Origin of the sequence: Pseudomonas sp. 273 (assembly GCF_029201425.1) — a bacterium.
Lineage (GTDB): Bacteria > Pseudomonadota > Gammaproteobacteria > Pseudomonadales > Pseudomonadaceae > Pseudomonas > Pseudomonas delhiensis.
On record NZ_CP116775.1, the window covers coordinates 3,486,038 to 3,600,390 of the forward strand.

The 114,353-nt window shown below is 69.0% G+C and carries 89 protein-coding genes and 6 pseudogenes (2 of these 95 running past the window's edge); 51 read left to right on the top strand and 44 right to left on the bottom strand.

All coding sequences use genetic code 11. The features are described from left to right. The 3 genes in view from PKO50_RS16085 to PKO50_RS16095 are tightly spaced (at most 28 nt apart) and all read left to right on the top strand, a layout consistent with a single transcriptional unit that may run on beyond the window. Nucleotides 1-487 carry the 3' portion of an iron ABC transporter permease gene (locus PKO50_RS16085; RefSeq protein ID WP_275630300.1) on the top strand. 572 nt of this gene lie to the left of the window's left edge, so 487 of the gene's 1,059 nt are visible here — the last part of the coding sequence; its start codon lies off the left edge, out of view; the stop codon is at nt 485-487. 26 nt (nt 488-513) lie between these two features. Next, nucleotides 514-1,278, top strand: a complete 765-nt coding sequence (locus PKO50_RS16090) for an ABC transporter ATP-binding protein (protein WP_275630487.1) — start codon at nt 514-516, stop codon at nt 1,276-1,278. Nucleotides 1,279-1,306: 28 nt separating this feature from the next. After that, nucleotides 1,307-2,521, top strand: coding sequence for an MFS transporter (locus tag PKO50_RS16095; protein WP_275630301.1), 1,215 nt, complete (start codon nt 1,307-1,309; stop codon nt 2,519-2,521). Here PKO50_RS16095 and PKO50_RS16100 read toward each other — a convergent pair whose 3' ends face one another. Then, nucleotides 2,522-3,481 (bottom strand): alpha/beta hydrolase, encoded by a 960-nt coding sequence (locus PKO50_RS16100; protein ID WP_275630302.1) that lies wholly within the window; start codon nt 3,479-3,481, stop codon nt 2,522-2,524. A 993-nt stretch (nt 3,482-4,474) separates the two neighbouring features. Here PKO50_RS16100 and PKO50_RS16105 point away from each other — a divergent pair. The 8 genes from PKO50_RS16105 to PKO50_RS16140 all read left to right on the top strand — a co-directional run bounded on the left by PKO50_RS16105 (nt 4,475) and on the right by PKO50_RS16140 (nt 11,964). Beyond that, nucleotides 4,475-5,224 carry a GntR family transcriptional regulator gene (locus tag PKO50_RS16105; RefSeq protein ID WP_275630303.1) on the top strand — a complete coding sequence of 250 codons (750 nt, stop codon included), beginning with the start codon at nt 4,475-4,477 and terminating at the stop codon, nt 5,222-5,224. Then, nucleotides 5,221-6,963, top strand: coding sequence for a fumarate reductase/succinate dehydrogenase flavoprotein subunit (locus PKO50_RS16110; protein WP_275630304.1), 1,743 nt, complete (start codon nt 5,221-5,223; stop codon nt 6,961-6,963). The genes PKO50_RS16105 and PKO50_RS16110 overlap by 4 nt, the downstream gene beginning before the upstream one ends. A 250-nt stretch (nt 6,964-7,213) precedes the next feature. Then, a complete protein-coding gene (locus PKO50_RS16115; RefSeq protein ID WP_009622146.1) occupies nt 7,214-7,459 on the top strand; it encodes a ferredoxin family protein in 246 nt (81 codons plus the stop codon). A gap of 173 nt (nt 7,460-7,632) precedes the next feature. Continuing rightward, complete coding sequence (locus tag PKO50_RS16120; RefSeq protein WP_275630305.1) at nt 7,633-9,039, top strand: ABC transporter substrate-binding protein; 1,407 nt, start codon at nt 7,633-7,635, stop codon at nt 9,037-9,039. A 48-nt stretch (nt 9,040-9,087) separates the two neighbouring features. Then, nucleotides 9,088-9,876 (top strand): ABC transporter permease, encoded by a 789-nt coding sequence (locus PKO50_RS16125; RefSeq protein ID WP_275630306.1) that lies wholly within the window; start codon nt 9,088-9,090, stop codon nt 9,874-9,876. After that, on the top strand, nt 9,873-10,727 hold the full coding sequence (locus tag PKO50_RS16130) for an ABC transporter ATP-binding protein (protein ID WP_275630307.1): 855 nt from the start codon (nt 9,873-9,875) through the stop codon (nt 10,725-10,727). The genes PKO50_RS16125 and PKO50_RS16130 overlap by 4 nt, the downstream gene beginning before the upstream one ends. Next, a complete protein-coding gene (locus tag PKO50_RS16135; RefSeq protein WP_275630308.1) occupies nt 10,724-11,689 on the top strand; it encodes a HEAT repeat domain-containing protein in 966 nt (321 codons plus the stop codon). Before PKO50_RS16130 ends, PKO50_RS16135 begins: the two co-directional genes overlap by 4 nt. Beyond that, entirely contained in the window at nt 11,686-11,964 is a 279-nt protein-coding gene (locus PKO50_RS16140) for a gamma-butyrobetaine hydroxylase-like domain-containing protein (RefSeq protein WP_109934830.1), read from the top strand. Before PKO50_RS16135 ends, PKO50_RS16140 begins: the two co-directional genes overlap by 4 nt. 4 nt (nt 11,965-11,968) lie before the next feature. Here the strand turns inward: PKO50_RS16140 and PKO50_RS16145 are convergent, their stop codons facing one another. Both PKO50_RS16145 and PKO50_RS16150 read right to left on the bottom strand, forming a co-directional pair. Next, nucleotides 11,969-13,585, bottom strand: a complete 1,617-nt coding sequence (locus tag PKO50_RS16145) for an alkaline phosphatase family protein (protein ID WP_275630309.1) — start codon at nt 13,583-13,585, stop codon at nt 11,969-11,971. Nucleotides 13,586-14,008: 423 nt separating this feature from the next. Then, nucleotides 14,009-14,913: pseudogene (locus PKO50_RS16150) on the bottom strand (LysR family transcriptional regulator). Between the two features lie 180 nt (nt 14,914-15,093). On the opposite strand from PKO50_RS16150, the gene PKO50_RS16155 reads away from it, so the two are divergent. Both PKO50_RS16155 and PKO50_RS16160 read left to right on the top strand, forming a co-directional pair. Then, nucleotides 15,094-17,448 carry a TonB-dependent receptor gene (locus PKO50_RS16155; protein WP_109934833.1) on the top strand — a complete coding sequence of 785 codons (2,355 nt, stop codon included), beginning with the start codon at nt 15,094-15,096 and terminating at the stop codon, nt 17,446-17,448. A 20-nt stretch (nt 17,449-17,468) separates the two neighbouring features. Beyond that, nucleotides 17,469-18,814, top strand: a pseudogene (locus PKO50_RS16160) (aryl-sulfate sulfotransferase). Between the two features lie 368 nt (nt 18,815-19,182). Here PKO50_RS16160 and PKO50_RS16165 read toward each other — a convergent pair. Next, nucleotides 19,183-19,974: a helix-turn-helix transcriptional regulator gene (locus PKO50_RS16165; protein WP_109934835.1), complete on the bottom strand. Its 792-nt coding sequence runs from the start codon at nt 19,972-19,974 to the stop codon at nt 19,183-19,185. 94 nt (nt 19,975-20,068) lie between these two features. Between PKO50_RS16165 and PKO50_RS16170 the strand changes: the two genes are divergently transcribed. Further along, a complete protein-coding gene (locus PKO50_RS16170) occupies nt 20,069-20,956 on the top strand; it encodes a DMT family transporter (RefSeq protein WP_109934836.1) in 888 nt (295 codons plus the stop codon). A 204-nt stretch (nt 20,957-21,160) separates the two neighbouring features. Here PKO50_RS16170 and PKO50_RS16175 read toward each other — a convergent pair whose 3' ends face one another. After that, nucleotides 21,161-22,207 (bottom strand): nitronate monooxygenase, encoded by a 1,047-nt coding sequence (locus PKO50_RS16175; RefSeq protein ID WP_275630310.1) that lies wholly within the window; start codon nt 22,205-22,207, stop codon nt 21,161-21,163. Between the two features lie 89 nt (nt 22,208-22,296). Here PKO50_RS16175 and PKO50_RS16180 point away from each other — a divergent pair, with 89 nt between their 5' ends. Continuing rightward, the gene (locus tag PKO50_RS16180) at nt 22,297-23,175 is read left to right on the top strand and encodes a LysR family transcriptional regulator (RefSeq protein WP_275630311.1); all 879 of its coding nucleotides are present in this window, start codon (nt 22,297-22,299) and stop codon (nt 23,173-23,175) included. Continuing rightward, nucleotides 23,172-24,320 carry a YbfB/YjiJ family MFS transporter gene (locus tag PKO50_RS16185; RefSeq protein WP_275630312.1) on the top strand — a complete coding sequence of 383 codons (1,149 nt, stop codon included), beginning with the start codon at nt 23,172-23,174 and terminating at the stop codon, nt 24,318-24,320. The genes PKO50_RS16180 and PKO50_RS16185 overlap by 4 nt, the downstream gene beginning before the upstream one ends. A 3-nt stretch (nt 24,321-24,323) precedes the next feature. Here the strand turns inward: PKO50_RS16185 and PKO50_RS16190 are convergent, their stop codons facing one another. Next, nucleotides 24,324-24,905: an ABATE domain-containing protein gene (locus tag PKO50_RS16190; protein WP_275630313.1), complete on the bottom strand. Its 582-nt coding sequence runs from the start codon at nt 24,903-24,905 to the stop codon at nt 24,324-24,326. A gap of 138 nt (nt 24,906-25,043) precedes the next feature. Here PKO50_RS16190 and PKO50_RS16195 point away from each other — a divergent pair, with 138 nt between their 5' ends. Both PKO50_RS16195 and PKO50_RS16200 read left to right on the top strand, forming a co-directional pair. Next, the gene (locus tag PKO50_RS16195; protein WP_089393710.1) at nt 25,044-25,472 is read left to right on the top strand and encodes an organic hydroperoxide resistance protein; all 429 of its coding nucleotides are present in this window, start codon (nt 25,044-25,046) and stop codon (nt 25,470-25,472) included. 202 nt (nt 25,473-25,674) lie between these two features. Then, a complete protein-coding gene (locus tag PKO50_RS16200; protein WP_275630314.1) occupies nt 25,675-25,842 on the top strand; it encodes a hypothetical protein in 168 nt (55 codons plus the stop codon). Here PKO50_RS16200 and PKO50_RS16205 read toward each other — a convergent pair. Then, complete coding sequence (locus tag PKO50_RS16205; RefSeq protein ID WP_074979250.1) at nt 25,839-26,279, bottom strand: carboxymuconolactone decarboxylase family protein; 441 nt, start codon at nt 26,277-26,279, stop codon at nt 25,839-25,841. The two genes, PKO50_RS16200 and PKO50_RS16205, sit on opposite strands and share 4 nt — an antisense overlap. A gap of 153 nt (nt 26,280-26,432) precedes the next feature. Between PKO50_RS16205 and PKO50_RS16210 the strand changes: the two genes are divergently transcribed. After that, a complete protein-coding gene (locus PKO50_RS16210; RefSeq protein WP_109934841.1) occupies nt 26,433-27,866 on the top strand; it encodes a PLP-dependent aminotransferase family protein in 1,434 nt (477 codons plus the stop codon). Nucleotides 27,867-27,885: 19 nt separating this feature from the next. On the opposite strand, the gene PKO50_RS16215 is transcribed toward PKO50_RS16210, so the two are convergent. Continuing rightward, on the bottom strand, nt 27,886-28,674 hold the full coding sequence (locus PKO50_RS16215; RefSeq protein WP_109934842.1) for an SDR family oxidoreductase: 789 nt from the start codon (nt 28,672-28,674) through the stop codon (nt 27,886-27,888). Between the two features lie 193 nt (nt 28,675-28,867). Between PKO50_RS16215 and PKO50_RS16220 the strand changes: the two genes are divergently transcribed. Further along, on the top strand, nt 28,868-30,076 hold the full coding sequence (locus PKO50_RS16220) for an NAD(P)/FAD-dependent oxidoreductase (RefSeq protein ID WP_275630315.1): 1,209 nt from the start codon (nt 28,868-28,870) through the stop codon (nt 30,074-30,076). Between the two features lie 602 nt (nt 30,077-30,678). On the opposite strand, the gene PKO50_RS16225 is transcribed toward PKO50_RS16220, so the two are convergent. The 4 genes from PKO50_RS16225 to PKO50_RS16240 form a co-directional block, all read right to left on the bottom strand. Continuing rightward, nucleotides 30,679-32,103 (bottom strand): TIGR00366 family protein, encoded by a 1,425-nt coding sequence (locus PKO50_RS16225; RefSeq protein WP_109936735.1) that lies wholly within the window; start codon nt 32,101-32,103, stop codon nt 30,679-30,681. Between the two features lie 97 nt (nt 32,104-32,200). After that, a complete protein-coding gene (locus PKO50_RS16230) occupies nt 32,201-33,382 on the bottom strand; it encodes an acetyl-CoA C-acetyltransferase (protein WP_275630316.1) in 1,182 nt (393 codons plus the stop codon). A 168-nt stretch (nt 33,383-33,550) separates the two neighbouring features. Further along, nucleotides 33,551-34,207, bottom strand: coding sequence for a CoA transferase subunit B (locus PKO50_RS16235; RefSeq protein WP_109936737.1), 657 nt, complete (start codon nt 34,205-34,207; stop codon nt 33,551-33,553). A gap of 26 nt (nt 34,208-34,233) precedes the next feature. Next, nucleotides 34,234-34,932 carry a CoA transferase subunit A gene (locus tag PKO50_RS16240; RefSeq protein WP_089393719.1) on the bottom strand — a complete coding sequence of 233 codons (699 nt, stop codon included), beginning with the start codon at nt 34,930-34,932 and terminating at the stop codon, nt 34,234-34,236. Nucleotides 34,933-35,057: 125 nt separating this feature from the next. Between PKO50_RS16240 and PKO50_RS16245 the strand changes: the two are divergent. Beyond that, nucleotides 35,058-35,983: pseudogene (locus tag PKO50_RS16245) on the top strand (LysR family transcriptional regulator). 55 nt (nt 35,984-36,038) lie between these two features. Here the strand turns inward: PKO50_RS16245 and PKO50_RS16250 are convergent. Continuing rightward, entirely contained in the window at nt 36,039-36,287 is a 249-nt protein-coding gene (locus tag PKO50_RS16250) for a DUF2790 domain-containing protein (protein WP_089393721.1), read from the bottom strand. A 274-nt stretch (nt 36,288-36,561) separates the two neighbouring features. Here PKO50_RS16250 and PKO50_RS16255 point away from each other — a divergent pair. Continuing rightward, nucleotides 36,562-37,500: pseudogene (locus tag PKO50_RS16255) on the top strand (GlxA family transcriptional regulator); the annotation flags it as partial. A gap of 220 nt (nt 37,501-37,720) precedes the next feature. Here PKO50_RS16255 and PKO50_RS16260 read toward each other — a convergent pair. The 6 genes from PKO50_RS16260 to hpaC form a co-directional block, all read right to left on the bottom strand. Continuing rightward, on the bottom strand, nt 37,721-38,848 hold the full coding sequence (locus PKO50_RS16260; protein ID WP_089393723.1) for an acyl-CoA dehydrogenase family protein: 1,128 nt from the start codon (nt 38,846-38,848) through the stop codon (nt 37,721-37,723). Between the two features lie 10 nt (nt 38,849-38,858). Next, complete coding sequence (locus tag PKO50_RS16265) at nt 38,859-40,040, bottom strand: acetyl-CoA C-acyltransferase (protein WP_109934799.1); 1,182 nt, start codon at nt 40,038-40,040, stop codon at nt 38,859-38,861. Nucleotides 40,041-40,053: 13 nt separating this feature from the next. Then, nucleotides 40,054-40,824: a 3-hydroxyacyl-CoA dehydrogenase gene (locus tag PKO50_RS16270; RefSeq protein ID WP_109934798.1), complete on the bottom strand. Its 771-nt coding sequence runs from the start codon at nt 40,822-40,824 to the stop codon at nt 40,054-40,056. A gap of 14 nt (nt 40,825-40,838) precedes the next feature. Further along, nucleotides 40,839-42,500 carry an acyl-CoA synthetase gene (locus PKO50_RS16275; protein ID WP_109934797.1) on the bottom strand — a complete coding sequence of 554 codons (1,662 nt, stop codon included), beginning with the start codon at nt 42,498-42,500 and terminating at the stop codon, nt 40,839-40,841. 447 nt (nt 42,501-42,947) lie between these two features. Continuing rightward, entirely contained in the window at nt 42,948-43,946 is a 999-nt protein-coding gene (locus PKO50_RS16280) for an LLM class flavin-dependent oxidoreductase (RefSeq protein WP_275630317.1), read from the bottom strand. A gap of 141 nt (nt 43,947-44,087) precedes the next feature. Continuing rightward, a complete protein-coding gene (gene hpaC, locus PKO50_RS16285; RefSeq protein ID WP_089393728.1) occupies nt 44,088-44,600 on the bottom strand; it encodes a 4-hydroxyphenylacetate 3-monooxygenase, reductase component in 513 nt (170 codons plus the stop codon). 238 nt (nt 44,601-44,838) lie between these two features. Here hpaC and PKO50_RS16290 point away from each other — a divergent pair, with 238 nt between their 5' ends. Continuing rightward, complete coding sequence (locus PKO50_RS16290) at nt 44,839-45,453, top strand: response regulator (protein WP_089393729.1); 615 nt, start codon at nt 44,839-44,841, stop codon at nt 45,451-45,453. A 279-nt stretch (nt 45,454-45,732) separates the two neighbouring features. Here the strand turns inward: PKO50_RS16290 and PKO50_RS16295 are convergent, their stop codons facing one another. From PKO50_RS16295 to PKO50_RS16330, 8 genes are all read right to left on the bottom strand, one after another. Continuing rightward, entirely contained in the window at nt 45,733-46,686 is a 954-nt protein-coding gene (locus PKO50_RS16295; RefSeq protein ID WP_275630318.1) for a PDR/VanB family oxidoreductase, read from the bottom strand. 137 nt (nt 46,687-46,823) lie between these two features. Then, the gene (locus tag PKO50_RS16300; protein ID WP_275630319.1) at nt 46,824-47,564 is read right to left on the bottom strand and encodes an SDR family oxidoreductase; all 741 of its coding nucleotides are present in this window, start codon (nt 47,562-47,564) and stop codon (nt 46,824-46,826) included. Between the two features lie 10 nt (nt 47,565-47,574). Continuing rightward, nucleotides 47,575-48,072 carry an aromatic-ring-hydroxylating dioxygenase subunit beta gene (locus PKO50_RS16305; RefSeq protein ID WP_109934794.1) on the bottom strand — a complete coding sequence of 166 codons (498 nt, stop codon included), beginning with the start codon at nt 48,070-48,072 and terminating at the stop codon, nt 47,575-47,577. Further along, nucleotides 48,069-49,352 (bottom strand): aromatic ring-hydroxylating dioxygenase subunit alpha, encoded by a 1,284-nt coding sequence (locus PKO50_RS16310; RefSeq protein WP_109934793.1) that lies wholly within the window; start codon nt 49,350-49,352, stop codon nt 48,069-48,071. Before PKO50_RS16310 ends, PKO50_RS16305 begins: the two co-directional genes overlap by 4 nt. 10 nt (nt 49,353-49,362) lie before the next feature. Next, nucleotides 49,363-50,520 carry an amidase gene (locus PKO50_RS16315; RefSeq protein WP_109934792.1) on the bottom strand — a complete coding sequence of 386 codons (1,158 nt, stop codon included), beginning with the start codon at nt 50,518-50,520 and terminating at the stop codon, nt 49,363-49,365. Then, a complete protein-coding gene (locus PKO50_RS16320) occupies nt 50,517-51,023 on the bottom strand; it encodes a nuclear transport factor 2 family protein (RefSeq protein ID WP_109934791.1) in 507 nt (168 codons plus the stop codon). Before PKO50_RS16320 ends, PKO50_RS16315 begins: the two co-directional genes overlap by 4 nt. A 3-nt stretch (nt 51,024-51,026) precedes the next feature. After that, nucleotides 51,027-51,398 carry a hypothetical protein gene (locus PKO50_RS16325; RefSeq protein ID WP_109934790.1) on the bottom strand — a complete coding sequence of 124 codons (372 nt, stop codon included), beginning with the start codon at nt 51,396-51,398 and terminating at the stop codon, nt 51,027-51,029. A gap of 22 nt (nt 51,399-51,420) precedes the next feature. Then, a complete protein-coding gene (locus tag PKO50_RS16330) occupies nt 51,421-52,575 on the bottom strand; it encodes an acyl-CoA dehydrogenase family protein (RefSeq protein WP_109934789.1) in 1,155 nt (384 codons plus the stop codon). Nucleotides 52,576-52,805: 230 nt separating this feature from the next. Here PKO50_RS16330 and PKO50_RS16335 point away from each other — a divergent pair, with 230 nt between their 5' ends. The 8 genes from PKO50_RS16335 (at nt 52,806) to PKO50_RS16370 (ending at nt 61,271) form a co-directional block, all read left to right on the top strand. After that, entirely contained in the window at nt 52,806-54,296 is a 1,491-nt protein-coding gene (locus tag PKO50_RS16335; RefSeq protein WP_109934788.1) for an ATP-binding protein, read from the top strand. Between the two features lie 187 nt (nt 54,297-54,483). Then, the gene (locus PKO50_RS16340) at nt 54,484-55,632 is read left to right on the top strand and encodes an amine dehydrogenase large subunit (RefSeq protein WP_109934787.1); all 1,149 of its coding nucleotides are present in this window, start codon (nt 54,484-54,486) and stop codon (nt 55,630-55,632) included. A gap of 15 nt (nt 55,633-55,647) precedes the next feature. After that, nucleotides 55,648-56,187: a MauE/DoxX family redox-associated membrane protein gene (locus PKO50_RS16345; protein ID WP_109934786.1), complete on the top strand. Its 540-nt coding sequence runs from the start codon at nt 55,648-55,650 to the stop codon at nt 56,185-56,187. A 3-nt stretch (nt 56,188-56,190) separates the two neighbouring features. Next, entirely contained in the window at nt 56,191-56,829 is a 639-nt protein-coding gene (mauD, locus tag PKO50_RS16350) for a methylamine dehydrogenase accessory protein MauD (RefSeq protein ID WP_109934785.1), read from the top strand. A gap of 19 nt (nt 56,830-56,848) precedes the next feature. After that, on the top strand, nt 56,849-57,370 hold the full coding sequence (locus PKO50_RS16355; protein WP_009622218.1) for a methylamine dehydrogenase light chain: 522 nt from the start codon (nt 56,849-56,851) through the stop codon (nt 57,368-57,370). A 15-nt stretch (nt 57,371-57,385) separates the two neighbouring features. Beyond that, nucleotides 57,386-57,910 (top strand): cytochrome C, encoded by a 525-nt coding sequence (locus PKO50_RS16360; protein ID WP_089393742.1) that lies wholly within the window; start codon nt 57,386-57,388, stop codon nt 57,908-57,910. 471 nt (nt 57,911-58,381) lie between these two features. Beyond that, nucleotides 58,382-59,329, top strand: coding sequence for a phospholipase D family protein (locus PKO50_RS16365; RefSeq protein ID WP_109934784.1), 948 nt, complete (start codon nt 58,382-58,384; stop codon nt 59,327-59,329). A 412-nt stretch (nt 59,330-59,741) separates the two neighbouring features. Further along, on the top strand, nt 59,742-61,271 hold the full coding sequence (locus tag PKO50_RS16370; RefSeq protein ID WP_109934783.1) for a nucleobase:cation symporter-2 family protein: 1,530 nt from the start codon (nt 59,742-59,744) through the stop codon (nt 61,269-61,271). 402 nt (nt 61,272-61,673) lie between these two features. On the opposite strand, the gene PKO50_RS16375 is transcribed toward PKO50_RS16370, so the two are convergent. Continuing rightward, entirely contained in the window at nt 61,674-62,546 is an 873-nt protein-coding gene (locus tag PKO50_RS16375) for a LysR family transcriptional regulator (RefSeq protein WP_089393745.1), read from the bottom strand. Nucleotides 62,547-62,704: 158 nt separating this feature from the next. Between PKO50_RS16375 and PKO50_RS16380 the strand changes: the two genes are divergently transcribed. Both PKO50_RS16380 and PKO50_RS16385 read left to right on the top strand, forming a co-directional pair. Then, complete coding sequence (locus PKO50_RS16380; RefSeq protein WP_109936445.1) at nt 62,705-64,090, top strand: NAD-dependent succinate-semialdehyde dehydrogenase; 1,386 nt, start codon at nt 62,705-62,707, stop codon at nt 64,088-64,090. Nucleotides 64,091-64,185: 95 nt separating this feature from the next. Beyond that, nucleotides 64,186-64,890 (top strand): glutathione binding-like protein, encoded by a 705-nt coding sequence (locus tag PKO50_RS16385; RefSeq protein ID WP_109936446.1) that lies wholly within the window; start codon nt 64,186-64,188, stop codon nt 64,888-64,890. Nucleotides 64,891-65,222: 332 nt separating this feature from the next. On the opposite strand, the gene PKO50_RS16390 is transcribed toward PKO50_RS16385, so the two are convergent. From PKO50_RS16390 to PKO50_RS16400, 3 genes are read right to left on the bottom strand one after another with little or no spacing between them, the layout of a single operon-like run. Then, nucleotides 65,223-67,361, bottom strand: a complete 2,139-nt coding sequence (locus tag PKO50_RS16390) for a methyl-accepting chemotaxis protein (protein ID WP_275630320.1) — start codon at nt 67,359-67,361, stop codon at nt 65,223-65,225. A 35-nt stretch (nt 67,362-67,396) separates the two neighbouring features. Then, entirely contained in the window at nt 67,397-68,452 is a 1,056-nt protein-coding gene (locus tag PKO50_RS16395) for an AraC family transcriptional regulator (RefSeq protein WP_089394307.1), read from the bottom strand. Nucleotides 68,453-68,467: 15 nt separating this feature from the next. Continuing rightward, nucleotides 68,468-70,147: an AMP-binding protein gene (locus PKO50_RS16400; protein ID WP_275630321.1), complete on the bottom strand. Its 1,680-nt coding sequence runs from the start codon at nt 70,145-70,147 to the stop codon at nt 68,468-68,470. 441 nt (nt 70,148-70,588) lie between these two features. Here PKO50_RS16400 and pbpG point away from each other — a divergent pair, with 441 nt between their 5' ends. From pbpG to PKO50_RS16430, 6 genes are all read left to right on the top strand, one after another. After that, nucleotides 70,589-71,503 (top strand): D-alanyl-D-alanine endopeptidase, encoded by a 915-nt coding sequence (gene pbpG, locus PKO50_RS16405; protein WP_109935560.1) that lies wholly within the window; start codon nt 70,589-70,591, stop codon nt 71,501-71,503. A gap of 662 nt (nt 71,504-72,165) precedes the next feature. Further along, on the top strand, nt 72,166-73,590 hold the full coding sequence (locus tag PKO50_RS16410; RefSeq protein WP_275630322.1) for a sigma 54-interacting transcriptional regulator: 1,425 nt from the start codon (nt 72,166-72,168) through the stop codon (nt 73,588-73,590). Nucleotides 73,591-73,886: 296 nt separating this feature from the next. Next, a complete protein-coding gene (locus tag PKO50_RS16415; protein WP_275630323.1) occupies nt 73,887-75,152 on the top strand; it encodes an OprD family porin in 1,266 nt (421 codons plus the stop codon). 73 nt (nt 75,153-75,225) lie between these two features. Further along, nucleotides 75,226-76,617, top strand: a complete 1,392-nt coding sequence (locus PKO50_RS16420; protein ID WP_275630324.1) for a GntP family permease — start codon at nt 75,226-75,228, stop codon at nt 76,615-76,617. A 55-nt stretch (nt 76,618-76,672) separates the two neighbouring features. Then, entirely contained in the window at nt 76,673-77,443 is a 771-nt protein-coding gene (locus PKO50_RS16425; RefSeq protein WP_089394301.1) for a 3-hydroxybutyrate dehydrogenase, read from the top strand. 107 nt (nt 77,444-77,550) lie between these two features. Further along, complete coding sequence (locus PKO50_RS16430; RefSeq protein ID WP_275630325.1) at nt 77,551-79,503, top strand: acetoacetate--CoA ligase; 1,953 nt, start codon at nt 77,551-77,553, stop codon at nt 79,501-79,503. 48 nt (nt 79,504-79,551) lie between these two features. Here PKO50_RS16430 and PKO50_RS16435 read toward each other — a convergent pair whose 3' ends face one another. Further along, complete coding sequence (locus PKO50_RS16435) at nt 79,552-80,523, bottom strand: AraC family transcriptional regulator (protein ID WP_275630326.1); 972 nt, start codon at nt 80,521-80,523, stop codon at nt 79,552-79,554. Nucleotides 80,524-80,701: 178 nt separating this feature from the next. Here PKO50_RS16435 and PKO50_RS16440 point away from each other — a divergent pair, with 178 nt between their 5' ends. The 3 genes from PKO50_RS16440 to PKO50_RS16450 all read left to right on the top strand — a co-directional run bounded on the left by PKO50_RS16440 (nt 80,702) and on the right by PKO50_RS16450 (nt 85,148). Next, nucleotides 80,702-81,775, top strand: a complete 1,074-nt coding sequence (locus tag PKO50_RS16440) for a class I SAM-dependent methyltransferase (RefSeq protein WP_109935823.1) — start codon at nt 80,702-80,704, stop codon at nt 81,773-81,775. Next, on the top strand, nt 81,772-83,091 hold the full coding sequence (locus PKO50_RS16445) for an MFS transporter (protein ID WP_275630327.1): 1,320 nt from the start codon (nt 81,772-81,774) through the stop codon (nt 83,089-83,091). The genes PKO50_RS16440 and PKO50_RS16445 overlap by 4 nt, the downstream gene beginning before the upstream one ends. A gap of 62 nt (nt 83,092-83,153) precedes the next feature. Further along, nucleotides 83,154-85,148, top strand: coding sequence for a TonB-dependent receptor (locus tag PKO50_RS16450; RefSeq protein WP_275630328.1), 1,995 nt, complete (start codon nt 83,154-83,156; stop codon nt 85,146-85,148). 485 nt (nt 85,149-85,633) lie between these two features. Here the strand turns inward: PKO50_RS16450 and pcaD are convergent, their stop codons facing one another. From pcaD to PKO50_RS16495, 9 genes and pseudogenes are all read right to left on the bottom strand, one after another. Further along, nucleotides 85,634-86,422, bottom strand: a complete 789-nt coding sequence (gene pcaD / locus PKO50_RS16455) for a 3-oxoadipate enol-lactonase (RefSeq protein ID WP_275630329.1) — start codon at nt 86,420-86,422, stop codon at nt 85,634-85,636. A 108-nt stretch (nt 86,423-86,530) separates the two neighbouring features. After that, nucleotides 86,531-87,736, bottom strand: a complete 1,206-nt coding sequence (gene pcaF / locus PKO50_RS16460; protein ID WP_275630330.1) for a 3-oxoadipyl-CoA thiolase — start codon at nt 87,734-87,736, stop codon at nt 86,531-86,533. Further along, nucleotides 87,733-88,515, bottom strand: coding sequence for a CoA-transferase subunit beta (locus tag PKO50_RS16465; RefSeq protein WP_109933930.1), 783 nt, complete (start codon nt 88,513-88,515; stop codon nt 87,733-87,735). The genes pcaF and PKO50_RS16465 overlap by 4 nt, the downstream gene beginning before the upstream one ends. Next, nucleotides 88,515-89,363, bottom strand: a complete 849-nt coding sequence (locus PKO50_RS16470; protein WP_109933931.1) for a CoA transferase subunit A — start codon at nt 89,361-89,363, stop codon at nt 88,515-88,517. Before PKO50_RS16470 ends, PKO50_RS16465 begins: the two co-directional genes overlap by 1 nt. A gap of 284 nt (nt 89,364-89,647) precedes the next feature. Further along, nucleotides 89,648-90,061, bottom strand: coding sequence for a VOC family protein (locus PKO50_RS16475; RefSeq protein WP_275630331.1), 414 nt, complete (start codon nt 90,059-90,061; stop codon nt 89,648-89,650). 18 nt (nt 90,062-90,079) lie between these two features. Further along, nucleotides 90,080-90,505, bottom strand: a complete 426-nt coding sequence (locus PKO50_RS16480; protein WP_275630332.1) for a YciI family protein — start codon at nt 90,503-90,505, stop codon at nt 90,080-90,082. A gap of 213 nt (nt 90,506-90,718) precedes the next feature. Then, a complete protein-coding gene (locus PKO50_RS16485) occupies nt 90,719-91,162 on the bottom strand; it encodes a ShlB/FhaC/HecB family hemolysin secretion/activation protein (protein ID WP_275630488.1) in 444 nt (147 codons plus the stop codon). Nucleotides 91,163-91,164: 2 nt separating this feature from the next. Then, a pseudogene (locus tag PKO50_RS16490) lies at nt 91,165-92,487 on the bottom strand (POTRA domain-containing protein); the annotation flags it as partial. A 1-nt stretch (nt 92,488) separates the two neighbouring features. Further along, nucleotides 92,489-96,019: an MBG domain-containing protein gene (locus PKO50_RS16495; protein ID WP_275630333.1), complete on the bottom strand. Its 3,531-nt coding sequence runs from the start codon at nt 96,017-96,019 to the stop codon at nt 92,489-92,491. A gap of 252 nt (nt 96,020-96,271) precedes the next feature. Here PKO50_RS16495 and PKO50_RS16500 point away from each other — a divergent pair, with 252 nt between their 5' ends. From PKO50_RS16500 to PKO50_RS16530, 7 genes are all read left to right on the top strand, one after another. Beyond that, nucleotides 96,272-96,739: a YbaK/EbsC family protein gene (locus PKO50_RS16500; protein ID WP_275630334.1), complete on the top strand. Its 468-nt coding sequence runs from the start codon at nt 96,272-96,274 to the stop codon at nt 96,737-96,739. A 356-nt stretch (nt 96,740-97,095) separates the two neighbouring features. Continuing rightward, entirely contained in the window at nt 97,096-98,340 is a 1,245-nt protein-coding gene (locus PKO50_RS16505) for an SfnB family sulfur acquisition oxidoreductase (RefSeq protein ID WP_275630335.1), read from the top strand. A gap of 11 nt (nt 98,341-98,351) precedes the next feature. Then, complete coding sequence (locus PKO50_RS16510; RefSeq protein WP_275630336.1) at nt 98,352-99,557, top strand: SfnB family sulfur acquisition oxidoreductase; 1,206 nt, start codon at nt 98,352-98,354, stop codon at nt 99,555-99,557. Nucleotides 99,558-99,654: 97 nt separating this feature from the next. Beyond that, nucleotides 99,655-101,052 carry an LLM class flavin-dependent oxidoreductase gene (locus PKO50_RS16515; protein WP_275630337.1) on the top strand — a complete coding sequence of 466 codons (1,398 nt, stop codon included), beginning with the start codon at nt 99,655-99,657 and terminating at the stop codon, nt 101,050-101,052. Nucleotides 101,053-101,073: 21 nt separating this feature from the next. Beyond that, entirely contained in the window at nt 101,074-101,868 is a 795-nt protein-coding gene (locus tag PKO50_RS16520) for a MetQ/NlpA family ABC transporter substrate-binding protein (RefSeq protein ID WP_275630338.1), read from the top strand. Between the two features lie 118 nt (nt 101,869-101,986). Further along, complete coding sequence (locus tag PKO50_RS16525) at nt 101,987-103,048, top strand: ATP-binding cassette domain-containing protein (protein WP_275630339.1); 1,062 nt, start codon at nt 101,987-101,989, stop codon at nt 103,046-103,048. Beyond that, nucleotides 103,041-103,685, top strand: coding sequence for a methionine ABC transporter permease (locus tag PKO50_RS16530; RefSeq protein WP_109932548.1), 645 nt, complete (start codon nt 103,041-103,043; stop codon nt 103,683-103,685). Before PKO50_RS16525 ends, PKO50_RS16530 begins: the two co-directional genes overlap by 8 nt. Before the next feature lie 693 nt (nt 103,686-104,378). Here PKO50_RS16530 and PKO50_RS16535 read toward each other — a convergent pair. The 3 genes and pseudogenes from PKO50_RS16535 to PKO50_RS16545 all read right to left on the bottom strand — a co-directional run bounded on the left by PKO50_RS16535 (nt 104,379) and on the right by PKO50_RS16545 (nt 109,278). After that, complete coding sequence (locus PKO50_RS16535; RefSeq protein WP_089394292.1) at nt 104,379-105,749, bottom strand: HlyD family type I secretion periplasmic adaptor subunit; 1,371 nt, start codon at nt 105,747-105,749, stop codon at nt 104,379-104,381. Beyond that, a pseudogene (locus PKO50_RS16540) lies at nt 105,739-107,894 on the bottom strand (type I secretion system permease/ATPase). Before PKO50_RS16540 ends, PKO50_RS16535 begins: the two are co-directional and overlap by 11 nt. Nucleotides 107,895-107,928: 34 nt before the next feature. Continuing rightward, complete coding sequence (locus tag PKO50_RS16545; RefSeq protein WP_109932552.1) at nt 107,929-109,278, bottom strand: TolC family outer membrane protein; 1,350 nt, start codon at nt 109,276-109,278, stop codon at nt 107,929-107,931. Between the two features lie 347 nt (nt 109,279-109,625). Here PKO50_RS16545 and PKO50_RS16550 point away from each other — a divergent pair, with 347 nt between their 5' ends. Both PKO50_RS16550 and PKO50_RS16555 read left to right on the top strand, forming a co-directional pair. Continuing rightward, entirely contained in the window at nt 109,626-110,165 is a 540-nt protein-coding gene (locus PKO50_RS16550; RefSeq protein ID WP_275630340.1) for a retention module-containing protein, read from the top strand. After that, nucleotides 110,162-114,353, top strand: partial view of an Ig-like domain-containing protein gene (locus PKO50_RS16555; protein ID WP_275630489.1) — the 5' portion only. It continues 9,149 nt past the right edge of the window; the window shows 4,192 of its 13,341 coding nt (coding positions 1-4,192); the start codon lies at nt 110,162-110,164; its stop codon lies off the right edge, out of view. The genes PKO50_RS16550 and PKO50_RS16555 overlap by 4 nt, the downstream gene beginning before the upstream one ends.

Sequence of the window (114,353 nt, forward strand, 5' to 3'; positions counted from 1 at the left end):
GGACAGCCTGCAGCAACTGGTGTTCTGGAGCCTCGGCAGCCTGGCCCGGGCCAGTTGGGCGAAGCTCGCGGCCATGGCCCTGGCGCTGCTGCTGTGCCTGCCCTTCGCCCTGCGCCAGAGCTGGGCGCTGACCGCCCTGAGCCTGGGCGAGGAACGCGCCCGCAGCTTCGGCGTGGACGTCGGCCGCCTGCGCCTGTTCAGCCTGCTGCGCATCAGCCTGCTGGCGGCGCTGGCGGTGTCCTTCGTCGGCACCATCGGTTTCATCGGCCTGGTGGCGCCGCACATCGCGCGGCTGCTGGTGGGCGAGGACCACCGCCTGTTCATCCCCGCCAGCGCCCTGGCCGGCGCGCTGATCCTGTCGCTGTCGTCGCTGGCCAGCAAGACCCTGGTGCCGGGCGTGCTGGTGCCGGTGGGCATAGTCACGGCCCTGGTGGGCATTCCCTTCTTCATGGCCATCGTCCTGCGCCAGCGTGGAGGTATCCGGTGAACGGCCTGCACATCGAACGGCTGAGCATGGGCTACGGCGCCCGGCGCATCCTTCGCGACCTGGACCTGCCGGCGTTGCAGCCGGGCAGCCTGACCGCCCTCATCGGCCCCAACGGCGCCGGCAAGTCCACACTGCTGCGCGGCATCGCCGGCCTGCAGCCAATCGCCGGGCGGGTACTGCTGGACAATGTCGACCTCGGCCGCCTGCCCCTGGCCGAGCGCGCGCGGCAGGTGGTCTACCTGCCGCAGAGCCTGCCGGAGCGCACCCGCCTGTGCGCCTTCGAAGCGGTGCTGGCGGCGGCCATGGCCGGGCGCAGCCTGTCGCTGCTGGGCGGCGGGCACCCCGACGCGCAAACCCTGCGCGGCATCGAGCAGGCGCTGGCGGCGCTGGACCTGACGACGCTCGCCGACCGCCCCATCGACGCCCTGTCCGGCGGCCAGCGCCAACTGGTCGGCCTGGCCCAGGCCCTGGTGCGGCGCCCGCGGGTGCTGTTGCTGGACGAGCCCACCAGCGCCCTGGACCTGTACCATCAATGCCAGGTGGCGGAAGCGATAGTCGAGGCCACCCGGGCGCGCGGGCTGATCAGCCTGATGGTGGTGCACGACATCAACCTGGCCCTGGCCTGCGCCGACCGGGTGCTGGTCCTGCACCAGGGCGGGCTGGCCGCCGCCGGAGCGCCCGCCGAGGTGATAGACGCACGCCTGCTGCGCGAGGTGTACGGCGTGCGCGGCAGCGTCGAGCAGGTGCGCGACCGCGGCCTGCTGCTGGTCGAGGGGCGCCTGCGCCCTTGAACCCTCTTCCCACTACCCAGGAGCCCCCATGTCCGAAACCCCCGACGCCGTCCCCGCCACCGCCGAGGCGTCCTTCGACCTTCGCCCGCTATTGTTCTCCACCATGGCCGGGACCATGGCGATGATGGCCTTCGTCTCGCTGGTCGGGCCCATCGCCCGGGTGCTCGGCCTGCAGGCCTGGCAGGCCGGCGCGGCGGTCACCGTGTCCGGCGTGCTCTGGCTGCTGCTGGCGCGGCCCTGGGGCAATGCCAGCGACCGTGTGGGGCGGCGGCGCATCCTGCTGCTGGGCAGCGCCGGGGTGACCTTGTCCTACGTGCTGCTGGCGGTCTTCGTCGACACCGCCCTGCGCCTGCAGCCCATCGCCGCGCTGTCGTTCCTCGGCCTGCTGCTCGGCCGTGGCGCGGTGGGCGCCTTCTATGCTGCGCTGCCGGCCGCCGGGCAGGCGCTGATCGCCGACAACTACCCGCCACGGCAGCGCGCCGCCGCCCTGGCCAGCCTGGGCGCGGCCAATGCCGTGGGCATGGTGCTGGGCCCGGCCATCGCCGCCCTGCTCGCCCGGCACAGCCTGAGCCTGCCGCTGTACGCCATGAGCGTGCTGCCGCTGCTGGGCTTCGGCGTGCTCTACGCCCGCCTGCAACGCCAGGAGCACCACCTGCAGCGCGTGGCGCAGAGCATCCGCCTGGGCGATGCGCGCCTGCGCCGGCCGATGCTGGTGGCCTTCGTCGCCATGTTCTGCGTGGCGGTGGCGCAGATCACCGTGGGCTTCTTCGCCCTCGACCGCCTGGGCCTGGCGCCGGGCGAAGCGGCCCAGGCCGCCGGGGTGGCGCTGACCACCGTGGGCGTGGCGCTGATCCTCGCGCAGTTGCTGGTGCGCCGCCTGGACTGGGCGCCGCAGCGGTTGATCCGCGTCGGCGCGCTGGTGGCCGGCATCGGCTTCGCCGGCACCTGCCTGGCGCTGCAGGCCTGGCAGCTGTGGCTGGCCTTCTTCGTCGCCGCGGCGGGCATGGGCTGGGTGTTCCCGGCCTTCTCGGCGCTGGCGGCCAATGCGGTGAATGCCGACGAGCAAGGCTCCACCGCCGGCTCCATGGGTGCCGCCCAGGGCCTGGGCGTGGTGCTCGGCCCGCTGGCCGGCAGCCTGCTCTACGGCCTGGAGCCGCGCCTGCCGTACCTGCTGGTCGGCGCCCTGCTGGTGCTGGTGGCGGCCTGGCCGGAAGGCGCGCGGGCGCCCGCCGCGGCGGCCTGATCAGGCCGGGTAGTGACGGCCGAGGAAGTCCAGCAGCAAGGCATTCACCTCGGCCGGACGCTCGTTCTGGATCCAGTGGCCGCAGCCTTGCAGGCGGTGCTGCTCCAGGGCCGGCACCACCTCGGGCATGCGCTTCAGGGTGTAGGCCTCCAGGCTCGCCACCGGGTCGCGGTCGCCCACCAGGAACAGCGTCGGCGGCTTGACCAGTTGGCCGGCCAGGGGCTCGCTGAAGCGCCAGTTGCGCTCGAAGTTGCGGTACCAGTTGAGCGCCCCGCGGAAACCGCGGCTGGCGAAGGTCTCGATGTAGTGCGCCAGGTCCGCCTCGCTGCACCAGGCCGGCAGCGCCCGCGGCGTCGGCAGGCCGTCGAACAGCCGCGCGTCGGCGGGCTTGTCCTGGAGGAAGGGGTCGCCCTCGTCGGCATCGCGGAAGAACAGGCGCAGGCTGCGCTCGATATCGGCGTCCAGTTCGGCCTCGGCCAGGCCCGGCTGCTGGAAGTAGAGGATGTAGTTGAAGCGCCCGGCGAAGACCTCGCGCAGGATCTGCGTGGCCGGCCGCTTCGGTCGCCCGGCATAGGGCACCGACAGCGTGGCCAGGGCCTCTACCCGCTGCGGCGCGAGCAGGGCCAGGTGCCAGGCCACCAGGGCACCCCAGTCGTGGCCAACCACCGCCGCGCGGGCCTGGCCGAGGGCGTCCATGGCGCCGAGGATGTCGCCGCACAGGCTCTGCAGGTCATAGGCCTCGATGGGCTCGGGCGCGTCGCTGCGGCCGTAGCCGCGCATCTCCGGCACATGTACGCGATAGCCGGCCCGCACCAGGGCCGGTATCTGGGCGCGCCAGGAGTGCCAGCACTCGGGGAAACCGTGTAGCAGCCAGACCGGGCGGCCCTCCTCCGGGCCGGCTATGTGCACGCACAGGTGGATGCCGTTGACCGGCAGGGTGCGTCGTTCGAGGGGCTGCATGGCGAGTCTCCGGGCTTTTGTCGGGACGCTAGCAAGGGTGAGGCATGGCGTCATTCGTATTCGTCGGGCGAATGGTTGGGCATGGGAATCGTGGGATGGATGATCGCGGACGAAGTCCTACAATCGTGTTTCCAGGTGACGCAGGCGTTGGGTTCAAAAGCGCCCTCTCCCCAACCCTCTCCCGCAAGCGGGAGAGGGGGCTGTCCTGAGCGGCGAGAGAATCCTGAGTCATCCTGAAAACACCTAACCCCACCCCGTCATTCCCGCGAACGCGGGACGCGGCTCCATCGCGAACAGCGCTTGCGCTGGCCCGAAGGGGAATAATCCAGTGACTGCGGGGTTCGCGAGCAAGAACTAGGCGTCCCCCTCGATCCTACGAAGAGCCGTGTCGCTCTTGATTTTGGATTTCCAGAGAAATATCCGAGCGCACCGGAACGCCCCTTCAGGAGGCCGAGCGAAACCGGCGCTCAGGAGGTCATGCGACATGGATGTCGCGAGAGCCCCGCGGGCTACAAGGACGTAACCTCGGGGCGGGCCTCCGTGGAGGGGGAGTTCGTGAGGGTAGCCCGGCTTCATCGGGCCCGTATGCGGGGCAAGCCTTCTTGGTTACTTCTTTGGCGTTTGAAAGAAGTGACTCGCCCGAGGGGGCGAAACAAGAGACATCAACGCACTCGGAGCGGCGCGCTACACCAAGCCCCCATGTTTTGTGGGGTTCCCGCGAACGCTGGAAGCCAATAGACAGTGGCTCCTACGACCGTACTCAACCATAGCCATGGTGATGGGTATCGCCACCCCACCCATGCCATTCACATGTAGGAGCGCGCCCTGCGCGCGATTCGCGGGCAGGGCCCGCGGCAGGAAGGCATGGCATTCTCCCCTCGTAGGAGCGGACTCCCCCTGCCCCGCGCATATCCATATGCAAATCCGATCTTTCCCACCCGGATTCTTATTCCCCTATAGTCGCCCCACAACTCGTCATAACAAGTCATAGCCATGACCGAACTGCTCCCCCTCTCCCCCGTCCCCCTGTACAGCCAGCTCAAGGAACTGCTGCGCACGCGCATCCTCGACGGCACCTACCCGCCCCTCAGCCGCATGCCCTCCGAGGCCGAGCTGGGCAAGGCGTACGCCGTCAGCCGCATCACCGTGCGCCAGGCCCTGGGCGACCTGCAGAAGGAAGGGCTGATCTTCAAGATCCACGGCAAGGGCACCTTCGTCGCCAAGCCCAAGGCGTTCCAGAACGTCAGCACCCTGCAGGGCCTGGCCGAGTCCATGGGCCAGCGCGGCTACGAGGTGATCAACCGCCTGCGCAGCTTCCGCTTCGTCCCCGCCGACGCCCAGGTGGCCGCGCGCCTGCAGGTGGCCGAGGGCGACACGGTCGCGCAGATCAAGCGTGCGCGCCTGGTCAACCGCGAGCTGGTGTCGCTGGAAGTCACCTACCTGCCCGAGGCCCTCGGCCGCCGCCTGGAGAAGGCCGACCTGGTGACCCGCGACATCTTCCTCATCCTCGAGAACGACTGCGCGCAGCCCCTGGGCCACGCCGACCTGGCCATCGACGCCATCCTCGCCGACGCCGAGCTGGCCGCCGCCCTGGAGGTGGAAGAAGGCTCGCCGGTGATGCGCATCGAGCGCCTCACCCACACCGCCGACGGCCAGCCGCTGGACTACGAACACCTCTACTACCGCGGCGACGCCTTCCAGTACCGCCTGCGCATCGACCGCCACAAGGGCCCGCACGCATGAGCCACATCGACCTCCCCGAAGACAAGGAAAGCGCCTACGACATCGTCGTCATCGGCGGCGGCACCGCCGGCCCCATGGCGGCCATCAAGGCCAAGGAAGCCAACCGCGAGCTGCGCGTGCTGCTGGTGGACAAGGCCAACGTCAAGCGCAGCGGCGCCATCAGCATGGGCATGGACGGCCTGAACAACGCCGTCATCCCCGGCCACGCCACGCCCGAGCAGTACACCAAGGAAATCACCGTGGCCAACGACGGCATCGTCAACCAGGCCGCCGTCTACGCCTATGCCACCCACAGCTTCGAGACCATCGAGCAGCTCGACCGCTGGGGCGTGAAGTTCGAGAAGGACGAGGTCGGCGACTACGCGGTGAAGAAGGTCCACCACATGGGCGCCTACGTGCTGCCGATGCCCGAGGGCCACGACATCAAGAAGGTGCTCTACCGCCAGCTCAAGCGCGCGCGGGTGGAGATCACCAACCGCCTGGTGGCCACGCGCCTGCTCACCGACGCCGAGGGCGCGGTCAACGGCCTGCTCGGCTTCGACTGCCGCACGGCGCAGTTCCAGGTGATCCGCGCCAAGGCGGTGATCCTCGCCTGCGGCGCCGCCGGGCGCCTGGGCCTGCCCGCCTCCGGCTACCTGATGGGCACCTACGAGAACCCGACCAACGCCGGCGATGGCTACGCCATGGCCTACCACGCCGGGGCGGAGCTGGCGAACCTGGAATGCTTCCAGATCAACCCGCTGATCAAGGACTACAACGGCCCGGCCTGCGCCTACGTCACCGGCCCGCTGGGCGGCTACACCGCCAACTCCAAGGGCGAGCGCTTCATCGAGTGCGACTACTGGAGCGGGCAGATGATGTGGGAGTTCCACCAGGAGCTGGAAGGCGGCAACGGCCCGGTGTTCCTCAAGCTGGACCACCTGGCCGAGGAAACCATCCAGACCATCGAGGACATCCTCCACGGCAACGAGCGCCCCAGCCGCGGCCAGTTCCACGCCAACCGCGGCACCGACTACCGCAGCCAGATGGTCGAGATGCACATCTCCGAGATCGGCTTCTGTTCCGGCCACTCGGCCTCGGGCGTATGGGTCAACGAGAAGGCCGAGACCAGCGTCCAGGGCCTATACGCCGCCGGCGACATGGCCGCGGTGCCGCACAACTACATGCTCGGCGCCTTCACCTACGGCTGGTTCGCCGGGCGGAACGCCGCGCAGTACGTGGCCGAACGGGACTTCAGCGAAGTCGACCGGGCCCAGGTGGAACGCGAGCGCGAACGCGTCTTCGCCCCGCTCGGGCGCGAGCACGGCCTGCCGCCGGCGCAGGTGGAGTACAAGCTGCGGCGCATGGTCAACGACTACCTGCAGCCGCCGAAGGTGACCAGGAAAATGGAGATCGGCCTGCAGCGTTTCGCCGAGATCGGCCACGACCTGCAGCAACTGAAGGCGAACAACGCCCACGAGCTGATGCGCGCCATGGAGGTCAGCGTGATCCGCGACTGCGCCGAGATGGCCGCGCGCGCCTCGCTGTTCCGCACCGAGAGCCGCTGGGGCCTGTACCACCACCGCGTGGACTACCCGCAGCGCAACGACGCCGAGTGGTTCTGCCACGCGCACCTGAAGAAGGACGAGAACGGCGCCATGACCAGTTTCAAGAAGCCGGTGGAGCCGTACCTGATCGCCTTGGACGATGAGGAGCAGAAGGCCTATGAGCGGTTGCGGGTGAAGAACGAAGCGGCCTAGGAGCCCTAGGAGCCCCTCTCCCCCGCCCTCTCCCGCAAGCGGGAGAGGGAGCTGTTCGGCGCGAGCGGCACTGACGGAGTCAGCCGGCGAGCGCGGAAATATCCATCGTTCAGGACAGTCCCCTCTCCCTTCAGGGCGGGGCGCGCAGCCGAGGGTTAGGGAGAGGGTGGCGAGCCGAGCGCCGAACCTTCCCTGAGCCACCAGACCACCGGCACCAAGACCGGCCAGCAACACCACGAGGAACCGTGCCATGCCCCACCAGCCCCAGGAAATCTTCTTCCGCTCCAGCGCCCCGGTGACCGTGGACGAGGACAAGTGCATCGCCGACAAGGGCTGCACTGTCTGCGTCGAGGTCTGCCCGATGGACCTGCTGGCGATCAACCCCGCCACCCAGAAGGCCTACATGGCCTTCGACGAATGCTGGTACTGCATGCCCTGCGAGAAGGACTGCCCGACCGGCGCGGTGAAGGTGGAAATCCCCTACCTGCTGCGTTGAGCGACGCTTCCCTGTAGGAGCGGGCCCTGCCCGCGATTCGCGCGCAGGGCGCGCTCCTACACCCACAACGACAACCGGACACGCCACCGGACGCCTGATGCACCGCCCCTCGTTTCCCACCGCACACCGGCGGCGGAGACGATTCCAACACTGATGATTCGAGGGGAACACCCATGACCTTGCGCACTACCCTGGCCGGCCTCGCGCTGGCCATCGCCAGCCTTTCGGCACATGCCGAGACCATCCGCGTCGCCATCGGCACCCAGGACACCACCATCAACTGCGCCGCCGGCGGCCTGCTGGTCCGCGAGCTGAACCTGCTGCCCAAGTACCTGCCCCACGACGGCAAGTACAAGGACGCGCAGTACGACATCCAGTGGAAGAACTTCACCAGCGGCGCGCCGCTGACCAACGAGATGGTCGCCGGCAAGCTGGACTTCGGCGCCATGGCCGACTTCCCCGGCTCGCTCAACGGCGTGGCCTTTGAAGCCGCCGGCAAGCGCAGCCTGTTCATCAGCGTGCTCTCCGGCAGCATCGAGGGCAGCGGCAACGGCATCGTGGTGCCGGCCTCGTCCAAGGTGCAGTCGCTGGCCGAACTCAAGGGCCAGACCATTTCCGTGCCCTTCGCCTCCACCGCCCACGGCCTGCTGCTGCGCGCCATCGCCGCCCAGGGCTGGGACCCGGACAAGGACGTGACCATCATCGCGCAGCCGCCGGAGGTCGCCGGTTCCGCGCTGCAGGCCGGGAAGATCGCCGCCCACGCCGACTTCGTGCCCTTCGCCGAGCTGTTCGAGAGCCGCGGCATCGCCCGCAAGATCTACGACGGCTCCCAGGCCAAGGCGCCGACCTTCCACGGCGCGCTGGTGGCAGCCGACTACGCCCAGCAGTACCCGGAGATCGTCGAGGCCTACCTGCGCGCCACCTACGAGGCCAACCAGTTGCTGGCCGCGGAACCGGAGAAGTACAGCGAACTGATCGAGAAGGTCGCCGGCATCCCCGCCGAGGTGAACTACCTGTTCCACGGCCCGCTCGGCCTGCAGACCCGCGACCTGACCTGGAAGCCGGAGTACCGCCAGGCCGTGGCCACCGCCATCGACACCCTGAAGCTGCTGAAGAAGGCCGACCGCGGTTTGAACGTCGAGCAGTTCGTCGACGACCGCTACATCCGCGCCGCCTTCAAGGCCGCCGGCGCCGACTACGACGCCGCGCTGAAGAACTACGCCCAGCAGCCGCTGACCGCGAAGGACGCGCTGACCGGCAAGGCCATCGACGACGCGCGCCACGTCGCGCAGATCTGGGTGCGCGGCGAGCCCAGGGTGCGCAGCTACGCCTCGGCGCAGGAGGCCCTGGGTGAGCTGGCCAAGCTCAAGCAGCAGGGCAAGGAAGTCCGCGCGGTGTACGCCCAGGCCAGCGACAGCGGCATCAAGCTGCTGGCCAGCCAGGCCTGGTTCGTCCTGGGCAAGGACGGCGCGCTGAACGCCTTCCTGCTCAAGGAACAGGCCGAACGCTACGCGCAGAGCAACGGTGGCGAAGTGCGCGACTTCGCCGGCGCCAGCCAGCAAGCCGTGGCCAGCCGCTGACGTCCCCGCCCGGCGCCGCGCGCGCCGGGCCCTTGCGGAGCCTCGAAGATGAACCTGAACAACCTGACCCGCTGGAGCCTGCGCCTGGCCTCGCTGCTGCTCTGCGTGGCGCTCTGGCAGCTGGCCAGCGCGCGCCACCTGAACCTCGGCATCGTCACCTTCGCCAACGTCCCCGGCCCGCGCGAGGTGCTCGACGCGGCCTGGCAACTGGCGCAGTCCAGCAAGCTCGGCCGGCACCTGGGCAGCAGCCTGGCGCGGGTGCTGGCCGGCTACCTGCTGGCGGCCGTCGCCGGCGTGCTCCTCGGCCTGGCCATCGGCCGTGGCCGCTGGGCCCGCGACAGCCTGCTGCCGCCGCTGGAAGTGCTGCGGCCGATCCCGGCGGTGGCGTGGATCCCGCTGGCGATCCTGATGTTCCCCAGCTCCGAGCTGTCGATGATCTTCATCACCTTCACCGGCGCGCTGTTCCCGATCCTGCTCAACACCATCCACGGCGTCGAGGCGGTGGACCCGCGCCTGCTCGCCTCGGCCCGCAGCCTCGGCGCCGGGCGCCTGGCGCTGCTGCGCGAGGTGGTGCTGCCCGGCGCCCTGCCGAGCATAGTCACGGGCCTTGCCATCGGCATGGGCACCTCCTGGTTCTGCCTGGTGACCGCCGAGATGATCTCCGGGCAATGGGGCATCGGCTACTACACCTGGGAGTCCTACACCTTGCAGAACTACCCCGACATCGTCGTCGGCATGCTGCTCATCGGCGTGCTCGGCATGGCCAGCAGCCTGCTGGTGCGCCAGCTCGGCGCCCTGGCCACGCCCTGGCAGCGCCAGGCCGGAGGCAAGCCATGAGCCTGCCGGAGAACCTCCCCGCCGGGCACGTGCGCGTCGACAACCTGTCGATCCACCTGGGCAGCGGCCGCGATGCCTTCGAGGCGGTGCACTCCCTCGGTTTCTGCATCGAGCCCGGCGAATTCGTCTGCGTGCTCGGCCCCTCCGGCTGCGGCAAGTCCACCCTGCTCGGCGCCCTGGCCGGGCACCTGCGCCCCAGCGGCGGCAGCCTGGAAGTCGACGGCCAGCCGGTGAACGGCCCCTCGCCGCAGCGCGGCATGGTGTTCCAGCACCACACCCTGCTGCCCTGGCGGCGGGTGCGCGACAACGTCGCCTTCGGCCTGAAGATGCGCGGCGTGCCCCGCGCCGAACGCCACGCGCGGGCCGAGGAAATGCTCCAGCTGGTCGGCCTGGAAGGCTTCGCCCAGCGCTGGCCGTCGCAGCTTTCCGGCGGCATGCAGCAGCGGGTGGAGATCGCCCGGGTGCTGATCAACCAGCCGCGCCTGCTGCTGATGGACGAACCCTTCGGCGCCCTCGACGCGCAGACGCGGATGATGATGCAGGAGCTGCTGCTGGACATCTGGACGCGCCTGCGCACCAGCGTGCTGTTCATCACCCACGACATCGACGAGGCGCTGTTCCTCGCCGACCGCATCCTGGTCATGAGCCCGCGCCCGGGGCGCATCCTCGAGGAAATCCGCCTGGACTTCCCGCGCCCGCGCCACGCCGAGCTGCTGACTAGCGCCGAGTTCGCCCGCCTCAAACGCCACTGCCTGGAACTGCTGCGCCACGAGGACGGCCGCCAGCTGCCGCGCCTGACGCCCCTGGGCCTGCCGATCAACGAACAGACAAGACCGCGATTCGCCATATGACTGACTTGATGACCGACAACCCCGACATCCTCGACCTGCAACCGCGCCTGCAGCACGCCGACCCCGGCGTGCGCCGCATCGCGCTCATCGACCTGGCCGACCTGGAGGAGCCCGAGGCCCTGCCCTGGCTGGCCCGGGCACTGACCGCCGACCCGGCCGCCGCCGTGCGCGCCGAAGCCGCGCGGCTGTTGGAAGCCTGGGAGGAACCCGAAGTGGTCCAGGCCCTGTGCCAGGCCCTGGCCGACAGCGACGAAAGCGTGCGCGAAGCCGCCGCGCAAAGCCTCAGCGAACTCAAGACCGCCGAGGCCGGGCGCCTGCTGATGCCCTGGGCGCAGCACGCCGACACCTTCGTCCGCCGCAGCGCCCTGCGCGCCCTGCGTGAACTGCGCCTGGACGAAAGCGTGGCGCCGGCCCTGGCCGCGCTGGACGATGCCGACGCCGGCGTGCGCCGCGAGGCGGTGGGCATCCTCGGCTGGCTCAAGCGCATCGAGGCCCTGCCGCGCCTGGCCGCCCTGGCCAGCGACGATGCCGACAGCGAAGTGCGCCGCGCCGCCGCCGGCGCCCTCGGCCTGGCCAGCGACGCCAGCGTGCTGCCGGCCCTGCGCGCCGCGCTGAACGACAAGGCCTGGAAGGTCCGCGAGGAAGCCGCCGGCACCCTCGGCAAGCTGGGCCTGCAGGAAGCCGGCGAAGCCTTGCTGCAGGCGCTGCAGGACGACTTCTGGCAGGTCCGCCTGCGCGCCGCCCGCGCCCTCGGCAACCTGCGCTACCAGGCCGCCCGCGAGGCGCTGCAGGCATTGCTCGGCCACGCCATCAGCAACCTGCGCAAGGAAGCCGCGCTGGCCCTCGGCGAACTCGGCGACATCCGCGCCCTGCCCGCCCTGCAAGCGGCCCAGGCCGATGGCGACCCGGAAGTGCGCAAGGCCGTGCGCATCGCCCTCACCCAGTTGGGCGCGCCGGCATGAACGCGCCCCGTGCCCTGCACCGCTCCAGCGCCGGGCGCGAGCTGCGCATCGACTGGGGCGACGGCGAGGTGCAGCACATCGCCTTCGCCCGCCTGCGCGGCGCCTGCCCCTGCTCGCAGTGCCGCGCGGCGCGCCTGCAGGGGCGCATCGCGCTGGTCGGCGCCGAGGTCGGGCTGAGCGCCGTCAACCCGCAGGGCTACGGCGTGCAGCTGGTGTTCGACGACGGCCACGAGCGCGGCATCTACCCCTGGAGCTACCTGCGCCAGCTGGGCTGAACCGCTACCACTCGCCGATGCGCACCAGCTTGCCGCCTTCCGGCTCGCCGTAGCGGAAGGCCTGGCCGCGCAGGTCGATCTCCTCGTTGCTGATGGTGGTGCGCCGCTTCAGGCCGCGCAGCCACTGGAACAGGTAGGCCTGGTGCTGCTCGCGGACGTCCGCATGGGCCGGGTCGGCGCCCAGGTCGCGCAGTTCGCCCGGGTCCGCCTGCAGGTCGAACAACTGCGGGCGGAAGCCGTCGTAGGCCAGGTACTTCCAGCGCTCGCTGCGCACCATGTACATGCGGCAGGCGTCGATGGGCCGGCCCAGGCGCTCGCGGGCCGGGGCCTGGAAGGCGTAGTCGTATTCGGCGATGGCGTATTCGCGCCAGTTCGCCGGCCTGTGGCCATGCAGCAGCGGCAGCAGCGAGCGGCCCTCGACGCGGTGCGCCGCGCCCGGCACGGCGAAGGCGTCGAGCAGGGTCGGCAGCACGTCGATGGACTGCACCAGCGCCTGCTCCACCGTGCCCCGCGTGCCATCGGCGGCGGCGCGCGGGTCGCGAACCAGCAGCGGCACGCCCACCGCCGGCTCCAGCAGGAACTCCTTCTCGCCCAGGCCGTGGTCGCCCAGGTAGTCGCCGTGGTCGCTGGTGAAGACGATCAGGGTGTCGTCCCAGCGGCCGCTGCCCTGCATGTGGTCGAACAGCCGGCCGAGCTGGTCGTCGATCTGCCTGATGAGTCCCATGTAGGTGGGGATCACGGTGTTGCGTACGTCCTCGCGGGAGAAGTTCAGGCTCTCCTGGTGCTGCTGGAAGGCCTGGTACACCGGGTGCCGGCTCTCCTCGCCCGGCGCCGCGCGCAGTACCGGCTGCACATGCTCGGGGCCGTACAGCGCGTGGTAGGGCGCAGGCGCGATATAGGGCCAGTGCGGCTTGATGTAGGACAGGTGCAGGCACCAGGGCCGCTCGCCCTGCTCGCGCATGAAGTCGATGGCGCGGCCGGTGGTGTAGACGGTCTCGCTGTGCTGCTCCGGCAGGCGCGTGGGCAGCCCGGCGTTGCGCATCTGCCAGCCGCTGAGCAGCTCGCCGTTGGCGCCCTCGGCGGCGTTGGCCCAGTCGTGCCAAGGGTTGTCGCCGGTATAGCCGAGGCTGCGCAGGTAGTGGGTGTAGGGCGCGCTTTCACGCTTGTCGGCGAACAGTTCGCCGTCGGGGTAGATGCCGTCGTTGCGATCGTAGGGCTCGAAGCCGGCCTCGGCCAGTTGCAGGCCACGCTCGCTCTGCGGGTCCACGCCCAGCGCCTGCATGCCTTCGAGGTTGGCGGTGGCGTGGGTCTTGCCCACCAGCGCGGTGCGGATGCCGGCCGGGCGCAGGTAGTCGCCCAGGGTCAGCTCCTCCAGCGGCAGCGGCACGGCGTTCCAGCTCACCTGGTGGCTGCTGACGTAGCGCCCGGTGTAGGAGGACATCCGCGAAGGCCCGCAGATGGTGCCCTGGGTGTAGGCCCGGGCGAAGCGCACGCCCTCGGCGGCCAGGCGGTCGATGTTCGGCGTGTGCAGGTGCGGGTGGCCGTAGCAGGACAGGTAATCGCGACGCAGCTGGTCGCACATGATGTAGAGGACGTTGCGGATGGGCTGGGGCTGGCTCATGGGGCGTTCGGCATGACGGATGGAGCCACCATTTCGCCGGCTGCCGGGCCGGGTGACAAACGCATTTGCAGCAAGATTTGCATGCAGGGAATGCAATGGGGTGGTGGTGTGGGAGCGAGCTTGCTCGCGAACAGAGTTCACCGGCGGTTATGGCGTATTGGTTTTACTCCGCTCCCTCTCCCCAGCCCTCTCCCTGAAGGGAGAGGGGGCTAGATCGTGCCGAGAAAAGTGATGGTTTCAGCCGGGTACTCGGTACAAGCCGGCTAACGCCGAAACATCAGCGCACTCCGAACAGTCCCCTCTCCCTTCAGGGCGGGGCGCGCAGCCGAGGGTTAGGGAGAGGGCGTTCTCAACCCCAGCACCCACAACTCCCGGTGAACTCTGTTCGCGAGCAAGCTCGCTCCTACGCAAAGACGAAAACCCCTACACCGTCTCCTCGTCGATCCGCTGCAGCTCCCCGATCATCGCCTCGGCCAGCGGCGACAGGCTGTAGCCCGCGCGGTACACGATGCCGTAGCGCGTATGCAGCTCCTCCAGGTCCTCCGGCAGCTCCGCCACCGTCAGCGCCACCAGCGGCTCCCCGGCGCCCTGGCCCAGGCCGCTGGCGATGCCGATGGCGTTGGAGGCCAGCACCACGGCGTTCAGGCCATGGCCGTTCTCGCACTCGATGTCCGGGCGGAAGTCCGGGCGGCCGCTGAGGTCCACCAGCACCTTGCGCAGGTTCGGCGGGCTGAGGTTGGTGGCGATGGGATAGCTGAGCAGTTCCGCCGCGCTCACCATGCCGCGGCCGGCCAGGGGTGGCCGGGGCGGCAGCAGAAGTGCCACTTGCGCGGTTTCAGGCGCAGGGTGCGGTACTCGGGGTTGGCCTCGAAATGGCGGGTGTCGGCGACGAAGAACTCGAAGTCCTCGCCCTGCAGGCGCTTGCCCAGCACCTGCCAGTGCTCCACCTGGAAGACCACCCGCGCCTTGGGGTAGCGGCCGTTGAACGCGGCTATGGCCCGCGGCACCAGCCAGGCCGCCGGTGCCGGCCCCGCGCCGAAGCGCAGCTCGCCCGCCTCCAGGCCGTTGAACAGGGCGATCTCGTTGGCCAGCTTGTGCGCGCCGCTGACCAGCCGGCGCGCGTGCTCCAGCACGATCAGGCCCTGCTTGGTGGGGTTGAGTTCCTTGCTCGCGCGGTCCACCAGGCGGCAGCCGGCGCTGTGCTCCAGGGCCTGGATGCTGCGGCTGAAGGCCGATTGCGACAGGCACACGGCGTCGGCCGCGGCGACGAAGCTGCGGTGCTCGGCAAGGGCGATGAAGTGGCGGAGCTGGCGAAGGTCTATATGCATTTTCTACATAAAAAATATTGGGCAAATGCAATTGTCCGAAGGTGGACGGCCTTCTTATAAAGGCAATCTCTTATTCCGTAAATAAATCGAAATACATAAATAAAGATCGATACGGAATAAAAAGATTGCAGGCCGACGAGCCGGTCCTGCGCGACACGACCTCTTCTCCAGGACCATCCCATGCACCACCGAGATTCCGCGCCCCGCTTCCGCCGCCGGCTGTTGCCGCTGTCCATCCTGCTGGCCTCCGGCGGCCTGGCCATGGGCGCCTTGCACGCCGAGGAAGCCACCCCGCAGGACGCCGCCACCCAAGCCCAGGCCCAGGGCGAAGCCAGCACCCTGGGCACCGTCACCGTGACCTCGCGGCGCCGCGAAGAGAACTCCCAGGACGTGCCCACCGCCATGAGCGTGCTCGGCGGCGAGACCCTGGAAAGCCAGCGCATCTACCGCGTGCAGGACCTGCAGCAGCTGGTGCCCAGCACCAACGTCGCCTACGTCCACGCGCGGCAGTCCAGCGTGTCCATCCGCGGCCTGGGCAACAACCCGGCCAGCGACGGCCTGGAAGGCAGCGTCGGCCTGTACCTGGACAACGTCTACCTGGGCCGCCCCGGCATGGCCTCCTTCGACCTGCTGGACATCGAGCAGCTGGAGGTGCTGCGCGGGCCCCAGGGCACGCTGTTCGGCAAGAACACCACCGCCGGGGTGATCAACATCTCCACCCGCCTGCCCAGCTTCACCCCCGAGCGCAGCGTCGAGGTGTCCGGCGGCGAGGACGGCTACTTCCAGGGCAAGGCCACGGTTTCCGGGCCGCTCACCGACGAGCTGGCCGGGCGCTTCTCGGCCTACCGCACCCGCGACGACGGCTACGTGAAGAACGTCTTCGACGGCAACACCCTCAACGGCGGCGCCCGCCAGGGCTTCCGCGGCCAGCTGCTGTACAAGCCCGACGAGGACTTCAGCCTGCGCTGGATCGGCGACTACAACGAGGAGAACTCCAGCAACGGCATCCTCACCCTGTTCAGCACCGGGCCGACCATCAATGGCGTCAACCGCTACGAGCAGCGCGCCCGCGCCGCCGGCGCCAGCCTGGTGTACGGCGACGACCGCAAGGTCAACTTCGACGCCGCCCAGCGCGTCACCGTGTTCCAGGGCGGCACTTCGCTTGAGGCCAACTGGAAGCTGGCCAACGACTTCACCCTGACCTCCATCAGCGCCTACCGCTGGTGGGACTTCACCCCGCGCAACGACGACGGCCTGAACGTGGCCGCGGCCTACAACGCCGGCGTCTCGGTGCGCGACAAGCAGTGGTCGCAGGAGCTGCGCCTGGCCTCGCCCACCGGCGGCTTCTTCGACTACGTGCTGGGCGCCTACTACTTCGGCCAGGACCTGGACAACCACTCCTTCAACCTCTACGGCCCGCAGGCGGACATCTGGAACGGCACCGCCACGGGCGCGCTGGCCAACGTCACCAGCCTGGGCGACGGCCACATCGACACCGACAGCTACGCGCTGTTCGCCCAGGGCACCTGGCACCTGACCGACCGCCTGGACTTCACCGCCGGCCTGCGCGGCACCTACGAGGAGAAATCCGCCTCGGTCGGCCGCGATGCGCCACTCGGCGGGGCCACCGTCAGCGGCGCCGCCCTGGCTGCGCGCAATGGCCGGGCCGGCGCCTACGATTCCGGCGACCTTTCGGTGTACAGCTTCTCGCCCTCGGGCCTGCTCAGCCTGAACTACCACTTCACGGACAATCTGATGGGCTACGCCTCGCTGTCCCACGGCGAGAAGTCCGGCGGGGTGAACCTGACCGTGGCCAGCGCCCCCACCGCCGGCGCCGACTCCCTGCTGGTGGGCAGCGAGCGGGCCAACGACGCCGAGCTCGGGATCAAGAGCACGCTGTTCGACCATCGCCTGATCCTCAACGCCAACCTGTTCGCCACCGTGGTCCACGGCTACCAGGCCAACGCCTACGACGAGGCCACCCGCACCTCCTACCTGACCAACGCCGGCGACGTGCGCTCGCGCGGGGTGGAGTTCGAGGCCACCGCCCTGCCCGTCCGCGGGCTGACGCTGAACCTCAACGGCTCCTACAACGACGTGCGCTACCTGTCGTACAAGAACGCCCCCTGCCCGCCGGAAGTCGGCTTCCAGGCCGGCGCGCCGGCCTCCTGCGACCTCAGCGGCCACCAGGTGGTGGGCGCCTCCAAGTACATCTTCAACGCCAACGGCGAATACAAGTGGCGCCTGGAAGACAACCTGGAGCCCTACGTCACCGCCAGCTACGCCTTCCGCTCCAAGGCGGTGGGCACCATCGACGACTCCGACTACGGGCAGATCCCCAGCTACGCCATCGTCAACACCGCACTGGGCCTGCGCGGCGACTACGGCGACGGCCGCTGGGACCTGTCGCTGTGGCTGAAGAACGCCTTCGACAAGACCTACTACACCAGCCTGTGGAACTCGGCCAACGGCGGCTACGCCGGCGTGCTGGGCACCCCGCGCACCCTGGGCGTAACCGCCCGCTATGACTTCTGACCCCCGCTAGGAGCACTGCCATGAAGCACACCCGCGCCACCGCCCTGCTCGCCTTCTCCGCCTCGCTGCTGGCCACCGCCGTCAGCGCCGCCCCCAGCGTGTTCCCCACCGGGGTGACGCGCTACGACCCGCAGAAAGCCTTCAACCAGTACGTGATCTTCAGCGGCGCCGACAACCGGACGCACCTGATCGACATGAACGGCAACGAGGTGAAGCGCTGGGACCGCCCCGGCTTCCCCTCGGCCATCCTCGACCCGAAACTGGCCAATGGCGAGCGCGGCCACGTGCTGCTGCAGACCGCCGACCTGGCCGACCCGGGCAAGCTGTCCTCGGCCGGCAACGGCCTGCGCAACCAGGCCGTGGGCGAGCTGGACTGGGCCGGCAAGACCGTCTGGCAATGGGGCGACCAGGCCCCGGCGGCGCCGCCCGCCAGCACCACGACCTGCGCCGGCTGGCCAACGGCAACACCCTGGTGCTGGCCAACCGCGTGCACGCGGTGAAGGGCTTCGAGGTGCCGGAGGTGATCGACGACGTGATCTACGAGGTCACCCCGCAAGGCAAGGTGGCCTGGAGCTGGACCGCCTCCGAGCACCTGCACGAGTTCGGCTTCAGCGCCGAGCAGCTCAAGCTGGTGCACGGCACCAAGAACCCCGACTACCTGCACATCAACAACCTCGCGCCGCTGGGCCCGAACCGCTGGTACGCCGCCGGCGACAAGCGCTTCGCCCCGGACAACCTGCTGTTCGATTCGCGCAACGCCAACTTCATCGCCATCATCGACAAGGCCAGCGGCAAGGTGGCCTGGCGCCTGGGCCCGAACCTGCCGCCGATCGACCCGCGCAACGCGCAGAAGCTGCCGCGCCCGGTGGACCAGATCAGCGGCCAGCACGACGCCCATCTCATCCCCGAGGGCCTGCCGGGGGCCGGCAACCTGCTGGTGTTCGACAACCAGGGCGACGCCGGCTACCCCTCGGTGCAACGCGGGGTGATCTCCGGCTCGCGGGTGCTGGAGATCGACCCGCTGAAGAACCAGATCGTCTGGCAGTACACCGCGGAAAGCTCGAAGCAGCCGGGCTGGGCCTTCTTCAGCTCGTTCATCAGCAGCGCCCGGCGCCTGCCCAACGGCAACACGCTGATCGACGAGGGGCAGAACGGCCGCTTCTTCCAGGTCACCTCGGCGGGCGAGATCGTCTGGGAATACGTCAGCCCCTACTTCGGCAAGGCGCCGCTGGGCGACGCCATCAGCAACTGGGTGTACCGCGCCTTGCCGGTGGACTACAGCTGGGTGCCCGAAGGCACGCCGCGCGAGGAAAAGGCCGTGCAGGCCGCGGTACCGGGCGCGCCGGCCGTCACCGCGGCGCGCTGAGCCGCGGCGGGAGCCCTGTCGCGATGCCTGAGGATCGGCGCGGCCGGGGGGCATCGCGGACGGAGTCCGCTCCTGCATCCGTGCATCCTGGAACCGTAGGAGCGGACTCCGTCCGCGATTCGGCGGATAACGCCGTAGGCGTTATGCGCCCTACGGGGAGCCCGGGAGCTTCGTGGTTTCGCATCGCACCGGACGGTCCCCTCATCAGCCGGCAAACTCGTAGGGCGAATAACCGTTCGCGGTTATCCGCCGTCGGCCGTGCCACCGGGGCGTCCGGCGTGGCCGGTGAATCCAATCGCGGACGGAGTCCGCTCCTACGACCGTGCCTCCTGGAGCCGTAGGAGGACTCCGTCCGCGATCTGGCGCCTTCACCCCCGGCTCGCCAGGCGGTACTGCTCCGGCGTGGTGCCGGCCTGGCGGCGGAACATGGCGATGAACGCCGAGGCGCTGCTGTAGCCCAGGTCGAAGGCGATCTCCTGCACCCCGCGCCCGGCCTCCAGCGCCTCGATGGCGGCGAGGAAGCGCAGGCGCTGGCGCCATTCGCCGAAGCTCATGCCCAGCTCGCGCTGGCACATGCGCGCCAGGGTGCGCTCGGTACTGTGCACCTGCCTGGCCCAGTCGGCCAGGGCGCGGTTGTCGCCGGGCTCGGCCTGCAGTGCGGCGAGCAGCTCGCCCAGCTGTGCGCTCTGGGCGAACGGCAGGTAGTCCTCGCGGCAGGGCGAGGCCTTCAGCTGGTCCAGCACCACCTGGGCCAGGCGCCGGTCGGCCGCGCTCTCGGGGATGTTCACCCCGCGCGCGGCGAAGTCGTTGAGGATGGCCTTGAGGATGTCGCCGATCTGCAGCGTGCAGGGCGAGGCCGGCAGTTGGCGGGCCAGCTCGGCGCTGACGTACAGCGAGCGGTAGACGATGGCCTCGCGGTTGTAGCAGCCGTGCTCCACGCCCGGCGGCACCCACACCGCGTACTGCGGCGGCGAGAGGAAGCGCTGGCCGCCGACGTCCAGCTGCATCACCCCGTGGGAGGCGTAGTTGAGCTGGCCCCAGGGGTGGCTGTGGGGCGCCGAATGGGTGTCGGCGCCGAACTCGTCGTAGCGGAAGTACAAGGGTGCCGGCAGGGCCTGGTGGTCCGGCAGCGGCAGGGGGATGTATTTCTTCGTGGGCATGTCCGGATGGCGCGGCGAGTTGTCCGGAACGAAGTATAAGCGCCAATCCGGACGGCGGGACAATGGCGCCCGTCCTTCAGAGATGTCCGCTGCAATGACTTATTTCTTCCCGCTCTTCGCCGTGCTCGTCTGGGCCGGCAACACCGTGGTCAACAAGCTCGCCGTGGGCCGCATCGCCCCGGCCGAGATCGGCTTCTTCCGCTGGCTGGTGGTGGCCGTGCTGCTCACGCCCTTCGTGCTGCGCCCGCTGCTGGCGCGGCGCGCCGAGATAGCGCCGCTGCTGCCGAAGATCGTCGTGCTGGGCCTGCTGGGCATGGCCGTGTACCAGAGCCTGGCCTACTACGCCGCGGCGCTGACCAGCGCCACCAACATGGGCATCATCCTCGCGCTGATGCCGCTGATGTCCATGGGCCTGGCCAGCGCCCTGCTCGGCCAGCGGCTCAATGCCGGCGGCGTGCTCGGCTCGCTGCTGTCGCTGCTGGGCGTGCTGCTGGTGATCGCCCATGGCGAACTGGGCAGCCTGCTGCACCAGGGCATCGGCCTGGGCGACGGCATGATGCTGGTGGCCACCCTCGCCTACGGCCTGTACGGCGTGCTGCTGAAGAAATGGCAGGTGCGCCTGCCGGGGCTGCAGCTGCTGTACCTGCAGGTGCTGGTGGCGGTGCTGGCGATGCTGCCGATGTACCTGCTCTCGCCGCACCACGGCCTGGACGCCGGCAACCTGCCGCTGGTGGCCTACGCCGGCCTGCTGGCCTCCATAGTCGCGCCCCTGGCGTGGATGCGCGGCGTGCAGGAGATGGGGCCGAACCGCATGGCGCTGTTCTTCAACCTGCTGCCGCTGGTGACCGCGGCCATCGCCGCGGTGATCCTCGACGAGCGCCTGGGCGTGCACCACCTGTACGGCGGCGCCCTGACCCTGGCCGGGGTGCTTCTTGCCGAACGTTGGCGGCCTCGGCCGGCGGCGGGTCTGGCTGCCGACTGAGGCCTATCGCGGATGAATCCGCTCCTACAGGTGCCTCCCGGAAACCTGTAGGAGCGGGCCCTGCCCGCGATTTCGCGCGCAGGGCGCGCTCCTACACGAGGGTTCGGAGTAGGGACAACTATCTTGCGCGGGGTGCTCTTCGTAGGAGCGAGCTTGCTCGCGAACCAGCCCCGCTGCGGAATCTGTTCGCGAGCAAGCTCGCTCCTACAGGTCGGCCTCCGACACTAACGTGGCCACCAGTTCCGCCGCCGGCAGCTCGCGGGCCAGGGGCGCGCCCTGGCCGGCCCATTGCACGGCGAAGTCGCCGTTGCCCGCGGCCTGGGCCGCGGCGACCAGCGCCTTGGTGGCGTCGTAGACCATGGGGTAGTCCGGCAGCGCCGGGGCGTCGGCGCGCTGCAGGTCGCTGAACAGGCGGTTGGGCAGGCCGCGCGCCGGGCGCCCGGAAATCGCTGCCGTGACTTCGGTGTGCCAGGCCCGCTCGCTGCGCAGCGCCGCGCGGTAGGCGGCGTTGGCCGAGGACTCCGGGCAGGCGACGAAGGCCGTGCCCATCTGCACCGCCTGGGCCCCCAGGTCGAAGGCGGCGCGTATGCCGCGGCCGTCCATGATGCCGCCGGCGGCGATCACCGGGATATTCAGCGCCGGCACCAGGCTGCCGACCAGCGCCAGGGTGCCGATGCGGTCATCGTGTTCGCGGTCGAAGATGCCGCGGTGGCCACCCGCCTCGTAGCCCTGGGCGACCACCGCATGTAGCCCTGCGGCCTCGATGGCGCGGGCCTCCGCCAGGTGGGTGGCGCAGCCCAGCAGGACGATGCCGGCGGCCTTCAGCCGGTCGATCCAGCCCTGTCCGGGCAGGCCGAAGTGGAAGCTGACCACCGCCGGGCGCTCTTCCAGCAGCACCTCCAGCATCTGCGGGTCGTCGACGAAGCTGCGGTAGATCTCCCGCAGCGCCGCCGGCGGCTCGCCGCCCAGCTCCTCGAACAGCGGCCGCAGGTGTTCCAGCCAGGCCGCCTCGCGGGCGGCATCGGCGCGGCCCGGGCGATGGCAGAAGAAGTTGTAGTTCACCGGTCTTGTGCTCAGCGCGCGGACCTGGGCGATCAGCTCGCGGGCCTGGGCCGGGGTGCTGGCGCCCAGGCCGATGGAGCCCAGGGCGCCGGCGTTGGACACCGCGGCGGCCAGCGCCGGGGTGGAAACCCCGACCATGGGCGCCTGGATGATGGGGTGGTCGACGCCGAGCAGTTCGCGAAGGGACATGGCGATGATCTCTTGGGGTGATCGATGGTTGACTTAAAATCTCATACAGAGAATATTCTGCGCAATACATTCTCAAGCAGAGATCACCGATGGACCTTTCCAGCCTGGAAATCTTCCGCTGCGTCGCCGAGGAGCAGAGCGTGACCCGCGCCGCCGCGCGCCTGCAGCGGGTGCAATCGAACGTCACCACGCGCATCCGTCAGCTGGAGGAAGACCTGGGCGTGGCGCTGTTCCTGCGCGACGGCAAGCGCATGGCGTTGACCGACCAGGGCCGCGACTTCCTCGCCTATGCCGGGCAGCTCCTGGCCCTGGCCGCCGAGGCGCGGCAATCGCTGCACCCGCGGGAGGCCAGCGGCAGCCTGCGCCTGGGCAGCATGGAAAGCACCGCCGCCAGCCGCCTGCCCGGGCCACTGGCGAGCTTCCACAAGGCCTGCCCGCAGGTGCAGCTGGAAGTCGGCACCGGCACCAGCCAGGCGTTGGTGGATGGCGTGCTGTCGCGGCGCCTGGATTGCGCGCTGATCGCCCACCCCGATGCCCTGCGCGCCGAACCCGGCTTCGAGGCGGCCCTGGAGCGCGGCCTGCAGGGCGAGGCGGTGTTCCGCGAGGAACTGCTGCTGGCCCTGCCCGGCTGCCACCCGCCGGTGCGCGGGCCCGGCGATGTGAAGGTGCGCAGCCTGGCCGGCTTCGCCCGCGGCTGCACCTACCGGCAGATCGCCGAGGACTGGCTGAACGCCGAGGGGCCGCGCGTGCAGGTGCAGGAGGTGGGTTCCTACCATGCCATCCTCGCCTGCGTCGCCGCCGGTTCCTGCGTCGGCATCCTGCCGCGCTCGCTGCTCGACCTGCAGCGCGAGCCCCCGGCGGTGCAACTGCTGCCGCTGATGACCGTGGACACCCTGCTGGTCTGGCGCGAAGGCTACGCCACCGGCGCCTTCGCGCGCTTCCGCGAAAGCCTGGGGGCCGCCTCATGAGCCCGCGCAGGGAACTCGCGCTGGCGCTGAGCGCCGCGCTCATCCTGGCCATCGGCATGGGCTTCGGCCGCTTCGCCTTCACCGGGCTCTACCCGCTGATGGTCGGCGAAGGCGTGCTGAGCGTGAACGGCGGCTCCCTGGCGGCCTCGGCCAACTACGCCGGCTACCTGCTCGGCGCGCTGGCCCTGGCGCGCAGCCCGGAACGCCTGGCGCCGCTGCTGTGCCGGGTCGCGCTGCTGGGCACCCTGCTGGGGCTGGCGGCCATGGCCGTGCCGGCGCCGGCCTGGTTCGCCATCGGCGTGCGCCTGCTGGCCGGGGTGCTCAGCGCCGTGGCCCTGGTGGGCGCCTCGGTGTGGCTGCTGCACGTGATGCAGCAGCATCGCGGCGCGCCGCTGATGTTCTCCGGCGTGGGCGTGGGCATCCTGCTGTCCGCCGAGCTGATCGCCGGCGGCCATGGCGCGGGCCTGGGCAGCCCGGCGATCTGGCTGCTGCTGGCCGGCGCCGGAGCCGTCCTCGCCCTGCTGGCCTGGCCGGCGCTGGGCCGCCCGGCGGCTGCCAGCACGGTCCACGCCCCGGCACAGGCACCGGCGCTCGCGCCCATGCCGGCGGCGAGCCTGCTGCTGATCTACGGCCTGGCCGGCTTCGGCTACATCATCACCGCCACCTACCTGCCGCTGCTGATGCGCGGCGGCGCGCTGTCGCCGCTACAGGCCTGGGCGGTGTTCGGCCTGGCGGCGGCGCCGTCGTGCTTCTTCTGGCACTGGCTGCACCTGCGCCTGGGCACGCGCCGGGCGCTGGCGGCGAACCTGCTGGTCCAGGCCCTGGGCGTGATCCTGCCGGTGCTGCAGCACAGCGCCCCGGCCTACCTAGCCAGCGCCCTGCTGGTGGGCGGCACCTTCATGGGCACGCCGACCATCGCCCTGCCCACCGCGCGCCTGGCTGCGTCGAAGGTGCGCTTCAACATGCTGGCGGCCATGACCGCGGTGTACGGCGTGGGGCAGATCGTCGGGCCGCTGGCCTCCAGCGCGCTCTACCAGCTGGGCGGAAGCTTCGGCCCGGCGCTGCTGGCGGCCGGCGCCGCCCTGCTGCTGGGGGCGGCCTGCACCTGGCAGCCGGCGCGGGCCGCCGCAAGCTGCCCGCGCTGAGCCTCAGGCGTCGCGCTGGCGCTTGCGGTGCTCGGCGACCTTGTGGCGGTTGCCGCACAGGGCCATGCTGCACCAGCGCCGGCGGTGCGACTTGGTGCGGTCGTAGAACCACAAGGTGCAGTCCGGGTGCTCGCACACGCGGACCAGCTCGAAATCCCCTTCGGCAAGCAACTGCGCGCCCTGCTCCGCCAGCGGCGCCAGCAGCCATTCGGCGCCGGGCTTCACGGCCTGGTGGCGCAGGTGCGCGCCCTGCCCGTCCCAATCCAGCTGCGGATAGCTGGCGACCTTGCACAGGAAGGCGTTGAAGCGCGCCGGGTCGGCCGGCTCGCCACGCTTGCGCTTGCCCACCAGCTCGCGCAGGGTCTCGCGCAGCTCGATGGCGGCGGCCAGCAGCTCACCCTCGGCGAAGTCCGCGCCCTCCGCCGGCAGGCCCAGCAGGCGCAGCCAGTGCAGCACGTCGGCGTCGCTGTGCCAGGCATCGGAGACCGACAGGGCCGCGGCATCGGCGCGGCTCAGGCTGTTGAGCAAGTCCAGCACCGGGTGGTCGGCGAGGATGTAGGGCGGCTGGGGGGTGGTTTCGCGCATGCTCGCTCCGGGGTCGGGTGTCGACGCCCATGGTAACCCTCGTCCAGGCGTTTTCAAGTTACAGCATCGGGCGACTGGCGGGCCGCGCCAGCCTGGCCAAGACTGTTCAGTCCCCTTCCCCTGATCAGGAGCCCTGCCATGTCCATCGACAACGTGCTGTACCGCGCCTACGCCGAAGCCACCGGTGGCCGCGAGGGCCGCGCCATTTCCTCCGACGGCGTGCTCGACGTGGAGCTGACCACGCCCAAGGAACTGGGCGGCAACGGCGAGCGCGGCACCAACCCGGAGCAGCTGTTCGCCGCCGGCTACTCGGCGTGCTTCCTCGGCGCCATGAAGTTCGTCGCCGCCCGCGACAAGCTGGCGATACCCAAGGACCCGTCCATCGAAGGCGTGGTCGGCATCGGCCCGGTGCCCACCGGCTTCGCCATCGAGGTGGAACTGCGCATCTCCCTGCCCGGCCTGCCGCGCGACCAGGCGCAGACCCTGGTGGACCGCGCGCACATCGTCTGCCCCTACTCCAACGCCACCCGCGGCAACATCGACGTCACCCTGACCATCCTCGACTGAGCCCCGCCCCGGCTGCGGCGCCCGCCGCAGCCGCCTTTTCCCCCTTCCCTGCCAAGGCCTATCCCGGATGCCGGGCTGCGCCTGTCCGGACGAACGGCCGCGTAACTCTTAAAGTAGTTATTGACAGGTTACAAGGTGAGCGCAGAATACAACCTTGAGTAACCGTATAAACACGTTTAAAGAGTTACAGAGGTGACCCGCCATGTTCGCCCGACTGCTGCACCGGCTCTTCCCGCACCCCGCCGAAAAGGACCTGGACCGCTGGGCCGACGACCTCGCCGCCGAACGTCGCTGGCGCGCCAGCCCGGCCGCGCGGGCCCGCTACTACGCCCTGCCCGGCAGCCTGCCGCGGCAACCCCGGCGGCGCTAGAGCGCCGGCAGCTGGCGGAAGCTCACCGCCAGGCGGTTCCAGCAGTTGATGGCGGAAATGGCCACGGTCAGGTCCACCGCCTCGCGCTCGTCGAACTGGCTGCGCAGTTGCTGGTAGACCTCGTCGGGCACGTTGGACTGCGACAGCAGCGTCACCGACTCGCACCAGGCCAGCGCGGCCCGCTCGCGGTCGCTGAAGAAGGGCGAGTCGCGCCACACCGCCACCGCGTACAGGCGCCGCTCCGACTCGCCGCTGCGCCGCGCCTCCAGCGCGTGCATGTCGGCGCAGAATGCGCAGTTGTTGACCTGCGAGACGCGCACCTTGACCAGCTCCAGCAAGGGCTTCTCGATGGACAGGTCGAAGGTCGCCGCCTCCAGCGCCAGGATCGCCTTGAGCGCTTCCGGCGAGGCCGTGTAGTAGTCCAGGCGTGGTTCCATGGCGGATTCCTCGGAAGTGGATGAAGGCCATTCTGCCGGGCGCGTGGCTGCGCCAGGGTGGCCAATCGGACGAAAAATACCTACGCAACTTCGCACCCACGCCAGCCGCTGGCTACTCTTGCGCCAATACAGAGCGGGCGCGGAGAGGCATTCATGGAGTTGCACATCGTCATCCAGGGCCAGAAGGACCTTGGCGGGCAACTCTACGCGCAGCTGCGCGAGGCCATCGACAGCGGGCGCCTGGCCGCCGGCGCGCGGCTGCCGCCCAGCCGCCTGCTGGCCGAGCAACTGGGCCTGTCGCGCAAGACGGTGTCGGACATCTACGCCCAGCTCACCTACGAGGGCCTGCTGGTCGGCCGCGTCGGCAGCGGCACCTTCGTCAACGCCCGGGCGCCGCGCCACGAGCGGCGCCCGCAGGCCATCCGCTACGCCGCCCAGGACGCCATCGACACCTGGCAGGCGCTGCAGACGCGCATCGTCCATCCCCACGCCGGCGCCACCCTGCGCGCCGATTTCCTCGGCGGAGCCAGCAGCCTCGCCAGCTTCCCCCACGAGGACTGGCGCCGCTGCGTGCACTTCGCCCTGCGCCAGATGCAGGGCCCGCGGGCGGTCTACTCGCAACCCGAGGGCCTGCCCAGCCTGCGCGACGCCATCGCCCGGCACATCGCCTACAGCCGTGGCGTGCAGTGCCGCGACGAGGACATCATCGTCTGCAACGGCGCCCAGCAGGCCCTCGACCTGCTGGCCCGGGTGCTGGTGCGCCCCGGCACCCGGGTGGCCATGGAGGACCCCGGCTACCCGCCGGCGCGCCTGCAGTTCGCCATGCAGGGCGCGGAGATCGCCAGCGTGCCGGTGGACGCCGAGGGCCTGTGCGTGGAGCGCATTCCCGACGGCACCCAGCTGATCTACTGCACCCCGGCGCACCAGTTCCCGCTGGGCATGCCCATGGGCGAGGCGCGCCGCCAGGCCCTGCTGGCGCGCGCCGCCGAGCTGGGCGCGGTGATAATCGAGGACGACTACGACAGCGAGTTCCGCTACGCGGGCCGCCCCCACGAGACGCTGCACAGCCTCGACCGCCAGGGCCTGGTGGCCTACGTCGGGACCTTCTCCAAGACGCTGCTGCCGGAGCTGCGCCTGGGCTACCTGGTGGTGCCGCCGGGCCTGCGCCCGGCGCTGCTGCGCGCCCGCCAGCTGAACGACTGGCACAGCTCGACCCTGGCGCAGTGGGCGCTGGCGAAGTTCATCGGCGACGGCTGCTTGCTCAAGCACATCCGCCGCTGCCACGGCATCTACGCCAGCCGCCGCGAACGCATCCTGGCGCGGGTCGAGGGCGACCTGGCGCCCTGGCTGCAGGCGGTGCCGTCCAACGCCGGCTTCCACCTGGCGCTGCTGTTCCGGGTGCCGGTGAAGCTGCCGCTGCTGGTGGAGCTGGCGCGCAAGCTGGAAGTGGGCATCTACCCGCTGGACGGCTTCTACCACCGGGAGGAAGTGCGCCAGGGCCTGCTGATGGGCTTCGGCGCCATCGAGACGCTGGACATCGACCCGGCGCTGGACAAGCTGCGCGACCTGCTCCGGCAGATCGCCTGAAGCCACGCAGCCGCGCGCCTCAGAAGGCCGAGCGCACCACCCCGCCGTCGGCGCGCAGGGCCGCGCCGTTGGTGGCCGAGGACGCCTCGGAGCAGACGTAGACCACCAGGTTGGCCACCTCCTCGGGCGTGGTGAAGCGTTTGAGCAGCGAACTGGGCCGCGCGCTGCGGAAGAACTCCGCCTCGAACTCGGCGAAGGGCTTGCCACCGGACAGCTTGCCGACGAACTCGTCGACACCCTCGGAATGGGTCGGCCCCGGCAGCACCGCGTTGACCGTCACCCCGGTGCCCGCGCAGTCCTCGGCCAGGCCGCGGGACAGGCCGAGCTGGGCGGTCTTGGTGACGCCGTAGTGGATCATCTCCACCGGGATCTGCACGCCGCTCTCGCTGCTGATGAACACCACCCGCCCCCAGTTGCGCTGCTTCATGCCCGGCAGGTAGGCGCGGCTCAGGCGCACGCCGGACAGCAGGTTGACCTGCAGGAAGCGCTCCCAGTCCGCGTCGGGGATTTCCGCGAAGGGCTTGGGATCGAAGATGCCCAGGTTGTTCACCAGCACGTCCACCTGCGGATAGCGGCCCACCAGTTCGGCGATGGCGGCAGGTTGCGACAGGTCGCCGGCGAAGCCTTCGACGCGGGCGTCGGGCTGCCGCTCGCGCAGCCTGGCCAGGGCGTCGTCCACGGAGGCCTGGGTGCGGCCGTTGAGGATGACCCGCGCGCCCTCGCGGGCCAGGCCCTGGACGATGGCGAAACCGATGCCGCGGGTGGAGCCGCTGACCAGGGCGAGCTTGTCTTGCAGGTTGAAGTTCATGGTGCTGCTCCCGAACGGATTCTCGAGACGGAGGAAAGGACCGGACCCAGCAGCCTAGGCGCAACCGGCGGCCGCGTCCAAGCGACGGGGCGGATTGGACTGCCGGTTTTACCGCGGATTGTCCGTTATCCCCTGCCTGGCCGCCGCCTAGTATCCGCTTCACGAAATCCTTTCCCTTCCCTGGAGTCCCGCCATGCAACAACGCATCCTCGTCATCGGTTCCGGCTTCGCCGGCATGTGGGCCGCGCTGGCCGCCGCCCGCGTCCTCGACCAGCACGGCCGCAGCGCCGAAGTGGAAATCGCGCTGATTTCCCCCGAGCCCGTGCTGCACCTGCGCCCGCGCCTGCACGAGGCGGCGCCGGCCGGCATGACCACGCCGCTGCTGCCGCTGTTCGAGGCCGCCGGGGTGCGCTACCTGCAGGGCAGCGTCGAGCGCATCCACACCGGCGACCGCAGCGTCGAGGCCGTCGACGCCCACGGCGAACGCTTCACCCTCGCCTACGACCGCCTGGTGCTGACCACCGGCAGCCGCCTGTTCCGCCCGGCCATTGCGGGCCTGGCCGAGCACGCCTTCAGCATCGACCAGACCGACGAGGCCAGCGCCCTGGACGTGCACCTGGCGCGCCTGGCCGACCTGCCGCCGAGCGACGCGCGCAACACCGTGGTGGTGGCCGGCGGCGGCTTCACCGGCATCGAGATCGCCTGCGAGCTGCCCGCGCGGGTACGCCGCGTGCTCGGCGACGACGCCGAGGTGCGCGTGGTGATGGTCGAGCGCAGCCACGTGGTCGGCCCCGATCTGGGCCCCGGCCCGCGCCCGGTGATCGAGCAGGCCCTGGACGAACTGGGCGTGGTGCGCTTCCTCGGCGCCGCGGTCGAGGCCATCGATGCCAACGGCCTGACCACCGCCACCGGCGAGCGCATCGAGGCCAGGACGGTGATCTGGACCGCCGGCATGCGCGCCAGCCCGCTGACCGAGCAGGTCCCCGGCGAACGCGACGCCCTGGGCCGCCTGCACGTGGAGCGCGACCTGCGGGTCAAGGGCGCGGACGGCGTGTTCGCCGCCGGCGACGTGGCCCTGGCCCAGGTCGACGACCAGGGCAACCACGCCCTGATGTCCTGCCAGCACGCGATGAACATGGGCCGCAGCGCCGGCCACAACGTCGCCGCCGACCTGCTCGGCCTGCCCACCCAGGCCTACAGCCAGCCGGTCTACGTCACCTGCCTCGACCTGGGTCCCTGGGGCGCGGTCTACACCGAGGGCTGGGAACGCCAGGTCAAGCTGCAGGGCGCCGAGGCCAAGGCCCTCAAGCGCCGGATCAACACCGAATGGATCTACCCGCCCCAGCCCAGCCGCAAGGCCGCCCTGGAAGCCGCCGACCCGCAACGGGTGGTGGTGGCGTAGGGCGTATGACCGTTCGCGGTTATACGCCGCTACACCCATGCCATTCACCGACGCCATGGTCGGGCCTGGACTGCGCTTCCGGCCATGGCGATGGGTATCGCTTCGCTCCACCCATCCTACGGGAACCCAGAAAACAGCGTAGGACCTTGTCCGCGATAGCGGGAGGTTCCGGCGCGATTCGCGGATGAGATCCGCTCCTACGCCGCCCCCCCACACCATTCCCTGTAGGAGCGCGCCCTGCGCGCGAATCGCGGGCAGGGCCCGCTCCTACAGGTTGGCCGTCGCAACGGTGCCCGGGCCAACGGCGGATAACCGCGAACGGTTATTCGCCCTACGCTCGGGCGCAACTGTCTCGCAGGCTGCGCCGAGGGCTCTTCGTAGGATGGGTTGAGCCTTGGCGAAACCCATGCGGCCATGGTGATGGGTATCGCTCAACCCATCCTACGACGGTGTTCCTCCTCCACCTTGTAGGAGCGGACTCTGTCCGCGATTGCCGGGACCACCACGCCACTCCATCGGGGCGTCTCGTAAACCGCACCCATGAAAAAGGCCCGGGCACCGCAAGGTGCCCGGGCCTCTGCCAGCGGCGGCTGTCTGCGTGGTTACGGCATGACCGGCGGCAGGTACTGCAGGGTGGTCCCCAGCGCCCAGAGCAGGAACAGCACCAGGGGGATGTGCACCAGCAGCTGGACGAAGGAGAAGCCGATCAGGTCGCGGGCCTTCAGGCCCAGCACGCCGAGCAGCGGCAGCATGTAGAAGGGGTTGATCAGGTTCGGCAGCGCCTCGGCGGCGTTGTAGATCTGCACCGCCCAGCCCAGGTGGTAGTTCAGCTCGGTGGCCACCTGCATCACGTAGGGCGCCTCGATGATCCACTTGCCGCCGCCGGAGGGGATGAAGAAGCCCAGCACCGCGGAGTACACGCCCATCAGCAGCGCGTAGGTGTCGTGGGAGGCGATCTGCACGAAGAAGGTCGAGATGTGGTGCGCCACCGTGGCGCCGTCGGCGCCTTTCACCGTGGTCATGATGGCGGCGATGGAGCCGTACAGCGGGAACTGGATCAGCACCCCGGTGGTGGTCGGCACCGCGCGGGCCACGGCGTCGAGGAAGTTGCGCGGGCGCCAGTGCAGCAGCGCGCCGACCATCAGGAACAGCAGGTTGTAGGTGTTCAGCCCGGAAATGGCGAGGATCGCCGGCTTGGTGGCGAACTCGTGGAACAGCCAGCCGGCCGCCAGGGCCACCAGCAGCAGGATCAGCAGCGGGCTGTGCTCCAGCCATTCGCCGGGGCGGCTGGGCTTGCTCATCTGCGGCGGGGTGAAGCTGACGTCGACGCCGCAGTCCTGGGCATCACGGGCGTTGGACTCGCTCGGCGCGGTCATGTAGGCGATCACCACGGACACCACCACCAGCGCCAGCAGCATCAGGCCGGACTGCCAGAGGAAGATGGTCTCGGTGAAGGGGATCACCCCGGTGATGGCGAGGATCGACGGCGGCAGGCTGCCGGGGTTGGCCTGCAGCTGCGCGGCGGAGGACGACAGGCCCAGCGCCCACACAGCGCCCAGGCCCAGGTAGGCGGCGGCGCCGGCGGCGCGGTAGTCCATCTTCAGGTCCGTGCGGCGGGCCAGGGCGCGCACCAGCAGGCCGCCGAAGACCAGGCTCAGGCCCCAGTTGAGCAGCGAGGCGAGCATCGACACCACGGCCACCCAGGCCACCGCCGAGCGGCCGTTCTTCGGCACCCGCGCCAGCAGCGCGATCAGCCGCGAGGCCGGGCCGGAGCTGGCCACCACGTAGCCGCCGATGACCACGAAGGCCATCTGCATGGTGAAGGGGATCAGGCTCCAGAAGCCGTCGCCGAAGGCCTTGGCGGTCTCGCCGGGGGCCGCGCCCATGGCCAGGGTGGCCACGGCCACGATCAGCACCGCCAGGGTGGCGAACACCCAGGAGTCGGGGAACCAGCGCTCGGCCCAGGCCGAGCAGGCCATGGCGAAGCGCGCGGAACGGCTTTCCTGCAGTTGCAGTTTCGCGTTCATTTTTCCTACCTCGATTTATTGGAGTTATTTTTCTTTGTAACGCCGAACGCCCCGGAGTTCGTCCGGGGCGTCCGTCACGCAGGCACGCGGGGCTCGGTCAGTCGCGGGCCAGGGCCAGGGCCACGCCCTGGCCACCGCCGATGCAGAGGGTGGCCAGGCCCTTCTTCGCATCGCGGCGGAGCATTTCGTGCAGCAGGCTGACCAGCACGCGGCAGCCCGAGGCACCGATGGGGTGGCCGAGGGCGATGGCGCCGCCGTTGACGTTGACCTTGGCGGCGTCCCAGCCCAGCTCCTTGCCCACCGCCAGGGACTGCGCGGCGAAGGCTTCGTTGGCCTCGACCAGGTCCAGCTCGCCCAGCTGCCAGCCGGCCTTGTCCAGGCAACGGCGGGTGGCGGAGACCGGGCCGATGCCCATGATCGCCGGGTCGACGCCGGCGCTGGCGTAGGCAGCGATGCGCGCCAGCACCGGCAGGCCCAGCGCCTTGGCCTTGGCGGCGCTCATCAGCAGCACGGCGGCGGCGCCGTCGTTGAGGCTGGAGGCGTTGCCGGCGGTGACGGAGCCGTCCTTCCTGAACGCCGGCTTGAGCTTGGCCAGGGCCTCGGCGGTGGTGCCGGCGCGCGGCTGCTCGTCGGTGTCGAAGCTCAGCGCCTCGCCCTTGCGCTGCGGGATACTCACCGGGACGATCTCGTCGCGGAAGCGCCCGGCCTCGATGGCGGCCACGGCCTTCTGCTGCGAGGCGGCGGCGAAGGCGTCCTGCGCCTCGCGGCCGATGCCGTACTTGTCCGCCAGGTTCTCGGCGGTGATACCCATGTGGTAGTCGTTGAAGGCGTCCCACAGGCCGTCGACGATCATGCTGTCGACCAGTTGCGCATGGCCCATGCGCAGGCCGGTGCGGGCCTTGGGCAGCACGTAGGGCGACAGGCTCATGTTCTCCTGGCCGCCGGCGATGACCACCTCGGCGTCGCCGCAGCGGATGGCCTGGGCCGCCAGGTGCAGGGCCTTGAGGCCGGAGCCGCAGACCTTGTTCAGCGTCAGCGCGGGCACCTCGTGGGGCAGCCCGGCCGCGATGGCGGCCTGGCGCGCGGGGTTCTGCCCGGCGCCGGCGGTGAGCACCTGGCCGAGGATGACCTCGTCCACCTGTTCGGGCTTGACGCCGCTGCGCTGCAGCAGCTCGCGGATGACGATGGCGCCCAGCTCGTGGGCGGGAATGTTCGCCAGGCTGCCCTGGAAGCTGCCGATGGCGGTACGGGTGGCGGCGACTATCACTACGTCTTGCATGATTGGCTCACTCCGGTGGCTTGGGCTGCCCTCTCCCCCCGCCCTCTCCCTGAAGGGAGAGGGCGCTGTCCGTGCCAGGATGACTCATGTGCTCATCCCGACTCCGAACCAGTCCCCTCTCCCGCTTGCGGGAGAGGGTTAGGGAGAGGGTGCTCTTGAAGCGTTGGATCAGAAGGTCATCTCTTTCACGTCGTCCGGCACGATCAGGCGCCCGGCGGTCTTCTCGGCGATCTCCTCGACGCTCACCCCCGGCGCGGTCTCGCGCAGGACGAAGGCGCCGTCCTCGATCTCCAGGTAGGCCAGGTCGGTGAGCACCTTGCGGATGCAGCCGGCGCCGGTCAGCGGCAGGCTGCAGCGGTCCAGCAGCTTGGACTCGCCGTCCTTGGAGGCGTGGGTCATGGTGACGATGATGTTGTCGGCGCCGGCCACCAGGTCCATGGCCCCGCCCATGCCCTTCACCAGCTTGCCGGGAATCATCCAGGAGGCGATGTTGCCCTGCACGTCCACCTCGAAGGCGCCGAGCACGGTGAGGTCGACGTGGCCGCCGCGGATCATCGCGAAGGACTCGGCGGAGGAGAAGATCGACGCGCCCTTCACGGCGGTCACGGTCTGCTTGCCGGCGTTGATCATGTCGGCGTCGAGGGTTTCCTCGGTGGGGAAGGCGCCCATGCCGAGCAGGCCGTTCTCCGACTGCAGCATCACTTCCATGCCCTCGGGCACGTAGTTGGCCACCAGGGTCGGGATGCCGATGCCGAGGTTGACGTAGTAGCCGTCCTTGAGTTCGCGCGCGACGCGCTGGGCCATCTGTTCGCGGGTCAGTGCCATGGTCTTGTCTCTCTTGTCCGGTGGGCTCAGGAACGCACGGTGCGCTTCTCGATGCGCTTCTCGAAGGTCCCCTGGATGATGCGGTCGACGTAGATGCCGGGGGTGTGGATCTGGCTCGGGTCCAGTTCGCCCGGTTCGACGATCTCCTCCACCTCGACCACGGTGATGCGCCCCGCGGTGGCCACCACCGGGTTGAAGTTCTGCGCGGTGTGGCGGTAGATGACGTTGCCGTAGTGGTCGGCCTTCCAGCCCTTGACGATGGCGAAGTCGCCGGTGATGGCCTGTTCCAGGATGTGCGGCCGGCCGTTGAACTCGCGGACCTCCTTGCCCTCGGCGACCGGAGTGCCGTAGCCGGTGGCGGTGAAGAAGGCCGGGATGCCGGCGCCGCCGGCGCGCAGTTTCTCGGCCAGGGTGCCTTGCGGGGTGAGTTCCACTTCCAGCTCGCCGGACAGCAGCTGGCGCTCGAAGAGTTCGTTCTCGCCCACGTAGGAGGCGATCATCTTGCGGATCTGCCGGTCCTCCAGCAGCACGCCGAGGCCGAAGCCGTCGACGCCGCAGTTGTTCGACACCACCGTCAGGCCCTTCACGCCCAGGCGGCGGATCTGCGCGATGAGGTTCTCGGGAATGCCGCACAGGCCGAAGCCGCCCGCCAGTACCGTCATGCCGTCGGTGAGCCCGGCCAGGGCCTCCGCGTAACTGCCAACCCGCTTGTCGAGTCCTGCCATGTCGCTGCTGCCTCTCTTGTAGTTAGGGTTTCCGACCGGCCGGTCGGAGAGCGTCTGCAGCTTCACCGCTGGGGACTGATTTGTTAAGTTTGTTTTTCCAATCGATTATTCGGCTTTGCTTATCAATGACCGTCAAGCAACTGCGTGCCTTCCTCGCCGTGGCCCAGAGCCTGAGCTTCGCCCAGGCCGGCGAGCGCCTGCACCTGTCGCAACCGGCGCTGAGCCTGGCAATCAAGAACCTGGAGGAATCCCTCGGCGGGCAGCTGCTGGTGCGCACCACCCGCAGCGTCGCCCTCACCCCGAGGGCGAGACCCTGCTGCCCATCGCCCGGCGCCTGCTGGCCGACTGGGACAACGCCGAGGAACTGCTGCGCCAGCACTTCACCCTGCAGCTGGGCAAGGTCTCCATCGCCGCCATGCCCTCCTTCGCCGGCAACCTGCTGCCGGGGGCGCTCATGGCCTTCCGCCAGCGCTACCCGAAGGTCAACGTGGCGGTGCACGACGTGATCAACGAACAGGTCCTGGAGATGGTGCGCAACCGCCGCGTCGAACTGGGCATCGCCTTCGAGCCGGACAGCCTCGACGGCCTGAGCTTCCAGGCCTTCTACAGCGACCGCTTCGTCGCCGTGCTGCCGGCCGGCTCGCCGCTGGCCGGGCTACGCCGGCTGACCTGGACGCAGTTGCTGCAGCAGCCCTTCATCACCCTGCAGCGGCCCTCGGCGGTGCGCCTGCTGCTGGAAGACAGCGTGGCGGCCAGCCACGGCAGGCTGGCGGTGGCCTTCGAGAGCCACCAGCTGGTCACGGTGGGGCGCATGGTCGCCCAGGGCCTGGGGGTGAGCGCGGTGCCGCGCCTGTGCGTGCAGCAGATGGAGGAACTGGGGGCGCGCTGCGTGGACCTCTACGAGCCCACGGTGGAAAGGCGCGTGGGCCTGTTCAGCCTGGCCGAGCACAAGCTCTCCAGCGCTGCCCAGGCGCTGAGCGACGTGCTCTTGCAGATAGCCGACTGGCCGAGGTTGCAGCAGGAAGGGTACGGGGAAGGGAAAGCGGATTGAGCAAGGGGCGCGCGGCGCGGGCGGCATAGGGACACCGCCCGTTGCGCTGGGATCGTCAGATGTCGCTGCACATCTCGGTCTGGCGCAGGTACTCGAGCACGTGGACCTGGCCCTTGGAGTCGGCGTAGGTCATCTTCGCCGGGGCGACTTCGCAACGGTCGTTGGCTTGCTCGATGCTGATCACCTTGGCCACGTCGAGCTTCATGCCGTACTGGTAGACCACGGGCGCGGCGTCGGCGGCGTTGGCGGCCAGGGCGGCGCCCATCAGGGGGATGGCGAACAGGCTGAAAAGAGTGCGTTTCATGGTGGGATTCTCCGGTTTCCGGCGTACTGGCCATTTGGCCTTGCCGTGTATACAAATTTAGTTGAACGGCCGTTCCGGACACAGAGGCAATCCGACAAGGGATTAGTGCGCAACCCGTAACAATAGGGGCTTGCCAAGTCGCGCTGGCCTCGTATCGGGCCACCGGATGGGCATAAAGCGCGGCACCAATGGCAGGATTCGCTCGTATTGGCGCTTTGCAGCCAATCCGCTACGCGGCCACAATGGCAAGTCCGTTCGTCGCCAGGAGTGCCCCATGAAGCGCGTGGCCATGCTGCTGTTCCCCGGCGTGCAGGCGCTGGACGTCGCCGGCCCGCTGGACGTCTTCGCCGAAACCAACGCCTACGTGGCGCCGGGCAGCGGCTACCAGGTGCTGACGCTGGCCGAGCATGCCTTTCCCATCCCCGCCTCCAACGGCCAGCTGCTGGGCGCGCAGCACGAGCTGGACAGCGCCGTCGGCGGCTTCGACATCCTGCTGGTGCCCGGCGGCCCGCAGTTACCCGTGGAAGAACCGTCCACCGCCCTCCTCGCCTGGCTGCGCCGGGCCTGCGCCGAGACGCCGCGCTACGGCTCGATCTGCACCGGCGCCTTCCTGCTCGGCCACGCCGGCCTGCTGGACGGCAAACGCGCCACCACCCACTGGAGCGATGCGGCGCGCCTTGCCCGGCTGTTCCCCCGGGCACGGGTGGAGCCCGACAGCATCCACGTGCGCGACGGCGCGCTGGTGACCTCCGCCGGCGTCACCGCGGGCATCGACCTGGCCCTGGCGCTGGTGGCCGAGGACCATGGCCCGGCGGTGGCGCTGAGCGTGGCCAAGCGCCTGCTGGTGGTGGCCCAGCGCCAGGGCGGGCAGTCGCAGTTCAGCCCCTACCTGCAGGCGCCGGCCGCCGACGACTCGCCCATCGCCCGCGTGCAGCGGCACGTGCAGGCCCACCTCACGGACGCGCTGTCGGTAGCGGAACTGGCGGCGGTGGCGACCATGAGCGAGCGCACCTTCGCCCGGGCGTTCGTCCGCGAGGCCGGCATCACCCCGGCGGAGTTCGTCCAGCGCGCTCGGTTGGATGCGGCGCGGGGGCTGCTGGAGGGCAGCGGGCTGCCGCTGAAGGTGGTGGCCTGGCGCTGCGGCTTCGGCAGCGCGGCGCGGATGCGGCTGGTGTTCGTGCAGAGGCTGGGGGTGACGCCGACGGAGTATCGGGGGCGGTTTCGGGGGATGGGTAGGGTTCGAGGTGTCGTAGGAGCGAGCTTGCTCGCGAATGGTGCATCAACTGGGCCTATGGTGTTGGCCCTGAAGAGCGCCCTCTCCCTAACCCTCTCCCTGAAGGGAGAGGGCTGGGGAGAGGGAGCGGAGTCAAGCCAAGGCACCTGTGTTGCCGACGAACTCCATTCGCGAGCAAGCTCGCTCCTACAAGCGCTCTTTACAAACTCCGAGCAATCACCAACCGCTGCACATCACTGGTGCCCTCGTAGATCTGGCACACACGCACATCCCGGTAGATGCGCTCCACCGGGAAGTCCTGCAGGTAGCCGTAGCCGCCGAGGGTCTGGATCGCCGCCGAGCACACCCGCTCGGCCATTTCCGAGGCGAACAGCTTGGCCATGGAGGCCTCGGTCAGGCACGGCAGGCCGGCTTCGCGCAGGCTGGCGGCGTGGTGGACCATCTGCCGCGCCACGGCTATCTCGGTGGCCATGTCGCTCAAGCGGAAGGCCACCGCCTGGTGCTCGATGATCGGCTTGCCGAAGGTCTGCCGCTCGTGGGCGTAGTCGCGGGCGCACTCGAAGGCGGCGCGGGCCATGCCCACCGCCTGGCTGGCGATGCCGATGCGCCCGCCCTCCAGGTTGGCCAGGGCGATGCCGTAGCCCTGCCCTTCCTCGCCCAGCCGGTAGGCGGCCGGGATGCGCAGGTCGTCGAAGGCGATCTGGCAGGTGTCCGAGGCATGCTGGCCGAGCTTGTCCTCCACCCGCACCACGCGGTAGCCGGGGGTGTCGGTGGGCACGATGAAGGCGCTGATGCCCTTCTTGCCCGCCGCCGCGTCGGTCACCGCGAAGACGATCACCAGCCCGGCGTGGCTGCCGGAGGTGATGAACTGCTTGCTGCCGTTCAGCACGTAGTGGTCGCCGTCGCGGCGCGCGCGGGTCTTCAGGAAGCTGGCGTCGGAGCCGGCCTGGGGCTCGGTGAGGGCGAAGGCGCCGATCATCTCGCCACGGGCCAGGGGCACCAGGAACTGGCGCTTCTGCTCCTCGCTGCCGAACTTGGCGATGGGCATGCAGCCCACCGAGTTGTGCACGCTCATGATGGTGGAGCAGGCGCCGTCGCCGGCGGCGATTTCCTCCAGGGCCATGGCGTAGGCCAGGTGCCCGGTCTGGGCGCCGCCCCATTCTTCCGCCACCAGCATGCCGAGGAAGCCGAGGTCGGCCATTTCCTTCAGCGCCTCGGCGGGGAAGCGGTGCTCGCGGTCCCACTCGGCGGCGAAGGGTTTCAGCCGCTCCTGGGCGAACTGGCGGGCGACGTCGCGGATCTGCAGTTCTTCTTCGCTGGGAATCATGCTGGGCTCCTTACAGGCGCTCGACCGCGATGGCGGTGGCCTCGCCGCCGCCGATGCACACCGAGGCGATGCCGCGCTTCAGGTCGTACTGCTGCAGCGCCGAGAGCAGCGTCACCAGGATGCGCGCCGCCGAGGCGCCGATGGGGTGGCCCAGGGCGCAGGCGCCGCCGTGGACGTTGAGCTTGGCGTGGGGAATGTCCAGCTCGCGCATGGCGGCCATGGCCACCACGGCGAAGGCTTCGTTGACCTCGAACAGGTCCACCTCGCCCAGGCCCCAGCCGCTGCGCTGCAGCAGGCGCTGGATGGCGCCCACCGGCGCGGTGGGGAACAGGTTCGGCGCGGCGGCGTAGGACGAGTGCCCGCGGATCGCCGCCAACGGGGCCAGGCCACGCTTCTCGGCCTCGGACAGGCGCATCAGCACCAGTGCCGCGGCGCCGTCGGAGATGGAGCTGGAGTTGGCCGCGGTGACGGTGCCGCCCTCGCGGAACGCCGGCTTCAGCGTCGGGATCTTGTCCGGGCGGGCCTTCGGCGGCTGTTCGTCCTGGCTGACCTCGCGGGTTTCCTTGCCGGCCTTGACCGTCAGCGGGACGATCTCGGCGGCGAAGCGCCCGTCGCGCATGGCCTGCTGGGCGCGGGTCAGCGAGGCGATGGCGTACTCGTCCTGCTGCTCGCGGGTGAAGCCGTAGCTCTGCGCGCAGTCCTCGGCGAAGGTGCCCATCAGCCGGCCCTTGTCGTAGGCGTCCTCGAGGCCGTCGAGGAACATGTGGTCGAGCACCTTGCCGTGACCCATGCGGTAGCCGCTGCGGGCGCGCTCTAGCAGGTAGGGGGCGTTGGACATGCTTTCCATGCCGCCGGCCAGCACCACGTTGGCGCTACCGGCCAGCAACGCGTCATGGCCCTGCATCACGGCCTTCATGCCCGAGCCGCACATTTTATTGATGGTGGTGCACGGCGTGCCGCGGTCCAGGCCGGCACCCAGCACCGCCTGGCGCGCCGGGGCCTGGCCCTGGCCGGCGGAGAGCACGCAGCCGAGGATGGCCTCGTCGACCTGGTCGGCGCCCAGCTTCGCGCGCTCGATGGCGGCGCGCACGGCGGCGGCGCCGAGGGTGGCGGCGCTGGTGTCCTTGAAGTCGCCGAGGAAGCCGCCCATGGGCGTGCGGACGGCACTGACGATGACGATGGGATCGTTCATGGTTTCACTCCTGTCACTTGGCGGCCATGCGGATGGCGCCGTCGAGGCGGATCACTTCGCCGTTGAGCATGCTGTTCTCGACGATATGCCGCACCAGCGCGGCGAACTCGTCGGGGCGGCCCAGGCGCGGCGGGAACGGCACGCTGGCGCCGAGGGAATCGCGGACTTCCTGGGGCATGCCGGCCATCATCGGCGTCTCGAAGATGCCGGGGGCGATGGTCATCACGCGGATGCCGTGGCGCGCCAGTTCGCGGGCCACCGGCAGGGTCATGCCGACCACCCCGGCCTTGGACGCGGCGTAGGCGGCCTGGCCGATCTGTCCGTCGAAGGCCGCCACCGAGGCGGTGTTGATGATGACGCCGCGCTCGCCGCCGGCATCAGGTTCATTGCGGGCCATGGCCTCGGCGACCAGGCGCAGCATGTTGAAGCTGCCGACCAGGTTGATGTTGACGGCACGGGCGAAGCTCTCCAGGCCATGCGGGCCGTTGCGCCCGAGGACTTTCTCGGCGGGCGCGATGCCGGCGCAGTTGGCCAGCCCGTGCAGCGCGCCGAAGTTGGCCAGGGCGGCCTCCACGGCGGCGCGGCCGTCGGCCTCGCTGGTGACGTCGGTGCGGATAAAGCGCGCGTTGGCCGAGCCCAGCTCCTCGACGCGCGCGGCCGCGGCGTCGGCGTTGACGTCGGCCAGCAGCACGCGGCCGCCGGACTCCACCAGGGTCTTCGCGGTGGCCGCGCCGAGCCCGGAGCCGCCGCCGGTGATGAGGAATACCTTGTCCTGGATGTGCATGGAATCTCTCCGAATCAGTTCTGCGCGGCCGCGCGTTCGGCCGCCTCGCGTTGCCGGGCGATCTCCTGGTTGCGCAGGAGGAAGCGCTGGATCTTGCCGCTGGGGGTCTTGGGCAATTCGGCGATGAACTCCACCTCCCGCGGGTAGCTGTGGGCCGAAAGGCGCTTGCGCACGTACTGCTGCAGTTCCTCGGCCAGTTCTGGGCTGGGCTGGTGGTGCGGGCACAGCACCACGTAGGCCTTGACCACCTCGGTGCGCTCGGGGTCGGGCTTGCCGATCACCGCCGCCTCCATCACCGCCGGGTGCTCGATCAGCGCGCTTTCCACGTCGAAGGGGCCGACGCGGTAGCCGGAGGTGGTGATGAGGTCGTCCGAGCGGCCGACGAAGCTGATGCTGCCGTCGGCGTTCAGCTCCACGGTGTCGCCACTGAGATAGTAGTCGCCGACGAAGGCCTTGGTTTCCATGCCCTGGTAGCCGGCGAACCACATCAGCGGCGAGCGCGTGCGGTCCATGGCCAGGATGCCGGGCTGGCCGGCGGGCAGCTCCTCACCGTTCTCGCCCAGCACCACCACCCGGTGGCCGGGGATGGAGTAGCCGGCCGCGCCCAGGTGCACCGGGTGCTGCAGCGCGTGATGGTTGGCCAGGACCATGCCCAGTTCGGTCTGCCCGTAGTGGTCGTGGATGGTCACCCCGAGGCCCTCGGCGAACCAGCGGATCACCTCCGGGGTCAGCGCCTCGCCGGCGCTGCTCACCGCGCGCAGGCAGCCCTTGATCTCGCGTGCCACTTCCTCGCCGGAGGCCTTGAGCATGCGGTAGGCGGTGGGCGAGCCGGCCAGGTTGGTGATGCCGAACTGGCGGATGATCCGGCAAGTGCTTTCGACGCTGAAGGCGCCCTCGTAGAAGGTGGTGGCGTGGCCCAGGGCCAGCGGGCCGGTGACGGCGTAGTAGAGGCCGTAGGCCCAGCCCGGGTCGGCCAGGTTCCAGAAGCGGTCCTCGGAGCGCAGGTCCACCGCGTGGCGCAGGTAGCCGGTGAACGCCAGGATGGCCTTTAGCGGCACCGCCAGGGGCTTCGCCAGGCCGGTGGTGCCGGAGGTGAACATCAGCATGAACGGATCTTCGCCGCGGCGCATGACCGGTTCGAACTGCTCGGAGCGGCCTTCCAGGGCGCCCCAGAAATCCAGGTCGCCGGCCGGGATCGCCTGGCCGCCGCTGACGGTGATCACCTGCGGGGCGTTGGGCACCTCGTCCAGCTTGGCGCGGTTGCCGGCGTCGGTGACCAGCACGCGGCTGCCGGCGATGCCCAGGCGGTGCTCGATGGCCTTGGGCCCGAAGGCGGTGAACAGCGGCTGGTAGACCGCGCCCAGGCGCCAGGTGCCGAGGATGGTGACCAGCAGCTCGGGGGTGCGCGGCAGCATGCCGGAAACCCGGTCGCCGGGGCGCACGCCCAGGTCGTGCAGCAGGTTGGCGAACCGCGCGGACAGCGCCTGCAGCTGGGCGAAGCTGTACTCGGCGCGTTCGCCGTTGCGGCCCTCCCAGTACAGGGCGACGCCACCGGCCTGGGCGTGGCGGTCGCAGCATTCGACACAGGCGTTGAGGGCATCGAGGCTACCGGCAAGGGTGTCTCGGGCGGTGGCCGCGTAATCGAACTCGGCAACGGCGGCAGCATAAGGGCGCATCGCGGAACTCCTGGCTTGTTCTTGTAGGGAGTACCGGGATGTTCGCGCCGCGACGGCGCGGCGGCAATGTCGAAAGGGACCGTTCTGGCTGAGCGGATTGGACAGCCAAAACGGCGGATAACGCCAAGGTCAACCTCGGCGTCGCCCGGGATCACGGCCAAACGGCGGATAACGCGGAGCGTTATTCGCCCTATGCCGAGCCCGACCGCCGCGTAGGGCGTATAACCGTTCGCGGTTATACGCCGATACACCTCGCTTCCCGACACCTCCATGGCCGAGCCCGGGAACATGCCAGAGCCCCAAGGCTCGTTTCCGAGCGGCCGGCGGCGAAGGTCAAACGGCAGGAGCGGGGAAGCGGAATCTGTAGGAGCGAGCTTGCTCGCGAACCGATCCTCCGCAGCGGGGCGGTTCGCGAGCAAGCTCGCTCCTACGAAGAGCTGGTGGCGCTCAACGCAGCCCGGCGACGATCTCCAGCGAACGCAGGCGCAGGGCGTGGTCGTAGATATCGCTGGTGAAGATGATCTCGTCGGCGCCGGTCTGCTCCAGCAGTATCTCCAGGCGGCTGCGCACCTTCTCCGGGCCGCCGATCACCGCCAGGCCGAAGAAGTTGCCCACCGCCTCCTGCTCGTGGGGCAGCCACAGGCCGGCCATGCGCTCCACCGGCGGCTTCTGCTTCAGGCTTTCGCCGCGGATCAGCGCCAGCACGCGCTGGAAGGCGGTGGTGGCCAGGTATTCGGCTTCCTCGTCGGTGGGCGCGGCGATCAGCGGCACGCCGATCATGGCGTAGGGCTGCTCGAGGATGGCCGAGGGCCTGAAGTTCTGCCGGTAGATGCGCAGGGCGTCGTGCAGGTAGCGCGGCGCGAAGTGCGAGGCGAAGGCGTAGGGCAGGCCCTTTTCCGCCGCCAGGCGAGCGCTGAACAGGCTGGAACCGAGCAGCCAGATCGGCACCCGCGTGCCCTCCCCCGGGATCGCCAGCAGGTTCTGCTGCGGGCGGCGCGGGCCGAGGAGCATTTCCAGCTCGGCGACCTGTTCCGGGAAGTCCTCGCCGTCACCCAGCAGGCGGTCGCGGCGCAGGGCGCGCAGGGTCGCCTGGTCGGCGCCGGGGGCGCGGCCCAGGCCCAGGTCGATGCGCCCCGGGTAGAGGCTGGCGAGGGTGCCGAACTGCTCGGCGATCACCAGCGGCGGGTGGTTGGGCAGCATCACCCCGCCGGAGCCGACGCGGATGCGCGCGGTCTTGCCGGCGATGTGGCCGATCAGCACGGCGGTGGCCGAGCTGGCGATGCCATCCATGTTGTGGTGCTCGGCCAGCCAGTAGCGGGTGAAGCCGAGGCGCTCGACGTGGCGGGCCACCTCGACGGCGTTGTTCAGCGCCTCGGCGACGGAGCCCTGGTCGCGGATGGGGACCAGGTCGAGCATGGAGAAGGCGGTTTCGGACAGGGACTTCATGGAGGCTCCAGTCTGGGCCCGCACGGCTGCCGTGCAGGCGTGGCTTTGAGCCGGACTCTAACGGCATGCCCGGCGCATGACCACGCGTCGGCGTCGATAGTACTCATGCCGCGCAGTGATGGAGGTGCCCCGCCCCGGCCCTCAGGCCGCCGCCGAGACGCCGTCCAGGCGGTGGAACAGGCGGTTGAAGTACACCAGGCTGTCGCCCTGCTCGCGCACCGCGGCGCGTTCCAGCTCGACGAACAATACCGAGTGCGAGCCGACTTCCTTGCACTCGCTGATGCGCCCTTCCAGGGTGACCAGGGCGTCGCGCAGCACCGGCACGCCGGCCACGCCGTCCTCCCAGAGGGCCGAGGCGAAGCGTTCCTCCATGGGCACCCGGGTCATGCCGGCGAAGTGCCGGGCCAGCTCTTCCTGCTCGCCGCGCAGCACGTTGACGCACAGGTGGCCGTTGGCGCGGAAGGGTTCGTGGCTGGCGCTGCCGCGGTTGATGCACACCAGCAGCGTGGGCGGCGAGTCGGTGACCGAGCAGACCGCGCTGGCGGTGATGCCGCAGCGCCCGCCGGGGCCGTCGCTGGTGATGATGTTCACCGCGGCGGGCAGCCGCGCCATGGCGTTGCGGAAGTCGATCTGGGTCTGGCTCAGGTTGTTCATGGCGCGCCCTTGTGGCCGGTTGTCGATGCTTGCCAATCTACGGCCGCGCGGCCAGGCGCGGTATCCAGGCGAATCCCATGGCGGCGGTGGCTGGCCTTTAGTCGACTAGGGGGTTTCTTTATCGCCAGCGCCGCCCCGCCTGGGTATGCTGGCCCCTGGGCGCCCGCGCGCCCGCCCGTGCGTGCCGCAGCGAAGACTGCGAGCCAGACCTAATAAGAAGAACCGTGGCAGTGCCCTGATGGATACCCGCAAACCCGTTGTGTACATCGTCGACGACGACAAGGACCTGCGCACCTCGCTGGCCTGGCTCCTGGAGTCGGTCAGCATCCAGGCGCAGTGCTTCGCCGGCGCCGAGGAATTCCTCGCCCACTACGACGCCACCACCCCCGCCTGCCTCGTGCTCGACGTGCGCATGCCGGAAACCAGCGGCTTCCAGCTGCAGAGCATGCTCAACGAGCGCGGCGCGGCCTTGCCGATCATCTTCGTTTCGGCCCACGGCGACATCCCCATGTCGGTGCAGGCCATGAAGAACGGCGCCCTGGACTTCGTCGAGAAACCCTACAACCCGCAGCAGATGCTCGAACGCATCCAGGCCGCGCTCAAGGCCGCGGTGCAGGTGCACGCCGGCGCCGAGCAGAAGCGCCAGCTGCAGCAGCGCCTGGACCTGCTCACCGGGCGCGAGCGCGAGGTGCTGGGCATGGTGATCGACGGCAAGGCCAGCAAGGTGATCGCCCGCGAGCTGAACATCAGCGTGAAGACGGTGGATGTGCACCGCACCAAGATCAAGGAGAAGATGGGGGTTTCCAGCATTGCGCTGCTGGTGCGGGAGGTGTTGGACCTGGGGGTGCCGTAGGGGCGCTTCGGGGTTGGCCACGAGGTGGCGTGGCGCCTGGTGTATCGGCGTATAACCGCGAACGGTTATACGCCCTACGCAACGGCCGGGCTCGGCGTAGGGCGAATAACGCGAAGCGTTATCCGCCGCTTGGCCTTGGCCAAAGAGCGCTTCGGGGTTGGCCACGAAGTGACGTGGCGCCTGGGTGTATCGGCGTATAACCGCGAACGGTCATACGCCCTACGCAACGGCCGGGCTCGGCGTAGGGCGAATAACGCGAAGCGTTATCCGCCGTCTGGTTCAGAGGTCCAGCACCAACCGCGCCGACCTGGCCCGCGAGACGCAGGCGCAAATCTGCCTGTTCGAGGCCTTCTCCTTGCTCGACAGGCAGTTGTCGCGGTGTTCCGGTTCGCCTTCCAGCACTTCCACGATGCAGGTGCCGCAGATACCTTCGCGGCATTCGGTGTCGATGTCGCAGCCGTGGGCCTGGAGCACGTCCACCAGGCTGGCGTCGGCCGGCACCTGCAGGACCACGCCGCTGCTGGCCAGCTCCACCTCGAAGCTGCCGGCCGGGGCCGCGTTGGCGGCCGGGTCGGCCTGGAAGTGCTCCAGGTGGATGGTGTCTTCGCTGCGGCTGCGCTTGGCGACGTCCACCACCTTGTTCATGAACGGCGCCGGACCACAGGTGTAGACGTGGGCCGCCACCGGGGCGCGTGCCAGGCAGGCGGCCAGTTCGGCTTCGAGGTCGGCCGGCTCCACGCCGTAGTGGAATTCCACCTTGCCGGCGAACACCGGGCCGGACAGCAGCTCGACGAACGCCGCATGCTCCGGCGAGCGGGCGAAATAGTGCAGCACGTAGGGCTCGCCCCTGGCGTTGAGCTTGTAGGCCATGCTCAGCAGCGGCGTCACGCCGATGCCGGCGGCGAACATCACGTGCTCGCGGGCTTCGGGGGCCAGGCGGAACAGGTTGCGCGGGGCGCCCATCTCCAGCTCCATGCCCTCTTCCACCTGTTCGTGCAGCGCCGCGGAGCCGCCGCGGGAGGCGGCTTCCTTCTTCACCGCCACCAGGTAGGCGGCGCGATCTTCCGGCGGGCTGCACAGGGAATACTGGCGGGTCACCCCGGTGGGGCCGGTGACGTCGACGTGGGCGCCCGGCTCGTAGGCGTCGAACGGCTGGCCGTCGGCGCGCACGAGGCGGAAGGAACGGATGTCCAGGGCTTCGTCGACGATCCTTTCGATTCTTACCTTCATCATTGTTGTTACCTGCAAGGCGTGGATTCGGGGTGTGGGGTATGCCGGGGTGCTCACTCGTACCTCGGCTCCCTCTCCCCAGCCCTCTCCCTGAAGGGAGAGGGGGTTGTACGGTGTGTACTGGGAGTCCTGCGTAAACCTCAACGCATGAACAGGCCGCCGTTGATGTCCCAGCAGGCGCCGGTCACCGAGGCGGCGTTGTCGGCGGCCAGCAGCAGCACGCTGTCGGCCACGTAGTCCGGGTCGCCCAGGCGGCCCACCGGGATGGTCTTGAGGATCTGTTCCAGGCGCTCCGGAGCCACCGTCTCGCGCACCACTGGCAGGTCCAGCGGGCCGGGGGAGATGCTGTTGACGGTGACGCCGGCCGGCGCCAGTTCGCGGGCGAAGACCTTGGTCAGGGTCGCCACCCCGCCCTTGGCCGCGGCGTAGTGCCCGCCGGTGGCGGTGCCGCCGTTCTGCCCGGCCAGCGAGGCGATGTTGACGATGCGGCCGAAGCCGCGGCTGGCGAAGTGCGCGCCGAACACCTGGCAGGCGACGAAGGTGCCGCGCAGGTTCACCGCCAGGGAGGCGTCGAACTCCTCCGGGGTGATCTCCATCAGCGCGGCGACCCTGGACACCCCGGCGTTGTTCACCAGGATGTCGCAGCCGCCCCACTTGGCCTGCAACAGGTCGCGGGCGCGTTCGAAGTCGGCTTTCTCGCGCACGTCCAGTTCCACCGCCAGCACGCTGGCGCCGCTGGGGTCGAGCTCATCGGCCAAGCGCTGGGCGTCGCCCAGGCGCACGTCGGCCAGGGCCACGCGGTAGCCGGCGCCGTGCAGGCGCCGGGCGATGCATTCACCGAGGCCGCGGGAGGCCCCGGTGACGAGTGCGGTACGGGTCATGGACGGGTCCTCAGAGCAGGAAGCCGATGGCGCCCAGGGCGTCCTGGGCGTTGATCAGGCGCACCACCTTGCGCTCCAGGCGCGGGCCTTCGGCGGCGAAGCGGATGCGGTGCTCCAGGTCGGCGACGAAGGGGGTGTGCACGCCGCGCTTGTAGGCGTAGAGGATCTGCGCCGAATGCACTTCGACGAGGTCGCCGGCCGCTTCCACCAGGCGGAAGCGCGACACCGTGCGCACGGTCCTGGCCGAATCCACCGCCGAGGGCGAGAAGCCGGCGCTCAGGCGCTCGATGCGCAGAGCGCGCATGCGCGCGTCGTCGAAGGCGTAGTTGAGGCTGGCGGAGAAGTCGTCGCCCTCGGCGTCGATGGGCACCACGTAGATGCCCTCCTCGCTCCACAGCGCGCTCCACTGCGCGTAGTCCTTGCGGTCGAGCAGCTCGGCTTCGCGCCAGATGAATTCGATGGCCTTGGCCAGCGGGCCGGAGAAGCCGTTCAGGGTGTCGTTGCTCATTGGCTCATCATCCTCTTCCACATTTGGTAGGCCTCGCGCATGCCGCCTTCGTCGGTGGCGTGGGAAACCTTGTCGCCGTTCTCGGCCAGCACCTCGCGGTTCAGCCCGCGGTTGACCAGGATCGGCGCCTCGGGGCCGGCGTAGGAGCCGCGCTGCACGCGGTCCCAGGCTTCCGCGTCGTCCGGGCTGCCGAAGCCGAACGGGCCCTGGAAGTGCTCGTGGATGCGCAGGCGTTCGCGGTTGGCGATCTCCGGGCCGCCGTCCATGCCCAGGGCGACGTGGCGGATTTCCGTCTCGGTGACCGAGACCGGGCGCAGCACGCGGAAGAACGACATGGACATGGCCACGTTGGGGAACAGGTTGAGGTTGAAGCCGGCGCCGTGCAGCGAGCGGACGATGCGGCGCACCTGTGCAGGCTCCATGGTCCTGGACAGCTCCTCGGTGACGTGGGCGAAGCGCTCCTGCAACTGCTCGGTGCCGTCGTCGTGGTCGAGGTCGACGTGCTCGGGCACCATCACCATCACGCTGTGGCCGTTGCCCAGGGCGTGGGTCACCGCCTGCGGGTCGGTCATGAACGAGAGCATCTCGCTGGTCTCGTCGTCCACCGAGGACATCCACGACTTGTGCACGATGGGGAAGTGGTAGCCGTCGGTGGTGTTCTCCAGCTGGATTTTCCAGTTGCCCCTGAAGGTGAACCTGTGTTCGCCCTGGACCTTGATCGGGAAGCCCGCGCCCTGCTTCATGAACAGGTCCATCCAGTGCTTCGCCCCGCCGAGGAAGTCTTCCAGCGGCTCGATGTCGGCGTCGTAGCTGGCGAAGATCATGCCGGCGTAGCTTTCCACCCGCAGGCTGGTCAGCGGCAGCTCGGCCTTGTCGAGGATGTCCTCGTAGCCGTCCGGGTACGGCAGCGCGCGCAGCTTGCCGTCCAGGCCGTAGGACCAGCTGTGGTACGGGCAGGTGAAGCCGGTGGCGTTGCCCTTGTGCTTCTCGCAGACCGTGGCGCCGCGGTGGCGGCAGCGGTTCTCCAGGACGTTGATCGCGCCCTTCTTGTCGCGCACCACGATCACCGGCCGGCGGCCGATCATGGTGGTCTTGAAGTCGCCGGGGTTGCGCACTTCGCTGACGTGGGCGACCCACACCCAGGTGCGGTAGAAGATCTTTTCCAGCTCGGCCTCGAACAGCGCCGGGTCGTGGTACAGCGATACGTCGACGCGGTCGCTCTGGACCAGTTGCTCGGGGCTGCCCGTCTTGGCGATCAGCCGGTATTCGGGGGCGCTCATGGGTGTCTCCTCATGCCATTTTCTTGTTCGTCGGCCGCTCGGCGGCCAATGCCTGTTCCAGCTGCGCGCCGAAGGCGCAGACGCGTTCGTCGTCGCCCTTGCGGCCGATGACCTGCAAGCCGACCTTGAGCCCGCCGTGCTCCAGCTCCACCGGCACGCTCAGCGCCGGGTGGCCGCTGAGGTTGAACGGGCGGACCAGGGCGGTCAGCGCGGCCACGCTCCTGCCGCTGCGCGCATCGCTGAGCAGCGGCGGCAGGCTGGCCAGGGTCGGCAGCAGCAGCACTTCGTAGTCGTCCAGGGCGGAATCGATGGCGCGGGTGAAGCTCGCGCGCACGCCTTCGGCCTCGGCCAGTTGCGCGGCGCTGGTGCGCCCGGCGGCGAGCAGGCGCTGCTCGACGTCGGCGCCCAGCAGGCCCTTGCCGGTGAGCTGGCCGAGAGCGGCCCAGTTCTCGTGGTTGATGACCATAAGGCCTGCCTCGAAGGCCGCCTCGAACTCGCCCAGGTACAGGCTCGCCCGGCGCCAGCCGGCGCGGTCGGCGGCGGCGCCCAGGCAGGCCTGGATGTGCGGGTCGGCGGGCACTTCGAGGAAGGCCACGCGGGCGTTGGCGCCTGGCGGGTTCACGGCGCCGAAGCCGGGGCAGATCACCTGCATGGCGGCGACCAGCTCGGCCATGTTCGCGGCGAAGGGGCCCACGCAATCCAGGCTGCTGTGCTCCGGGTGCACGCCGGCGCGGCTGACGCGGCCGAAGCTGGGCTTGAGCCCGGCCACGCCGCAGCAGGCCGCCGGCACCCGCACCGAGCCGCCGGTGTCGGTGCCCAGGGCGATGTCCGCCAGCCCCGCGCCGACGGCGGCGGCCGAGCCGCTGGACGAGCCGCCGGGCACGCGGTCCGGCGCCTGCGGGTTGAGCGGCGTGCCACTCCAGTCGTTGATCCCGGTGACGCCGAAGGCCAGCTCGTGCAGGTTGGTCTTGCCGACGATGCGCCAGCCGGCGTCCAGCACCCGCTGCACCACTTCGGCGTGGCGCTGCGCGGGTGCGCTGTCGGCCAGCGCCCGGCTGCCGCAACGCGTCGGGTAGCCGGCGATGTCGATAGTGTCCTTGATGGCGACGCGCTTGCCGGCGCCGCCGAGTTCTAATTCAATGACGAATTCGCTGACGAAGATGCTCATGCCTCGCCCTCCGCGAGCGCGCCCAGCGGCATGGCCAGCAGCCGCCGGGTACGGAAATGGGTGATCTGCCAGGTGTCGCCGAGGCGGCGGAAGTCCAGCTGCAGGCGGGTGCCGAACAGCTCGCTGCGACCGTCGGCGTAGGTCGACAGCTGCTGCATCAGCCACTGGCCGCGCGCGGTGTCGCCGCCCTCGCCGACCTCGATCGACTCGCTGCCGAGGAAGTGCAGGTTGAGTGCGAAGTGCTCGGCCGGTGGCAGGTAGCCGGCGACAAACGCGGCCACCGCCTCGCGGCCTTGGTGGCGGCCGAAGCTCTGCTCGGCGCGCGCGCCCAGGCCTTCCCAGACGGCGTCCTCGCTGAACAGCTCGGCCAGCTCATGCTGCAACGCCAGGCTGCCGCGCGGCACGTCGCAGAGGTCCATGTAGCGGGCCATCAGGCGACGCACCGCGGCTTCGCCTTCGAGGCGTTCCAGGCGCGCTTGCAACAGCTCCAGGGCCTGGCCCATGGCTCAGCTCCGCGCCGCTTCGGGAATGGTCAGCGGGCGGCCGACGCGGGCCTCGATCCTGGCGTACTTCCACAGGCTGTACTGGCCGACCTGCACGGTGCGGAACAGGTTGCAGGCGTCGACCACGGTCTGGTGGCAATCGACGTCGGCCATGATGTACACGGTCCAGGGCGCGGTGTTGGAGGCGCCGACCATCAGGCGGTCGTCGTCGAGCACGCCGAGGACGTTCATCCCCGGCAGCGCGCCGAGTTCGCCCAGCATCTGGCTGAAGCCCTTCCAGACGCTGATGCCTTCGCCGGTGGGCAGGTCGAAGAAGTTCTGCGTGATGCCGATGCAGAACAGCACGCGCATGGGTTCGGCGGTGGGTCGGGTCATGGTTTCTTGTCCTTGTGGTCGATCAGAGGTAGCCGGGGAACGGCGGCACATCGAGCAGCACGGAACCTGCGCCGTCGTACATGCCGTCGCTGAGGAAGGCGTGCTGGGTCACCACCATGGCGTCGCGCAGGTAGCGCTGCAGCGGGTGGCGCAGGTAGATGGCGGTGGTCCCGGCCAGGCCGTAGGCGCGCTGCACCACCTCGGCGCCGGCCCGCGAGACGTGCACGGCGGACAGCCGCAGCAGGCTGACCTGCTCCGGGGTCACCGGGTTGCCGGCGAGGATGGACTCCCACACCTGCCCGGTGGCGTCGTAGAAGAAGCCCCGCGCGGCGTGCAACTGCGCCTCGGCCTTGCCCAGCTCGATGCGCACGTAGGCGCGGTCGGCCAGTTTCGGCGCGCCGGTCACGCCGCTGCCGGAGGCCATGCGGGCGATCTCGTCGAGGGCGGCGCGGGCCAGGCCCAGGTTGACCACCGCCAGCACCTGGGCGGCGTAGGCGATGGTCGGGTAGCGGTACAGCGGCTCGTCGATGCTGCTCTGGCCGCCGCGGATGAAGGTCCAGGCATCGGGCACGAAGACCTTGTCCAGGCGCAGGTCGTGGCTGCCGGTGCCCTTCAGGCCGACGACTTCCCAGTTCTCCACGATCTCCACGTCGCGGGCCCGCAGCAGCGCGGTGCGCGGCTTGCCGCCGGGGCCGCCGAGGCCGATGCCGACGCCGAGCACGTCGGCGCCCTTGCAGCCGCTGGCGAACTTCCAGGTGCCGCTGACACGCCAGCCGCCCGCCACCTGCTCGGCCGGCTGGATGGGGAACAGGCCGCCGGCGAACACCAGGTCCGGGCCGTCGGCGTACAGCTCGGCGAGGGTCTCGCGGGGCAAGGCGGTGAGATAGGTGCTGGCGCTGCCGAAGCTGGCCACCCAGCCGGCGGAGCCGTCGGCCTCGGCGATGCGTTCGATCAGGCGCAGGAAGTCGGCCGGCGGCAGGGCGTCGCCGCCGAAGCAGCGCGGGGTGGCGGAGCGGTAGATGCCGGCCTCGATGAAGCGCTCGATCATGTCGCGCGGCACGTGGGAACGGGCATCGAACTCGTCGCGGCGCTGGCGGACCTCGCCGAGCACCTGCTCGAACAGGTCGGCACGGCTGGCGAGGGGCGAATCTGTGGCGGCGGCGGCTGAACGCGGCATGGGCGTCTCCCTGTGTTCTTGTGGGCCGGCCGTCCGGTGGGAGCCGGCGGCCGTCGATGGGGCCCAGTGTAGGGAGCGCGCCGAGCGGGCCTCTATTGGGGCGTGCCGCCCGCGAACTAAAGGAATCCCCTAGTGCCCGCCGGGTTGTTTCCTAGCGCCGACGCGCTAGGCTGCGCGCTATAAAAAGCCGTACCCCGCGTTCGGGGACGCGCCCCTGAAGAGCCGCCGCCATGTTCCAGCCCGCCGAAACCGACTTCCACGCCCTCATCGAGGCCATGCCGCTGTGCATCCTGCTGCACGACGCCCAGACCAAGGAGATCCTCTGGGCCAACAGCGCCGCGCTGCGGGCCCTGGGCTTCAGCCTGGAGGAACTGGTGCCGCTGAAGGCCCCGGACATGACCAACCCGGCGCCCAAGTACCGCCGCGCCATCGGCCTGCGCTGGCTGGAAGGCGCGGCGCGCACCGGGCAGCGCGCCATCGAGTGGTGCTACCGCTCCAAGCAGGGCGTGGACATCCTCTCCGAGGCGACCGCCACCCTGGTCCACCTGGCCGAGCGCGACGTGCTGATGGTGCAGTTCCGCGACATCTCCAAGGAGGAGAAGGTCAGGCGCGACCTCAAGCGCACCGAGAGCCGCCTCAAGGCCTTCATGCAGGACCTGGCCGAAGGCGTGGCGGTGCTCGGCCCGGACGGCGACATCCGCTTCATCAGCGATTCCGCCCTGGCCCTGCTCGGCGCCGCGGACCGCCGGAGCCTGGCGCGCAACTTCCTCGACGCCTGCGACGAGAAGTCCCGCCAGCGCCTGCGCCAGCACCTGGGCCGCACGCCGCCCACCCGCGAGCCCTACAGCGTCGCCTACCACCTGCGCCGCGGCGACGGCGACTGGCGCTGGCACCACGCCACCTGCCGCTACATCGAGATCGAGGACGACCTCTGCGGCCACCTGCTGCTGTTCCGCGACGTCAGCGAACAGGTGCGCGCCGAGGAAGCCCGGCGGCAGAGCGAGCAGAAGCTGGAGTACCTGGCGCGCTACAACGCCATGGGCGAGATGGCCGTGGCCATCGCCCACGAGCTGAGCCAGCCGCTGGCCGCCACGCGCAACTTCATCGAGGGCTCGGTGATCCGCCTGGGCCAGCAGGGCGAGGTCGAGCCGAACGTGGCCTGGGGCCTGGACAGCGCGGTGCGGCAGATCGAGCACGCCTCGGAGATCATCAAGAGCGTGCGCGAGTACGTGGTGCGCCTGGAGCAGGCCGAGCAGTGCGTCGACCTCAACGAGCTGCTGGCCGACGCCCGCTACTTCATCGACCTCAAGGGCCAGCCGGCCGGCGTGCGCCTGGAACTGGCGCCCTGCGCCGAGGCGCTGCCGGTGAGCTGCGAGAAGGTGCTGATCGGCCAGGTGATCCTCAACCTGGCCTTCAACGCCATCGAGGAGATGGCCGAGCTGCCCGCCGAGCGCCGCGTGCTGCGCATCCATACCCGGCGCCAGGGCGGCAGCGCCCTGCTCTGCGTCGAGGACCGCGGCCGCGGCATCGACGCCGGCGCCCGGGAGCGGCTGTTCGACGGTTTCTTCAGTTCCAAGGTCAGCGGCAACGGCATTGGCCTGGCGCTGTGCAGGAACATCGTCTCGCGCCACCGCGGCGACATCTGGGCGCAGAACGTCGAGCCCAGCGGGGCCATGTTCTGCGTCTCGCTGCCACTGGCCGCGCCCGCCGACCAACGGTGAGGCGCGGCGCCCGAACCGCGTCGATCCTTGCCCTGGCACACCGGCGCAAGCCCTGTCAGGGACACACAAGGGCTTGGCACGCAGAACAAGGCAGCACCGGGCAGCGCGGGGCAGACTAGGGCTGCAGTCTTCTGCCCACACCGATCCGCGGGCCGACCATCCAATAAAATCGAGGGAGCCACCCCCCATGCGAATAACCAGGATCCTTGCTCGTACCACGCTGGCGCTAGGCGTCTCGCTGGCCGCCGTCGGCGGCGCATTCGCCGACCTGCCGCCGGAGACCGTCGGCCAGACGACCCTGCCGTTCCCGCCGGATCCGCACCGCGCCTACGTCGTCGACGTGGAATTCGACAGCTTCGTGACCGGCCGCGTGACCGTGGTGGACCCGCAGCAGAAGAAGATGCTCGGCATGGTCAGCACCGGCTTCGCCGCGCCTTCGACCCTCAGCCACGACCAGCGCACCCTGTACACCGCCGACCTGTACTACTCGCGCGGCACCCGCGGCACCCGCACCGACGTGCTGACCGCCTGGGACACCTCCACCCTGGCCCCCACCTGGGAAGTGGTGATCCCCAGCAAGCGCTCCGAATCCCTGACCCAGCGCTACGGCCTGGCGGTCAGCGGCGACGACCGCTTCGCCTACGTCTACAACTTCACCCCGTCCACCTCGGTGACCGTGGTCGACACCCAGGCCAAGGCGGTGACCGCCGAGATCGCCATCCCCGGCTGCGTGCTCAACTACCCGGTGGGCAAGCGCGCCTTCGCCTCGCTGTGCGGCGACGGCAGCGTGCAGCTGGTGACCCTCGGCGAGGACGGCAAGGAAACCGCGCGCAGCCGCACCCCGTTCTTCGACCCGAACAAGGAGAAGCTGGTGGAGCGCGCCATCAACGATGGCGAGACCTACTACTTCACCACCACCGAAGGCGTGATCCACACCATCGACTTCTCGGGCAAGCAGCCCAAGGTGCTGCCGACCTGGTCGCTGGTCACCGACGCCGAGCGCAAGGCCGGCTGGGCTCCCGGCGGCTGGCAGGAACTGGCCCTGGCGCCGAAGCTGAACCGCCTGTACGTGCTGATGCACGACAAGCACGAGCCGATGAAGTGGGAAGACCCGAGCACCGACATCTGGGTCTACGATCTGAAGACGCAGAAGAAGATCGGCACCCTCAGCGCCCCGGCCCCGGTCTGGAGCATGACCGCCACCAGCGACGACGCCCCGCTGCTGTACGGCGCCAACGTCGAGGGCGGCCTGGAGATCTTCGACCTGAAGGCCGGCAAGCACACCGGCACCGTGGAGAAGATCGCCAAGACCGCCACCCAGGTCCTGACCCACTGATATAGAGGCATGACCATGCAACCCGATCCCATCTACGTGATCGCCGCCGCCGTCTCGGTGGCGGTGATCCTGGCCAGCGCCGCCAGCCACAAGTGGCGCGCGCCGGGGCGCTTCACCCGGCAGCTGGAGGACTACCGGCTGCTGCCGCAGGCCCTGCTCAAGCCCGCCGCCCGCGTGCTGCCGCTGGTCGAGGGCGGCGTCGCCTTCGCCCTGCTGGTGCCGGCCAGCCGTTCGCTGGCGGCCCTGGCCGCCGCCGCGCTGCTGGCCCTGTACGCCGCGGCCATCGGCATCAACCTGTGGCGCGGCCGCCGCGACATCGACTGCGGCTGCGCCGGGCCCGACCAGGCCCAGCCGCTGCGCCCGGTGCTGCTGGCGCGCAACGCCGTGCTCATCGCCCTGGCCCTGCTCGCCAGCCTGCACCCGCAGGCCCGCGACCTGGGCCTGTTCGACGGCTTCGTGACGCTGGCCGCCAGCGCCGTCGCCCTGCTCCTCTACGTCGCCGCCGATGGCCTGCTGGCCAACGGCCCCCGTCTGCTCAAACTCATTGGAAGGTGAACCATGGAAGCCATGATCGTTTCCAACATCCTGCTCTGGTGCCTGCTGCTGGCACTGGCCTTCGTCGTCATGGGCCTGGTGCGCCAGATCGGCGTGCTGCACGGGCGCATCGCCCCGGCCGGCGCGCTGATGGTCGACAAGGGCGTATCGGTCAATGAACCGGCCCCGCAGGTCACCGCCGCCGACCGCCAAGGCCGCCCGGTGAACTTCGGCTACGCCGGCGAGAAGGCCCAGTTGCTGTTCTTCCTCTCGCCCACCTGCCCGATCTGCAAGTCGCTGCTGCCGGCGATCAAGTCCATCGCCAAGGAACAGGCGCACCGCCTGGACGTGGTCTTCGTCAGCGACGGCGAGCCGGCCGCTCAGCAGGCGCTGATCGCCGAGCACAAGCTCGAAGGCGCCACCTACGTGGTCGGCCCGGAAGTGGGCATGACCTACCAGATCGGCAAGCTGCCCTACGCGGCGCTGATCGACAAGGCCGGCATCCTGCGCGCCAAGGGCCTGGTCAACTCCCGCGAGCACCTGGACAGCCTGTTCGAGGCCGAGCACCTGGGCAGCGCCACCCTGCAGCAGTACCTGCAGGCGCAGCAGCCTCAGGTTCACAGCCACGAGCCTGGCCATGCGCACTCGCACAGCGCCCACTGACAATAAAAAGGGATAACCGATGAAATTCCTCGACCAGCTCTTCGAGCGCTCCTCCCGCCGCATCGCCGACACCACCTCGCGGCGCAAGCTGCTCTCGCGCATGGGTTCGCTGCTGGTGGCCGGCGCCGCGCTGCCGGTGCTGCTGCCCATCGACCGCACCGGCAAGGCCCTGGCCGCCGACAAGCCGATGGCCGGCGACCCGGGCGACCCCAACAGCTGCGACTACTGGCGCTACTGCTCCATCGACGGCTTCCTCTGCTCCTGCTGCGGCGGCAGCGTGTCCAGCTGCCCGCCGGGCACCGAGGTGTCCCAGGTGGCCTGGGTCGGCACCTGCCACAACCCGGCCGACGGCAAGAACTACATCATTTCCTATAACGACTGCTGCGGTAAGCACAGCTGCAACCAGTGCGCCTGCACCCGCAACGACAGCGAGGAACCGGCCTACCGTCCGTTCAACAACAACGACGTGAACTGGTGCCTGGCGGCCAAGTCGCACATCTACCACTGCACCGTCTCGGTCATCCGCGGCGTGGCCGTGTAGGGCGCGGGGTCAGCCATGAAACGCTCGCTGCTGACCCTCGGGCTGTCGTGCCTGCTGGCCATGCCCATGGCCCAGGCACGCAGCATTCCCGACCCGCACCAGAAGCACGCGCCGGGCAACGAGGCGGAGCAGACGCCGATCGCCCAGGCCGGCTACAGCAACGCCACCAACTACCAGTTGCAGTGCGCCGGCTGCCACCTGTCCGACGGCGCCGGCTCGAAGTCCAACGACGTGCCGAGGATGCTCGGCTTCGTCGGCAACTTCCTCAAGGTAGACGGCGGCCGCCAGTTCCTGGTGCGGGTGCCGGGCATGTCCATGTCGGCGTTGAGCGATGCGCAACTGGCGGACATGCTCAACTGGCTGCTGCGCGAGGACGGCATGGCCGGCAAGAGCATGCCGGCGGACTACAAGCCGTACACCGCGGAGGAAGTAGCGGGGATCCGTCACGAAACCATGCTCAACCTCCCGGGAACCCGCGCCCAGCTGATCGCCGCGATGCGCAGGCAGGGCATCGCCATCGACGACGGCATGGGCGACTGAAAGACGCCTTTGGTTCCGCTTCGGCCCGCCGTATGGCGGGCTTTTTTTGGTTGGTTTTTCGTAGGAGCGAGCTTGCTCGCGAACAGAGTTCACTGGGAGTTGCGGGGCTGAGGTTGAGAGCACCCTCTCCCTAACCCTCTCCCTGAAGGGAGAGGGGACCGTTCGGCGTGCTCGGGTATTTTAGAGTTAGCCGGCAACGCCGCAGGTTTCCGGCTGAAACCATTCCTTCTCTCGGCACGGACAAGCCCCCTCTCCCTTCAGGGCGGGGCGCGCAGCCGAGGGCTGGGGAGAGGGTTCGGAGTCAACCGGAAACACCATGGCCGCCGGCGAGCACGGTTCGCGAGCAAGCTCGCTCCTACAAAAAACCAAGCCCCCTGCTCTACCGCAAGCCTTTTCGCGCCAAGCGTGAAACCTCCCCCACCGGCGTGCGACAATGCCTACATTTGCGGAACCCATGCTGCTGGAGAACCTATGCAGATCCTCGATAATCAGAACGACCTCGCGGGCTACCTCGGCCAACAGCGCGACAAGAAGATCACGGTCGTCACCGCCTTCGCCGCCGGCACCGAACCCCTGGTGGAAAGCCTGCGCGCCAACGGCAACCGTCTGGACATAGTGGTCGGGACCATCAACTCCTTCACCTCCCCGGACTTCATCGAGTACTGCATCGGCGAGGGCGGCGACGACCTGGCGCTGTCCGTCGACTTCCGCTACCAGAAGAGCATCCACTGGAAGCTCTACCTGGTCGAGCCGGACATCGTCATCCTCGGCAGCGCCAACTTCACCGAACTGGGCGTCGGCCTGTCCCGCGACAATGCCGTGGTCATCCAGGACGCCGCGCTCTACGCCGGGCACCTGGCCCGCGTCGAGGCGCTGAAGGCCACCGAGGGCGTGCTGCCGGCCAGCGACAGCGAGGCCTTCGACGAGGCCCTGGAAACCTACCGCTGGAACCACCGCCGCATGCAGGCGGGCCTGGCGCGCACCGCGCAGTACCTGGACGGCGAGAGCTGGCTGGGCGAGGAGTCCAACCAGAGCATCCCGCTGTTCATCTGGTACAGCGACCACTCCGAGGACTCCGAGACCACCGCCGAGGGCTTCCTGCGCGCCAGCAGCGGCGTGGACTGGGACGACGTACGCGAGTTCTTCACCTACGAATGCGCCGAGGGCGCCCTGCCCTACGAGGAAGGCGACGTGGTGCTGACCGCGCGCTGCAACGGCTCGCACATCGCCTTCTACACCTTCGACCGCATCCTCTACCGCGACGGCACCTACTACATCTATTCCTACCGCAAGAAGCGCTACCCGGCGCCGTTCAACCTGGACGACACCAAGGAAGGCCTGAAGGACGTCATCCCGCGCTGGTACGAGGAAGGCCGCACCGAGATGAACCGGGCGGACATCCTGCGCTTCATGATCTGAAGCCCCTCCCCGGCCACTGCGAAAACGCCGCGAACGGTTCCCCGTCGCGGCGTTTTTCATTCGGGCGCCCGCTGGACAGCACCATCTTGAGGCCGCGGCGCCCGACTTCCGTGCACTTCTTCCCTCTGGCCACCTCGCTCCATGGCCGCCCCGATGGTCGGGCCCTCGCGCCACGCGGGCCGTGCCGACCAGCGACACCCTTGTATCCAAAATTCCTGACGACCTGGCCAGGTTCTTGCTTCGCTCCGGGCGGCGTGCAGGCAGCCGCCTGCGCATTTCACGGAAGATTATTTTTTCTTTCTAATCAAATAGTTCAGAGCGTCGAGCAAGATTTTGTATACAAGGTAGTAGCCAAACACACACAACCGTGTCTACATTGCTCGGCACAACAAAACAAGCGAGTCCTCCAGCCATGAATGACCGTTCAGCTGTAGCGTCTTCCAGCACCCGCCCGGAAGACGAGAACCTCGGTGTCGGCGCCAACCTGGCGTACGGCCTGCAACACGTTCTGACCATGTATGGCGGCATCGTCGCCGTGCCGCTGATCCTCGGCCAGGCCGCCGGCCTGTCGCCCGCCGAGATCGGCACCCTGATCGCCGCGTCGCTGTTCGCCGGAGGCCTGGCCACCTTGCTGCAGACCCTCGGCCTGCCCTTCTTCGGCAGCCAGCTGCCGCTGGTGCAGGGGGTGTCCTTCGCCGGGGTGGCGACCATGCTCGCCATCCTCACCACCGGCTACGAGGGCGGCGGCATCCCGGCCGTGCTGGGGGCGGTGATGGCGGCCTCGGCCATCGGCCTGCTGATCACCCCGGTGTTCTCGCGCATCACCAAGTTCTTCCCGCCGCTGGTCACCGGCGTGGTCATCACCACCATCGGCCTGACGCTGATGCCGGTGGCCGCGCGCTGGGCCATGGGCGGCAACCCCAAGGCCGCCGAGTTCGGCAGCACCGCCAACATCGGCCTGGCCGCCGTGACCCTGGTGATAGTGCTGCTGCTGAGCAAGCTGGGCAGCGCCGCCATCTCGCGCCTGTCGATCCTGCTGGCCATGGTGATCGGCACCGGCATCGCCTATGCCGCGGGCATGACCGACTTCTCCAAGGTGGCCGAAGGCCCGATGCTGGCCATGCCGGAAATCTTCCACTTCGGCATGCCGACCTTCCACGTGGCGGCGATCATCTCCATGTGCATCGTGATCCTGGTGACCCTGGTGGAAACCTCGGCGGACATCCTCGCCGTGGGCGAGATCATCGGCACCAGGGTGGACTCCAAGCGCCTGGGCAACGGCCTGCGCGCCGACATGCTGTCGAGCATCCTGGCGCCGATCTTCGGCTCCTTCACCCAGAGCGCCTTCGCCCAGAACGTCGGCCTGGTGGCGGTGACCGGAGTGAAGAGCCGCTACGTGGTGGCCACCGGCGGGCTGATCCTGGTGACCCTCGGCCTGCTGCCGGTGGTCGGCCGGGTGGTGGCCGCGGTGCCCCCGGCGGTGCTCGGCGGCGCCGGCCTGGTGCTGTTCGGCACCGTGGCGGCCAGCGGCATCCGCACCCTGTCGAAGGTGGACTACCACAACAACATGAACCTGGTGATAGTCGCCACCGCCCTGGGCTTCGGCATGCTGCCGATCGCGGCGCCGAACTTCTACCATAACTTCCCGGGCTGGGTGGAAACCATCTTCCACTCCGGCATCAGTTCCTCGGCCATCATGGCCATCGCGCTGAACCTGCTGTTCAACCACTTCAAGACCGGCAACTCCGACCAGCAGTCGGTATTCGTCGCCGCCGAGGAACGCACCCTGCGCTACCGCGACATCGCGGCGCTGAACGAGGGCGACTACTTCCTCGACGGCAAGCTGTTCGACAAGGACGGCAACGAGGTGCCGGTGATCGACGAGGAGAACGAACACGCCGAGCAGGCGCCGCCGAGGACGGTGAAGGCTGTGGCCCACTGACGACCAGAACGGCCCCGCGAGGGGCCGTTTTCATTAGGAGGCTGGCGTTTTACGCCTATCGCGGACGGAGTCCGCTCCTACGGGATATATGCCGTGCCCATCGGCAACCTCCTGTAGGAGCAGGCCCTGCCTGCGATTTCGCGCGCAGGGCGCGCTCCTACAGGGGAATGGCATGGGTGGGGCGGCGTAGGAGCGGATCTCATCCGCGAATCGCGCCGGTGGTTCCGGCTATCGCGGACAAGGTCCTCCTACGTTGCAGGCGAGCATGGCTTCTCGTAGGAGCGAGCTTGCTCGCGAACAAACGCGGTGCCATGCGGTTCGCGAGCAAGCTCGCTCCTACGAAGAGCACTTCGGTAGAGCCTGTAAGACAGTTGCTCCTACGTTGTTTTCTGGGTTATACCCCTACGCCGCATCCCGCCTTTCCGGCTCCAGCAAGCCGATGAAGGCCCGCAGCGCCGGGGTGTCGGTGCCGCGGCGCCAGAACAGCCAGGTGGTGGCTTCGGCGTGGCCGGGGGCCAGGCGGTGGATGGTCACGTTGCGCCCACCCGCCAGGCTGTCGAACATCGCCCTGGGGATGATCGCCACCCCGCCCCCCGCGGCTATGCAGGCGAGCATGCCGTGGTAGGACTCCATCTCCATGATCTTGCCCGGCACCACCCGCTGCTCGGCGAACCAGCCTTCCAGGCGCTTGCGGTAGGAGCAGCTGTCGCGGAAGGCGAACACCGTCTCCCCCGCCACGTCGCGGGCGTCGCGCACCGGTGGGTGGCCCTGGGCGCTCATCAGCACCAGTTCCTCCTGGAACACCGGGCGGCCGTCCAGCTGCGGGTGGTTGGCCGGGCCGTCGGCGAAGGCGGCGATGAAGCGGCCGGCCAGCACGCCGTCGATCATCTCCCCCGAAGGGCCGGTGGAAAGGTCCAGCTGCACCTTGGGGTAGCGCTGGTGGTAGCGCGCCAGCAGCTCGGGGATGCGCACCGCCGCGGTGCTTTCCATGGAGCCCAGGGAGAAGCTGCCGTGGGGCTCGGCGCCGCTGGCCACCTGGCGGGCTTCTTCCACCAGGTCGAGGATGCGCTCGGCGTAGTCGAGGAAGCTGCGCCCGGTGGGCGACAGGCGCAGGCGCGACTTCTCGCGGATGAACAGTTCGGCGCCCAGCTCGCCTTCCAGCTGCTTGATGCGCGTGGTCAGGTTCGACGGCACGCGGTGCAGGCGGCCCGCGGCGGCGGTGATGCTGCCGTCCTGGGCGACGGCGCGGAAGAACTCCAGCTGGGTCAGGTCCACGTTTCTCTCCGAAAGAATGGTTCTTTCTGAATTATTCATTTGTCATGAAAGGTACGCCACCTTAATTTCTCCGCCATGCCGGCGCCAGTGTCGCCGGCCCAACGACCCACGCCGCCGACCAACGGCGGCAAGCCCCACCTGCCGTGCAAGGACCTTCCATGAACCAGATCGCCGCCATCCCCGCTGCCATCTCGCGCAGCCCCGCCACCGGCCAGGAACTGGCCCGCTACCCCTTCGAGGACGCCGCCCAGCTGGAAACCGCGCTGGCCCGCACCGACGCCGCCTTCCGCCAGTGGCGCGATACTCCGGTGGCCGAGCGCGTCGCCGTGCTGCGCAGGATGGCCGAGGTGCTGCGCGCCAACGTGGAGCCCATGGCCCGCGTGGAAGCCCAGGAAATGGGCATGCCGGTCACCCAGGCGCGCGGCGAGATCAACAAGTGCGCCAACCTCTGCGACTGGTACGCCGAACACGGCCCGGCCATGCTGGAAGACGAGAAGACCAGCATCGAGGGTGCGTACATCTCCTACCTGCCGCTGGGCCCGGTGCTGGCCGTGATGCCGTGGAACTTCCCCACCTGGCAGGTCATGCGTGGCGCGGTGAGCATCATCCTCGGCGGCAACACCTACGTGCTCAAGCACGCGCCGAACGTCATGGGCTGCGCCTACCAGCTGCAGAAGGCCTGGCGTGACGCCGGCCTGCCGGAAGGCGTGTTCGAGGTGCTGAACGTCGAGCCGCCGCTGGTCTCCAAGGCCATCGCCGACGAGCGTATCGCCTCCATCGCCGTGACCGGCAGCGTCGGCGCCGGCGCGGCCATCGCCTCCCAGGCCGGCGCCGCGCTGAAGAAGTGCGTGCTGGAACTGGGCGGTTCCGACGCCTTCATCGTGCTGGCCGACGCCGACCTGGACGCCGCCGTGAAGGCCGCCGTGGCCAGCCGCTTCGGCAACTGCGGCCAGGTGTGCATCGCCGCCAAGCGCATGATCGTCGAGGAATCCGTCGCCCCGGCCTTCACCGAGAAGCTGCTGGCCGCGGTCAAGGCGCTGAAGATCGGCGACCCGCTGGCGGACGACACCTTCGTCGGCCCCATGGCCCGCTTCGACCTGCGCGACGAGCTGCACGGCCAGGTGCAGCAGGCCATCGCCGACGGCGCCAGCCTGCTGCTGGGCGGCCACAAGCTGGAAGGCGAAGGCAACTACTACGCGCCGACCGTGCTGGCCGACGTGAAGCCGGGCAACACCGCCTTCGTCAAGGAAATCTTCGGCCCGGTGGCCTCGGTGATAGTCGCCCGCGATGCCGAGCACGCCCTGGAGCTGGCCAACGACAGCGAGTTCGGCCTGTCCGGCGCCATCTGGAGCGCCGACAAGGTCAAGGCCCAGCAGATGGCCCGGCGCCTGGTCAGCGGCGGCGTGTTCATCAACGGCTTCTCCGCCTCCGACCCGCGCGTGCCGATCGGCGGCGTGAAGAAGAGCGGTTTCGGCCGCGAGCTGTCGCACTTCGGCCTGCGCGAGTTCCTCAACCCGCAGACCGTCTGGATCGACCGCAAGTAAAGCTATAGTCTTGGCCTTTGGCCCGCGCCGCTCTCCTGGGCGCGGGCGTTGTACGCCCCGGCACCGTGCCGGGGCGTCCCACTTCAGGAGGTCCCATGATCGAGCTGTACTACTGGCCCACTCCCAACGGCCACAAGATCACCCTGTTCCTCGAAGAAACGGGGCTCGACTACCGCATCCACCCCGTCGATATCAGCGCCGGCGACCAGTTCAAGCCGGAGTTCCTCGCCTTCTCGCCGAACAACCGCATGCCCGCCATCATCGACACCGCCCCGGCGGACGGCGGCGAGCCGATCAGCGTGTTCGAGTCCGGCGCCATCCTCGTCTACCTCGCCGAGAAGACCGGCCGCTTCATGCCCGGCGACGTGCGCGGGCGCAAGACGGTGCTGGAATGGCTGTTCTGGCAGGTCGGCGGCCTGGGCCCGATGGCCGGGCAGAACCACCACTTCGTGCAGTACGCGCCGGAAAAGCTGCCCTACGCCATGCAGCGCTACATCAACGAGACCAACCGCCTGTACGGCGTGATGGACAAGCGCCTGGCGAAGGTGCCCTACCTGGGCGGCGAGGAATACAGCATCGCCGACATGGCCAGCTACCCCTGGGTGGTGCCGTGGCAGCGCCAGCAGCAGGACCTGGACGAGTTCCCGCACCTCAAGCGCTGGTTCGAAGGCATAGCCGCCCGCCCGGCGACCCTGCGCGCGTATGAGAAAGGCCAGCCGTTCTCCTCGCGGCCGTCGGTGACCGAGGAAAGCAAGAAGATCCTCTTCGGGCAGACCGCCGCCAGTGTGAGCAAGGGCTGATCGCGGACAGAGTCCGCTCCTACGGTTCCAGGAAGCACGATCGTAGGAGCAACTGTCTTGCAGGCTGCGCCGCCTCTCTCCAACCCGTAGGGCGCATAACGCCTACGGCGTTATCCGCCGCGGCCGTCGGGCACCGGCGTTCCGGCCAACGGCGGATAACCGCGAACGGTTATTCGCCCTACGGTCGAGCACGGACGTAGGAGCGGACTCCGTCCGCGATTGGCCCCCGGCCGCGCCAATCGTCAGGCATCGGTTTCCCGGACCGCGGCGGATAACCGCGAACGGTTATCCGCCCTACGCAGGATGGCGTTGAGCGCAGCGATACCCATCGATCAAACGCGGAACTGCCCCATCAACCCCTGCTGGTGGTTGGCCAGGTCGTTCAGCGACTGGCTGATCTGCGCCGATTCCTGGGCCTGGCCGGACAGCGACTCGGTCACGTCGCGGATGCCCGCCACGTTGCGGTTGATCTCCTCGGCCACCGCGCTCTGTTCTTCGGCGGCGCTGGCGATCTGCAGGTTCATGTCGTTGATCACCCCCACCGCTTCGCCGATGCGACGCAGCGCGGCCACCGCCTGTTCCACCTGGCTGACGCTGCCCTGGGCCTGCTGGTGGCTGCTGTGCATGGCGCTGACCACTTCGCGGGTGCCGTTCTGCAGGCCTTCGATGACCTGGCGGATTTCCTCCACCGAGTCCTGGGTGCGCTTGGCCAGGTTGCGTACTTCGTCGGCCACCACCGCGAAGCCACGCCCGGCGTCGCCGGCGCGGGCCGCCTCGATGGCGGCGTTGAGCGCCAGCAGGTTGGTCTGCTCGGCGATGGCGCGGATCACCTCCAGCACCGAGCCGATCTGCTCGCTGCTGGCCGCCAGGCCCTCGACCTGGGTCATCGCCTGGCTCATGTCGCGGGCCAGTTCGTCGATGGCGCGGGTGGTCTGGTCGATCACCGCCAGGCCGTCACGGGTGGCGCCGTCGGCGCCGCGGGCGGCATCGGCGGCTTGCGCGGCGCTGTTGGCCACGTCGTGGGCGGTGGCGCTCATTTCCTGGGAGGCGGTGGCCACCTGCTCGATCTCGCGGAACTGCTGCTGCATGCCGGCGCTGGTCTGGGTGGACAGCGCGGCGGACTGGTCGGCGGTGGCGCGGGCGTCCTGCACCGAGGCCTTCACGTCGCGGATGATCGGCTGCAGCTTGTCGAGGAAGCGGTTGAACCAGCCGGCCAGCTCGCCCAGTTCGTCCTGGCCCTGGTACTTCAGGCGCTGGGTCAGGTCGCCCTCTCCGCTGGCGATGTCGCGCAGCATGCCGGCCACGCCGAGGATCGGGCGCGTCACGCCGCGGGCGGTCAGCCACAGCAACAGCAGCACCACCAGCGCCAGGCCGACGCCGAAGGCGGTTTCCCAGAGCGCGCCGCTGAGGTTGCGCGCGTCCAGCTCGCCCTGCAGCTTCAGCGACGGCTCCAGCAGCACCTGGCGCGGCACTTCCAGCAGCACGCCCCAATTCTTCGAATCCGGAATGGCCTGCAGCGGCTCGACCACCTGCAGCCGGTCCTCGCCCATCAGCGCCCGGGGCGCGCCGGCGGCCTGCACGCCGAGGATCTCGGCGGCGTTGGCCACGGACTTGGCCAGCGGCTGGCCGAGCTGGTTGGCGTCCTGGCTGTCGCCGGCCAGCAGCCCGGCCGGGCTGAGGATGCGGATGCTGCCCTGGCCGGCGTAGAGGTCACGGTCGCCATCCAGCGCCAGTTGCTGCAGGCGGCTGAGGCTGATGTCGGCCCCCACCACCGCCAGCAGCTTGCCGTTCTCCAGCAGCGGGAACACCACGGTGGTCATCAGCACGCGCTGGCCCGAGGCGTCGTCGAAATACGGGTTGAGCACGCAGGGCCTGAGGTTCTGCTTCGGGCACTGGTACCAGGTGTTGAAGGGCGAGCCGTCGAGCATCGCGGTGGTGTCGGCGATCATCGCCTCGGTCACCGCCAGGCTGCTGTCGCCGCTGGCCTTCTGCGCCCAGTAGGCGCCGAAACGGCCCTTCTCGCTGCTGCCCAGGGCCTGCTGGCCGGCGAACCGGGCGTCCTGGCCGTCCAGGGCGTCGGGCTCGAACACCACGTAGAGGCTGAGCAGCGTCGGGTTGGATTTCAGCCCATCGTGCACCAGCTTCACCAGGTCCTCGCGCAGCACCTGCGCATCCACGCCGTGCCTGGCGCTCTGCGCGCGCAGCTGGGCGACCTGGCGGCTGAACTGGTCGCCGAAGTGGTAGACGTCGGTGAAGAAGCGCTGGATGGTCTCCGCCTGCTGCTCGGCCCGCGCCTGCATGCGCGCCTGGGCCGCGTCCTCGAGCATCTGCGCGTTGGCCGTCTTCACCAGCTGCAGGTTGTGGTTCATGCGGTACAGCGAGCTGCCGACCAGCAACGCCACGGTGCACAACAGGCAGAGGCCGGCCAGCAGGGTGATCTTCCACTGGATCGAAAGGCGCGTCAGGAACATGGGTGGGAGTCCTTGGAACGTGGGAGTGCCCCAGGCTATCGGCCTGGCGGGGAATTTCTGGAGGCGTCGGGCCAGTCGTTTTCCTGCTGCATCAGCGCGCGGTACTGGCCGGGGGTGGAGCCGGTCCACTTGCGGAAGGCCTTGTAGAAGGCGCTGGTGTCGGCGAAGCCGAGCGCCTCGGCCAGTTCGGCGAAGTTGCCCTCGCCGGCGTCCAGCCGGGCGATGGCCAGGTCGCGGCGCAGCTGGTCCTTCAGCGCCTGGTACGACTGGCCCTCGGCGGCCAGCTTGCGGCGCAGGGTGGACGAGGCCATGTAGAAGTGGCTGCCCAGCGCTTCCAGGTCCGGCCAGCGCTCGCAGCGCTGGCTGCGCAGGTAGGCCTTGATGCGCGCGGCCAGGCTCTGCGGGTCGCGGTAGCGCACCAGGATGTTGGCCGGGGCGCCGGCGAGGAAGCGGCGCAGCTCGCGCTCGTCACGGCGCACCGGCAGGGCCAGCGCCTCGGCGTTGAACAGCAGGCGCGTCTGGCGGCGGGCGAAGCGCAGGTTGTCGCTGAACATCACCCGGTAGTCCTCGATGTAGTCCGGCTGCGGGCAGCGCAGGTCGAGGGCGAGGATGGGGATGCGCCGGCCCACCAGCCAGCAGGCCAGGCCGTGGACCATCAGGTACAGGGTGAAGTAGCAGAAGGCCCGCTGCGGCGGCGCCGCGCCCTCGTCGAGCTGGATCGCCGCCACCCCGTCCTGGCTGACCAGGCGCGGCTGCAGGCCGTCCAGCACCAGGCCGAGGAAGGCCAGCGCGCGTTCCAGCGCCGCCTCGAGGCTCGCCTCGTGGATGGCGGTGCGGGCCATGAAGTTGAAGCTGCCGGACTTCATGCGCCGGGGGTTCATGGCGAAGAACTCGTCGTCCAGCTGCCGTGCCAGGCGCAGCCAGAGCCGCGAGTAGGCCTGGATGGGCACCCGCGCGTAGGGCTTGCCGGGCAGCTCGGCGGCGATGCCCGCGGCGGCCAGCAGCGCGGACGCGTCGAGGCCCTGGCGGACGGGTTCGGCCAGGGCCTCGTTGACCAGGCGGATGGAGATGGTGCCCTTTTCTACCGGCATGCCGCCTCGCGCTCGTCAGCCATCGCCCCTGCGCAGTTCCTCGATGCTGATCTCGCGCATGCGGAACTTCTGGATCTTGCCGGTCACCGTCATCGGGAAGTCGTCGCAGAAGCGGAAGTGGCGCGGCACCTTGAAGTGGGCGATGCGCGCCTTGCAGAAGGCCCGCAGCTCCTCCTCGTCGACGCCGTGGCCGGGGTGGAACTTGACCCAGGCCACCAGTTCCTCGCCGTACTTCTCGTCGGGGATGCCGATCACCTGGGCGTCGGCCACCGCGTGGTGGGTGTAGAGGAATTCCTCGATCTCCCGCGGGTAGATGTTCTCGCCGCCGCGGATGATCATGTCCTTGCTGCGCCCGACGATGCGCACGTTGCCCGCCTCGTCCATCACCGCCAGGTCGCCGGTGAGCATCCAGCGCGCGGGGCTGATGGCCTCGGCCGTGGCCTGGGGGTTGTTCCAGTAGCCGAGCATCACGCTGTAGCCGCGGGTGCACAGTTCGCCGATGGTGCCGCGCGGGACGATGCGGCCGTCGCCGTCGATGATCTTGCTCTCCAGGTGCGGCTGGGTGCGGCCGACGGTGGTCACGCGGATTTCCAGCTCGTCGTCCGGGCCGGTCTGCAGCGACACCGGGCTGGTCTCGGTCATGCCGTAGGCGATCTGCACCTGCGCCATGTGCATTTCGCTGATGACCCGGCGCATCACCTCGATCGGGCAGGTGGCGCCGGCCATGATCCCGGTGCGCAGGCTGGACAGGTCGAATTCGGCGCGGCGCGGGTGGTCCAGCTCGGCGATGAACATGGTGGGCACGCCGTAGAGCGCGGTGGCGCGTTCCTCCGACACCGCGGCCAGGGTGGCCTCGGGCTCGAAGCTGGGCGCCGGGTAGATCATGGTGGAACCGTGGGTGAGGCAGCCGAGGTTGCCCATCACCATGCCGAAGCAGTGGTACAGCGGCACCGGGATCACCAGGCGGTCGTGCTCGGTGAGGCCGATGCTCTCGCCGACCATCAGGCCGTTGTTGAGGATGTTGTAGTGGCTGAGGGTGGCGCCCTTGGGGAAGCCGGTGGTGCCGGAGGTGTACTGGATGTTGATCGGTTCGTCGAACTGCAGCAGCGCCTGGCGCTGGGCCAGTTCCTCGGCGGAGACGGCGGCGCCGATGCCCTCCAGCTGGTCCCAGCGCAGGAAGCCGGCGGGGGCCTGGGCGGCCAGGCTGATCACCCCGCTCAACTCCGGCAGGCGCGCGCTGTTCAGCTCGCCCGGGCGGCAGTCGCGCAGCTCCGGCAGCAGCTCGGCGAGCATGCCGTGGTAGTCGGAGGTCTTGAAGGCGTCGGCGCACACCAGCCAGCGGCAGCCGGACTGTTTCAGCGCATATTCCAGCTCGTTGGCGCGGTAGGCCGGGTTGATGTTGACCAGCACGGCGCCGACCTTGGCGCTGGCGAACTGGGTGATGCACCACTGCGCGCAGTTCGGCGCCCAGATGCCCAGGCGGTCGCCCTGGCGCAGGCCCAGGGCGAGGAAGGCGCGGGCCGTGGCGTTGACCGCCTCGGCCAGCCCGGCCCAGGTGTAGCGCAGGTTCTGGTGCCGCACCACCAGCGCCTCGCGGTCGGCGAAACGGCTGGCGGTGTCGTCGAAGGCAGCGCCTATGGTCATGGCCAGCAGCGGCTTGTCCTGGCGGCCACGGGTGTAGCTCGGGTGGTTCATGGCGTTCCCTTGTTGTGCTTGTTCTGGGACTGGGCTCGCGGCCGGGCCCACAGGCATGGGCATGACCGGCCGGTCGACGGCTCGCGGACCATCTTTACGTTAACGTAAAGGTAAACGCAAGTCCGCATTCCGCCCCGTTCTCTACAGCTTAGCCAGTCAAGCTTCATGCCACAGAAGTCGAACACCTTGTAAATCAGACACTTGGAATATTCCGACAGCCGACACCCGGACTGCGCATTCGCATTTCGCAACACTTGGCGAGACACTTTCTCATTCCCGCCGTTGCGCTTTCAAAGTGATACACGCACTTGTACGCGCAAGCCCTTGAAATTCTTTCCCCCGGGCCGCCGTCGGGCTGATGCGCGGTCACCGGTCATGGATTAGAATTCTGGGAAATTGCCTACACGGATGTAGACCCTCCCACTTGTGCGAATCACATCCATGAACACTCGTCGTTCGATCCTCGGCCTGCTCTTCGCCTGCACTGCCGCCCTCGCCCTGCCCTCCCTCGCCGCCAGCAAGGCGGAAGTCACCCCCGGCCAACTGGTCCTGGCCTCCGGCAGCGCCCTGGTGGTGGACCTGAATTCCGACAAGGTGGTCTATTCCAGCAACCCCGAGGTGGTCCGCCCGATCGCCTCGGTGACCAAGCTGATGACCGCCATGGTGGTGCTCGACGCCAAGCTGCCGCTGGACGAGCAGATAGACGTGGACATTTCCGAGACCGCCGAGATGAAGGGCGTGTTTTCCCGCGTGCACCTGGGCAGCCGCATCGACCGCCGGCAGATGCTGCTGCTGGCGCTGATGTCCTCGGAGAACCGCGCCGCCGCCAGCCTGGCCCACCACTACCCGGGCGGCAGCGTGGCCTTCGTCAAGGCGATGAACGCCAAGGCGAAGTCCCTGGGCATGCTGCACACCCACTACGTGGAGCCCACCGGCCTGTCGATCGAGAACACCTCCACCGCCCACGACCTGATCCGCCTGGTCAAGGCCGCCTACCAGTACCCGCTGATCCGCGAGCTGAGCACCACCGCGACCAAGGACGCGCGCTTCACCCACCCCAGCTACGCGCTGAGCTTCTTCAACACCAACCCGCTGGTGCGCGCCGGCAAGTGGGACATCCGCCTGACCAAGACCGGCTTCACCAACCAGGCCGGGCACTGCCTGGTGATGGTCACGGTGATGAACGGCCGCCCGGTGGCCCTGGCGCTGCTCGACGCCTTCGGCAAGCGCACCCACGTGGCCGACGCCGCGCGCATCCGCCGCTGGGTGGAGACCGGCAAGGCCTCGCCGGTGCCGGCGGTGGCGCTGCGCTACAAGCAGGCGAAGCAGACGCAGGGGATGCAGGCGGCGGAGTGATGGTGTTTCCCGGGGCTTGGGTGTCCGGGGTTGAGAGCCCCTCTCCCTAGCCCTCTCCCTGAAGGGAGAGGGGACTGTTCGGTGTGCTTGGATGCTCATGAGTCAGCCGGCAATCACTGAGGAGCGCAGGCACGGATTGGCTTGGTGTAGGAGCGAGCTTGCTCGCGAACGGGGTTTCCCGGCACTTCGGTGCCAAGGCTGAGAGCGCCCTCTCCCTAACCCTCTCCCTGAAGGGAGAGGGGACTGTTCGGTGTGCTTGGATGCTCCTGAGTCAGCCGGCAATCACTGAGGAGCGCAGGCACGGATTGGCTTGGTGTAGGAGCGAGCTTGCTCGCGAACGGGGTTTCCCGGCACTTCGGTGCCAAGGCTGAGAGCGCCCTCTCCCTAACCCTCTCCCTGAAGGGAGAGGGGACCGTTCGGCGTGCGTTGGTATTTCGGCGTTAGCCGGCTAGCACAGAGATTGCCGGCTGAAACCTGGCCTTCAGCCGGCACGGCCTAGCCCCCTCTCCCTTCAGGGCGAGGCGCGCAGCCGAGGGCTGGGGAGAGGGTTGCGGACTCCCCTGCCACACCAGAGCCCAACCCATACTCCGCCCTTCCCTACTGACCCACCCAGCACATCCCGGTACAGTGCCCGCTCAAAGCCCCCAAGCACCAGGCCGCCCATGCACGACAACTACTCCCTCACGGACTACCAGAGCGTCCGCCAGTTGGCGATCCGCTCGCTGTTCGAGATCTTCGAGCAGTTCAGCGAGGGCACCGTGATCGTCGACCGCGACGCGCGCATCGTCTGGATCAACCAGCGCTACGCCCAGCGCTTCGGCCTGGACGGGGCCGAGCAGGCCATCGGCCGCCCGGTGGAGAGCGTGATCCCCGGTAGCCTGATGCGCGAGGTGGTGAGCAGCGGCCGGCCGATGCTGCTGGACATCCTCGACATGCCGCGCGACCCGCTGGTGGTGATGCGCATGCCGATCCGCGACGACGCCGGGCAGGTCATCGGCGCCATCGGCTTCGCCCTGTTCGACGAGCTACGCTCGCTGTCGCCGCTGCTCACCCGCTACCAGCGCATGCGCCAGGAGCTGGCCTCCACCCGCTCGCTGCTGCAGGCGCGCCAGGCCAAGTACAGCCTGGCGCACTTCATCGGCAACGGCAGCGCCAGCCTGGAGGTCAAGCGCCGCGCCCGCCGGGCCGCGGCCAGCGAGGCGCCGGTGTTGCTGCTGGGCGAGACCGGCACCGGCAAGGAGCTGCTCGCCCACGCCATCCACAGTGCCTCGGCGCGGGCCGGCAAGGCCTTCGTCAGCATCAACGCCGCGGCCATCCCGGAAACCCTGCTGGAGGCGGAGTTCTTCGGCACCGCACCGGGCGCCTTCACCGGCGCCGACCGCAAGGGGCGGCCGGGCAAGCTGCAGATCGCCCAGGGCGGCACCCTGTTCCTCGACGAGATCGGCGACATGCCCCTGCCGCTGCAGAGCAAGCTACTGCGCGTGCTGCAGGAGAAGGAATTCGAGCCGGTGGGCTCCAACGAGGTGCTGCGCAGCGACGTGCGGCTGATCGCGGCCACCTCCATCGACCTGGACAAGGCCGTGCGCGAGGGCCGCTTCCGCGCCGACCTGTACTACCGCATCAACGTGGTGCCGATCGTCATCCCGCCGCTGCGCGAGCGCCTGGAAGACCTGCCGGCGCTGTGCGAGGCGATCCTCGACGACCTGCGCGAGGACAAGCACGCGCTCTACGAACTGGGCGCCGACGCCCTCGACCTGCTGCGCCGCCACGCCTGGCCCGGCAACGTGCGCGAGCTGCGCAACCTGCTGGAGCGCAGCGTGCTGCTCAACGACCGCACGCAGCTGGACGCCCAGGCCCTGCGCGCCGCCCTCGGCCCGCTGCAGGCGCCGCCGGCGCAAACGGACGGCAACCGCGCCAGCCTGGCCGAGGGCCAGGACTTCTACGCCGCGCGGGCGGCCTTCGAACGCGAGCTGATCGGCAACGTGCTGGCCGAACACGCCGGCAACGTCGAGGCGGCCGCGCGGCGCCTGGGGCTGGGCCGTTCGACGCTGTACAAGAAGATGGCCGCCCTGGGCCTTTCGTCCTGAAATAGAGACTTTTCTCCATTTAGAGACAACAGCGGTTTTCCTGCGTCTCCAGTCAGGACGAAGAGGGTTTTGTCCACGAATAGAGACAGAACTCATCGCACGGGCATGTAAATATCAAATAAATTACTTTTAAATCAGTAAGTTAACCACCTGGCACGGTTCTCGCTATCCGGCTTGCGCGGCTACCCGCCGCACGCCGACATAACAACAACCAACGTGTCGCGCACGAACGCCATCCACGGGGCCCACGGCCCGCCCCGGTTCGCCGCCGCGCCACGCCAGGAGTACTTCCGACCATGAGCAGCACCCCGCTCAAGCATGCCGCCGCCCTCGCCACCCTGGGCACCTCCCTCGGTATCACCCTGCCCGCCCAGGCCGACTTCCTGGCCGACGGCAAGGCCAGCCTGGAACTGCGCAACTTCTACTTCAACCGCGACTTCCGCCAGGACGCCGCGCCCCAGTCGAAACAGGAGGAATGGGCGCAGGGCTTCCTGCTGCGCTACGAATCCGGCTTCACCGAGGGCACCATCGGCGTGGGCGTCGACGCCATCGGCCTGCTCGGCGTCAAGCTCGACTCCAGCCCCGGGCGCGCCGGCTCCGGCCTGCTGCCGCGCGACCGCGAGAAGCTCCACGGCGCCCAGGACGACTACAGCGAACTGGGCCTGACCGCCAAGCTGCGAGCCTCCCACAGCGTGCTCAAGGTCGGCACCCTGCTGCCCAAGCTGCCGACGGTGCTGGCCAACGACTCGCGCCTGCTGCCGCAGACCTTCCAGGGCGCGCACCTGAATTCCACCGAGTTCGCCGGCCTGACCTTCGACGGCGGCCGCCTGCGCCAGGTCAGCCAGCGCGACTCGTCCGACAGCGAGGACATGACCCTCACCACCGGCAACGCCCGCGGCATCACCGCCAGCGCCAGCAGCGACCGCTTCGACTTCGCCGGCCTGAGCTACAAATGGACGCCGCAGCTGACCACCGGCTACAACTACGCCAGGCTCGACGGCCTGTACAACCAGCACATCGTCAACCTGCTGCACGTGCTGCCCGTCGCCGAGGGCCAGGCGCTTAAGACCGACCTGCGCTTCGCCCGCTCCAAGGACGACGGCCACAGCAACGTCGACAACCGCGCGTTCGGCGCCATGCTCACCTACAGCCTCGGCGGCCACGCCTTCGGCGCCGGCTACCAGGCGATGCGCGGTGACACCGGCTTCGCCTACATAGGCGGCACCGACGCCTTCCTGGTCAACTTCGTGCAGATCGGCGACTTCGCCAACCGCGACGAGAAGTCCTGGCAGCTACGCTACGACTACGACTTCGCCGCCCTGGGCGTGCCCGGGCTGACCTTCATGACGCGCTACCTGTCCGGCGACGACATCGAGCTGGGCGCCGGCAGGCCCGAGGGCAAGGAATGGGAGCGCAACACCGACATCGGCTACGTGGTGCAGAGCGGCCCGCTGAAGAACTTCGGCGTCAAATGGCGCAACGCTACCGTGCGTTCCAGCCATTTCGGCAACGACCTGGACGAGAACCGGCTGATCCTCAGCTACGTGCTGCCGCTCTGGTAAGCGCCGGCCTTCCCCTCGTCACGACAAGAACCACGCGCGGCCGATGCGCCGCGCGGCTCCAGGAGAACTGCCCATGAGCGTGGTCATCGCCCTCGCCGCCCTAGCCCTGCTGATGCTGGCCGCCTACCGCGGCTACAGCGTCATCCTCTTCGCCCCCATCGCGGCGCTGCTCGCCGTGCTCTTCACCGACCCGTCCGCGGTGGCGCCGGCCTTCACCGGCGTGTTCATGGAGAAGATGGTCGGCTTCGTCAAACTCTACTTCCCGGTGTTCCTGCTCGGCGCCGTGTTCGGCAAGCTCATCGAGCTGTCGGGCTTCTCGCGCTCCATAGTCGCGGCCGCCATCCGCCTGCTCGGCACCCGCCAGGCCATGCTGGTCATCGTGCTGGTGTGCGCCCTGCTCACCTACGGCGGCGTGTCGCTGTTCGTGGTGGTGTTCGCGGTCTACCCCTTCGCCGCCGAGATGTTCCGCCAGAGCGACATCCCCAAGCGGCTGATCCCGGCGACCATCGCCCTGGGCGCCTTCAGCTTCACCATGGACGCCCTGCCCGGCACCCCGCAGATCCAGAACATCATCCCCACCGCCTTCTTCGGCACCAACGGCTGGGCCGCGCCCTGGCTGGGGCTGATCGGCAGCCTGTTCGTGTTCGCCGTGGGCATGCTGTTCCTGCGCCGCCAGGCCAACCGCGCCCACGCCGCCGGCGAAGGCTATGGCCGCGAGCTGCGCAACGAACCGGAAACCGCCAGCGACATCGCCCTGCCCAACCCACTGCTGGCGCTGTCGCCGCTGGTGCTGGTGGGCGTGGCCAACCTGCTGTTCACCCACTGGATCCCGCAGCTCTACGGCAAGACCCACAGCCTGCAGCTGGCCGGCATGGCCGCGCCGGTGACCAGCGACGTGAGCAAGCTCACCGGCATCTGGGCGGTGCAGGCGGCGCTGCTGCTGGGCATCCTGCTGGTGCTGGCCAGCAGCTACCGGGTGATCCGCAGCCGCCTGGCCGAGGGCAGCAAGACCGCGGTCTCCGGCGCCCTGCTGGCGGCGATGAACACCGCCTCGGAATACGGCTTCGGCGCGGTCATCGCCTCGCTGCCGGGCTTCCTGGTGCTGGCCGACGCGCTCAAGCGCATCCCCGACCCGCTGGTCAACGAGGCCATCACCGTCACCGCGCTGGCCGGCATCACCGGCTCGGCCTCCGGCGGCATGAGCATCGCCCTGGCGGCCATGTCCGAGCAGTTCATCGCCGCCGCCCACGCCGCCAACATCCCCCTGGAGGTCCTGCACCGCGTCGCCGCCATGGCCAGCGGCGGGATGGACACGCTGCCGCACAACGGCGCGGTCATCACCCTGCTGGCGGTCACCGGGCTGACCCACCGCGAGGCCTACAAGGACATCTTCGCCATCACCCTGATCAAGACCCTGGCGGTATTCGTGGTGATCGCTACCTTCTACGCAACCGGCATCGTCTGACGCCACGCATCACCCGGCGGCCCTTTCCGGGCCGCCACCGGCAGGAGAAACACCCATGAACCTCAAAGGCAAGATCGCGCTGGTCACCGGCGCCACCAGCGGCATCGGCCTGGGCATCGCCGAGCGCCTGGCCGCGGCCGGCGCCCAGGTGGTGATCAACGGTTTCGGCGACGTCGCGGGCGCGCTGGCCGAACTGGGCCGCCACGGCACCCGCGTCGGCCACCACCCGGCGGACATGGCCGACCCGGCGCAGATCGCCGAAATGATCGCCTACGTCGAACGCGAGTTCGGCGCCCTGGACATCCTGGTGAACAACGCCGGCATCCAGCACGTGGAGGCCGTGGAAGACTTCCCGGTGGAACGCTGGAACGCCATCATCGCCATCAACCTGTCGGCGGTGTTCCACACCACCCGCCTGGCGCTGCCGGGCATGCGCCGGCGCGGCTGGGGGCGCATCCTCAACATCGCCTCCACCCACGGCCTGGTGGCCTCCGCCGGCAAGAGCGCCTACGTCGCCGCCAAGCACGGGGTGGTCGGCCTGACCAAGAGCGTCGCCCTGGAAACCGCCACTACGCCCATCACCTGCAACGCCATCTGCCCCGGCTGGGTACTGACGCCGCTGGTGCAGCAGCAGATCGACGCCCGCGTCGCCGCCGGCGCCAGCCCCGAGCAGGCGCGCCACGACCTGCTGGCGGAAAAGCAGCCGTCGCTGGAATTCGTCACCCCCGCCCAGCTGGGCGAGCTGGCCCTGTTCCTGTGCAGCGAAGCCGCCGCCCAGGTGCGTGGCGCCGCCTGGAACATGGACGGCGGCTGGGTCGCGCAGTAGCGCCGCGCCAGGCGGGGGCCCGTCCCCCGCCCATTCATCGATGGGCTGAAGCCGCCGGAATCCCGTGCCACACTGGCAGGACAAGAAGTGGATGGACGGACGCCCCGATGAAGCCCTTGTGGACCCCCTCCGCCGAACGCATCGCCGCCACCCGGCTGGATGCCTTCCGCCGCCAGGTCAACCAGCGCCACGGCCTGGAACTGGCCGACTACCCTGCCCTGCACGCCTGGAGCATCGAACATCGCGAGGCCTTCTGGCAGGCCATCGTCGACGGCTTCGACGTGCGCTTCCACAGCCCGCCGCGCACGGTGCTCGAAGAAGGCCCGCGGATGCCCGACGCGCGCTGGTTCTCCGGCGCCACCCTGAACTTCGCCGAACACCTGCTGCGCCGCCGCGACGATGCCACGGCCGTGGTCGCCATCGGCGAGGACGGCAGCCGCGAAAGCCTCAGCCACGCCGAGCTGGCCGCCCAGGTCGCCGGCCTGCAGCGCGCCCTGCGCGACGCCGGGGTGGGCATGGGCGACCGCGTGGTGGCCTTCATGCCCAACACCTGGCAGACCCTCGTCGGCATGCTCGCCGCCACCAGCCTGGGCGCCACCTGGTCCAGCTGTTCGCCGGACTTCGGCACCCAGGGGGTGATCGACCGCTTCGGCCAGATCGAGCCCAAGGTGCTGATCGCCTGCGCCGGCTACCGCTACGCCGGCAAGGTGCTGGACCTGACCGGCAAGCTCAACGAGATACTGGCGCAGTTGCCATCGCTGCAAGAGTTGGTGCTGGTGCCTTATGCCCGGCCAGAGGCGCGTGCAACGGATTGCAAATCCGCTGCACGCGTCACCCTGTGGGACGACTTCTACCAGGGCGGCGGCGAACCCGGGTTCACCCCGGTGCCCTTCGCCCACCCGCTGTACATCCTCTACTCCAGCGGCACCACCGGCGTGCCCAAGTGCATCGTCCACGGCACCGGCGGCGTGCTGCTGCAGCACCTGAAGGAGCACGCGCTGCACACCGACCTGCACCCGGGCGACGTGCTCTTCTACTACACCACCTGCGGCTGGATGATGTGGAACTGGCTGGCCTCCGGCCTGGCGGTGGGCGCCCGCCTGGTGCTCTACGACGGCTCGCCCTTCCACCCAGGCCCCGAGCGGCTGGTCGACCTGATCGACGCCGAGGGCATCAAGGTCTTCGGCACCAGCGCCAAGTACATCGCGGCGCTGGAGAAGGCCGGCGTGCGCCCGGCGCAGACGCACCGCCTGGACAGCCTGCGCAGCATGCTCTCCACCGGCTCGCCGCTGGCCCACGAGAGCTTCGACTACGTCTACCGCGACATCAAGGCCGACCTGTGCCTGTCGTCCATCTCCGGCGGCACCGACATCGTCTCCTGCTTCGCCCTGGGCAACCCCACGGCGCCGGTATGGCGCGGCGAGCTGCAGTGCAAGGGGCTGGGCATGGCGGTGGAAGTCTGGGACGACGACGGCAAGCGCCTGCGCAGCGGCAAGGGCGAACTGGTCTGCACCCGGCATTTCCCGTCGATCCCGGTGGGCTTCTGGAACGACCCGCGGGGCGAGAAGTTCCACGACGCCTACTTCGCCACCTTCCCCGGCATCTGGGCCCACGGCGACTACGCCGAGGAAACCGCCCACGGCGGCCTGGTGATCCACGGCCGCTCCGATGCCGTGCTCAACCCCGGCGGCGTGCGCATCGGCACGGCGGAAATCTACCGCCAGGTGGAAAAGGTCGACGAAGTGCTGGAATCCATCGCCATCGGCCAGGACTGGCAAGGCGACGTGCGCGTGGTGCTGTTCGTGCGCCTGCGCGAAGGCGTGCAACTGGACGAAGCGCTGCAGGAAAAGATCCGCCGGACCATCCGCGCCAACACCACGCCCCGCCACGTGCCGGCGAAGATCATCGCTGTGGCGGACATCCCCCGCACCCTCAGCGGCAAGATAGTGGAGCTGGCGGTGCGCAACGTGGTGCACGGCCGGCCGGTGAAGAACACCGACGCCCTGGCCAACCCGCAGGCGCTGGAGCTGTACCGGGACCTCGAAGTGCTGAAGTCATAAGGCGGGCCACGCCTGCCGGTTGCAGATCGGGACCGCGCGAAGGCCGCCTCAGGGGTCGGCAACCCGACGACCGAACAGGGCCCTGGGTGATTTGCCGTAGTAACGGGTGAAGGCAACGGTGAAATTGTTGGCGTATCCGTAGCCTACCTGCCAGGCGACCTGGGAGACCCGCTCGCCGGTCTCGAGCAAGCTGAGAGCCCTGGTCATGCGCAGCTTCAGCAGCAGCGCCGCCGGCGTGGCATCGTACAGGTAGAGCATGCCGTCCTTGAGCTTGTTCCTGTTGATGCCCACGGAGGTGGCCAGGTAATCGAGCGTCAGGGGCTTGTCGAGGTGTTCGTCCATCATCTGCCGCGCTCGCTCGATGCACTCGATATCCGCCGGTGAGAATGGGGACGAAGCGGCGCCATGTTCCGGCAACAGAAGGCTGAACTGTTCGTTGAGCAGGCTGAGGGCGTGGATGTGCAGGTCCAGCCGCGAGAGCTGACTCCGGCAAGGTAGCAGGTGGCTGATCAGCGCATTGGCATGGGCCATCGCCGCCGGCGTGCTGGCCCGGAAAGCCAGGCGGCTGAGTTGCCGGCTGCCGAGGATTTCCGCGGCCCGCTGCGGCCCCAGGTACTTGCCGATCAGGGACTCGTGCGCCACCACGCGCAGCTGCGACACGGTTTCATCTGCCTCGTAGCGCCTCTCGCCGGCTATGCCCTGGAATGAAGAGACGGTGGTATAGCCCTTCTGAAATTCCAAGCGGGTGGCGTCTTGCCCTTCGTAGCGGGAGCGACCTTTCATGCCGAGGGTAATGACCATGACCCGCCCCTCGTGCGGCCCGTGGGTTTCCTCGGTCAATGCAATGCCGGGGCGGTAGTGCAGCCTGCCCAGGCCCAGCCCTGGCTCCAGTTCGACAAAATCATGGAAGCAATCACCGATTTCGTCGGGTAGTTGCAGGCGTGTCTTGCCGTCCGCCAGGACGCTGTGGATGCGGGGCGCTTCCAGTGTCAGCCGACAGCGGCTTTTGCGTGCGCTCATCTCTTCCTTCCGCCCTTGCAGATCTTCCGCATAGAAATCCGTGCCTCTCGCATACATAAAAAGCAATGATTCTCATTAATTTAAGGCATCGCTCCATCGGGGACCAGCATTGCCTCCCCATGAACAAAGCCGAAAAGGAAAACCGATGCCTTCGATTCACAGAGCAGAGGGGCTAGCCATGGCGCCTGAACCCATCGAGAACCTGACGCCCCCTCCTCCTCTCGCCCGACCCCACGTCCTGCAATCCTGCTGGGACATGCAACTGGCCGGCCTGGGTGCCGACGCCTTGCGGGCAGCCCTGGAGGCGAAAATGTTCGTGCAGTTGGACGACTACGTCAGCACGCAACAACTCGCCGAACGCCTGTCGCTGTTGCCCGCCAACGCCGGCTATTTCCTTGAGCTGTTGTGGAGCCTGGATGTGCTCGAGCGCAAGTACACGGCCAACGGCGAGGCCACCTACCGCACGCGTACTGAACTGCAACCCTACCTGCATGCGGGCTCGCCCCGTTACTGCGGAGATGCCTTGCTCTATCGCCATCGGGTGCTACGGCAGGCAGGCATGCAGTTGCCCGATCAACTGTGCGAGCGCACGCCACCCTTGCCCGCCCCGGTTGCGCAGCAACAAGGCTGGGCCGAGGCGGCCCGGGTGCAGATTGCCCAGGAGCAGCAGGCGATCACGGTCGAAGTGGCCTGCGCGGTCCTCGGCCAGCAGCCGGAATTCGCCACGGCGCGACGGATGCTGGACCTGGGCGGCGGCCCCGGCCTGGTGGCGATCGCGCTGGCGAAGCTGCAGCCGGAACTGTCCGGCGCGGTGTTCGAGTACCCGGCTGTCGCGGCGGTGGCGCAGCAGAACATCGAGCATGCCGCCCTTTCCGGCCGTTTGACCGCATGTGGCGGTGACCTGGCGCAGGACGATTTCGGCAGCGGCTACGACCTGATCTGGTGCTCGTCGGTGCTGCATTTCGTGCCGGATGTCCCGGCCACCCTGAACCGCCTGTATACGGCGCTGCGTCCAGGCGGGCTGCTTGTCTGTTGCCATGCCGAGATCGCGGACGCCGCGCGCCAGGCCAGGCCGGTTCTGCAGTATTACCTGCACATGCGCATGCAGGGGCGCCACGTGTGGCACGCTGGGCAGTTGGCAACACAGCTGCAGCGGGTAGGGTTCGACCGGGTCGAGCAACTGGACGACGTCCGCTTTCCGGTAGCCCCCGTTGCCGTTCTGCTTGCCCGCAAAGGGAAGGACCGCCCATGAGCAGGTCCGGGCTGTTCGGCCTGCAGCTGTTGTTCGGCTGGATGAACCTGGCGTTGGCGGTGCCCGGCATCTATCTGATGTTCGGCATGCCGCTGGTGATGCGTCAGCACGGCTGGACCGGCACCGAGATCGGATTGTTCCAGCTTGCCGCGCTGCCGGCGATCTTCAAATTCCTGCTTGCCGTACCTGTACAGCGCATACGCCTGGGGCGCGGGCATTTCGTGCACTGGCTGTTGCTGCTCTGTGCGCTGCTGTTGGCGCTGTATTGGCTGATCGGTCGGCACGACCTGATCGGCGATCGCGTAATGCTGTTTGCACTGACCTTCGCCATCAGCATTGCCGCCACCTGGACCGATATCCCACTGAATGCGCTGGCGGTGCAGTGCCTGCCACGCAGTGAGCAGTTGCGCGCCGGCAGCATCCGTTCTGCCGCGCTGTTCCTGGCTGCCATCCTCGGCGGCGGCATCCTGATCATGGTGCAGTCGCGTCTGGGCTGGCGGGCACCCTTCTGGCTGATGGGCGCAGGTCTGCTGATCGGTGCCTTGCCCTTCCTGTCGCTGCGCGTAAAGGCGGCATTGCCCGCGCAGACAACCTCTGGCGTTGCGCCAGCCCCGAGCGTGAAGGCGGACTGGGCCGGCTTTTTCAGCCAGCCGGGAGCACGGCAATGGACGCTGTTGCTGCTGACCAGTTTCCCCTGCATAGGCGCGGTGTGGCTCTACCTCAAACCGCTGATGCTCGACATGGGCATGCCGCTGGAGCGCGTGGCCCTCATCGTCGGTGTCGTCGGCAGCATGACCGGCGCGCTGTCCAGTCTGCTCGGCGGGCAACTGGTGCCGAGACTGGGCGCTGCACGGGCCATCGCGCTGTACCTATTGGCGGCCCTGTGCGCGCTTGCGCTATTGACGCTCACGGTCTGGGCCGGACTGGGGGCGACCTGGCTGATCGCCAGCGCCATCGGCGTGGCGGCCAGCATGGGAGCCGTCTCGGCACTGATGTTCGGGCTGACGATGTTCTTCACCCGGCGCCAGCGCAACGCCTCGGACTATGGCCTGCAAACCACGGTATTCACCGTCTCGCGCCTGGCTGTGCCGATCGCGGCGGGAGTGCTGCTCGACCACCTGGGCTACACCGGCATGCTTCTCATGTTGACCCTGGGGGTGCTGTTCTCCTTCGTCCTGGCCTGGCAGGTACGCGGAAAAGTGGAGCGCTCGGCACAGTCGATATTGGCCGAAGAGGCCCACGAACCAGGCGTTGAGCCCTACGTGACCGGGCAACCGACAACGGAACCGAAGCAAAACTCGAAGGAGCACATATGAAGGGACCACGAGGCCCCATCCCTCGCAGGGGCAAAGGTGCAAGGGCGCTTGGCCGGCGGGCCATGATGGCCTCCGTTCTGATCTCCGCCTTTGCGCCTGATACCCAGGCGGCATTCGCAGCGGATGCCACCAACGCCAAGGAAGAACCCCAGGCCCTACCGGCAATTACCGTCACCGCGGAGAAAATGGAACGACCGCTGGAAGAAGTGCCCGCCAGCGTGGCGGTGATCGATGGCCGGGATGTGGAGCAGTCCGGCATTACCAGCCTCGAGCAACTGGAAGGACGTATTCCCGGCCTGTCATTCCAGCCGTTCGGGCAAGCGGGTATGAACTCGCCTGTCATGCGCGGGCTGACGGCCAACTTCAACAGCTTCTCCACCTCCACTCTGCTGCTGGTCGATGGCGTTCCCACGCTGACGGCGCAGGGGTTCGAGAACGGCATGCTGGATCTGGATCGCATCGAGGTCATTCGCGGTCCGCAATCCACCCTGTATGGCCGCAACGCCGAGGCCGGCGTGATTGCCATCCACAGCCTGCCGATGGACGCCACGCCCAGAGCCAGCGTATCAGCGCAAGCAGGCAGCCGGGATAAGCGCGTCATGCGCTTCGCGCTCAGCCAGCCGCTGGTGGACGACCTGTTATATGCCAGCGTATCGGGCAACTGGTCGAGCCAGGACGGCTTCATCGACAACACCCACACGGGGCACGAAGAGGACGATCGCGAGCAGAACAACCTCAATATGGGGCTGCGCTGGACGCCAGGGGCCTCGACGGATGTGGTCATGCGCTATACGCGTCAGGCGTATGACGATGGCGCATCCCTCTGGGGCTCACCCAGCGCGCCAAGAGCACAGGTCGCTTCCGGAACGCCGAGCTGGAATCGCTCCGAGGGACAGACATTGTCCTTCAATGTCCAGCATGAATTCGCCTCGGGCCTGCGCTTGCATTCGGTGACGGCCTGGAACGACTTCAAGGACCGGATTCAGCAGGACACGGACTTCATGCCGGCCGACGTCTTGCACGTCGGGCGCGATCATCATCTGCGCACGCTATCCCAGGAGTTCCGCCTGGAGGGAAAACTTGGGGAGTCCAGTTGGCTGGTTGGCGTCTATGGCGATCACAGCGACAACGATCTGCACAGCACCAGCAAGACCATGATGGGGCTGTCGGACATCCGCGCAGATCAAGAGAGCGATACCGCCGCCCTGTTCACCCACTGGAACCTCCCCTTGTCAGCCAAGTGGTCCCTGGATACCGGAGCACGTGTCGAGCGCAATGAAGTGGAACTGCATCCACGAGGGGCTACAAGCCAGGAAAAAGGCTGGACACACGTATCGCCCAAACTCGCGCTGCAATACCAGATAACCGCCAATCACCAATGGTATGTGAGTGCCAGCCGGGGCGTGCGCACAGGCGGCTTCAATGTGCTGGCCCCCGCCATGGGTTATCTGCCCTACGACCCGGAGAAGAACTGGTCCTATGAAACCGGCCTCAAGGGCTGGCTTCTCGACAAGCGCATTCGTTATTCGCTGGCCGCCTATGTCATGGACATCGATGACATGCAGGTCATGCAGATGCCCACCGTCGGCATGATGTACATCACCAGCGCCGCAACGGCGACGTCCAAGGGCGTCGAGCTGGATATGGACTACCTGCTCGGCGATGGCTGGCAGCTCAAGAGCGGGCTGGCCTGGAATCGTACGCGCTTCGACCGCTTCCAGGATGGTGCTGCCGATTACGACGGCAAGCACAACCCGTTCGCGCCGGATCTGACCGGGCACATCGGCATCCGCTACGACGCGCCGCAGGGTTGGTACGCACAAGCCAGCGTGACAGGCAGCAGCAAGGTCTACCTGGATGCGGCCAACCAGTATGAACGCAATGGTTATGCCCTGGTGAACCTGGTGGCCGGATACCAGCGCGGCAACTGGGAAGTCGCGGCCTATACCGACAACGCCACCGATCAGCGCTACGACGCGGTGGGCTACCAGAACGGCTTCGTCACCGTCTACAGCCCGCCGCGTGAAGCAGGCCTGAGGCTGACGTGGCGCCTGTAGGATGGGTGGACATGAAGCGATACCCACCGCCATGGCCCCGAATGGTATTCCCTGGCGGTAACTGTGCTTCGGGTTGGCCCTGCGCCCTCTCCCCAGCCCTCTCCCGCAAGCGGGAGAGGGAGCCGTCCGGCGTTGTCGGGAAGTCCGGTGTCATCCTGAAAGCCCGATCGCGGACGGAGTCCGCTCCTACGACCGTGCCACCGGATGGTTCCGCGTGGCGGAGGCAATCGACCGTAGGGCGAATAACCGTTCGCGGTTATCCGCCGTTGGCCGTGCCATCGGGGTGTCCGGCGTGGCGGGTGAATCCAATCGCGGACAAAGTCCGCTCCTACAGGGAAATGCCACGCCTTCCGGCAACCTGTAGGAGCGAGCTTGCTCGCGAACCGCATGGCACCGCTTTTGTTCGCGAGCAAGCTCGCTCCTACGAAGAGCATCTCGGCGCAGGCTGCAAGACAGTTCCTACAAGAGCGTGGAGCGGAGCCGCATCAAGCGCGCAGGAAGGCCAGCACCTTGTCGCTGAAGGCATCGCCGGCCTGGACGTTGGACAGGTGCGCGGCGTGGAATTCCACCAGTTCGGCGCCCTGGATATGTTCCCGCAGGAAGCGGCCGTGCTCGGTGGTGGTCACCGGGTCACCGCTGCCGCAGACGATCAGCGTCGGTGCGCGGATGGCACCCAGTTGCTCGCGGAAGTCGGCGTCGCGCACGGCGGCGCAGTTGGCTGCGTAGCCCTCGGGGGAAGTCTGCGCCAGCATGGCCACTATGGGTTCGACCTTGGCCGGCTGGGCCTCGGCGAAGTCGGCGGTGAACCAGCGCGAGATCGAGGCGTCGCGCAGGTCGCGCATGGCCTGGGCGCCGCCGGAGAGCACGGTGTCGATGCGCGGGTTCCAGACTTCCGGGGTGCCGATCTTCGCGGCGGTGTTGCACAGCACCAGGCGCTCGATGCGCCCGGGGGCGTTGATCGCCAGCCACTGGCCGATCAGGCCGCCCATGGACAGGCCGCAGAAGCTGGCCTTGGCGATGCCCAGGGCATCCAGCAGGGCCAGCAGGTCGCGGCCGTTCTGCTCGATGCTGTAGGGGCCGGGGGTGACCAGCGAGGCGCCGTGGCCGCGGGTGTCGTAGCGCAGCAGTTGGAAGTGTTGGGTGAAGGCCGGCACTTGCGCGTCCCACATGTGCAGGTCGGTGCCCAGGGAGTTGGACAGCACCAGCACCGGCGCGCCGGCCGGGCCTTCGAGGAGGTAGTTCAGGTCGCCGTCGGCGAGTTTGACGGTAGGCATCGGAAACTCCCGTTCATTCATGAGCGGCGCCCGCTGGAATGCGGGCGCCGGGATTATTGCAGCTTCAGTCGCTGGTTTCCCGCGTTCGCGGGAAACCAATAGACAGCCTCAGACGCGCTCGACCGCCAGGGCCACGCCCTGCCCCACGCCCACGCACATGGTGCACAGGCCGCGTTGGCCGCCGCTTTTCTCCAGCTGGTGCACGGCGGTCAGGACCAGGCGTGCGCCGCTGGCGCCCAGCGGGTGGCCGAGGGCGATGGCGCCGCCGTTGGGGTTGACCCGCGCGTCGTCGTCGGCGATGCCCAGCTCGCGGGTGACCGCCAGGCCCTGGGCGGCGAAGGCCTCGTTCAGTTCGATGACGTCGAAGTCGCTCACTGCCAGGTTCAGGCGCTCCAGCAGCTTGCGTACCGCCGGCACCGGGCCGATGCCCATCACCCGCGGGGCGACGCCGGCACTGGCCATGCCCAGCACCTTGGCGCGGGGCTTCAGGCCGTGTTTCTTCACCGCTTCGGCGGAGGCCAGGATCAGCGCCACCGAGCCGTCGTTGACGCCCGAGGCGTTGCCGGCGGTGACGGTCTTGTCCGGGCCGTTGACCGGCTTGAGCTTGGCCAGGGCTTCCAGGGTGGTGTCCGGGCGCGGGTGCTCGTCGGTGTCGACGACGGTTTCGCCCTTGCGGCCCTTGATCACCACCGGGACGATTTCCTCGGCGAAGTAGCCGGCGGCCTGGGCGCGCCCGGCCAGTTGCTGGCTGCGCAGGGCGAAGGCGTCCTGGTCGGCGCGCGAGACCTTGTAGTCGTCGGCGACGTTGTCGGCGGTCTGCGGCATGGCGTCGACGCCGTACTGGGTTTTCATCAGCGGGTTGATGAAGCGCCAGCCGATGGTGGTGTCCTCGATCTTCTGGCCGCGGCCGAAGGCGCTGTCGGCCTTGCCCATTACGTAGGGCGCGCGGGACATGGACTCGACGCCGCCGGCGATGACCAGCTCGGCCTCGCCGCTGGCGATGGCGCGGAAGGCGCTGCCCACCGCGTCCATGCCCGAGGCGCAGAGGCGGTTGAGGGTCACGCCGGGGATGCTTTCCGGCAGGCCGGCCAGCAGCAGCGCCATGCGCGCGACGTTGCGGTTGTCTTCGCCGGCCTGGTTGGCGCAGCCGAGGTACACCTCGTCCAGCTGCGCCCAGTCGACCTGCGGGTTGCGCTCGACCAGGGCCTTGACCGGCACGGCGGCCAGGTCGTCGGCGCGCACCGCCGAGAGCGCGCCGCCGAAGCGGCCGATGGGGGTGCGCACTGCGTCGCAGATGAAGACCTCGCGGCTCATTCCTCACCTCCTTGCTGGCCATGGGCGGCGGCGGTGCGGGCTTCGAGGGCGCGCAGGGCTTCCAGTTCCACCTCGGTGGGGGCCACGGTCTCGATCACCTGCTCGGCGAAGCGGATGGCCCAGCCGGTGTTCTCCACCACCTGCTCGCGGCTCACGCCCGGGTGCAGCGCGGTGACGATGAATTCGTTGGTGCCGGCTTCCGGTTCCATGATGCACAGGTCGGTGATGATCGCCACCGGGCCCTTGCCGGGCAGGCCGAGCTGCTGGCGGTGGTCGCCGCCCTCGCCATGGCCGACCGAGGTGATGAAGGCCAGCTTGTCGACGAAGGTGCGGTGCGACTGCTTGAGGATGATCAGCACTTCCTTGGCGGAACCGGCGATTTCCGGGGCGCCGCCGGCGCCGGGCAGGCGCACTTTCGGCGAGTTGTAGTCGCCGATGACGGTGGTGTTGATGTTACCGAAGCGGTCCACCTGGGCGGCGCCGAGGAAGCCGACGTCGATGCGCCCGCCCTGCAGCCAGTAGCGGAAGATTTCGCCGGTGGGCACCACGGTGTCGGCGGTCTCGGCCAGCTCGCCGTCGCCGATGGACAGCGGCAGCACGCTGGGCTTGGCGCCGATGGGGCCGGATTCGTAGATCAGGACCACGTCCGGCGAGGAGGTCAGGCGCGCGAGGTTGGCGGCCTTGGACGGCAGGCCGATGCCGACGAAGCACACGGCGCCGTTCTTCAGGCGGCGGGCGGCGGCCACGGTCATCATTTCATTGGTGCTGTAGGCGCTCATTATTTGCCCTCCGCGATCTTGGCTTGGAACTCGCTGAAATCCTGGGTGCCGCGGATGTAGGTGTCGATCCAGGCGGTGAAGCTCTCGCGGTCGCGGGCGATCGGGTCCCAGGCCTGGTAGAAGCGGTTGTCGCGCTCGTAGTAGCCGTGGGCGTAGGACGGGTGCGCGCCGCCGGGCACGTGGCAGACGGCGGACAGCGCCCAGGTCGGTAGCACGCAGGCGTTCATCGGCGCGTTCAGGTCGTCGACGATCTCTTCCACGGTGACGATGCAGCGCTTGGCGGCCAGGGCGGCTTCCTTCTGCACGCCGAGGATGCCCCACAGCAGCACGTTGCCCTTGCGGTCGGCCTTCTGCGCGTGGATCACGGTGACGTCCGGGCGCACCGAGGGCACGGCGGCCAGTTGCTCGCCGGTGAAGGGGCACTCGATGAACTTGATGTTCGGGTTGACCTTCGGCAGGTCGGAGCCGGCGTAGGCGCGCAGCACCGCGAACGGCAGGCCGGAGGCGCCGGCCACGTAGGAGTTGGCCAGGTCGGCGTGGCTGTGCTCGTCGATCTCCAGCGCCCGCGGCCAGCCCTTCTCCACCGCGTCGCGCAGGCGGTGCAGCGAGCCCACGCCGGGGTTGCCGCCCCAGGAGAAGGTCAGCTTGCGCGCGCAGCCGGCGCCGATCAGCAGATCGTAGACCAGGTCGGGGGTCATGCGCACCAGGTGCAGGTCTTTCTTGCCCTGGCGGATCAGCTCGTGGGAAGCGGCGGTGGGGATCAGGTGGGTGAAGCCTTCGAGGGCGACGGTATCGCCGTCGTTCACGAAACGCTCGACCGCTTCGCGGAGGGTCAGGAGTTCAGCCATTGTCGGTCTCGTCTTGGGTCCAGGGCATCCGGGGATGCCGATGGGCAAGACAGTAGCGCCGGCCACCGGGACCAAACAATGCGATTATCGACTATCGGTGCGGTTATCGAACACTTCTACTGCCATGGATGCCTGGGCGTAGGGCGTACAACCGTTCGCGGTTGTACGCCGATTCACCGCGATCACCGGTGGCGCCAAGGCCGAATTCGGCGCTGCCTGAAACCAAGGCCAAACGGCGTATGACGCGGAGCGTCATACGCCCTACGTCCCGGGAGCATCCGCAGTCAGCGATCCTGCTCGCAGTTGACCATCCAGGGCACCCCGAAGCGGTCGGTGAACATGGCGAAGGCGGCAGCCCAGAAGGTCTGCTGCAGTTCCATGGTGACCTGGCCGCCCTCGCTCAGGGCGTCGTAGATGCGCCTGGCCTCGGCCTTGCTGTCCACCTGCAGGGAAACGGACACGCCCTTGGTGCCCTCGTAGGGCATCGGCGGGCAGTTGTCCGAGCCCATCAGCACCTGGTCGCCCACCTCCAGGCGCACGTGCATCACGCGGTCGGCGGCATCCGGCGGAATCTGCCCCATGTCCGGGGCGTCCTTGAAGCGCATCAGCATCGGCAGCTTGCCGCCGAGCACTTCGGCGTAGCGGGTGAAGGCTTCCTCGCAGTTGCCGTCGAAGATCAGGTAGGCCTGGATTTTCATCTGGAGTCTCCTGCCGGCTCAGGATTTGCCGGCGATCCGGGCGCGCAGGCGTTCTTCCTGCTCGCGAAGTTCCTCGGTGAATTCGGCGCCGAAGTCCTCGGCCTCGAAGACTTGGCGAATCTCGATCTCCGACGGGCCGTCGAAGGGATTGGGGCTGCGCTTGATCCAGTCGACGCATTCCTGCAGCGAGTCGCACTGCAGCAGCCAGAAGCCGGCGATCAGCTCGCGGGTCTCGGCGAAGGGGCCGTCGATGACCGTGCGCGAGGCACCGTCGAAGCGCACCCGGGCACCCTTGGCGCTGGGCTGCAGGCCCTCGCCGGCGAGCATCACCCCGGCGGCCACCAGTTCCTCGTTGAACTTGCCCATGGCCGCCAGCAGCTCTTCGGAGGGCATGACGCCGGCCTCGGAGTCGGCGGTGGCCTTGACTATCGCCATGAAGCGCATGGTGGTTCTCCTCTTCTCGTGAAGTCGAGTGGGCCCACTGCCCCGCTCTGCCGGTTAGTCGATGCGCGGGTGGCGCAATCGACAGCGGCGCCGACCGTTCGTCGGCACCGTCGGGGCGGCAATGGCAGGAAGAACGATAGACAGGGAGCGCGAGGGTACAAGCCGGCGCGACGAATGCGCCCGGTGGCACCTGGCCACCGGGCGGAGGGAGGGTCAGAACAGCTTGAGCAAGTTGAGGTAGAAGCGCGGCGACTTGCCGTTCTTGTCGTGCAGTTCCTCGGCGGAAACCGAACGGGTCAGCGGGAAGGCCAGTTCCGGGCTCACGTAAGTGTCGCTGGCGACCTGGAAGTGCGCGCCGAAGCCGGCCGAGGCCAGGCTCTCGGAGTTCACGTAGCGCGGCTTCTCGTTCCACACCTTGCCCACGTCCCAGTAGCCGTAGTACTGGGTCGGCACCGGGTGGCGGAAGAACTCGTGGTAGCGGTTGTACTGCAGCTCCACCTTGCCGGCCAGGCCCTTGTCGCCGGAGATTTCCGACGGGTCGTAGCCACGGCCGAACTGGCTGCCGCCGACGCCGAACTGCTCGGGGTGAGCAGCGCGTCGCCGAAGCTGGTCTGCCCGGTCAGGGCCAGGTAGAGGTTCAGGCCCTCGGTGATCCAGCTCATGTCCTGCAGGCGCTGGGCGTCGAACTGCAGCTTGGTGAAATCGGTCTGGCCCTCGTAGCGCGAGGGGTTGAGCCGCGACTCGTGGCTGGCGCCCATGACGTCCAGGCCCTGGCTCAGCTCGGCCTTGAACAGGTTGCGGCCGCCGTACTGGTCGACGAAGTCGTAGCTGGCGCCCACGCGCAGCGCGCGGATGCGGTCGTCGCTGGAGGGCGGCAGGTCCGGCTCGTCGAAGTAGCGCGACTTGCCGTTGAACCAGGTGAAGGCCACCGAGGTGTTGAAGTTCTCCGCCCGCGAGCGGATCCACGGGTGGGTCAGGCGGGCGACGAAGGTATCGCCGCTGCTCTTGGCGTTGAGGAAGCTGAAGGTGTCGGCGTGGCCGTCGCTGTGCTGGGCGAGCAGGCTCAGGGTAGTGCCCTGGGCGTTGACCGGCAGCTCGTACTGGCCCTCGTAGAAGGCCATCTCGTTGCCTTCCAGGGAGTGGCCGTAGCGCACCGAGAGGCGGTCGCCCAGGCCCAGCGGGTTGTTCAGGCCGACGCCGCCGTAGGCCTGCCAGGGGCCGAAGTAGCGGCTGTCGCGGTTGTCGGCGCCGACGAAGCCGTCCCAGCGCTTGAACTCGCTGTTGTCGGCGGTGAGGTCGGTGCCTTCGCGCACCGGCGAGGCGGACAGGGTGCCGTGCACCTGGTTGCCCGGCAGGTCGTTCATCAGCAGCAGGTTGCGCTCCAGGGTCGAGCGCTTGAGCGGCGCTTCCTGGCGGATGTTCTCGGCGTAGGCGCGCATGGCGCGGCTGGATTCGCCCCGGATCTCCACCTGGTTGATGCGCCCCTCCACCACCCGCAGGCGCAGCACGCCTTCGTCCAGGCGCTGCACCGGGACGAAGGTGCGCACCAGCGGGAAGCCGGCTTCGCGGTAGCGGCGGGTGATCTTGGCGGCCACCGCGTTGACCTCGGCGAGGGTCACCTTGCGCCCCTCCAGGGTGGCCAGCAGCGGGCGGAAGGTGCTCGGCGGGTAGCTGGTGGAGCCTTCCAGCACGACCTCGCGTACCAGGAAGGGCCGGCTGTTGGTGGCCGGCATCTGCGGCGTCTTGTCGGCGTCGATCAGCGGGCCCTGGGGGCTGACGGTGCCGGGCGCCCTCTCCAGGGTGCCGGGCATGTCGTTGGGCGAACTGCGCCGACCGTCGGCGCCGGGCATCTCGACACGGCCCGGGTCCATGGCCTTGAAGGGTTGCGGGGAGGCCGCGCCGGCCGGGAGCAGGGGCCCGGCCAGGCCGGCGCAGATCGCCAGGGCAAGCGCCCGGCGCAGGGGGGTGTGGGAGAGGTTCATTTTACTTGGCCTCCTTCGCCTTCAGCTCGAGCTCGTGCGGGATCACCCCGCGGTTCCAGTCCGGCAGGCGGAACCTGTCGCCGTCGATGAGGCTGTTGGCATAGTTGATGAGGTCGATGCGGTCCGGCAGTTGTTCTTCCGCCGTGCCGTAGCTGCGCGGCTTGCACACCAGCTGCACGCTGTAGCTGCGCACCACCGCGGGGCTCACGGTGTCGCTGGCGATGATCGAGGCCGGCGATTCGATGGGTGTGCAGCGTTCGCTGGTGGTGCCGGCGTTCAGGCCGCTGCTGGTGACCGGCTGGCGGCTCGGCGGCAGCGGCGGTTCCGGCGTCGGCTCGGGCGTGGGGCCGGGTTCGGGCTTCGGCTCGGGGCCCGGTTCAGGCGCCACGGGGCCGTCGATGCGCAGGTTGCCGTCGACGAAGATGACCTGATAGTTGGCGCTCACCAGGCGTGTGCCGTCCTGCTCGAAAATGCGGTAGTTGCCCGCCGCCTCGCCCGGTTCTCGGGCCAGGGTGAAGTCACGCGCGTCCTCGGCGAACTTCCAGCCGCTGGCCTGGTAGGTCAGCGCCGGGTCGGCGTCGCCGACCTGCTTGGCCTTGTCGTCGGCCACCACGCGCAGCGGTGCCGGGGTGATGGTCAGGGTGGCGCTACCGAAGCTCACATCGTAACGCTGGGACATGTGGCTGCCGGGGCTGCCGGAGGTCTGGATGGCGTACTGGCCAACGTTGGATCGCTCGGTGGCGGCCGTGCCCACCTGGGTGTTCAGCGCCAGGCGGTCCTGGCCGAGCTGGCGGTCGACGAAGCTGTCCACCTCGCGTGCGGCGGCAGCGGCGGCATTGTCCCGGGTGCTGCTGGTGAAGCCGGGGTTGGCGTCGCCGTAGGTGCGGCTGGCGTCCTGGGTGCCGACCTCGACCGTGGCCTTGCGGGCGGTCAGGCTGACCGACTCCGGTGCCTGCTCGGTGGACAGGAAGTGCACGATGGCCCGCTCGCGCAGCACGCTGGAAGTGGGCCCGCTGGGATCCACCGGCGGGTCGTTCCAGATACCGTCGTCCATCAGCCAGCCGAGGGTCACCTGCACCTGGTCGACCTTCTGCCCGAGGCTGATGATCAACTGCTGGCTGCTGCCGTCCTGGACGTTGTGCTGCACCTCGGCCTGGTTCACCGCGCCAGGAATGTACTGATAGGTCTCCACGCCCCAGCCCGTGGTGCCTGGCAGCGTGGAGACCACCTGCAGGCCGCCGTTGGCATCGAGGGCGAAGCCGAGCGGCAGGCTGCCCTGCGGCACGCCGTCGATGAAGAACTGCGTCAGGTTGGCGTCGCTGGCGTCGGGCTTGAAGCTCCAGGTCTCGTTGCCGACCTTGAAGGAAATGCCGTTCACCAGATAGTCCGAGCTGTCCAGGTAGTTGAGCAGCACTTCGGGCGACAGCAGCTGGCCGTCCGGGCCGACGAAGCCGGTCGCCTCGAAGACCAGGTAATCGAACGACTGGCCGCCCAGGTCGAACACCAGCGGCAGGTCGCCTGGGCCGGAGCCGGTGTCGGCCACCACCTCGCGGGAACCGACGTAGCGCAGCTCCTGCGCCGTCACCCCGGTGAGGCTCTCGCTGGAATACGGCGAATTGACCGTGCCGGTGGACGTGGTGCCGCTGGCGTTGGTCTGGCTGAAGCGGAACACGCCGTTGCTGGCCTTGCCGGCCAGGGTGCCGGCGAAGTTGAGGTCGCTGTCCAGCAGCACGCTGGCGCCTTCCACGGCCAGTTGGCCGGCCTTGATCGCGGTGCCGGCGTCCTGGCTGACGCTGGCGACGTTGGAAGTCTTGATCCAGACGATGCCGTCGCCGACGTCGATGATGGCGCGCGCCATCATGGCGGCGTCGCCGCTCTGCCCGGGGGTGTTGTTGACCAGGCGCACGTCGCCGGTGGCGGCGATGAACAGGTTGCCGCCGGCCAGCAGGATGGGTGCGTTGATGTACACCGAGCCGCCGTCGTCGTGCAGGTCGGCGCGGTTGCCATTGGCGTCCACGTAGCCGCGGCCCTGGGTCGGATTGCCGGCGGCGATCAGCGCCAGGGTGCCGCCGGTGGGGTTGCCCTGGGCGTCGACGGTCTGCCAGACCTGCCTGGCGATGATCGGCGCGTTGACGTTGATCCGCTCGCTGGCGCTGATTTCCACGTTGCCGGTCTTCAGCGCCTCGACGATGGTGCTGGCGGCCACTGCGTCGGCGCCGCCGGCCTCGTCGATGGTCACCGTCTGCGGGTCCAGCAGCCAGGTGCCGGCGCGCTGGCTGCCACCGGTGTCGACCTTGGCATCGGCCGTCACCTGCAGCTGCTTGCCGGAAGTCTCCACCACCCCGCCACGCTGGCCGCCGCGGGCACTGGCCTGGCCGGCGAAATGGGTACGGCCGTCGGACCAGGCGACGATGGTGCCGCCGTCGGTGGCGCCATCGGCGCGCAGTTGCGCGCCCTTCTCCACCGCAGTGTTCTGCGCCCGCTGCTCGCTGCCCTGGCCACGGAAACCGCCGCCCACCAGCAGCGAACCGCCCTTGCCACCGGTGCCCGAGGCGTCGAGGCGCGCGCCGTCGGCGATGCTGACGTTGTCGCCCAGCACCTTGATGCTGCCGCCTTCATTGCCGCGCGCAGACAGGCTGCCGGTCACGCGGGTCTGCTCGGCATTGCCGAGGACGATGCTGCCGCCCTGCTCGCTCACCGAGTCGGCCACCACCGCGCCGCCGAGGCTGATCACCGAGTCCAGGTGGCGCGCCGCGCGGGCCGCGCTCATCACCACCGAGCCACCGCCGACGTCGATCACGCCGCTGTTGTGCACGCCGCCCCTGAGGTCGTCCTTCACGTCGCCATGGGGGTCGCCGGCCAGACTGATGAGGCCGTCGCCGCTGAAGTCGATGGTCGCCTGCGGACCGCTGGCCAGGGTCGCGCGGCCCTTCTGTGCGCGGATCAGCCCGGTGTTCTCCACCTCGGCGCCGAGCAGCGCGACCACGGCGTTCTCGCCGCTCATCACCATCTGCCCGTGGTTGGCCACCTTGCCGGTGAGGTCGATGTCCAGCTTGCCGGTCTGCCGGAAGCGCTCGATCTGCTCGTCGGTCACCCGTCCGGCGCCAGCCACCAGCGAGGCGGTGGAAACCCGCGAGTTGGGGCCGAACCAGATGCCGTTGGGGTTGAGCAGGATCAGCTTGCCGTTGGAGGTGAGCATGCCGTAGATCGCCGAGGGGCTGGCCCCGGTAACGCGGTTGAGGGTGATGGAGCTGCCGTCCGGTTGCTGGAAGTGCACCTTGTTGTCGGCGCCGATGCTGAAGTTCTTCCAGTCGATGGCGGTTCGGCCGGTCTGCGTCTGGATCTGCATCGACGAGCCGTCCTGGGAGATGTTCACCGCGCCCTGCACCACGTTCTGGATCTGCGGCAGCTCGCCCGCCAGGGCCAGCTGCGCGCTGCCTGCGGCCAGCGCCATGGCCAGCAGCAGGCGCTTGAGCGGGTAGTCCGCGAGGCGCCGCCGGGTCGGCCGGCGCGAATGGGAAACGAGGTTCATGAGGATTGCCTCCTTCGTCGTGCGGCCCTCTGATGGTGCCGCTGATAGTTAGGAGGCTATCGATCATTTCTGTAAATGAGTCTGCCTTTGGTCAAGGATTTTTAGATTTGTCAATAAACAAGAGCTGAATGAACCGTCGGAATTGTTCGAAAGAAACGAATCCATGACCACGGCGCCAGCAAGCTGGACGCCCGCCACCCCAGGCCCTAGATTGGCCTGTTCCCGAGAAATCCCCGAGCAAGGAGCCCCTGCATGAGCCTGGAATCGGTCCGCGCCTTCTTCGCCGAGAAGGCCCCCGACATCGCCATCATCGAACTGGACACCAGTACCGCCACCGTCGCCCTGGCCGCCGAGGCCCACGGCGTGGAACCGGGGCGCATCGCCAAGACGCTGTCCCTGCGCGTGGGCAAGCGCACCGTGCTGGTGGTCGCCCGCGGCGACGCCCGCCTGGACAACCGCAAGCTCAAGGAAGCCCTGGGCGGCAAGGCGAAGATGCTCGGCGCCGAGGAAGTGGTGGAACTGACCGGCCACCCGGTGGGCGGCGTCTGCCCCTTCGGCCTGGCCAGCCCGCTGCCGGTGTACTGCGACGTGTCGCTGCGCGCCTTCGACGAGGTGCTGCCGGCGGCCGGCGCCCTGCACAGCGCCGTGCGCATCGCCCCGGAACGCCTGGCCAGCCTGGTCGAGGCCGACTGGGTGGACGTCTGCCAGGAACCGGCCTGAGGCCGCCCGGCCCGCCACTGTTGCCCAGCCAACAGTGGCTCGACACTGTGTCCGCAGACGGACAGGCAACTGTCGCCACCGACACGCAACTCACTGATCCATAAGGCTTTCTAAAGCCGGCACAGCTTGTGCAACGCCTCTGGCGAACGGGCCCGACCGCGGGCCCGATGCCATCGCATTCCAGAGGTAGCCCCCGCACATGCCACAGCCTTTCGCGCCCCTCCCGCCTCCGCCCGCCATGCCGGCCAGCCTCGCCCTGCGCGCCGCCAGGGCCTGAGCCCCGCCGCGCCTTCACCCGCCCCTCCCGGGGCGTGGAGATGGACCTCCCCCGCCACCGCTACAGAAGAGCTTTGCCCATGACCGACGAAACCCTCACCCAGGACCTTCGTGACCAGGCGCCCCGGCTACTCCCGGCGCGCCGCATCGACAACGACGCCCAGGCCCTGGAGGCCGCCCACGAGGTGGCCCGCCTGGCGCGCCCCGGCGCCGCCGCACGCGACCGCGAGCGGCAGCTGCCCTGGACCGAGCTGGAAGCCTTCACCCGCCTCGGCCTGGGCGGCATCGGCATTCCCCGCGCCTACGGCGGGGCCCAGGTGTCCTACGTGACCCTCGCCGAGGTGTTCCGGGTAATCTGCGCCGCCGACCCGGCCCTGGGGCAGATCCCGCAGAACCAGTTCGGCCTGCTCAACGTCATCGACAGCGTCGCCAGCGAGGCGCAGAAGCGTGCGCTGTTCGGCGGCGTGCTGGCCGGCCGGCGCATCGGCAACGCAGGCCCGGAACGCAACACCCGCGACACCCTGGAACTGCGCGCGCGCATCTGGCGCGAGGGCGAGGGCTATCGCATCAGCGGCGAGAAGTTCTATTCCACCGGCGCCCTCTTCGCCCACTGGGTGGCGGTCAAGGCCCTGGACGAGGACGGCCGCGCGGTGATGGCCTTCGTCGAGCGCGGCGTCGACGGGTTGCGCATCGTCGACGACTGGTCCGGCTTCGGCCAGCGCACCACCGCCAGTGGCACGGTGCTGCTGGACAACGCGCCGGTGGCCGCCGACATGCTGATCCACAACGGCCGCCTGGCCCAGGTGCCGAACATCCAGGGCGCGGTGTCCCAACTGATCCAGGCCGCCATAGACGCCGGCATCGCCGCCAACGCCCTGGAGGATTGCCAGACGTTCCTGGGCGAGCGCTCGCGGCCCTGGATCGACGCCCTCGAGGCCGGTGCCGAACGGGCCAGCGACGAGCCCTTCGCCATCGCCGAGATCGGCCGCCTGCAGGTCGAGCTGCACGCCGCCGAGGCCCTGCTGGAGCGCGCCGGGCGCGTGCTGGACGAGGTCAGCGCGCGGCCGATCGACGACGAGTCCGCCGCCCGCGCCTCCATCGCCGTGGCCGAGGCCAAGGTGCTGACCACCGAGATCAGCCTGACCGCCAGCGAGAAGCTGTTCGAGCTGGCCGGCAGCCGCGCCACCCTCGCCGAGTTCAACCTGGACCGCCACTGGCGCAACGCCCGCGTGCACACCCTGCACGACCCGGTGCGCTGGAAGGTCCAGGCGGTCGGTGCCTACCACCTCAACGGCGCCCGTCCGGCGCGCCATTCCTGGATCTGAGGAGCGCGCCCATGAGCCTGGCCGAAATCAGCGAAGCCCCCGTACACCTCATCGCCAGCGACGACGAAGCGCTGGAAACCGCTCGCGACCTGGCCGCCGGCCTGCGCGCCGGCAGCATCGAACGCGACCTGCAGCGGCGCCTGCCCTGGGACGAACTGGAGCGGCTGAGCCGTTCCGGCCTGTGGGGCATCAGCGTGCCGCGGGAATACGGCGGCGCCGGCGTCTCGCGGGTCACCCTGGCGCGGGTGATCGCCATCCTCGCCGCCGCCGACGCCTCCCTCGGGCAGATTCCGCAGAACCACTTCTATGCCCTGGAAGTGCTGCGGGTGAACGGCAGCGAGGCGCAGAAACGCCGGCTGTTCGCCGAGGCCCTGGGCGGCGTGCGCTTCGGCAACGCCCTGGCCGAGATCGGCACCCGCAGCGCCCACGAGCGCACCACCCGGCTGCGCCGCGACGGCGACGGCCTGCGCATCGACGGCCGCAAGTTCTATTGCACCGGCGCCCTCTACGCCCAGCGCATCCCCACCCTGGTGGTGGACGACGATGGCGTGCAGCAACTGGCCTTCGTGCCGCGCCACAGCGCGGGGCTGCAGGTCATCGACGACTGGTCCGGCTTCGGCCAGCGCACCACCGGCAGCGGCTCGGTGGTGTTCGACGGCGTGCCGGTGCGCGCCGAGGACGTGGTGCCCTTCCAGGCCGCCTTCGAGCGGCCGACCACGGTGGGCCCGCTGGCACAGATCCTCCACGCCGCCATCGACACCGGCATCGCCCGCGCCGCCTACGAGGACACCCTGGAGTTCCTGCGCAAGCGCGCCCGGCCCTGGATCGACGCGGGCGTGGACAAGGCCAGCGACGACCCGCTGGCGATCCAGGAAGTCGGCCGCCTGGCCATCCGCCTGCATGCCGCCGAGGCCCTGCTGGACCGCGCCGGCCGCGCGCTCGATGCCGCCACCGCCGGGCCGGACGCCGAAACCGTGGCCGCCGCCTCCATCGCCGTGGCCGAGGCCCGCGCCATCAGCACCGAGGTCTCGCTGCTGGCCGGCAGCAAGCTGATCGAACTGGGCGGCAGCCGCGCCAGCCTGGCCGAACTGGGCCTGGACCGGCACTGGCGCAACGCCCGGGTGCACACCCTGCACGACCCGGTGCGCTGGAAGTACTTCGCCATCGGCGACTACCACCTCAACGGCCGCCGGCCACCGCTGCGGGGAACCATATGAGCGTCCCACCCAGCGTTTTTCGTAGGAGCGAGCTTGCTCGCGAACCTTCCAGGCACGCGGCTGTTCGCGAGCAAGCTCGCTCCTACAGGAGAAAGGCATGAGCCAGAAGCAGATCCTCCTCAACGCCTTCAACATGAACTGCGTGGGGCACATCAACCACGGCCTGTGGACGCACCCGCGGGACGACTCCAGCGACTTCAACAAGCTGCGCTACTGGACCGACCTGGCCAGGCTGCTGGAGCGCGGCCTGTTCGACGGCCTGTTCCTGGCCGACATCCTCGGCGTATACGACGTGTACCAGGGCGGCATCGACCTGACGCTCAAGGAGGCCATCCAGCTGCCGGTCAACGACCCGCTGATGCTGGTCTCGGCCATGGCCGGGGTCACCGAGCACCTGGGCTTCGGCGTCACCGCCAACCTCACCTACGAGCCGCCCTACCCCTTCGCCCGCCGGCTGTCGACCCTCGACCACCTGAGCGACGGGCGCGTCGGCTGGAACATCGTCACCGGCTACCTGGAGAGCACCGCCAGGGCCATGGGCCAGCAGCGGCAGATCGACCACGACCGCCGCTACGACCGCGCCGACGAGTACCTGGAAGTGCTCTACAAGCTCTGGGAAGGCAGCTGGGAAGACGACGCCGTGGCCCGCGACCGCCAGGGCCGCGTCTACGCCCGGCCGGGCAAGGTGCACAAGGTGCGCCACCACGGCGAGTTCTTCGACGTCGAGGGCTACCACCTCTGCGAGCCCTCGCCGCAGCGCACCCCGCTGCTGTTCCAGGCCGGCGCCTCCAGCCGCGGCCTGGCCTTCGCCGCGCGCCACGCCGAATGCGTGTTCGTCTCCGGGCAGAACCGCGAGGCCACCCGCGACCTGGTCCGGCGCATCCGCGAGGCCGCGGTGGGCGCCGGGCGCCGCGCCGAGGACATCAAGGTGTTCATGGGCATCAGCGTGATAGTCGCGCCCACCGCCGCCGAGGCCCGCGACAAGGAGGCCGAGTACCGCCGCTACGCCAGCGCCGAGGCGGGCCTGGCGCACTTCGCCAGCAGCACCGGCATCGATTTCTCGCGCTACGGCCTGGACGAACCCATCCGCTACGAGAAGAACAACGCCATCGAGTCGGCGACCAAGGCGCTCACCGTGGCCCGCACCGACGCCACCGTGCGTGGCCTGCTGGAGCAACTGGCCCTGGGCGGGCGCTACGTCACCCTGGTGGGCGACCCGCTGCAGGTGGCCGACGAGCTGCAGGGCTGGATCGCCGATACCGGCCTGGACGGTTTCAACCTCACGCGCACGGTGACGCCGGAGTCCTACGCCGACTTCATCGACCTGGTGATCCCCGAGCTGCAGAGCCGCGGCGCCTACAAGACCGCCTACGCGCCGGGCACCCTGCGCGACAAGCTGTTCGGCCAGCCGCGCCTGCCCGCCCGCCACACCGGGGCGCGCCACCGCACGCGCCCGGCAACCGCCACTGGAGCGACTCCGGCCCCCACCCACTGAGCCGCACAAGGAATAGCCGCAATGACCAAGACCGCCCGACTGGCCCTGGGCCTGTCCCTCTCCCTGCTCGCCGCCGGCCTGGCCCAGGCCGCGCAGACGCTCAAGCTCGGCACCACCGCCGCCTTCGCCCCGCCGCTGGAGGTGGCGGTGAAGGAAGCCGCCCGCCAGGGGCTGGAGGTGGAGCTGGTGGAGTTCACCGACTGGAACGCGCCGAACATCACCCTGGCCAACGGCGACATCGACGCCAACTACTTCCAGCACATCCCCTTCCTGGAGAACGCCAACCGGGAGGGCGGCTTCCAGCTCAAGCCGTTCGCCCCCGGCATCATCAACAACGTCGGCCTCTACTCGAAGAAGTACAAGGCCATCGCCGAGCTGCCCGACGGCGCCAAGGTGGCCATCGCCAACGACCCGGTCAACGGCGGCCGCGGCCTGCAGCTGCTGCAGAAGGCCGGGCTGATCCGCCTGAAGGACGGCGTGGGCTACAAGGCCACCCTGGACGACATCGTGGCCAACCCCAGGCACCTGCAGATCATCGAGCTGGAAGCGGTGCAGCTGGTGCGCGCGCTGGACGACGTCGACCTGGCCCAGGGCTACCCGCACTACATCCGCCTGGCCGGCACCCTGGACCCGAACGGCGCGCTGCTGTTCGACGGCATCGAGAACAAGGAGTACGTGATCCAGTTCGTCACCCGCGCCGACTACGCCGACCCGGAAGGCAAGCTGAGGAAGTTCGTCGACATCTACCAGCATTCGCCGGCGGTGCGGGCGGCCCTGGACCAGGCGCATGGGAAGCTTTACCAGCCGGGGTGGTGAGCCTCGCTGCCGTTCACTGGATTCCCGCATTCGCGGGAATGACAGTTGAGGTCGGTGTGCCCCCGTCATTCCCGCGAACGCGGGAACCCAAAAAACCACGTCTTCACAGGCAACCCCCATGGCCAGCTTCAACCACAACCTGGAACTCGCCACCCAGCACATCCAGCTCAAGTCCCTGGCCAAGACCTACCCGGGCGCCAACGGCCCGGTGCAGGCCCTGGCGGATATCGACCTGAGCGTCCAGCGCGGCGAAATCTTCGGCATCATCGGCCGCAGCGGCGCCGGCAAGTCGTCGCTGATCCGCACCCTCAACCGCCTGGAGCAGCCCAGCGCCGGCCAGGTGCTGATCGACGGCGAGGACATCGCCGGCTACGACGCCCGCCAGCTGGTCGGCCTGCGCCGGCGGGTGGGCATGATCTTCCAGCACTTCAACCTGATGTCGGCCAAGACGGTGGCGCAGAACGTCGGCCTGCCGCTGCAGGTGGCCGGCCTCGACAAGGCCCGCATCGCCGCGCGCGTCGATGAGCTGCTGCAGCTGGTGGGCCTGCCGGACAAGCGCGACGCCTACCCGGCGCAGCTTTCCGGCGGGCAGAAGCAGCGCGTGGGCATCGCCCGCGCCCTGGCGCACCAGCCGCAGTTGCTGCTGTGCGACGAAGCCACCTCGGCGCTGGACCCGGAAAGCACCCAGGCCATCCTCGCCCTGCTGCGCGACATCAACCGGCGCCTGGGCCTGACCATAGTGCTGATCACCCACGAGATGGCGGTGATCCGCGAAATCTGCCACCGCGTGGTGGTACTGGAACGCGGCCGCATCGTCGAGCAGGGCGAGGTCTGGCGGGTGTTCGGCGCGCCACGCCACGAGGTCACCCGTACCCTGCTCGGCGGCCTGCAGCAGCACCTGCCCGCCGACCTGCAGGCGCGCCTGTGCCAGCCCGGCGCCGGGGAGCTGGTGCTGGGCCTGCACTACAGCGGCGAGCAGGGCCGCGAGCCCGACCTGCAGGCCATCGCCCAGGCCCTGGGGCGCCCGGTGAACCTGCTGCACGGCGGCATCGAGCGCATCCAGGGCCGCAGCCTCGGGCGCCTGCTGCTGGGGGTGGGCGCCAGCGCCGACGAGCTGCCGGCGCTGCTGCAACGCGCCGCCGGCGTGGCCGACCGCCTGGAGGTGTTCGGCCATGCCTGAACGCCTGCTCCAGGGCCTGCTGGACACCCTGCTGATGATCGGCGTGTCCTCGGCCATCGTCCTGCCGGTGGGCGTCGCCCTGGCGCTGGTGCTGGTCACCAGCGGCCCCGACGGCATCTTCCGGGCGCCGGCGCTGCACCGCGGCCTGGGTCTTGCGGTCAACGTGCTGCGCTCGATCCCCTTCCTGATCCTGATGGTGGCGCTGATCCCCTTCACCCGCCTGATCGTCGGCACCAGCTACGGCGTCTGGGCCGCGGTGGTGCCGCTGACCATCGCCGCCACGCCTTTCTTCGCGCGCATCGCCGAGGTGAGCCTGCGCGAGGTGGACCAGGGGTTGATCGAGGCCGCCCAGGCCATGGGCTGCGAGCGCCGCCACATCGTCTGGCACGTACTGCTGCCGGAGGCGCGGCCGGGCATCGTCGGCGGCTTCACCATCACCCTGGTGACCCTGATCAACTCCTCGGCCATGGCCGGCGCCATCGGCGCCGGCGGCCTCGGCGACCTGGCCTACCGCTATGGCTACCAGCGTTTCGATACCCAGGTGATGCTGACGGTGATCATCGTCCTGGTGCTGCTGGTGGCGTTGATCCAGTTCGGCGGCGATCGCCTGGCGCGCTGGCTGAACAAGCGCGCCTGAGAATCGTCGGGCCTTCGGTGCATCGGCAGTCCGCTCCTACGGTTCCGGGAAACACGGTCGTAGGAGACTCCGTCCGCGATTGGCATCATCCACGCCGGACGCCCCGGTGGCACGGCCAGTGGCGGATAACCGCGAACGGTTATGCGCCCTACGCTATGGGAGGGCTTGGCGTAGGGCGCATAACGCCTACGGCGTTATCCGCCATGATCGCGGACAGAGCCCGCTCCTACGGTTCCAGGAAGCACGGTCGTAGGAGGACCCCGTCCGCGATTGGCATCGGCCACGCCGGACACCCCGGTGGCACGACCAGCGGCGGATAACCGCGAACGGTTATGCGCCCTACGGTATGGGAGGGCTTGGCGTAGGGCGCATAACGCCTACGGCGTTATCCGCCATGATCGCGGACAGAGCCCGCTCCTACGGTTCCAGGAAACACGGTCGTAGGAGCGGACTCCGTCCGCGATTGGCATCGGCCACGCCGGACACCCCGGTGGCACGGCCAACGGCGGATAACCGCGAACGGTTATGCGCCCTACGGTATGGGAGGGCTTGGCGTAGGGCGCATAACGCCTACGGCGTTATCCGCCATGATCGCGGACAGAGCCCGCTCCTACGGTTCCAGGAAACACGGTCGTAGGAGCGGACTCCGTCCGCGATTGGCATCGGCCACGCCGGGCGCCCCGCTGGCTCACCTCAACGCTCGCGCAGGGCCTCGGCGCGGGCGCGCAGGATGGGCTTGAGCAGGTAGCTGAGGATGCTCTTCTTGCCGGTCATGATGTCCACGCTGGCGATCATGCCGGGGATGATCAGCAGCGGCTTCTCGTCGCTGCCCAGGTGGCTTTTGCGGGTGCGCAGCTTGATCAGGTAGAAGCTGTTGCCGTCCTCGTCGGTGACGGTGTCGGCGCCTATCTGCTCCAGCTCCGCCGGCAGCCCGCCGTAGATGGTGTAGTCGTAGGCGGTGAACTTGACCATGGCCTTCTGCCCGGGGTGCAGGAAGGCGATGTCCTGCGGGCGGATGCGCGCCTCCACCAGCAGGGTGTCGTCCAGCGGGACGATTTCCACCAGGTCGCTGCCCGGCTGGATCACCCCGCCGATGGTGTTGACCAGCAGCTGCTTGACGATGCCGCGCACCGGCGAGGTGACCAGGGTGCGGTTGACCCTGTCCTCCAGGGCCTTGCCGGTGGCCTCGGCCTTGCTCAGGTCGGTGCGCGCCTCGTTGAGTTCCTTGAGCGCGTCGCTGCGGAAGCGCGAGCGGGTCTCGGCGACCTTGCGCTCGACTTCCTTGATCGCCGCCTCGGCGCGGGGAATGGCCAGGCTGGTGGCGTCCAGCTGGCCGCGGTTCTCCACCTCGGCGCGCTTGAGGCGCAGCAGCTCCACCTGGGACATGGCGCCCTGCCCCACCAGCGGCGCGGACATGGCGATTTCCTGGCGCAGCAGCTCCAGGCTGTTGCGGTACTGCGCCTGCTTGGAGACGAACTCGCGCAGCTCCTGCTGCTTCTGTACCAGCTGCTGCTCCAGGCCGGCGACCTCGTCCTTGAGCTGCTGCTGGCGGCTGTGGAACAGCGCCTCCTCGCTGCCGGCCTGGCCCGGGACCTTGGCGCGGACATCGTCGGGGATGCGCAGCTCGCGGTCCTCCACCTCGGCGGACAGGCGCTCCACGCGCAGGAACATGGCCAGGCGGTCGGCCTCGGTCTCGCCGACGTTGGATTCGAAACGCGTCGGGTCCAGGCGCATCAGCGACTCGCCGGCCTGCACCACCTGGCCCTCGTGGACGAATATCTGCGAGACGATGCCGCCCTCCAGGTTCTGGATCTTCTGCACCTTGGACGAGGGAATCGCCTTGCCTTCGCCGCGGGTCACCTCGTCTATCTCGGCGAAGTGCGCCCACAGGCCGAGGAACAGGGCGAAGCCGACCAGCGTCCAGATGGTCAGGCGCACCACCCGCGGGGCGTCTTCCACCAGGGCCTTGCTGACTTCCGGCAACGGCTGCCCGGAAAGGTCCTCGCTGCCGCGGAAGTAGCCGCGGATGGACTGGCCGAAGAGGCCGAACGGATTAAGCGACACTGATCTGCCCCTTCTTCAATGCGTCCAGTACCACGTCCTTGGGGCCGTCGGCGATGATCCGCCCGCGGTCGACGATCACCAGGCGCTCCACCAGGCTGAGCATGGAGGCGCGGTGGGTGACCAGCAGCAGCGTCTTGTCGGCGATGAGCGGCTGCAGGCGCTGCTTCAGGCGTTCCTCGCCGGCGTTGTCCATGGAGCTGGTGGGCTCGTCGAGCAGCAGGATCGGCGGGTCCAGCAGCATTGCGCGGGCCAGGGCGACGTTCTGCCGCTGGCCGCCGGAGAGGTTCAGCCCGCGCTCGCCCACCTGCAGCTCGTAGCCCTGCGGGTGCAGCCGGGCGAACTCGTGCACGCCGGCCAGTTCGGCGGCGCGCAGCACCGTCTCGTCGTCGACGTAGCGTGCGCCGGCCACCAGGTTGTCGCGCAGGCTGCCGCTGAACAGGTTGATGTCCTGGGGCAGGTAGCCGATGTTGTGGCGCAGGTCGCTGACGTCCAGTTGCCGGGTGTCGACGCCGTCCACCAGGAGGCTGCCGCTGTCGGCGCGGTGCAGGCCGACGATCAGCTTGGCCAGGGAGCTCTTGCCCGAGCCGCTGCGGCCGATGATGCCGACCTTCTCGCCGGGGCGGATCGCCAGGTTGATGTCGTGCAGCGCCTCGACCTGCTGGTTGGGGTAGGCGAAGCTCAGCTGGCGCAGCTCGATGCCGCCCTGCAGCTGCTGGCGGCTCAGCGGGCGCTCGCTGCTGTTGCGCTCCTGCTCCAGGGCCATCATCTGGTCGGTGCTGTGCATGGTCAGGCGCGCCTGCTGGTAGCGCTGGATCAGCCCGGAAAGCTGGGTCAGCGGACCGAGGGCGCGGCCGTTGAGCATGTAGCAGGCGATCAGGCCGCCCATGCTGAGGTCGCCGGCGATGATCAGGTAGACGCCGCCGATGATCATCACCACCCCGGCCAGGGCCTGGATCAGCAGCGTCAGGTTCATCGCCAGGCTGGACAGCAGCTTGACCCGCAGCTCCAGGCGGCCGAGGGTGCCGATGGTCTGCTCCCAGAGGTACTGGCGCTCGCTCTCGGCATTGTTGACCTTGACCGCGTCGAGCCCGGCGAGGGTCTCGATCAGGCTCGACTGGCGCTCGGCGGCCAGGGCCATGGTGCGGTTCATGGTCTCCACCAGCGGCTTCTGCAGCAGCCAGCCGATGCCGGCGGCCAGCGGGAAGGCCAGCAGCGGGACGAACACCAGGGGCCCGCCGATGATGCCGATCACCAGCAGGATCAGCAGGGTGAACGGCAGATCGATCAGGCTGGTCAGCGTCAGCGAGGCGAGGAAGTCGCGCAGCGTCTGGAACTCGTGGATGTTCTGGGCGAAGCTGCCGACCCGCGCCGGGCGCTGCTTCAGGTCCATGCCGACGATGCGCTCGAAGAGGGTCGCGCTGATGATCAGGTCGGTCTTCTTGCCGGCCAGGTCCAGGCACAGGCCGCGCAGGGTCTTGAGCAGCAGGTCGAACAGGTAGGCGCCGCTGATGCCGATGGCCAGCACCCAGAGGGTGGCGGCGGCCTGGTTGGGCACCACGCGGTCGTAGACGTTCATCACGAACAGCGGCGCGGCCAGGGCGATGAGGTTGATCAGCAGGCTCGCCGCCACCGCATCGACGTACAGCCAGCGCGAACGCATGAGGGTGTCGCGGAACCAGCGCCGCGCCCGGGGATCATCTCGCCGTGCTGCAGGTCGTACTGGTGCTGCGGCTGGGCGAAGAAGGCCTGGCCGGCGTAGTCCTCGGCCAGCAGCTCGCGGGCCACGCGCACCTCGCCGCCGTCGCTCTCGCTGAGCAGCAGGCGCGCCTCGCCGCCGGCCTCCCAGCCCAGCAGCACGGCGCAGCGGCCTTCGCGCAGCAGCAGCATGGCCGGCAGCGCGATGGCCGGGATCTGCTCCAGCGGCCGCCGCAGCAGGCGCCCCTGCAACCCGGCGCGGGCCGCCGCGCGCGGCAGCAGCTCGGCGGACAGGCGCTGCCCGGGCAGCGGCAGGCCGCTGGTGAGCATGGCCCGGCTGGCCGGCTTGCGGTGCAGCGCGCACAGGCTCAGCAGGCTGTCCAGCAGGGGGTCGTCCAGCAGGACGCGCGGATCACGACTCAAGGGGACTCGGCTGGTTTCCTGATCCACGCGGCTCTACTCCGGGGTTGGGTGCGGGGCCGGCTCAGTTGAGGCCGGGCAGCTGCACCTGGGGTTTGACGTCTTCGCTGGCCACGCTGGCCAGGGGCGCGACCACGCCCTGGCTCTTGAGCAACTCGCCCAGGGTGGCCTTCACCCGGTACTGGGTGAACAGCTCGGTGTAGCGCAGGTCGACCAGGCGGCGCGAGGCGTTGAACAGTTCGTTCTCGCTGTCCAGCAGGTCCAGCAGGGTGCGTTCGCCGATGCTGAACTGCTTCTGGTAGGCCTCGCGCACGCGGGTGCTGTAGTCCACGTACTGGCGGGCGATGGGCAATTGGTCGCGGGCGTTGGCCAGGGCGTTCCAGGCCAGGCCGAGCTCTTCGTTGAGCTGGCGCAGGGCGTTGTTGCGGATGTCCAGGGCCTGGTTGGCCTGGTACGACTTGGACTGCAGCTCGGCCTTGTTGCTGCCGCCGGCGAACAGGTTGTAGCGCATGCGCAGCATGGCCTGCCAATCGTTGTTGTGGCCCGGGTCGCCGGAGAGGTTGTTGTCGGCGTTGCGCGACAGCTCGGCGTCGAAGCGCGGGTAGAACGGCGCCTTGGCCGCCTCGTACTGTTTCTCGGCGGCGGCCACGTCGGACTCGGCCGAACGCAGGATGGGGCTGTTCTCCAGCAACTGCCGGCGCGCGTCCTGCAGGTCCTGCGGCAACAGGCCCGGCAGGCCGGCCGGCTCGCTCAGCTCCAGCGGCTCGGCGCCGACCACGCTCAGGTAGTTGGTGCGCGCATCGGCCAGGTTGGTCTGCTCGGTGAGCAGGTTGTTGCGCGCCTGGGCCAGGCGCGCCTCGGCCTGGTCCTGGTCGGCCAGGCGGCCGACGCCGCGGGCGCTGCGCAGGCTGATCTGGTCGTAGATGCGCTGGTGGCTCTTCAGGTTCTCCTCGGCCAGGCGGACCATCTCCTGGCGGCGCAGCACGTCGGTATAGACCTGGGCGACTTCCAGCGCGGTGCGCTCGGCGGTGCCCAGCAGCGCGTAGGCGCGGGAGTTCACCGTGGCCTTCTGGCGGCCCACCTCGCTGGAGGTGGCGAAGCCGTCGAACACCATCTGCCGCAGGCTCAGCGCCGACTCGCCGCGGTTCATGGTCCGCCAGTGGTCGCCCTCGCCACGGGTGGTGGGGTTGTCGGCGCCCTCGCGGCCATAGCCGGCGGTGAGGTCGACCGAAGGCAGGTAGCCGCCCTGGGCGGCACGCAGCTGCTGGTCGGCGGCCAGGCGGCTGTTCACCCCGGCCTGGATCTCCGGGTGCACGTCCATGGCGCGCTGCATGGCTTCGTTCAGGGTGGTGGCATGGGCAGGGGCCGCGCAGGCCAGCGCGAGGGGCAACAGGGGCACGAAACGCAAACGCATGGTTTGAACATCCTTATCGCAGGGATATGGACAGCGATTCGTGTACCCAGGGGTGGCATCGGAGGACCGGCGAATGCGCTGCACGTGAGGAGGTCATTGGCGCCCGGAACCCCGTGGAAAATTTTTTCGCGAGGCTCTTTGACATCACAGTGACATCGTTTTGCCAATTGTTTAGGATGCCTCGGAAATGGTCAATAGATTGGCATAAACCTAATCGCGAAAACATATTAAGCCAATTAGTTGACGTCAGTTTTCCAGCTTCAGCCGACAAGGGAATGCCACCTGGCGCCGCCATCAGGGCCGCGACCCGGCCGGCACGCCAGCATCCGCCTCAGGGGAGAAGTGCAATGAGCAGCGTCGTCGCAGTGGTGAAAAGCGTCATCGGGCAAGTGCTGGCGGTATCCGCCGAGGGGCAGCGCAGGGTGCTGGTCGAGGGCGACCGGATCTTCCTGGGCGACCTGGTGCAGACCGGCGACGCCGGTGCGGTGGCCCTGAAGCTGCCCGACGGCCGCGTGCTCGACCTGGGCCGCGACAGCCAGCTCAGCGCCAACGAACTGGCACCCCAGGCGCCGTCCCCGGCTGCCGCAGCGGGCAGCACCGAGGAGCTGCAGAAGGCCATCGCCGCCGGCGCCGACCCGACCCAGACCCTCGCCCCACCGCGGCCGGCCCGAGCGCCAGCGCCGGTGGCAGCGGCCCGGCCGGCGGCGGCCACAGCTTCGTGCTGCTGGAGGAAACCGGCGGCCACGTCGACCCGAGCATCGGCTACACCACCAGCGGCCCGGGCGCTGCCGGCCAGGGCGACGGCGAACGCCAGCAGGAGCAGGCGCCGAACCTCGCGCCCAGCTTCGTCGACGACCAGGGCAACGCCCTCGCCGGCCTGCAACTGAGCACCGCCGAAGATACCCTGCTGCAGGGCGCCTTCCAGGCCCGCGACCCGAACGGCGACAGCCTCACCTACTCCCTCGCCCGGGGCCCGGCCAACGGCAGCCTGATCGTCAACGCCGACGGCACCTGGCAGTACCTGCCCAACCCCGACTACAACGGCGCCGACAGCTTCGTGGTGACGGTCACCGACAACCGCGGCGCGTCCAGCAGCCTGACCGTCGACATCGGCGTGAGCGCGGTCAACGACGCCCCGGTGGCCAGCGGCAGCTACGGCGCAACCCTCGTCGACACCTCGGCCAACGACAGCTTCGCCGACATCAAGGGCCAGCTGCAGGCCAGCGACGTCGACGGCGACCAACTGACCTGGAGCGGCAGCGCCAAGGGCGCCTTCGGCCAGCTCACGGTCAACCCCGACGGCAGCTACGTCTACGTGGTCGACGCCGCCGCGGTGAATGCCCTGCCCGCCGGCCAGCACCCGCAGGACAGCTTCACCGTCACCGTGCGCGATCCGTCCGGGGCCAGCGACACCCGGGTGATCGACATCGACATCCAGGGCGCCAACGACACGCCCCGGGCCACCAACGCCCAGGCCCAGGCAACCGAGGACGGGCAGCTCACCGGCCAGATTGCCGCCAGCGACCCCGACACCGGCAGCAGCCTGACCTTCGCCGTCGACGGCAAGGCCCCCGCCGGCTTCACCCTGCAGCCCGACGGCAGCTGGAGCTTCGACGGCAAGGACCCGGCCTACCAGCACCTGGGCGAAGGCCAGACCCAGGTGATCAGCATCCCGGTGGTGGTAACCGACGACCAGGGCGCCAGCAGCACCAGCACCCTGACCATTACCGTCACCGGTACCAACGATGCGCCCGTGGCCCAGGCCGGCACTGCGACTACCGGCGAGAACGGCGTCCTGAATGGCCAGGTTCCGCCGGCCACTGACGTCGACGGCAGCATCGCCGGCTACCAGCTGACCAGTGGTGTAGGGAATGGCAACGGCACGCTGACCTTCAACAGCGACGGCAGCTACCGCTTCGATCCGGGCCAGGACTTCGACAGCCTGCCAGCCGGTACCAGCCGTGACGTCACCTTCACCTACCAGGCCAAGGACGACAACGGCGCGCTGAGCGATCCGCAGACCATCACCATCACCATTACCGGCAGCAACGATGCGCCGGTAGCCCAGGCCGCCACTGCGGCGGTCGATGAAGACAGCCAGATCGGCGGCCAGTTGCAGGCCAGCGATGCCGACCAGGGCGCCCAGTTGCAGTTCGGCTCGGACAGCCCCCTGCCCGCCGGCTTCACCCTGGGCCAGGATGGCAAGTGGAGCTTCGATGCCGGCAATGCCGCCTACCAGCATCTGGCTGCAGGACAGACGCAGGTCATCAACGTCCCCTACTTCGTTGTCGATGACCAGGGCGCCAGCACCAGCAGCACCCTGACCATTACCGTCACCGGTACCAACGATGCGCCTGTGGCCCAGGCCGCCACTGCGGCGGCCGACGAGGACCAGGTGAGCACCGGTCAACTGGTGGCCACCGATGCCGACGATGGCGCCGTCCTGACCTATGGCATCGATGGCAATGCGCCCGCCGGCTTCACCCTACAGCCCAACGGCAGCTGGAGCTTCGATGGCAAGGATGCGGCCTACCAACACCTGGCCGCTGGCGAAACCCAGGTGATCAGCGTTCCGGTGATCGTCACCGATGATCAGGGCGCTACCAGTAGCAGCACGCTGACCATCACGGTCACCGGTACCAACGACGCACCGGTCGCTCAGGCTGGCAGTGCGACTACCGGCGAGAACGGCGTTCTGAATGGCCAGGTTCCGGCGGCCACTGACGTCGACGGCGGCATCGTCGGCTACCAGTTGACCAGCGATGTAGGGAATGGCAACGGTTCGCTGACCTTCAACAGCGACGGCAGCTACCGCTTCGATCCGGGCCAGGACTTCGACAACCTGCCGGCTGGTGCCAGCCGTGACGTTACCTTCACCTACCAGGCCAAGGATGACAGTGGCGCGCTGAGCGATCCGCAGACCATCACCATCACGGTGACCGGCACCAATGACGCACCGGTGGCCCAGGCTGCCACTGCGGCGGTCGACGAGGACAGCCAGATCAACGGCCAGTTGCAGGCCACCGATGCCGACCAGGGCGCCCAGTTGCAGTTCGGCTCGGACAGCCCGCTGCCCGCCGGCTTCACGCTGGGGCAGGACGGCAAATGGAGCTTCGACGCCAGCAATCCTGCCTACCAGCATCTGGCTGAAGGCGAGATTCAAACCATCAGCATCCCGGTCGTCGTCACCGATGACCAGGGGGCTACCAGCGGCAGCACCCTGACTATTACCGTCACCGGCACCAACGACATCCCCGTTGCCCAGGCCGCCAGCGCTGCCGTTGATGAAGACCAGGTGAGCACCGGTCAACTGGTGGCCACCGATGCCGACGACGGCGCCGTCCTGAGCTTCAGCATCGATGGCAATGCCCCCGCCGGCTTCACCCTACAGCCCAACGGCAGCTGGAGCTTCGACGGCAAGGATGCGGCCTACCAACACCTGGCCGCTGGTGAAACCCAGGTGATCAGCGTTCCGGTGATCGTCACCGATGATCAGGGCGCTACCAGTAGCAGCACGCTGACCATCACGGTGACCGGCACCAACGACGTGCCGGTAGCTCAGGCCGCCACTGCCGCGGTCAACGAAGACAGCCAGATCAATGGCCAATTGCAGGCCACTGATGCCGACCAGGGCACCCAACTGCAATTCGGCTCGGACAGCCCCCTACCCGCCGGCTTCACCCTGGGCCAGGATGGCAAGTGGAGCTTCGACGCCAGCGATGCCGCCTATCAGCACCTGGCTGCGGGACAAACCCAGGTCATCAGCATCCCGGTGGTCGTCACCGATGACCAGGGGGCTACCAGTAGCAGCACCCTGACCATCACCGTCACCGGAACCAACGATGTCCCCGTCGCCCAAGCTGCCAGCGCAGCAGCCGACGAAGACCAGGTGAGCACCGGCCAATTGGTAGCCACTGACGCCGATGATGGCGCCGTCCTGAGCTTCAGCATCGACGGCAATGCGCCCGCCGGCCTCACCCTGAAAAGCGATGGCAGCTGGACTTTCGATGGCAAGGACCCGGCCTATCAACATCTGGCGGATGGTGAGACGCAAGTAATCAACATCCCGGTCATCGTCACCGATGAGCATGGAGCTACCAGCTCCAGCATCCTGACCATTACCGTCACCGGGACCAATGACGCACCGGTCGCCCAGGCCGGCAGCGCTACGACCGAAGAGAACACCGTTCTCAATGGCCAGGTCCCGGCGGCCAGCGATGTCGACGGCACCATTGCCGGCTACCAGTTGGCCAGTGGTGTCGGCAATGGCAACGGCACGCTGACCTTCAACCCCAATGGCGGCTATACCTTCGATCCGGGCCACGACTTCGACAGCCTGCCGGCCGGCGTCAGTCGCGATGTCAGCTTCACCTACCAGGCCAAGGATGACAGCGGCGCGCTGAGCGATCCGCAGACCATCACCATCACCGTGACCGGCACCAACGATGCGCCGGTGGCCCAGGCCACCACTGCCGCGGTCAACGAAGACAGCCAGATCAATGGCCAGTTGCAGGCCACCGATGCCGACCAAGGAGCCCAACTGCAGTTCAGTTCGGACAGCCCCTTGCCCGCTGGCTTCACGCTGGATCAGGACGGCAAGTGGAGCTTCGACGCCAGCAATGCCGTCTACCAGCACCTGGCTGCCGGTCAGACGCAGGTCATCAGCATCCCGGTGGTCGTCACCGATGACCAAGGCGCTACCAGCGGCAGCACCCTGACCATTACCGTCACCGGCACCAATGACATCCCCGTCGCTCAGGCTGCCAGCGCGGCGGCCGACGAAGACCAGGTAAGCACCGGCCAGTTGGTGGCCACAGACGCCGATGACGGCGCGGTCCTGACCTTCAGCATCGACGGCAATGCGCCCGCCGGTTTCATCCTGAAGGCCGATGGCAGCTGGACCTTCGACGGCAAGGACTCGGCCTACCAGCATCTGGCGGATGGCGAGACGCAGGTCATCAGCATTCCGGTGATCGTCACTGACGACCAGGGCGCCACCAACACCAGCACTCTGACTATTACCGTCACTGGCACCAACGACGCGCCGGTGGCTCAGGCTGGCAGCGCCGCGACCG

What these genes read in the sequence shown, in the direction of transcription:
- PKO50_RS16090 (WP_275630487.1), top strand. Translation starts at nt 514, where the DNA reads ATGGGCTACGGCGCCCGGCGCATCCTTCGCGACCTGGACCTGCCGGCG.
- PKO50_RS16095 (WP_275630301.1), top strand. Translation starts at nt 1,307, where the DNA reads ATGTCCGAAACCCCCGACGCCGTCCCCGCCACCGCCGAGGCGTCCTTC.
- PKO50_RS16100 (WP_275630302.1), bottom strand. Translation starts at nt 3,481, where the DNA reads ATGCAGCCCCTCGAACGACGCACCCTGCCGGTCAACGGCATCCACCTG.
- PKO50_RS16105 (WP_275630303.1), top strand. Translation starts at nt 4,475, where the DNA reads ATGACCGAACTGCTCCCCCTCTCCCCCGTCCCCCTGTACAGCCAGCTC.
- PKO50_RS16110 (WP_275630304.1), top strand. Translation starts at nt 5,221, where the DNA reads ATGAGCCACATCGACCTCCCCGAAGACAAGGAAAGCGCCTACGACATC.
- PKO50_RS16115 (WP_009622146.1), top strand. Translation starts at nt 7,214, where the DNA reads ATGCCCCACCAGCCCCAGGAAATCTTCTTCCGCTCCAGCGCCCCGGTG.
- PKO50_RS16120 (WP_275630305.1), top strand. Translation starts at nt 7,633, where the DNA reads ATGACCTTGCGCACTACCCTGGCCGGCCTCGCGCTGGCCATCGCCAGC.
- PKO50_RS16125 (WP_275630306.1), top strand. Translation starts at nt 9,088, where the DNA reads ATGAACCTGAACAACCTGACCCGCTGGAGCCTGCGCCTGGCCTCGCTG.
- PKO50_RS16130 (WP_275630307.1), top strand. Translation starts at nt 9,873, where the DNA reads ATGAGCCTGCCGGAGAACCTCCCCGCCGGGCACGTGCGCGTCGACAAC.
- PKO50_RS16135 (WP_275630308.1), top strand. Translation starts at nt 10,724, where the DNA reads ATGACTGACTTGATGACCGACAACCCCGACATCCTCGACCTGCAACCG.
- PKO50_RS16140 (WP_109934830.1), top strand. Translation starts at nt 11,686, where the DNA reads ATGAACGCGCCCCGTGCCCTGCACCGCTCCAGCGCCGGGCGCGAGCTG.
- PKO50_RS16145 (WP_275630309.1), bottom strand. Translation starts at nt 13,585, where the DNA reads ATGAGCCAGCCCCAGCCCATCCGCAACGTCCTCTACATCATGTGCGAC.
- PKO50_RS16155 (WP_109934833.1), top strand. Translation starts at nt 15,094, where the DNA reads ATGCACCACCGAGATTCCGCGCCCCGCTTCCGCCGCCGGCTGTTGCCG.
- PKO50_RS16165 (WP_109934835.1), bottom strand. Translation starts at nt 19,974, where the DNA reads ATGCCCACGAAGAAATACATCCCCCTGCCGCTGCCGGACCACCAGGCC.
- PKO50_RS16170 (WP_109934836.1), top strand. Translation starts at nt 20,069, where the DNA reads ATGACTTATTTCTTCCCGCTCTTCGCCGTGCTCGTCTGGGCCGGCAAC.
- PKO50_RS16175 (WP_275630310.1), bottom strand. Translation starts at nt 22,207, where the DNA reads ATGTCCCTTCGCGAACTGCTCGGCGTCGACCACCCCATCATCCAGGCG.
- PKO50_RS16180 (WP_275630311.1), top strand. Translation starts at nt 22,297, where the DNA reads ATGGACCTTTCCAGCCTGGAAATCTTCCGCTGCGTCGCCGAGGAGCAG.
- PKO50_RS16185 (WP_275630312.1), top strand. Translation starts at nt 23,172, where the DNA reads ATGAGCCCGCGCAGGGAACTCGCGCTGGCGCTGAGCGCCGCGCTCATC.
- PKO50_RS16190 (WP_275630313.1), bottom strand. Translation starts at nt 24,905, where the DNA reads ATGCGCGAAACCACCCCCCAGCCGCCCTACATCCTCGCCGACCACCCG.
- PKO50_RS16195 (WP_089393710.1), top strand. Translation starts at nt 25,044, where the DNA reads ATGTCCATCGACAACGTGCTGTACCGCGCCTACGCCGAAGCCACCGGT.
- PKO50_RS16200 (WP_275630314.1), top strand. Translation starts at nt 25,675, where the DNA reads ATGTTCGCCCGACTGCTGCACCGGCTCTTCCCGCACCCCGCCGAAAAG.
- PKO50_RS16205 (WP_074979250.1), bottom strand. Translation starts at nt 26,279, where the DNA reads ATGGAACCACGCCTGGACTACTACACGGCCTCGCCGGAAGCGCTCAAG.
- PKO50_RS16210 (WP_109934841.1), top strand. Translation starts at nt 26,433, where the DNA reads ATGGAGTTGCACATCGTCATCCAGGGCCAGAAGGACCTTGGCGGGCAA.
- PKO50_RS16215 (WP_109934842.1), bottom strand. Translation starts at nt 28,674, where the DNA reads ATGAACTTCAACCTGCAAGACAAGCTCGCCCTGGTCAGCGGCTCCACC.
- PKO50_RS16220 (WP_275630315.1), top strand. Translation starts at nt 28,868, where the DNA reads ATGCAACAACGCATCCTCGTCATCGGTTCCGGCTTCGCCGGCATGTGG.
- PKO50_RS16225 (WP_109936735.1), bottom strand. Translation starts at nt 32,103, where the DNA reads ATGAACGCGAAACTGCAACTGCAGGAAAGCCGTTCCGCGCGCTTCGCC.
- PKO50_RS16230 (WP_275630316.1), bottom strand. Translation starts at nt 33,382, where the DNA reads ATGCAAGACGTAGTGATAGTCGCCGCCACCCGTACCGCCATCGGCAGC.
- PKO50_RS16235 (WP_109936737.1), bottom strand. Translation starts at nt 34,207, where the DNA reads ATGGCACTGACCCGCGAACAGATGGCCCAGCGCGTCGCGCGCGAACTC.
- PKO50_RS16240 (WP_089393719.1), bottom strand. Translation starts at nt 34,932, where the DNA reads ATGGCAGGACTCGACAAGCGGGTTGGCAGTTACGCGGAGGCCCTGGCC.
- PKO50_RS16250 (WP_089393721.1), bottom strand. Translation starts at nt 36,287, where the DNA reads ATGAAACGCACTCTTTTCAGCCTGTTCGCCATCCCCCTGATGGGCGCC.
- PKO50_RS16260 (WP_089393723.1), bottom strand. Translation starts at nt 38,848, where the DNA reads ATGATTCCCAGCGAAGAAGAACTGCAGATCCGCGACGTCGCCCGCCAG.
- PKO50_RS16265 (WP_109934799.1), bottom strand. Translation starts at nt 40,040, where the DNA reads ATGAACGATCCCATCGTCATCGTCAGTGCCGTCCGCACGCCCATGGGC.
- PKO50_RS16270 (WP_109934798.1), bottom strand. Translation starts at nt 40,824, where the DNA reads ATGCACATCCAGGACAAGGTATTCCTCATCACCGGCGGCGGCTCCGGG.
- PKO50_RS16275 (WP_109934797.1), bottom strand. Translation starts at nt 42,500, where the DNA reads ATGCGCCCTTATGCTGCCGCCGTTGCCGAGTTCGATTACGCGGCCACC.
- PKO50_RS16280 (WP_275630317.1), bottom strand. Translation starts at nt 43,946, where the DNA reads ATGAAGTCCCTGTCCGAAACCGCCTTCTCCATGCTCGACCTGGTCCCC.
- hpaC (WP_089393728.1), bottom strand. Translation starts at nt 44,600, where the DNA reads ATGAACAACCTGAGCCAGACCCAGATCGACTTCCGCAACGCCATGGCG.
- PKO50_RS16290 (WP_089393729.1), top strand. Translation starts at nt 44,839, where the DNA reads ATGGATACCCGCAAACCCGTTGTGTACATCGTCGACGACGACAAGGAC.
- PKO50_RS16295 (WP_275630318.1), bottom strand. Translation starts at nt 46,686, where the DNA reads ATGATGAAGGTAAGAATCGAAAGGATCGTCGACGAAGCCCTGGACATC.
- PKO50_RS16300 (WP_275630319.1), bottom strand. Translation starts at nt 47,564, where the DNA reads ATGACCCGTACCGCACTCGTCACCGGGGCCTCCCGCGGCCTCGGTGAA.
- PKO50_RS16305 (WP_109934794.1), bottom strand. Translation starts at nt 48,072, where the DNA reads ATGAGCAACGACACCCTGAACGGCTTCTCCGGCCCGCTGGCCAAGGCC.
- PKO50_RS16310 (WP_109934793.1), bottom strand. Translation starts at nt 49,352, where the DNA reads ATGAGCGCCCCCGAATACCGGCTGATCGCCAAGACGGGCAGCCCCGAG.
- PKO50_RS16315 (WP_109934792.1), bottom strand. Translation starts at nt 50,520, where the DNA reads ATGAGCATCTTCGTCAGCGAATTCGTCATTGAATTAGAACTCGGCGGC.
- PKO50_RS16320 (WP_109934791.1), bottom strand. Translation starts at nt 51,023, where the DNA reads ATGGGCCAGGCCCTGGAGCTGTTGCAAGCGCGCCTGGAACGCCTCGAA.
- PKO50_RS16325 (WP_109934790.1), bottom strand. Translation starts at nt 51,398, where the DNA reads ATGACCCGACCCACCGCCGAACCCATGCGCGTGCTGTTCTGCATCGGC.
- PKO50_RS16330 (WP_109934789.1), bottom strand. Translation starts at nt 52,575, where the DNA reads ATGCCGCGTTCAGCCGCCGCCGCCACAGATTCGCCCCTCGCCAGCCGT.
- PKO50_RS16335 (WP_109934788.1), top strand. Translation starts at nt 52,806, where the DNA reads ATGTTCCAGCCCGCCGAAACCGACTTCCACGCCCTCATCGAGGCCATG.
- PKO50_RS16340 (WP_109934787.1), top strand. Translation starts at nt 54,484, where the DNA reads ATGCGAATAACCAGGATCCTTGCTCGTACCACGCTGGCGCTAGGCGTC.
- PKO50_RS16345 (WP_109934786.1), top strand. Translation starts at nt 55,648, where the DNA reads ATGCAACCCGATCCCATCTACGTGATCGCCGCCGCCGTCTCGGTGGCG.
- mauD (WP_109934785.1), top strand. Translation starts at nt 56,191, where the DNA reads ATGGAAGCCATGATCGTTTCCAACATCCTGCTCTGGTGCCTGCTGCTG.
- PKO50_RS16355 (WP_009622218.1), top strand. Translation starts at nt 56,849, where the DNA reads ATGAAATTCCTCGACCAGCTCTTCGAGCGCTCCTCCCGCCGCATCGCC.
- PKO50_RS16360 (WP_089393742.1), top strand. Translation starts at nt 57,386, where the DNA reads ATGAAACGCTCGCTGCTGACCCTCGGGCTGTCGTGCCTGCTGGCCATG.
- PKO50_RS16365 (WP_109934784.1), top strand. Translation starts at nt 58,382, where the DNA reads ATGCAGATCCTCGATAATCAGAACGACCTCGCGGGCTACCTCGGCCAA.
- PKO50_RS16370 (WP_109934783.1), top strand. Translation starts at nt 59,742, where the DNA reads ATGAATGACCGTTCAGCTGTAGCGTCTTCCAGCACCCGCCCGGAAGAC.
- PKO50_RS16380 (WP_109936445.1), top strand. Translation starts at nt 62,705, where the DNA reads ATGAACCAGATCGCCGCCATCCCCGCTGCCATCTCGCGCAGCCCCGCC.
- PKO50_RS16385 (WP_109936446.1), top strand. Translation starts at nt 64,186, where the DNA reads ATGATCGAGCTGTACTACTGGCCCACTCCCAACGGCCACAAGATCACC.
- PKO50_RS16390 (WP_275630320.1), bottom strand. Translation starts at nt 67,361, where the DNA reads ATGTTCCTGACGCGCCTTTCGATCCAGTGGAAGATCACCCTGCTGGCC.
- PKO50_RS16395 (WP_089394307.1), bottom strand. Translation starts at nt 68,452, where the DNA reads ATGCCGGTAGAAAAGGGCACCATCTCCATCCGCCTGGTCAACGAGGCC.
- PKO50_RS16400 (WP_275630321.1), bottom strand. Translation starts at nt 70,147, where the DNA reads ATGAACCACCCGAGCTACACCCGTGGCCGCCAGGACAAGCCGCTGCTG.
- pbpG (WP_109935560.1), top strand. Translation starts at nt 70,589, where the DNA reads ATGAACACTCGTCGTTCGATCCTCGGCCTGCTCTTCGCCTGCACTGCC.
- PKO50_RS16410 (WP_275630322.1), top strand. Translation starts at nt 72,166, where the DNA reads ATGCACGACAACTACTCCCTCACGGACTACCAGAGCGTCCGCCAGTTG.
- PKO50_RS16415 (WP_275630323.1), top strand. Translation starts at nt 73,887, where the DNA reads ATGAGCAGCACCCCGCTCAAGCATGCCGCCGCCCTCGCCACCCTGGGC.
- PKO50_RS16420 (WP_275630324.1), top strand. Translation starts at nt 75,226, where the DNA reads ATGAGCGTGGTCATCGCCCTCGCCGCCCTAGCCCTGCTGATGCTGGCC.
- PKO50_RS16425 (WP_089394301.1), top strand. Translation starts at nt 76,673, where the DNA reads ATGAACCTCAAAGGCAAGATCGCGCTGGTCACCGGCGCCACCAGCGGC.
- PKO50_RS16430 (WP_275630325.1), top strand. Translation starts at nt 77,551, where the DNA reads ATGAAGCCCTTGTGGACCCCCTCCGCCGAACGCATCGCCGCCACCCGG.
- PKO50_RS16435 (WP_275630326.1), bottom strand. Translation starts at nt 80,523, where the DNA reads ATGAGCGCACGCAAAAGCCGCTGTCGGCTGACACTGGAAGCGCCCCGC.
- PKO50_RS16440 (WP_109935823.1), top strand. Translation starts at nt 80,702, where the DNA reads ATGGCGCCTGAACCCATCGAGAACCTGACGCCCCCTCCTCCTCTCGCC.
- PKO50_RS16445 (WP_275630327.1), top strand. Translation starts at nt 81,772, where the DNA reads ATGAGCAGGTCCGGGCTGTTCGGCCTGCAGCTGTTGTTCGGCTGGATG.
- PKO50_RS16450 (WP_275630328.1), top strand. Translation starts at nt 83,154, where the DNA reads ATGATGGCCTCCGTTCTGATCTCCGCCTTTGCGCCTGATACCCAGGCG.
- pcaD (WP_275630329.1), bottom strand. Translation starts at nt 86,422, where the DNA reads ATGCCTACCGTCAAACTCGCCGACGGCGACCTGAACTACCTCCTCGAA.
- pcaF (WP_275630330.1), bottom strand. Translation starts at nt 87,736, where the DNA reads ATGAGCCGCGAGGTCTTCATCTGCGACGCAGTGCGCACCCCCATCGGC.
- PKO50_RS16465 (WP_109933930.1), bottom strand. Translation starts at nt 88,515, where the DNA reads ATGAGCGCCTACAGCACCAATGAAATGATGACCGTGGCCGCCGCCCGC.
- PKO50_RS16470 (WP_109933931.1), bottom strand. Translation starts at nt 89,363, where the DNA reads ATGGCTGAACTCCTGACCCTCCGCGAAGCGGTCGAGCGTTTCGTGAAC.
- PKO50_RS16475 (WP_275630331.1), bottom strand. Translation starts at nt 90,061, where the DNA reads ATGAAAATCCAGGCCTACCTGATCTTCGACGGCAACTGCGAGGAAGCC.
- PKO50_RS16480 (WP_275630332.1), bottom strand. Translation starts at nt 90,505, where the DNA reads ATGCGCTTCATGGCGATAGTCAAGGCCACCGCCGACTCCGAGGCCGGC.
- PKO50_RS16495 (WP_275630333.1), bottom strand. Translation starts at nt 96,019, where the DNA reads ATGAACCTCGTTTCCCATTCGCGCCGGCCGACCCGGCGGCGCCTCGCG.
- PKO50_RS16500 (WP_275630334.1), top strand. Translation starts at nt 96,272, where the DNA reads ATGAGCCTGGAATCGGTCCGCGCCTTCTTCGCCGAGAAGGCCCCCGAC.
- PKO50_RS16505 (WP_275630335.1), top strand. Translation starts at nt 97,096, where the DNA reads ATGACCGACGAAACCCTCACCCAGGACCTTCGTGACCAGGCGCCCCGG.
- PKO50_RS16510 (WP_275630336.1), top strand. Translation starts at nt 98,352, where the DNA reads ATGAGCCTGGCCGAAATCAGCGAAGCCCCCGTACACCTCATCGCCAGC.
- PKO50_RS16515 (WP_275630337.1), top strand. Translation starts at nt 99,655, where the DNA reads ATGAGCCAGAAGCAGATCCTCCTCAACGCCTTCAACATGAACTGCGTG.
- PKO50_RS16520 (WP_275630338.1), top strand. Translation starts at nt 101,074, where the DNA reads ATGACCAAGACCGCCCGACTGGCCCTGGGCCTGTCCCTCTCCCTGCTC.
- PKO50_RS16525 (WP_275630339.1), top strand. Translation starts at nt 101,987, where the DNA reads ATGGCCAGCTTCAACCACAACCTGGAACTCGCCACCCAGCACATCCAG.
- PKO50_RS16530 (WP_109932548.1), top strand. Translation starts at nt 103,041, where the DNA reads ATGCCTGAACGCCTGCTCCAGGGCCTGCTGGACACCCTGCTGATGATC.
- PKO50_RS16545 (WP_109932552.1), bottom strand. Translation starts at nt 109,278, where the DNA reads ATGCGTTTGCGTTTCGTGCCCCTGTTGCCCCTCGCGCTGGCCTGCGCG.
- PKO50_RS16550 (WP_275630340.1), top strand. Translation starts at nt 109,626, where the DNA reads ATGAGCAGCGTCGTCGCAGTGGTGAAAAGCGTCATCGGGCAAGTGCTG.